The organism is Acinetobacter sp. ACNIH2, assembly GCF_002934965.1.
Lineage (GTDB): Bacteria > Pseudomonadota > Gammaproteobacteria > Pseudomonadales > Moraxellaceae > Acinetobacter > Acinetobacter tandoii.
On the sequence record NZ_CP026412.1, the window covers coordinates 2763563 to 2878905 of the forward strand.

General features: G+C 39.1%; 112 protein-coding genes, 1 tRNA gene and 6 pseudogenes (2 of these 119 running past the window's edge). 80 read left to right on the plus strand and 39 right to left on the minus strand.

All coding sequences use genetic code 11. From position 1 onward, the window contains the following. A protein-coding gene (locus C3F34_RS13010; RefSeq protein WP_104441770.1) for a hypothetical protein crosses the window boundary here: on the plus strand, positions 1–156 show its end. Its footprint begins 828 nt before the window's first position; the window shows 156 of its 984 coding nt (coding positions 829–984); its start codon lies off the left edge, out of view; the stop codon is at positions 154–156. A 60-nt stretch (positions 157–216) separates the two neighbouring features. Beyond that, a complete protein-coding gene (locus tag C3F34_RS13015; RefSeq protein WP_016166703.1) occupies positions 217–573 on the plus strand; it encodes a hypothetical protein in 357 nt (118 codons plus the stop codon). Positions 574–633: 60 nt separating this feature from the next. On the opposite strand, the gene C3F34_RS13020 is transcribed toward C3F34_RS13015, so the two are convergent. The 3 genes from C3F34_RS13020 to C3F34_RS13030 form a co-directional block, all read right to left on the minus strand. Continuing rightward, a complete protein-coding gene (locus C3F34_RS13020) occupies positions 634–1500 on the minus strand; it encodes a histone deacetylase (RefSeq protein WP_044740292.1) in 867 nt (288 codons plus the stop codon). Positions 1501–1504: 4 nt separating this feature from the next. Next, positions 1505–2464 carry a hypothetical protein gene (locus C3F34_RS13025; RefSeq protein ID WP_104441771.1) on the minus strand — a complete coding sequence of 320 codons (960 nt, stop codon included), beginning with the start codon at positions 2462–2464 and terminating at the stop codon, positions 1505–1507. Between the two features lie 238 nt (positions 2465–2702). Continuing rightward, positions 2703–5345: a Lon protease family protein gene (locus tag C3F34_RS13030; protein WP_044740294.1), complete on the minus strand. Its 2643-nt coding sequence runs from the start codon at positions 5343–5345 to the stop codon at positions 2703–2705. Between the two features lie 182 nt (positions 5346–5527). Here C3F34_RS13030 and C3F34_RS13035 point away from each other — a divergent pair, with 182 nt between their 5' ends. The 4 genes from C3F34_RS13035 to rpmE all read left to right on the plus strand — a co-directional run bounded on the left by C3F34_RS13035 (position 5528) and on the right by rpmE (position 9657). Further along, positions 5528–7687 carry an AmpG family muropeptide MFS transporter gene (locus tag C3F34_RS13035; protein ID WP_104441772.1) on the plus strand — a complete coding sequence of 720 codons (2160 nt, stop codon included), beginning with the start codon at positions 5528–5530 and terminating at the stop codon, positions 7685–7687. A gap of 1 nt (position 7688) precedes the next feature. Beyond that, on the plus strand, positions 7689–8090 hold the full coding sequence (gene gloA / locus C3F34_RS13040; protein WP_016166698.1) for a lactoylglutathione lyase: 402 nt from the start codon (positions 7689–7691) through the stop codon (positions 8088–8090). Positions 8091–8250: 160 nt separating this feature from the next. Beyond that, complete coding sequence (locus tag C3F34_RS13045) at positions 8251–9228, plus strand: bile acid:sodium symporter family protein (protein ID WP_016166697.1); 978 nt, start codon at positions 8251–8253, stop codon at positions 9226–9228. A gap of 201 nt (positions 9229–9429) precedes the next feature. After that, a complete protein-coding gene (gene rpmE, locus C3F34_RS13050) occupies positions 9430–9657 on the plus strand; it encodes a 50S ribosomal protein L31 (RefSeq protein WP_016166696.1) in 228 nt (75 codons plus the stop codon). A gap of 83 nt (positions 9658–9740) precedes the next feature. Here rpmE and C3F34_RS13055 read toward each other — a convergent pair whose 3' ends face one another. Genes C3F34_RS13055 through epmB form a run of 3 tightly spaced genes read right to left on the minus strand, consistent with a single transcriptional unit; the run spans position 9741 to position 14610 of the window. After that, on the minus strand, positions 9741–11852 hold the full coding sequence (locus C3F34_RS13055; protein ID WP_104441773.1) for an EAL domain-containing protein: 2112 nt from the start codon (positions 11850–11852) through the stop codon (positions 9741–9743). After that, entirely contained in the window at positions 11834–13579 is a 1746-nt protein-coding gene (locus C3F34_RS13060; protein ID WP_026441062.1) for a hypothetical protein, read from the minus strand. The genes C3F34_RS13055 and C3F34_RS13060 overlap by 19 nt, the downstream gene beginning before the upstream one ends. A gap of 14 nt (positions 13580–13593) precedes the next feature. Next, entirely contained in the window at positions 13594–14610 is a 1017-nt protein-coding gene (gene epmB / locus C3F34_RS13065) for an EF-P beta-lysylation protein EpmB (protein ID WP_044740297.1), read from the minus strand. Between the two features lie 90 nt (positions 14611–14700). Between epmB and efp the strand changes: the two genes are divergently transcribed. The 8 genes from efp to C3F34_RS13105 all read left to right on the plus strand — a co-directional run bounded on the left by efp (position 14701) and on the right by C3F34_RS13105 (position 23152). After that, the gene (efp, locus tag C3F34_RS13070; protein ID WP_016166692.1) at positions 14701–15270 is read left to right on the plus strand and encodes an elongation factor P; all 570 of its coding nucleotides are present in this window, start codon (positions 14701–14703) and stop codon (positions 15268–15270) included. A gap of 170 nt (positions 15271–15440) precedes the next feature. After that, positions 15441–17540, plus strand: coding sequence for a carbon starvation CstA family protein (locus C3F34_RS13075; RefSeq protein ID WP_104441774.1), 2100 nt, complete (start codon positions 15441–15443; stop codon positions 17538–17540). Positions 17541–17585: 45 nt separating this feature from the next. Continuing rightward, positions 17586–17888 carry a YbdD/YjiX family protein gene (locus C3F34_RS13080; RefSeq protein ID WP_044740299.1) on the plus strand — a complete coding sequence of 101 codons (303 nt, stop codon included), beginning with the start codon at positions 17586–17588 and terminating at the stop codon, positions 17886–17888. A gap of 86 nt (positions 17889–17974) precedes the next feature. Further along, positions 17975–18934 (plus strand): AAA family ATPase, encoded by a 960-nt coding sequence (locus C3F34_RS13085; RefSeq protein WP_416333177.1) that lies wholly within the window; start codon positions 17975–17977, stop codon positions 18932–18934. 20 nt (positions 18935–18954) lie between these two features. Further along, positions 18955–19860 carry a DUF58 domain-containing protein gene (locus tag C3F34_RS13090; RefSeq protein WP_416333178.1) on the plus strand — a complete coding sequence of 302 codons (906 nt, stop codon included), beginning with the start codon at positions 18955–18957 and terminating at the stop codon, positions 19858–19860. Positions 19861–19863: 3 nt separating this feature from the next. Beyond that, positions 19864–21891, plus strand: coding sequence for a transglutaminaseTgpA domain-containing protein (locus C3F34_RS13095; RefSeq protein WP_044740302.1), 2028 nt, complete (start codon positions 19864–19866; stop codon positions 21889–21891). A 28-nt stretch (positions 21892–21919) separates the two neighbouring features. Next, positions 21920–21996, plus strand: a tRNA-Val gene (locus C3F34_RS13100). A 142-nt stretch (positions 21997–22138) separates the two neighbouring features. After that, positions 22139–23152 carry a tyrosine-type recombinase/integrase gene (locus C3F34_RS13105; protein ID WP_104442353.1) on the plus strand — a complete coding sequence of 338 codons (1014 nt, stop codon included), beginning with the start codon at positions 22139–22141 and terminating at the stop codon, positions 23150–23152. Between the two features lie 11 nt (positions 23153–23163). On the opposite strand, the gene C3F34_RS13110 is transcribed toward C3F34_RS13105, so the two are convergent. The 14 genes from C3F34_RS13110 to C3F34_RS13175 form a co-directional block, all read right to left on the minus strand. Next, positions 23164–23451, minus strand: coding sequence for a DNA-binding protein (locus C3F34_RS13110; RefSeq protein WP_104441775.1), 288 nt, complete (start codon positions 23449–23451; stop codon positions 23164–23166). Further along, on the minus strand, positions 23451–23735 hold the full coding sequence (locus C3F34_RS13115) for a hypothetical protein (protein WP_104441776.1): 285 nt from the start codon (positions 23733–23735) through the stop codon (positions 23451–23453). The genes C3F34_RS13110 and C3F34_RS13115 overlap by 1 nt, the downstream gene beginning before the upstream one ends. Next, positions 23722–24102, minus strand: coding sequence for a hypothetical protein (locus C3F34_RS13120; protein ID WP_104441777.1), 381 nt, complete (start codon positions 24100–24102; stop codon positions 23722–23724). Before C3F34_RS13120 ends, C3F34_RS13115 begins: the two co-directional genes overlap by 14 nt. A gap of 132 nt (positions 24103–24234) precedes the next feature. After that, positions 24235–24552 carry a hypothetical protein gene (locus C3F34_RS13125; RefSeq protein WP_104441778.1) on the minus strand — a complete coding sequence of 106 codons (318 nt, stop codon included), beginning with the start codon at positions 24550–24552 and terminating at the stop codon, positions 24235–24237. After that, positions 24540–26051, minus strand: a complete 1512-nt coding sequence (locus C3F34_RS13130; protein ID WP_104441779.1) for a 3'-5' exonuclease — start codon at positions 26049–26051, stop codon at positions 24540–24542. Before C3F34_RS13130 ends, C3F34_RS13125 begins: the two co-directional genes overlap by 13 nt. A 51-nt stretch (positions 26052–26102) precedes the next feature. Further along, positions 26103–27032 (minus strand): transcriptional regulator, encoded by a 930-nt coding sequence (locus C3F34_RS13135; RefSeq protein ID WP_104441780.1) that lies wholly within the window; start codon positions 27030–27032, stop codon positions 26103–26105. Positions 27033–27044: 12 nt separating this feature from the next. After that, on the minus strand, positions 27045–28025 hold the full coding sequence (locus C3F34_RS13140) for a YqaJ viral recombinase family protein (protein WP_104441781.1): 981 nt from the start codon (positions 28023–28025) through the stop codon (positions 27045–27047). 1 nt (position 28026) lies between these two features. Continuing rightward, entirely contained in the window at positions 28027–28242 is a 216-nt protein-coding gene (locus C3F34_RS13145; RefSeq protein WP_104441782.1) for a hypothetical protein, read from the minus strand. Next, positions 28239–28616, minus strand: coding sequence for a hypothetical protein (locus tag C3F34_RS13150; protein WP_104441783.1), 378 nt, complete (start codon positions 28614–28616; stop codon positions 28239–28241). Before C3F34_RS13150 ends, C3F34_RS13145 begins: the two co-directional genes overlap by 4 nt. After that, positions 28609–29067 carry a hypothetical protein gene (locus tag C3F34_RS13155; protein ID WP_228155296.1) on the minus strand — a complete coding sequence of 153 codons (459 nt, stop codon included), beginning with the start codon at positions 29065–29067 and terminating at the stop codon, positions 28609–28611. The genes C3F34_RS13150 and C3F34_RS13155 overlap by 8 nt, the downstream gene beginning before the upstream one ends. A 91-nt stretch (positions 29068–29158) precedes the next feature. Then, positions 29159–30031 (minus strand): DUF2303 family protein, encoded by an 873-nt coding sequence (locus tag C3F34_RS13160; protein WP_104441784.1) that lies wholly within the window; start codon positions 30029–30031, stop codon positions 29159–29161. Positions 30032–30090: 59 nt separating this feature from the next. Continuing rightward, on the minus strand, positions 30091–30465 hold the full coding sequence (locus tag C3F34_RS13165) for a hypothetical protein (RefSeq protein ID WP_104441785.1): 375 nt from the start codon (positions 30463–30465) through the stop codon (positions 30091–30093). Positions 30466–30656: 191 nt separating this feature from the next. After that, positions 30657–30965, minus strand: coding sequence for a hypothetical protein (locus C3F34_RS13170; protein WP_104441786.1), 309 nt, complete (start codon positions 30963–30965; stop codon positions 30657–30659). Between the two features lie 27 nt (positions 30966–30992). Continuing rightward, positions 30993–31658, minus strand: a complete 666-nt coding sequence (locus C3F34_RS13175) for a LexA family protein (RefSeq protein ID WP_104441787.1) — start codon at positions 31656–31658, stop codon at positions 30993–30995. Between the two features lie 78 nt (positions 31659–31736). Here C3F34_RS13175 and C3F34_RS13180 point away from each other — a divergent pair, with 78 nt between their 5' ends. The 29 genes and pseudogenes from C3F34_RS13180 to C3F34_RS20590 all read left to right on the plus strand — a co-directional run bounded on the left by C3F34_RS13180 (position 31737) and on the right by C3F34_RS20590 (position 59890). Continuing rightward, a complete protein-coding gene (locus tag C3F34_RS13180; protein ID WP_104441788.1) occupies positions 31737–31928 on the plus strand; it encodes a Cro/CI family transcriptional regulator in 192 nt (63 codons plus the stop codon). After that, complete coding sequence (locus tag C3F34_RS13185; protein WP_104441789.1) at positions 31925–32200, plus strand: hypothetical protein; 276 nt, start codon at positions 31925–31927, stop codon at positions 32198–32200. Before C3F34_RS13180 ends, C3F34_RS13185 begins: the two co-directional genes overlap by 4 nt. Before the next feature lie 188 nt (positions 32201–32388). Then, a complete protein-coding gene (locus C3F34_RS13190; protein ID WP_104441790.1) occupies positions 32389–33048 on the plus strand; it encodes a hypothetical protein in 660 nt (219 codons plus the stop codon). Continuing rightward, positions 33045–33212: a hypothetical protein gene (locus tag C3F34_RS20305; protein WP_158654358.1), complete on the plus strand. Its 168-nt coding sequence runs from the start codon at positions 33045–33047 to the stop codon at positions 33210–33212. The genes C3F34_RS13190 and C3F34_RS20305 overlap by 4 nt, the downstream gene beginning before the upstream one ends. Beyond that, entirely contained in the window at positions 33209–33421 is a 213-nt protein-coding gene (locus C3F34_RS13195) for a hypothetical protein (RefSeq protein ID WP_016166618.1), read from the plus strand. The genes C3F34_RS20305 and C3F34_RS13195 overlap by 4 nt, the downstream gene beginning before the upstream one ends. Further along, entirely contained in the window at positions 33418–33936 is a 519-nt protein-coding gene (locus tag C3F34_RS13200) for a hypothetical protein (protein ID WP_104441791.1), read from the plus strand. Before C3F34_RS13195 ends, C3F34_RS13200 begins: the two co-directional genes overlap by 4 nt. 63 nt (positions 33937–33999) lie before the next feature. Next, a complete protein-coding gene (locus C3F34_RS13205) occupies positions 34000–34968 on the plus strand; it encodes a DUF1376 domain-containing protein (protein WP_104441792.1) in 969 nt (322 codons plus the stop codon). Next, complete coding sequence (locus C3F34_RS13210; protein ID WP_104441793.1) at positions 34965–35714, plus strand: ATP-binding protein; 750 nt, start codon at positions 34965–34967, stop codon at positions 35712–35714. Before C3F34_RS13205 ends, C3F34_RS13210 begins: the two co-directional genes overlap by 4 nt. Continuing rightward, a complete protein-coding gene (locus tag C3F34_RS13215) occupies positions 35707–36135 on the plus strand; it encodes a hypothetical protein (protein WP_104441794.1) in 429 nt (142 codons plus the stop codon). Before C3F34_RS13210 ends, C3F34_RS13215 begins: the two co-directional genes overlap by 8 nt. Before the next feature lie 14 nt (positions 36136–36149). Next, positions 36150–36359: a hypothetical protein gene (locus C3F34_RS20765; RefSeq protein ID WP_104441795.1), complete on the plus strand. Its 210-nt coding sequence runs from the start codon at positions 36150–36152 to the stop codon at positions 36357–36359. Further along, complete coding sequence (locus C3F34_RS13225; protein WP_104441796.1) at positions 36359–37075, plus strand: terminase small subunit; 717 nt, start codon at positions 36359–36361, stop codon at positions 37073–37075. Before C3F34_RS20765 ends, C3F34_RS13225 begins: the two co-directional genes overlap by 1 nt. Further along, a complete protein-coding gene (locus C3F34_RS13230; RefSeq protein ID WP_228155297.1) occupies positions 37072–37461 on the plus strand; it encodes a hypothetical protein in 390 nt (129 codons plus the stop codon). The genes C3F34_RS13225 and C3F34_RS13230 overlap by 4 nt, the downstream gene beginning before the upstream one ends. Next, positions 37454–39075, plus strand: a pseudogene (locus tag C3F34_RS13235) (terminase). The gene C3F34_RS13230 and the pseudogene C3F34_RS13235 overlap by 8 nt, the downstream one beginning before the upstream one ends. A gap of 72 nt (positions 39076–39147) precedes the next feature. Beyond that, positions 39148–39431, plus strand: a pseudogene (locus C3F34_RS13240) (hypothetical protein). Between the two features lies 1 nt (position 39432). Next, a complete protein-coding gene (locus C3F34_RS20825) occupies positions 39433–39606 on the plus strand; it encodes a hypothetical protein (protein ID WP_416333046.1) in 174 nt (57 codons plus the stop codon). Beyond that, positions 39600–41113: pseudogene (locus C3F34_RS13245) on the plus strand (portal protein). The gene C3F34_RS20825 and the pseudogene C3F34_RS13245 overlap by 7 nt, the downstream one beginning before the upstream one ends. Further along, positions 41113–41445, plus strand: coding sequence for a hypothetical protein (locus C3F34_RS13250; protein WP_104441797.1), 333 nt, complete (start codon positions 41113–41115; stop codon positions 41443–41445). The pseudogene C3F34_RS13245 and the gene C3F34_RS13250 overlap by 1 nt, the downstream one beginning before the upstream one ends. Further along, positions 41414–42061, plus strand: a complete 648-nt coding sequence (locus C3F34_RS13255; protein WP_016166606.1) for a hypothetical protein — start codon at positions 41414–41416, stop codon at positions 42059–42061. Before C3F34_RS13250 ends, C3F34_RS13255 begins: the two co-directional genes overlap by 32 nt. Positions 42062–42078: 17 nt before the next feature. Next, positions 42079–43074 (plus strand): major capsid protein, encoded by a 996-nt coding sequence (locus C3F34_RS13260; RefSeq protein ID WP_104441798.1) that lies wholly within the window; start codon positions 42079–42081, stop codon positions 43072–43074. 9 nt (positions 43075–43083) lie between these two features. Then, positions 43084–43488 carry a Bbp16 family capsid cement protein gene (locus C3F34_RS13265; protein ID WP_104441799.1) on the plus strand — a complete coding sequence of 135 codons (405 nt, stop codon included), beginning with the start codon at positions 43084–43086 and terminating at the stop codon, positions 43486–43488. Between the two features lie 3 nt (positions 43489–43491). Next, on the plus strand, positions 43492–43815 hold the full coding sequence (locus C3F34_RS13270; protein ID WP_104441800.1) for a hypothetical protein: 324 nt from the start codon (positions 43492–43494) through the stop codon (positions 43813–43815). A 134-nt stretch (positions 43816–43949) separates the two neighbouring features. Next, positions 43950–44414: a DUF2829 domain-containing protein gene (locus C3F34_RS13275; protein WP_228155367.1), complete on the plus strand. Its 465-nt coding sequence runs from the start codon at positions 43950–43952 to the stop codon at positions 44412–44414. 24 nt (positions 44415–44438) lie between these two features. Next, a pseudogene (locus tag C3F34_RS13280) lies at positions 44439–44991 on the plus strand (hypothetical protein). Then, positions 44992–47028: pseudogene (locus C3F34_RS13285) on the plus strand (hypothetical protein). Beyond that, on the plus strand, positions 47025–47495 hold the full coding sequence (locus C3F34_RS13290) for a DUF2833 domain-containing protein (protein WP_104441802.1): 471 nt from the start codon (positions 47025–47027) through the stop codon (positions 47493–47495). Before C3F34_RS13285 ends, C3F34_RS13290 begins: the two are co-directional and overlap by 4 nt. Further along, positions 47492–48169, plus strand: coding sequence for a hypothetical protein (locus tag C3F34_RS13295; RefSeq protein WP_228155299.1), 678 nt, complete (start codon positions 47492–47494; stop codon positions 48167–48169). The genes C3F34_RS13290 and C3F34_RS13295 overlap by 4 nt, the downstream gene beginning before the upstream one ends. 2 nt (positions 48170–48171) lie before the next feature. Next, positions 48172–50423 (plus strand): annotated as a pseudogene (locus C3F34_RS13300) (transglycosylase SLT domain-containing protein). 78 nt (positions 50424–50501) lie between these two features. Then, positions 50502–57332, plus strand: coding sequence for a GNAT family N-acetyltransferase (locus C3F34_RS13305; protein WP_104441803.1), 6831 nt, complete (start codon positions 50502–50504; stop codon positions 57330–57332). Positions 57333–57427: 95 nt separating this feature from the next. After that, on the plus strand, positions 57428–59890 hold the full coding sequence (locus C3F34_RS20590; protein ID WP_228155300.1) for a hypothetical protein: 2463 nt from the start codon (positions 57428–57430) through the stop codon (positions 59888–59890). A gap of 18 nt (positions 59891–59908) precedes the next feature. Here the strand turns inward: C3F34_RS20590 and C3F34_RS13315 are convergent, their stop codons facing one another. Next, the gene (locus C3F34_RS13315; protein ID WP_104441804.1) at positions 59909–61006 is read right to left on the minus strand and encodes a hypothetical protein; all 1098 of its coding nucleotides are present in this window, start codon (positions 61004–61006) and stop codon (positions 59909–59911) included. A 119-nt stretch (positions 61007–61125) separates the two neighbouring features. Between C3F34_RS13315 and C3F34_RS13320 the strand changes: the two genes are divergently transcribed. The 7 genes from C3F34_RS13320 to C3F34_RS13350 all read left to right on the plus strand — a co-directional run bounded on the left by C3F34_RS13320 (position 61126) and on the right by C3F34_RS13350 (position 66413). Then, positions 61126–61584, plus strand: coding sequence for a hypothetical protein (locus tag C3F34_RS13320; RefSeq protein ID WP_158654359.1), 459 nt, complete (start codon positions 61126–61128; stop codon positions 61582–61584). A 135-nt stretch (positions 61585–61719) separates the two neighbouring features. Then, complete coding sequence (locus tag C3F34_RS13325; protein WP_104441806.1) at positions 61720–62100, plus strand: hypothetical protein; 381 nt, start codon at positions 61720–61722, stop codon at positions 62098–62100. Next, the gene (locus tag C3F34_RS13330; protein WP_104441807.1) at positions 62097–62681 is read left to right on the plus strand and encodes an N-acetylmuramidase family protein; all 585 of its coding nucleotides are present in this window, start codon (positions 62097–62099) and stop codon (positions 62679–62681) included. Before C3F34_RS13325 ends, C3F34_RS13330 begins: the two co-directional genes overlap by 4 nt. Then, positions 62682–63080, plus strand: coding sequence for a cell envelope integrity protein TolA (locus C3F34_RS13335; RefSeq protein WP_104441808.1), 399 nt, complete (start codon positions 62682–62684; stop codon positions 63078–63080). A gap of 4 nt (positions 63081–63084) precedes the next feature. Further along, complete coding sequence (locus tag C3F34_RS20710) at positions 63085–63210, plus strand: hypothetical protein (protein WP_265735178.1); 126 nt, start codon at positions 63085–63087, stop codon at positions 63208–63210. Between the two features lie 763 nt (positions 63211–63973). Continuing rightward, positions 63974–64921, plus strand: a complete 948-nt coding sequence (locus tag C3F34_RS13345) for a hypothetical protein (RefSeq protein WP_104441810.1) — start codon at positions 63974–63976, stop codon at positions 64919–64921. A 416-nt stretch (positions 64922–65337) separates the two neighbouring features. Then, positions 65338–66413 (plus strand): IS3 family transposase gene (locus C3F34_RS13350; RefSeq protein ID WP_104440995.1). Its coding sequence is split into 2 segments (ribosomal slippage): positions 65338–65590 and positions 65590–66413, totalling 1077 coding nucleotides; the frame shifts between segments, so codons are not numbered across the junction. A gap of 128 nt (positions 66414–66541) precedes the next feature. On the opposite strand, the gene C3F34_RS13355 is transcribed toward C3F34_RS13350, so the two are convergent. The 3 genes from C3F34_RS13355 to C3F34_RS13365 all read right to left on the minus strand — a co-directional run bounded on the left by C3F34_RS13355 (position 66542) and on the right by C3F34_RS13365 (position 68069). Continuing rightward, positions 66542–66967, minus strand: a complete 426-nt coding sequence (locus C3F34_RS13355; RefSeq protein ID WP_104441811.1) for a hypothetical protein — start codon at positions 66965–66967, stop codon at positions 66542–66544. 83 nt (positions 66968–67050) lie between these two features. Beyond that, entirely contained in the window at positions 67051–67347 is a 297-nt protein-coding gene (locus tag C3F34_RS13360) for a hypothetical protein (RefSeq protein ID WP_104441812.1), read from the minus strand. A gap of 302 nt (positions 67348–67649) precedes the next feature. Then, a complete protein-coding gene (locus C3F34_RS13365) occupies positions 67650–68069 on the minus strand; it encodes a hypothetical protein (protein WP_228155301.1) in 420 nt (139 codons plus the stop codon). 350 nt (positions 68070–68419) lie between these two features. Here C3F34_RS13365 and C3F34_RS13370 point away from each other — a divergent pair, with 350 nt between their 5' ends. Both C3F34_RS13370 and C3F34_RS13375 read left to right on the plus strand, forming a co-directional pair. Beyond that, positions 68420–68701, plus strand: a complete 282-nt coding sequence (locus tag C3F34_RS13370; protein ID WP_044738568.1) for a type II toxin-antitoxin system RelE/ParE family toxin — start codon at positions 68420–68422, stop codon at positions 68699–68701. A gap of 24 nt (positions 68702–68725) precedes the next feature. Beyond that, positions 68726–69010 carry a HigA family addiction module antitoxin gene (locus tag C3F34_RS13375; RefSeq protein ID WP_104441814.1) on the plus strand — a complete coding sequence of 95 codons (285 nt, stop codon included), beginning with the start codon at positions 68726–68728 and terminating at the stop codon, positions 69008–69010. A 48-nt stretch (positions 69011–69058) separates the two neighbouring features. Here C3F34_RS13375 and C3F34_RS13380 read toward each other — a convergent pair whose 3' ends face one another. The 3 genes from C3F34_RS13380 to C3F34_RS13390 form a co-directional block, all read right to left on the minus strand. Then, positions 69059–69544, minus strand: a complete 486-nt coding sequence (locus C3F34_RS13380) for a hypothetical protein (RefSeq protein ID WP_104441815.1) — start codon at positions 69542–69544, stop codon at positions 69059–69061. After that, the gene (locus C3F34_RS13385) at positions 69513–70160 is read right to left on the minus strand and encodes a hypothetical protein (RefSeq protein ID WP_158654360.1); all 648 of its coding nucleotides are present in this window, start codon (positions 70158–70160) and stop codon (positions 69513–69515) included. Before C3F34_RS13385 ends, C3F34_RS13380 begins: the two co-directional genes overlap by 32 nt. A 140-nt stretch (positions 70161–70300) precedes the next feature. Then, the gene (locus tag C3F34_RS13390; protein WP_104441817.1) at positions 70301–70507 is read right to left on the minus strand and encodes an excalibur calcium-binding domain-containing protein; all 207 of its coding nucleotides are present in this window, start codon (positions 70505–70507) and stop codon (positions 70301–70303) included. A gap of 84 nt (positions 70508–70591) precedes the next feature. On the opposite strand from C3F34_RS13390, the gene C3F34_RS13395 reads away from it, so the two are divergent. From C3F34_RS13395 to C3F34_RS13405, 3 genes are all read left to right on the plus strand, one after another. Next, positions 70592–71682, plus strand: a protein-coding gene (locus C3F34_RS13395; protein ID WP_104442269.1) for an IS4 family transposase whose coding sequence is annotated in 2 segments (ribosomal slippage) — positions 70592–71132 and positions 71132–71682 — 1092 coding nt in all. Because the reading frame shifts where the segments join, the coding sequence is not laid out codon by codon here. Between the two features lie 215 nt (positions 71683–71897). Next, the gene (locus tag C3F34_RS13400) at positions 71898–72551 is read left to right on the plus strand and encodes a hypothetical protein (protein ID WP_104441818.1); all 654 of its coding nucleotides are present in this window, start codon (positions 71898–71900) and stop codon (positions 72549–72551) included. A gap of 97 nt (positions 72552–72648) precedes the next feature. Then, positions 72649–72906, plus strand: a complete 258-nt coding sequence (locus tag C3F34_RS13405) for a hypothetical protein (RefSeq protein WP_104441819.1) — start codon at positions 72649–72651, stop codon at positions 72904–72906. A gap of 77 nt (positions 72907–72983) precedes the next feature. On the opposite strand, the gene C3F34_RS13410 is transcribed toward C3F34_RS13405, so the two are convergent. Together C3F34_RS13410 and C3F34_RS13415 are read right to left on the minus strand one after the other, a co-directional pair. Continuing rightward, positions 72984–73754: a hypothetical protein gene (locus tag C3F34_RS13410; RefSeq protein WP_158654361.1), complete on the minus strand. Its 771-nt coding sequence runs from the start codon at positions 73752–73754 to the stop codon at positions 72984–72986. A gap of 132 nt (positions 73755–73886) precedes the next feature. Next, positions 73887–74144, minus strand: a complete 258-nt coding sequence (locus C3F34_RS13415; protein ID WP_104441821.1) for an Arc family DNA-binding protein — start codon at positions 74142–74144, stop codon at positions 73887–73889. Between the two features lie 170 nt (positions 74145–74314). Between C3F34_RS13415 and C3F34_RS13420 the strand changes: the two genes are divergently transcribed. From C3F34_RS13420 to C3F34_RS13445, 6 genes are all read left to right on the plus strand, one after another. Beyond that, positions 74315–75112, plus strand: a complete 798-nt coding sequence (locus tag C3F34_RS13420) for a Bro-N domain-containing protein (protein ID WP_104441822.1) — start codon at positions 74315–74317, stop codon at positions 75110–75112. A 142-nt stretch (positions 75113–75254) separates the two neighbouring features. Beyond that, the gene (locus C3F34_RS13425; RefSeq protein WP_104441823.1) at positions 75255–75596 is read left to right on the plus strand and encodes a DUF2834 domain-containing protein; all 342 of its coding nucleotides are present in this window, start codon (positions 75255–75257) and stop codon (positions 75594–75596) included. Positions 75597–76059: 463 nt separating this feature from the next. Further along, positions 76060–77262, plus strand: coding sequence for a tyrosine-type recombinase/integrase (locus tag C3F34_RS13430; protein ID WP_104441824.1), 1203 nt, complete (start codon positions 76060–76062; stop codon positions 77260–77262). Between the two features lie 34 nt (positions 77263–77296). Further along, entirely contained in the window at positions 77297–78223 is a 927-nt protein-coding gene (locus C3F34_RS13435) for a DUF6387 family protein (RefSeq protein ID WP_104441825.1), read from the plus strand. A 287-nt stretch (positions 78224–78510) separates the two neighbouring features. After that, positions 78511–78708, plus strand: a complete 198-nt coding sequence (locus C3F34_RS20595) for a transcriptional regulator (protein WP_104441826.1) — start codon at positions 78511–78513, stop codon at positions 78706–78708. A gap of 94 nt (positions 78709–78802) precedes the next feature. Next, positions 78803–80788 carry a DUF3987 domain-containing protein gene (locus C3F34_RS13445; protein WP_104441827.1) on the plus strand — a complete coding sequence of 662 codons (1986 nt, stop codon included), beginning with the start codon at positions 78803–78805 and terminating at the stop codon, positions 80786–80788. Between the two features lie 132 nt (positions 80789–80920). Here the strand turns inward: C3F34_RS13445 and C3F34_RS13450 are convergent, their stop codons facing one another. Beyond that, positions 80921–81514, minus strand: a complete 594-nt coding sequence (locus tag C3F34_RS13450; RefSeq protein ID WP_104441828.1) for a hypothetical protein — start codon at positions 81512–81514, stop codon at positions 80921–80923. Positions 81515–82022: 508 nt separating this feature from the next. Beyond that, on the minus strand, positions 82023–82700 hold the full coding sequence (locus tag C3F34_RS20600) for a DUF6988 family protein (RefSeq protein ID WP_228155302.1): 678 nt from the start codon (positions 82698–82700) through the stop codon (positions 82023–82025). 294 nt (positions 82701–82994) lie between these two features. Here C3F34_RS20600 and C3F34_RS13460 point away from each other — a divergent pair, with 294 nt between their 5' ends. From C3F34_RS13460 to C3F34_RS13505, 9 genes are all read left to right on the plus strand, one after another. Further along, on the plus strand, positions 82995–85271 hold the full coding sequence (locus C3F34_RS13460; protein ID WP_104441829.1) for a type I restriction-modification system subunit M: 2277 nt from the start codon (positions 82995–82997) through the stop codon (positions 85269–85271). Further along, positions 85271–86650 (plus strand): restriction endonuclease subunit S, encoded by a 1380-nt coding sequence (locus C3F34_RS13465; protein WP_104441830.1) that lies wholly within the window; start codon positions 85271–85273, stop codon positions 86648–86650. Before C3F34_RS13460 ends, C3F34_RS13465 begins: the two co-directional genes overlap by 1 nt. Before the next feature lie 214 nt (positions 86651–86864). Continuing rightward, complete coding sequence (locus C3F34_RS13475; protein WP_104441832.1) at positions 86865–87779, plus strand: Abi family protein; 915 nt, start codon at positions 86865–86867, stop codon at positions 87777–87779. Between the two features lie 39 nt (positions 87780–87818). After that, entirely contained in the window at positions 87819–91079 is a 3261-nt protein-coding gene (locus C3F34_RS13480; RefSeq protein ID WP_104441833.1) for a type I restriction endonuclease subunit R, read from the plus strand. Between the two features lie 29 nt (positions 91080–91108). Further along, entirely contained in the window at positions 91109–93265 is a 2157-nt protein-coding gene (locus C3F34_RS13485; RefSeq protein WP_104441834.1) for an McrB family protein, read from the plus strand. A 12-nt stretch (positions 93266–93277) separates the two neighbouring features. Then, positions 93278–94582: an McrC family protein gene (locus C3F34_RS13490; RefSeq protein ID WP_104441835.1), complete on the plus strand. Its 1305-nt coding sequence runs from the start codon at positions 93278–93280 to the stop codon at positions 94580–94582. A 127-nt stretch (positions 94583–94709) separates the two neighbouring features. Beyond that, a protein-coding gene (locus C3F34_RS13495) for an IS3 family transposase (RefSeq protein ID WP_104440995.1) occupies positions 94710–95785 on the plus strand; the annotation gives its coding sequence in 2 pieces (ribosomal slippage) (positions 94710–94962 and positions 94962–95785; 1077 coding nt in all). Between the two features lie 1079 nt (positions 95786–96864). Next, on the plus strand, positions 96865–98187 hold the full coding sequence (locus C3F34_RS13500; RefSeq protein ID WP_104441836.1) for an NCS2 family permease: 1323 nt from the start codon (positions 96865–96867) through the stop codon (positions 98185–98187). 63 nt (positions 98188–98250) lie between these two features. Next, complete coding sequence (locus tag C3F34_RS13505; protein WP_044738520.1) at positions 98251–99249, plus strand: adenosine deaminase; 999 nt, start codon at positions 98251–98253, stop codon at positions 99247–99249. A 54-nt stretch (positions 99250–99303) separates the two neighbouring features. On the opposite strand, the gene C3F34_RS13510 is transcribed toward C3F34_RS13505, so the two are convergent. Continuing rightward, positions 99304–99858 (minus strand): cytochrome b, encoded by a 555-nt coding sequence (locus C3F34_RS13510; protein WP_044738519.1) that lies wholly within the window; start codon positions 99856–99858, stop codon positions 99304–99306. 228 nt (positions 99859–100086) lie between these two features. Here C3F34_RS13510 and C3F34_RS13515 point away from each other — a divergent pair, with 228 nt between their 5' ends. From C3F34_RS13515 to rnhB, 3 genes are all read left to right on the plus strand, one after another. Continuing rightward, positions 100087–100464, plus strand: a complete 378-nt coding sequence (locus C3F34_RS13515; protein ID WP_044738518.1) for a hypothetical protein — start codon at positions 100087–100089, stop codon at positions 100462–100464. Between the two features lie 127 nt (positions 100465–100591). After that, positions 100592–100957: a hypothetical protein gene (locus tag C3F34_RS13520; protein WP_228155303.1), complete on the plus strand. Its 366-nt coding sequence runs from the start codon at positions 100592–100594 to the stop codon at positions 100955–100957. A gap of 66 nt (positions 100958–101023) precedes the next feature. After that, positions 101024–101596 (plus strand): ribonuclease HII, encoded by a 573-nt coding sequence (rnhB, locus tag C3F34_RS13525; protein WP_044738516.1) that lies wholly within the window; start codon positions 101024–101026, stop codon positions 101594–101596. Positions 101597–101651: 55 nt separating this feature from the next. Here the strand turns inward: rnhB and csrA are convergent, their stop codons facing one another. The 3 genes from csrA to alaS all read right to left on the minus strand — a co-directional run bounded on the left by csrA (position 101652) and on the right by alaS (position 106188). Beyond that, entirely contained in the window at positions 101652–101906 is a 255-nt protein-coding gene (csrA, locus tag C3F34_RS13530; RefSeq protein WP_016166582.1) for a carbon storage regulator CsrA, read from the minus strand. A 242-nt stretch (positions 101907–102148) separates the two neighbouring features. Next, positions 102149–103429 (minus strand): aspartate kinase, encoded by a 1281-nt coding sequence (locus C3F34_RS13535; RefSeq protein ID WP_016166581.1) that lies wholly within the window; start codon positions 103427–103429, stop codon positions 102149–102151. A 65-nt stretch (positions 103430–103494) separates the two neighbouring features. Beyond that, a complete protein-coding gene (alaS, locus tag C3F34_RS13540; RefSeq protein WP_171284972.1) occupies positions 103495–106188 on the minus strand; it encodes an alanine--tRNA ligase in 2694 nt (897 codons plus the stop codon). 396 nt (positions 106189–106584) lie between these two features. Here alaS and C3F34_RS13545 point away from each other — a divergent pair, with 396 nt between their 5' ends. Next, positions 106585–107607 (plus strand): type I glyceraldehyde-3-phosphate dehydrogenase, encoded by a 1023-nt coding sequence (locus C3F34_RS13545; protein ID WP_104441838.1) that lies wholly within the window; start codon positions 106585–106587, stop codon positions 107605–107607. Positions 107608–107653: 46 nt separating this feature from the next. On the opposite strand, the gene C3F34_RS13550 is transcribed toward C3F34_RS13545, so the two are convergent. Then, positions 107654–108172 carry a hypothetical protein gene (locus C3F34_RS13550; RefSeq protein ID WP_044738513.1) on the minus strand — a complete coding sequence of 173 codons (519 nt, stop codon included), beginning with the start codon at positions 108170–108172 and terminating at the stop codon, positions 107654–107656. Between the two features lie 262 nt (positions 108173–108434). Between C3F34_RS13550 and C3F34_RS13555 the strand changes: the two genes are divergently transcribed. Beyond that, complete coding sequence (locus C3F34_RS13555) at positions 108435–108740, plus strand: hypothetical protein (protein ID WP_026441095.1); 306 nt, start codon at positions 108435–108437, stop codon at positions 108738–108740. A 25-nt stretch (positions 108741–108765) separates the two neighbouring features. On the opposite strand, the gene C3F34_RS13560 is transcribed toward C3F34_RS13555, so the two are convergent. Beyond that, complete coding sequence (locus tag C3F34_RS13560) at positions 108766–109065, minus strand: AzlD family protein (RefSeq protein WP_016166576.1); 300 nt, start codon at positions 109063–109065, stop codon at positions 108766–108768. Next, the gene (locus C3F34_RS13565; RefSeq protein ID WP_104441839.1) at positions 109062–109814 is read right to left on the minus strand and encodes an AzlC family ABC transporter permease; all 753 of its coding nucleotides are present in this window, start codon (positions 109812–109814) and stop codon (positions 109062–109064) included. Before C3F34_RS13565 ends, C3F34_RS13560 begins: the two co-directional genes overlap by 4 nt. Before the next feature lie 141 nt (positions 109815–109955). On the opposite strand from C3F34_RS13565, the gene C3F34_RS13570 reads away from it, so the two are divergent. The 5 genes from C3F34_RS13570 to C3F34_RS13590 all read left to right on the plus strand — a co-directional run bounded on the left by C3F34_RS13570 (position 109956) and on the right by C3F34_RS13590 (position 114543). Beyond that, a complete protein-coding gene (locus C3F34_RS13570; protein ID WP_016166574.1) occupies positions 109956–110408 on the plus strand; it encodes an Lrp/AsnC family transcriptional regulator in 453 nt (150 codons plus the stop codon). 212 nt (positions 110409–110620) lie between these two features. Beyond that, positions 110621–111787: an ATP phosphoribosyltransferase regulatory subunit gene (locus C3F34_RS13575; protein WP_044738510.1), complete on the plus strand. Its 1167-nt coding sequence runs from the start codon at positions 110621–110623 to the stop codon at positions 111785–111787. 69 nt (positions 111788–111856) lie between these two features. Then, positions 111857–113176 (plus strand): adenylosuccinate synthase, encoded by a 1320-nt coding sequence (locus C3F34_RS13580; protein WP_044738509.1) that lies wholly within the window; start codon positions 111857–111859, stop codon positions 113174–113176. Between the two features lie 169 nt (positions 113177–113345). Beyond that, positions 113346–113654: a hypothetical protein gene (locus C3F34_RS13585; RefSeq protein ID WP_016166571.1), complete on the plus strand. Its 309-nt coding sequence runs from the start codon at positions 113346–113348 to the stop codon at positions 113652–113654. 112 nt (positions 113655–113766) lie between these two features. Next, complete coding sequence (locus C3F34_RS13590) at positions 113767–114543, plus strand: M48 family metallopeptidase (RefSeq protein ID WP_044738508.1); 777 nt, start codon at positions 113767–113769, stop codon at positions 114541–114543. A 130-nt stretch (positions 114544–114673) separates the two neighbouring features. Here C3F34_RS13590 and C3F34_RS13595 read toward each other — a convergent pair whose 3' ends face one another. Further along, positions 114674–115343 carry the 3' portion of an NADP(H)-dependent aldo-keto reductase gene (locus tag C3F34_RS13595; RefSeq protein ID WP_044738507.1) on the minus strand. The gene runs 380 nt beyond the window's last position, so the window shows 670 of its 1050 coding nt (coding positions 381–1050); the start codon falls outside the window, past its right edge — the gene reads right to left on this strand; it ends in the stop codon at positions 114674–114676.

Here is a 115343-nt window from a genome sequence, read left to right on the forward strand (position 1 = left end):
TTGAATTTTGTATCTTGTGCTGTTTTACTGCAATTGGGGCGTTTTGTAGATCAAAATGAAGTGAAGTTTCAGGAAGATACAAAACAAGTAGAATCTGGCCAGGGACATAAACTTCGTAGTTTTATTGGAAAATTACGCAAAAAACTTGGCTTATAAATAATCTGCGCCTAATCATAATTTTAACGGGGTAATTCCCATACCAAGAGGAAACAAGAAATGGCACGTGTTAGTCTAGATGCTCTAACAAGTTTAGATGGTTTTGTAGCAGCAGCACTGGTAGATAGCGACAGTGGTCTTGCTTTAGCTACACAGGGGACTGGTGTAGATTTAGAACTTGCAGCTGCGGGTAATACTGAAGTGATTCGTTCTAAACGCAAAGTGGCAAAAGCATTACAACTCAATGATAATATTGAAGATATTCTTATTTCTTTGGGTAAGCAATACCACTTAATTCGCCCATTAGATACCAATGAATCATTATTTTTGTATTTGGTACTCGACCGCGCTAAATCAAACTTGGCTATGGCTCGTTATGAACTTAAAGGCTTTGAAAAAGGTCTTGATTTTTCTTAATAAAATCAAAGCTATTCAAATGCCAATGTAACTCACATTGGCATTTTTTTGGTTCTTATTCTAATAATAAATTTGGTGTGCAGTTTTAAAAGTGCTTAAATGGAGCTGAACTAATTCAGGCAGGGCTTGATAGCCACCAGCCAAGACAAACATCAAAGGAATCTGATGTTTTTTAGCTAATCTGAAAATCATCTCATCCCGTTTTTCTATTAACTCAGTGCTAAACCAAGTAGAACCACAAGGATCATTTTGGTGACAGTCCATGCCAGCCTGATAAACAATTAGATCGGCATTCCATTCAATTGCCCTTTTAAAGGCTTGATAAATGGCGAGGATATATTGGCTAAAATTCCCACTATGTTTATGTATGTGACTGGTTTCAGAACGTTCGTAGGTGGGGCAGCCAAAGGCAAGTCCATAAATACTATAATTAAATAGATTCTCGTATCGCTTGGTAAACTCAGCTGTTCCATTCCCTCCGTGTTGATCACAATCGAGTACAAAAATACGTTTATTAGGAAATTTTTGGGCGATGAGTGCTAAACCATTAAATGTACAAAATGAACTACCGAACTCATAAATAGCGTGATGAAATCCTTGAGCAATATTGGCAGAAATTTGATGTTTCCATGCTAATTCAGCTGCGAGAATCTGTCCTGCATTAATTTGATAAACAGCATCTCTAAGTTGCGTGTTCCAAGGTTTAAAGCCCTGAAATGTTGCCATCTTTTCAGGACTTCCTGTATGAAATGCATCGACATATTCAGGAGCATGTAATTGCTTTAAACTCTCTATTGATAGAGGATGAGGCTCATGAAAATTTGCTATGCCTAAGGGTTTTAATGCCTCAGCCACCGCAGTTAATTTCTCCATACTATTGGTATGAGTTTGTGCGAAGTACTGCGGAGAGTAACAAACCTGAAGCATCGGACTAACCTTGAATCTGCATTAATGCAATATCACGTAATTGTTGGAGTTGAGTCGTTCCTGGACTAAATAAGCCATTATCAACTTGCTGTTTATAATGTGTTGTAAAAGCTCGCTCACGATTTTCTGGGGAAACAGCTAAGGTTGTAAGGCGTAAAAACCAAAATCCATTAATGGCTGAGTAAGGTATAACGTAGCCTTTAAATTTTTGATTGGCTAATTTTTCCTGAATGAGGGTACGATCATAATTCACAGAAAATAATGATCCAGCGGGTAAACATACGCCATTCATTAAAACAGGTTTCAAGCTAATACAAGAGTGATTATCTCCCATATTTAATTTTTCTAATAAAATCGGTTGTTGTTGTTCATCGACAAAAATATTGATTTCACCTTGTCTAAGCATACGACCATGCGCAATTTTAAGGAAGAAATTTTCTGCCATTGGGCATGAACCCACTTTAGGCTTTTCCTCTAAAGCTTTTAATTCGACTAGACCTGTTTGTGCAGACGTTCTAGGTAAAATAATATCGGCAATTAAACTACATAAAAGTTTACTTTCTTCTAATGTTGCCTGTGAAGAAATTCCACGGAGTTTTTGTTGCAGTTTAATTTGCTGCTGTACTTCCAACTTAAGCTGTTCAGGCGTTGAGTCTGGAAGTGTATGTGCTGCATGATTTAGATCTAAATTATGCCAATCTGAAATTGCGAACTGAGATTGCTCCAGCAAAGTTTTTAATCCTTTTGTTTCAAATTGATTAAAAAGTTTTAAATCAGAAAAATCTTGTGGCAATCGAGTGGTATTGATGTATTCAGCCAATACTCGAGTGGCCTGTGTGTAGCCACAGCCTCGGCGTTCTGTCTGATGTGAAAAATGCTCATTGAGCATTTCGGTAAGTTTAGATGATAGCGGATGAATATGTTGTTTGAACAATTGAATAATTTCGTGATCGGTTTCGTTCATCCTTGCCTCATTTTTATACAAAAACATTTTGAAGTACATTTCTTTTAAATGAAATGTCTGATTTATTCTCAAGTTTTATTAGAGATTTATAAGGTCATACAATAGCAAAAAAATATTTGAATAAAATCACTTATACTATTTTTATTCATTATATTGGATGATTTTTATACCTTTGTTCAAAAGTGAATATAAATAACCAGCCTCGAAAGACTGGTCATTCTTTAGGGTTCAGATTGAGTTAGTGTTGAAGATTTGGCTCACTTGCAGACACTTCTACTGTTTCACTACTTTCTTTAAGTAATTCATCAGTCAATTGCTCAGGGACTTTGGCTTTTTTCTTATCTTTTTTGGCTTTTTTCTTTTTTTTCTTTGGCGCTTCTTCAATTTCTGCACCATCTTCGATTGCCTGCCAATATTCAAGCTGTTCCATGACCGCAGCGTAGATTGATCCTTTGCTATAGCGACCTTTTTTATCGAGTGTGCCTACAGGTCGAGCCATTAAAATTTCAAGGGCTTGATCAATCGTTTCAATGGCATGAATATGGAATTGACCTTGTTCAACGGCTTCGCGCACATCAAGACGTAACATTAAATGTTGCATGTTTTGACGTGGAATAATAACCCCTTGTTTACCTGTAAGTCCTTGTAGTTTACAGGCATCGAAGAAGCCTTCAATTTTGGCATTGACGCCACCAATAGGTTGTACTTGACCTAATTGGTTCATAGAGCCAGTAATTGCCCATGACTGATCAATAGGTAATTGGCTAATTGCAGAAATGAGCGCTGATAGCTCAGCAACAGTTGCACTGTCGCCATCGACCTGACCGTAGCTTTGTTCAAAGGCGAGGGCGGCAGAGAAATGCAGAATTTGCTCACGACCAAAATGTGCTTTTAAGAAGCTCGACATTAAAAGAACGCCTTTGGCATGTAATGAGCCACCGAGTTCAACACTACGTTCAATATCAAGAATATCGCCACCCCCTTGATAAACGGAGGCTGTTAGGCGAGAAGGTAAGCCGAATTCAACATCTGCATAGTGGATGACGGATAAAGCATTGATTTGTCCTAAGCGATGACCACGTGTTTCAATCAGTTGTGTACCACGGGAGAGATCTTGCCAATACAGTTCACGCAAATAGCCTAAGCGATACTGACGATGTTGTAAGGCAGTATTAATATGTTTGTCAGCTACAATTTTATCGCCTGCTTGTACAGCATGATGGTGAGCTTCACGAATTAGGTCACCCAAAGTCAACGCGTGGAGCGAGAGGGAGCTTTGGTCTTCGGCTTGGCGGCTCGAATCTGTGAGCAAAGCAGCCAAGGCTGAGCGATCAAAAGGTAATAATTTATCAGCTTGTACATAATCTGCAATCAACTGCATATAAGCTTGTTCATTGGCGTCATTACGTTGCAGTGTGTCGGTAAAATCGGCACGAATTTTAAATACACTACCGAGTTCAGGTTCGAGCTCCAAAATTTCATAATAGACTTCTGGCTCTGCCAATAATACGACTTTGATATTGAGCGGTATTGCTTCAGGTTCAATAGAAATACTGCCCGTAAGCGTTAACATGTGTTCAAGCGAAGAAAGCTTTAATTTTCCAGATTTGAGTGCACGCTTCAAACCTTGCCATGCATAAGGTTGTTCGAGTAATTGTTCAGCTTCAAGCATGAGGAAACCCCCATTGGCTTTATGCAATGAACCTGGACGAATCAGCGTGAAATCAGTGGTAATTGTGCCATGTTGTGTGAGTTGTTCGACATGCCCCAATAAATTGTAGTGGGTTGGGAAGTCTTCAAAAATGACAGGCGCACCACTATTCGGCTTATAGGTTACAATAATATTGGCTTGGTAACGTGCTGGTACTCGGCTAAACAGTCCAGGTGTGAAATCATCTTCTTCTTGCTCAAGTACAATCTCAACATTGTTAATAATGTCTTCTGCATAAAGTTTTAAGTATTCGGCTAAACCTTCAACTTTAGAAAACTTATTAAGTAATAGATCAATACGCGGCATGACCACTTGATTGGCAATTTCACGATTCAGTTCTTGAACTTTGTCACGTGCGTCATCTTCCAGATCACCTAAGTGCAGACCTAAACGCTCAAGCTTTTTATCCATATAGCGCATGTTTGAGACAATTTCTGCGCGCTGTTTGCTATTTAATGCATCCAGATCCTTTTGCGACATCTCTTGTAGTTGATCGTCTTTAAATTGCACAGGAATAAAACAGTGCTCATCATGGCGCGTGACTAATTTCAAACTGAGTTCTTCGCCTTCTTTGGTTAATTCAACTAGGGCTTGTTGTTGTTCGTCACCTGTTTGTTGGCGAATTAGTTCAATACGATTGTGATAGGTTTCAGTCGTAAAGCGACGTTCAAGTTGCTTTAAGATGGTTTGCCATGTTTGGTGTAGTAGGGCCTGAAATTTGGGTGCTTGTCCCGCAGGGAGTTGAAGCGCAATCGGTTGGCGAGATGACTTGAAATTATTGACATAAACCCAGTCATTTGGTGTGGGCATGGTTTTGGCGTGTTGTTGCAACAGGCGTTTAACCATGGTGCGTTTACCTAAGCCCGCAGTACCTACAGCAAAAATATTATAGCCAGAATACGGTAAAGCAATGCCTGCTTCTACAGAAGCACGTGCACGGTCTTGTCCAAGAAAATTATTGAGCGGTTTAATACGTTTAGTTGAAGTCGGAATGTTGGTTAAATTTGGGATATGGGTAAGTTGTTCTGATTTTAAACGTGTTTGATTGAAGGTATTTTGAATTTCGGTTTGCTCGAAGGCAGTAATCAGGTGGTTTTGCGGATCTCGTGCTTTATTATTTGAAAGGTTGGTGGATAAAGAAGAATTCATCTGTTCAAGTTTTTGGGTCACTTTGAAATCCAAAACAAAATATTGCGGTAGAGGTTTAAGGTATACAGGTTTAGTGGAAAAATTCAAGCAATGCCGCTGTTTTTCTCGTCAAAATACCGTAATCATTTCATAAATACTGTTGAAACCAGAGCACTTAAACGGTTGAATAGCACACATGATTTTTTGTAGAAAATAATAACCGAATGACAACTCAAGCAAATGGATGGAAAGCGGCATTTCAGGCATTTCTCGATCGGCGAGCAGCAATTATGTTGTTCCTTGGTTTTTCAGCCGGTATTCCGATCTTACTAATCTTCTCTAGTTTATCTCTATGGCTTGGTGAAGCAGGTATTGAAAAAAGTGCTGTGACTTTTTTTAGTTGGGCAGCTTTGGGTTATTCCTTTAAGTTTGTTTGGGCTCCCTTGATTGATGAACTTCCCGTTCCGTTTTTAACCAAGCGGCTAGGGCGTCGCCGTGCATGGTTGCTGATTGCGCAATGCCTCATTATTTGTGCCATTTGTATTATGGCATTTTCAGATCCTGCTTTAGGACAAAGCTATTTGTACCAAATGGCAGTTGGCGCAGTTTTGTTAGGTTTCTCTGCGGCAACGCAAGATATTGTCATTGATGCCTACCGTATTGAACTGGCAGAAACCGAAATGCAGACGGTTTTGGCATCGACCTATAATGCGGGTTATCGCATTGGGATGATTGTGGCGGGTGCAGGAGCGTTGTTTCTGGCGGCGTCATTAGGTACTGCGAAAGGCAATTATATTTATACTGCGTGGAAAACAACTTATCTTGCCATGGCAGCGGTGATGTTGGTGGGTATTCTAACGACCTTGATTATTCGAGAACCCCTAGTCAATCGTGTTTATAAAGAATATCAACGTTCAGACTATTATCGTTTGGTCATGGTGTTCTTTGTTGCTGTTATTAGTTTTGTCTTGTCCTATATTTATTCTGGCACTTTAATCGAAGCCTTGGTTGCATTTTTGGCGATCAAAGATTCATTTCTACTGTTTTGTTTTGAGGCATTACGTTTTCTGGCTTCAGGGGGTATAGCACTGATTGTCGGTGCAGTGTTAGTCAAAATGGGTGCAGTGAATAAGCAAATGGCATTTGAAACGTGGGTCAATCCGATTGCAGATTTCTTTAGACGTTATGGGGTAAAGCTCGCTCTAGTTCTTTTGTTATTGATTGGTTTTTATCGTATTTCCGATATTATTGCTGGTGTGATTTCCAATGTCTTTTATCAAGATCTAAATTTCACCAAAGAGCAAATTGCTGAAGCCGTGAAAATTTACGGTGTCATTTTTAGCCTTTTAGGCGGTTTCTTAGGTGGTTTATTGGCGCAGCGGATGAATATCATGAAACTGATGTTTGTTGGTGCCATTCTTGCAAGTTCAACCAATCTTATTTTTATTGGCTTGGTAAAATCAGGTCAACCTTTGCAGCAAGTCGACGTTTCGATTGGTGCACAGCATTATCAAGTTCAGGCAGATGAAGTGGGTTATTGGAAGCTGAATGTTCCAGCTCAAGTACTGAGTCAGTCCAATCAAATTCATGCTTCAGTTGCATTTGCTGATAAGTCTGATGAAAAATCATCTGTAGAGATGCCTTATTTAATGGGTTCAGCGACTAAAGCCATTATCTTATTTCCGTTAACTGCGGATAATGCTTTAAGCCCGAAAGAGGTTCAGCAATCTGTTGTGGTGAAAGGCCAGATTCAAGGTGTTGATGTTGCACAACTAAAACCAGAGCAACCCATCAGCTTATGGTTAGATGGTCAAGAATATCCTGCAAAACTAGATGCACAAGGCATTTTTAGTGGTGCGATTGATGGCAAGTTATTAGAAAATGCCAAAAATAAGCAGGTGACAGCTCAATTAAATACGCTAAATGCGTCTGAAGTCGTCAAGATTAGCCATGCTTATCAACTATCTAAGCAACAATCCGCTTTAGAGTTGACGATAGACCCGATACTCACTTCAGTAGATGCGAAGCAAAATGTGCAAATTACAGGTAAGGTGATTAAATCGTATAGTACGTTATGGCTTTATTTTGCGATTATTGTCGATAATTTGGCTTCTGGATTGGCGGGGGCTGCATTTATCGCTTTTCTTTCTAGTCTGACGAGTGTTTCTTTTACCGCCGTTCAATACGCTATTTTTAGTTCACTGATGACCCTTACACCTAAAATTTTAGGAGGGTATTCGGGTACTATAGTGACTAATATTGGATATCCGAAATTTTTCTTGATGACTACTTTAATTGGAATTCCAATTTTAATTCTGGTGGTTTGGGTCGCGAAGTTACTCCGTGATCATCAAAACAAACAACTTCAACTGAAGGATGAATAATATGCGAATGCTCCATACGATGCTACGTGTAGGCAATTTAGAACAGTCATTAAAGTTCTATACCGAAGTGCTGGGTATGACTTTGCTCCGTAAACGTGATTATGAAGAAGGTCGTTTCACACTGGCATTTGTCGGTTATGGCGATGAAGCCAATAACACAGTGCTTGAATTGACACATAATTGGGATACTGATCACTACGATTTAGGTAATGCTTATGGTCACATTGCAATTGGGGTTGATGATGCCTATAAAGCATGTGAAGAGATTAAAGCACGTGGCGGTAAAGTTGTACGTGAAGCAGGACCAATGAAAGGCGGTGTAACCGTGATCGCTTTTGTTGAAGATCCAGATGGTTATAAAATTGAGTTGATTCAGCAAGATTCAAATGCACGTAATAACTAAGTATCGTGTTATTGATTAACTAAATATCGAATATAGCAGTTGAAAAGCTAGCAATATTTAAATAGCCCAGTAAGATGAAGTTGACCTACGGGTAAAATTTGTCTACTGGGTTTTATTTCATCTTTACTTTTTTAAAATATATATAACAGGACGTTAAGCAATGAACATGCTCAAGCTTCTTGCCTTGGATCGATTCACTTTACTCTTAGTTGCCATGGTTGTACTGGCATCTTTTCTTCCTGTCTCTGGTTCGGCTGCCCATTTCTTTAATGTCATTACTACGATTGCAATTGCAATATTATTCTTCTTACATGGTGCGAAACTTTCCCGTGAAGCAATCGTTCAAGGGATTATGCACTGGAAGTTTCATGTATTGGTATTTGCTTTCACTTTTGCAGTATTTCCAATTTTAGGCTTACTTGCAAAACCTGTCCTGTTACCAATGTTAGGGCAAGAGCTTTATTGGGGTTTCTTGTTCATGTGTTTCCTACCATCTACCGTACAATCATCAATTGCATTCACTTCAGTTGCCAAAGGCAATGTCGCCAGCGCGGTATGTAGTGCTTCATTTTCTAATATCATTGGAATGTTTATTACCCCCGTATTGGTGAGTGTGTTTATTCTGGGCAAATCGGAACATGAATTTGATCCAACATCCTCCATCATTCAAATTACCTTATTGCTGTTACTGCCTTTTGTTTTGGGACAATTGTTTCGCCCACTCGTTTACCCACATATGATAAAAGTACCGCGCTTGGTTAAAAGCTTTGACCAAGGTTCGATCTTGATGGTGGTTTATGGCGCCTTTAGTAGTGCAGTCGTTGCGGGATTATGGAATGAAGTGAGTTGGCAAACCTTGTTGCTTTTGGTGTTGGCATGTTCGGTCTTTTTAACCGTAATCATGTTGTTGGCCTATTATCTTCCAAAGGTATTCGGTTTTAACCGTAAAGACCAAATTGCAATTTTTTTCTGTAGTTCCAAAAAGACGCTCGCTAGTGGTGTTCCAATGGCGCAAATTTTATTTATTGGTCAGCCTTTAGGGATGATTGTTTTACCAATTATGATTTTTCACCAAATCCAGTTGATGGTGTGTGGCATCATTGCAAATCGTTGGTCGAAACAAAATCCAGACGAATGAAGAGAATAGTTCGCTATCTGGATTTATTTGGCGTATAATAATGTCCACTTGTTGTGCTTAGCTCTGACGGTATCCGTCTCGGTGGGCCAAGAGAATGGTCTGTTGTGGTGTTGACCTGCTTTAAAGCTTTCCTTGCAATATGCAAGAGTGGTCAATTGCGATGACAGCATAAGCCTTTCTTACACTTAGGAGTAATCGACCATGCGCGCCGATATTCACCCAAAATATGAAAAATTAGTAGCTACTTGTTCTTGCGGTAACGTAATTGAAACTCGTTCAGCTGTTGGTAAAGAAGCTCTTTACTTAGACGTATGTTCTGCATGCCACCCATTCTACACTGGTAAGCAAAAGAACGTTGACACTGGTGGTCGTATCGACAAATTCAAGCAACGTTTTGCTGGTATGTCTCGTTCTATCAAACGCGACTAATACCCCAGTTGAAAAAAAACGAGCCATTGGCTCGTTTTTTTATGTCTATAGAAATATTAAAAAATAAGATAAAAGTACAAGACCTATTGGTCTTGTACATCAATTAAATGATCCAGTTTTTTCTGGAAATAGTCACCTTGCAGATAGCGTGCTTCCACATTCCATGCATTGGCGAACATCGTCATATTATTCAGTTCACGTAATAACATTTGTGTTGCTTTAATTTCATGGAAATGATTAATACGCTCTTGTAATTCTTCAGTAGATTTGTCTGAGTCAAGCATCTGTGCTAACTGATGATGCAACGTCACATGATTAATACTCATCTGATTCAAAATAGATTCGCTATAAATCGAGTTACCAAATTCACGTAATGATATTTCTGCACCGCTCTGAATTAATTGAGCTGTATATTTTTGTGCATCATTTAGATTCTTGGCAATATCTTCTTCAGAGAATTGTAAAATGAGCGGGTGACTTTGTTTGCTACCCACAATCGTAATTAATTTAGCAATAAATGCAGGGAATGTACGGTCAGAGAAGAGAACTTCTTTGTTTAAATTGACAATAATTTTAGCATCAGGATATTGGGTAATAAAGTTATGTAACTGTTTACATGCCTCAACTAAAATCCAACGATCCAGTTTGATCGAGAATTCTGGGTCATCTGCAAGTTCACGAATTGATGTAATATCTTGCCAAGCATTATTGTAAATGAAGCCGCTGGTAACTTCGTAGGTGTATAGGTTACTATCTTGTTTATCATACAGTTGTTGATATTTAAGATGAATTTCACCCCGCTCTAAACTCTTTTGCAGTGCTTTTAATAAGCTAGAGTGTTCTTGCAAATTCAGATGAGAATCAATTAATTCAATATGAGGATGGGCTATTGGGTTAAGTTCAATATTATTTTGTTCTTGCCCAGATGGTAGAGCTGTGTTGTACGCTCGTTCTATTAGCTGTTGGAACTGTTGCTCATCCTTTATATTGTGTTGAATTAACGTATAACCCATTCTTAAATTTAATGGGAAGGTTTGTTGATTTACACCTAATAATTGTGGCTTAGATAAAGCACTTAATCCAATCAGTTTAGATTCCAACACACTTTCACTAGAACCTTGGAATAGACCTGCATATAACGCATGGTTGACCTTAAACAATGGAACATTGGTTTGTTCTTTTAAGAAGCTATGAATATTCGAAAAATAGGCATTTGAGGTTGCCCAGTCTTGTTGAAATATAGATTCGGGACAAGATGCAAGTGAAAAAAGTACAAGCGCATTGAAATCAGCAGGTTGCTTGGCAATGGTTCTGTTAATCAGTTGATAGGTATTGGGTTGTGCGGCAGGGGCTTCAACTTGGGCAACCGTAGGCTGAGCCGATGTAGTGTGTTCAGTTTGATTTAACTCAATCGTGATTTGTAGGGCATCATCTTCAACGGCTGCTAAAAACTCAATTTTTAAAGGATTTGTTTGGACATGACTATTGAGTGTCGTCAGCTCAAAACGACCTTGATCTAATTGCCCTTGCGATATTTTTTTAAAGCGTAGTTTAAAATCATTCAGATCTTGCGGTTGTAATACATCCAGTAAAGGCAGACCAATAATTTCATCTTCACTTTTTAAACCAAAGAGATGAAGATATTCCTCATTGGCTCCGATATGAATTCCTTCTTGAATAATCGCAACAGCTTTATTGCTTTCGCTTACCCATGCCTGTGCTTGTGTCTGTACATTTTCAAGCTCTTGCATGAGATGTTGTTGGCCTTGATTTAGGCGACTAAAAGAGAGCGCACGTAATAAAGACAAGTAAAATCGATCTGGAAAATCTAAATTGGCGACATCATAGACGCCTTTTCGAATATAGGTTACGTATTGGTTCGGCTCATAATCATCAGGTTTGAGTAAAATAAGCGGTAATTCAGGTTGCTTAGACAGACGAATAAGACTTAAGGCCTGTTCATATTTTAAATCGTAGGCACGACCGAAAATAACAATATCCCAATTTAAATGGAGTTGCTTTTCGAAAGTTTGTAAGTCATCTAATAAAAAAGCGTGTACTTGATGTTCACTTGTCGTTAATAAATCACAGATTTTGTTAAAACGAATTTGGTTGTCATCGATTATGAGTAAACGAGTTTCCGTACGTTTTAACTTTTTGGACAATAGTGGATTTCTCACTTCAATGCTTCCCATAAATCATGATTCTTAATTTCGTTGGTTTGTTTCCGAATAAAATTTTCAACCAAATGTTCTTGTTGATCATTTAGTAATTCAAAATCGAACCGCATAAAGCTTTGTGTAATTAAATGTGCTTTTAGTAAATAAACTTTCAGTTCATCTTGTTCTAAGCGTAAATGAATCGTTTGTTTTTCTCTGAATAAGTGTGAACCGGGTAAAATGAGGGTGGTTGACACTTCATTCAACTCGGCAGTTTGAACTAATAAGGCTGGATAGTAGTTGCCTGTATTACGATCAGTCTTTACGTAAACTGCACATGGGAAAATATCTTGTGCAAGCATTTCAAGTCCCAGTTCAAGACTTTTCTCAGTCGATTGTTTAATCCAACGGACAACGCCACCACGCCATTCACTTTGAGCATTTTCTTGTACCAGAATAAATTCACCTGTTTTTAAGTTTTTTGGGGTATTCCCAGACCACTTAATGCGGTAACCATTGACACTAATATCAAGAACTTCAGCTGGATAAATTTGTTTTGCTTCACGATCTAAAGTTTTAATATTGCTCGTACTTAATAGATTATGATCATTCATAGAGCTAAAAATATTACTTTCAGATTGCAGACCGTAATGTGCATCTAAATTTAGTGTTTCATTAAAGTTTTTGCCCTTCGATAAATAGAAATGGGCAACATTTAAGCCGAAGCAGATATGCAATTGAGCAGAATATTCATAACGCTCATGGCGGCGTTCAGCATTACTTGTGAGTAAACTATGAATATGGAAGTGTAAAGCAGGGGTGAGGAAAATTTTCTCATTTCGAGATAGATATTCACCATGCTTCCCTTGAGCTTCAGTAAGGTGATCTAATAGATTCTGAGTAGAAATATAAATTGATGGATTAAAACTACTATTTTGATGCGCGTTAAATACAGGTGGATGGTCTAAAGAAGTATCTACAATATAGCGTGATAAAGTCGTTTCTTTAGGTAAAACCTGAATTAACTTTGCCCAATCATAACTACATAAGAACAGCCCTTGAATTTCGGATGGTCGAATCTGATGCGGATTTAGGATGTCTAAAAGAATAATTTGTGCATAGATTTGACCAATCGTTTGTAGTTGGTGTTGCGTACCTTGCAATTGGTTAATGTTGGTTTGATTAAAATTATGTTGAATCGCACTTTCCATTAACTGATGAGTTACTAACCATTGACCAGACAGTGGATTGGTATACAGAATTTGTTGTTGATACAAGAGTTGAGCAAGCTGTTGTAAGCCATAATAACTTGCGAGAATACGTGCAGTTTGCAAGTTTTTCTTTTGACTAAAAGCAAAAAGGGAGAATTTTTGCTGATTCAGTTGTTGGTCACAGCGTTTCGCAATATCAATATATGTTTTTGCAAAACAACTGCGTAATAACATGGCCAATTCAATAATATGGTCATTTCGATCCGTTGTAATTAGACCTTGATTAAAAAAATGTTTTTCTAAACTGGTTAATACATTTTCAATGGTCGGATGAATAGCATGAATTAAATCAAAACGCAGAGTTTCACTACATTGAAGTTCAGAAATTTCAAGTAGGGCATTAAATAGTGCACGAGAAGAGTCACCTAATTGTAAAATAGATAAATTGGACACCCAATCCTGAATGTCCGTCACCGTGCTTTGGCAAAAACTCAATTTATCCAACTTTAATTCAGTTGGCGTTTGAAACATTTCTGCGGTGCTCATATTCATAATTGTTATTTAACTCAGAAAGTTGAAACTCCAAAAAGCGGTGTTTTGTTTTTTTCGCCCGCAATTTCCCTGACAAGTTTAGGTACCAAATAACCTGGTAAGCTTGCTAAAACCTCTTTATAAATTTCATCGATTTCATTTGAAGCCAAATCAAAATGCTGCGCACCTTTGACTTTGTCAAGAACATGCAGATAGTAAGGCATCACGCCAGCTTCAAATAGTCGATAACTTAGATCGACTAAAACTTGTGCAGAATTATTAACCCCATTTAATAACACTGACTGATTTAAAACGGTGATTTGATTCTGAACCAATGTCTCAAGTTTGGCGCAGGTAAAATCATCTAATTCTGCTGCATGGTTTGAGTGTACCACCAGAATTATGCGTAGCCTACTGTTTTTTAATAAAGAAACGAGCTCTTCATCGACACGGTTGGGGATTACAATAGGAACTCGTGAATGAATTCTCAAAAATTTAATTTGTGGGACAGATTCTAGACGTTCCAGCCATAATTTTAATTTACGATTCGAGAGAGTAAGCGGGTCACCACCACTTAAAATTACTTCGTTTACATCAGGCTGACTTTCGATATAAGCACGAATATTGATCCAATCGTCATTTTTAGGTAAGTTTTCCTGATAAGGAAAATGTCGGCGAAAACAATAACGGCAATGTACTGCACATGCGCCTGTTAAAGTGAGCAAAAAACGCGATTTATATTTATGTAATACGCCAGGTTGCTGATTGGCTTGTTCCTCACCTAATGGATCGGTCACAAATTCAGGATGCTCATTTAATTCTAAATGGTGAGGAAGGACTTGCAGTAAAAGTGGGTCTAAGGCATCACCGATGTTCATTTTTCCGACGAACGCACGTGGAACACGCAATTTGAACTGTTCAGAAGCTAAGATTGCCCCTGATAATAATTGGTCTGGTGATAACTGGAGCGTCTCAAGCAACTCTAAAGGGTCTGTAATTAAGTCACTCAGTTGAGTTTGCCAGTTTTGCTCTTGATACAAATAGTTTATCATGCCACGTGTTAAAAATAGTGCTAGTCTAGCATTAATAGACTATTCTAGCATTAACAGATTTTAAGTTAGCAAGTTTGGAGTGTGCCAGTCATGGCCAATTATTCTACAAATGATTTCAAGCAAGGCCTTAAGGTGATGCTTGATGGTAACCCATGTTCAATCATGGAAAACGAATACGTAAAACCTGGTAAGGGTCAAGCGTTTAACCGTGTTAAATTACGTAACCTTAAAACAGGTAAAGTTTTAGAAAAAACATTTAAGTCTGGTGACTCTCTTGAAGGTGCAGACATTGTAGAAGTAGAAATGAACTACTTGTACAACGATGGTGAACTTTGGAACTTTATGGATCCTGTAACTTTTGAGCAAATCGCGGCTGATAAAACAGCAATGGGCGATGCTGCAAAATGGTTAAAAGACGATTCAAATGAACTTTGCACGATTATGTTGTTCAACGGCGTGCCATTAAATGTAAGTGCGCCGAATTTCGTGGTGTTAAAAATCGTTGAAACTGATCCAGGCGTTCGTGGTGATACTTCTGGCGGTGGTGGTAAACCAGCGAAATTGGAAACTGGTGCTGTAGTGCGTGTTCCATTATTCGTACAGCAAGAAGAAAGCGTTCGTGTAGATACTCGTACGGGTGATTATTTAGAGCGTGCATAATGGTTTAAAAATAGACTATTATCGAAGGGATGATGAAAAATCATCCCTTTTTTTATGCCAAAGTCGTAGAGGCAGACTAAAGTAGAAGGAGTAAAGTCGACAAGGAATTCGGCAGATATAACGCGAACAAGAAAATCAAACTGCTTAATGAATCTTAAATGAGGTCATGAATGGATACGATTCAACGAAAATCTACACTCCCTTCCAAATTGATCTGGAGTTTAGTCGCGATTATAGGCGCGGTATCTTTTGGAATATTAGCGGTTAGTCGAGGCGAGCATGTTAACGCAGTTTGGCTAGTTTTAGCTGCTATCTGTGTATACAGCATTGCTTATCGTTTTTATAGTTTATTTATTGCAACCAAAGTTTTTGAACTGAATCCAAGACGCTTAACCCCAGCTCATCGTTTAAATGATGGTCTGGACTATGTACCGACCAATAAATATGTACTTTTTGGTCATCATTTCGCGGCGATTGCGGGTGCAGGTCCTTTAGTCGGGCCGATTCTAGCAGCGCAAATGGGATATTTGCCTGGTACAATTTGGCTGTTGGTGGGTGTTGTTCTTGCTGGGGCTGTTCAAGACTTCTTAGTCTTGTTTATTTCAACCCGTCGTGATGGACGATCACTGGGTGAAATGGCAAAGCAGGAGTTGGGTTCATTTGCTGGTATTGTGGTCATGCTTGGCGCGCTGGGCGTAATGATCATTATTTTGGCTGTATTGGCTTTGGTGGTGGTCAAAGCACTTGCACATAGTCCTTGGGGTGTATTCACTATTGCTGCAACAATACCGATTGCGTTGTTCATGGGCATTTACATGCGTTACTTGCGTCCAGGTAAGATCGCAGAGGTTTCCATCATTGGTTTTGTATTGATGATGGCGGCAATTGTCTATGGCGGTAATGTTGCTGCAGATCCATACTGGGGGCCATTTTTTACTTTAACAGGCGTACAGTTAACGTGGTGTTTGATTATTTATGGTTTTGTCGCGTCTGTTTTACCTGTGTGGTTATTGTTAGCACCGCGTGATTATTTATCTACATTCTTAAAAATCGGGGTCATTGCAGGACTTGCAGTCGGAATTATGGTTGCAATGCCGATGTTGAAAATGCCTTCTGTGACGCATTTTGTTGATGGAACTGGTCCTGTATTTGCAGGTTCTATGTTCCCATTTCTTTTCATTACCATTGCTTGTGGTGCAATCTCAGGTTTCCATGCTTTAGTTTCATCAGGAACTACGCCTAAATTGATCGATAACGAAGTGAATATTCGTGTGATTGGTTATGGTGGTATGTTGATGGAATCATTTGTTGCGATTATGGCAATGATTTGTGCGACTGTGCTTGAGCCTGGGGTGTATTTTGCAATTAATGCACCGACTGCAGTACTAGGTCCAACTGTAGAGTCCGCAGCTGAGGCTGTGCGAAATTTAGGTTTTGTTGTAACCCCTGAAACGTTAAGTTTGCTTGCAAAAGAGGTGGGTGAAACGACCATTCTTTCACGTACAGGTGGTGCGCCAACGTTTGCAATTGGTATGGCACACATCATTACGGAAATTTTTAATAACCGTTCGATGATGGCATTCTGGTATCACTTTGCGATTCTATTCGAAGCATTGTTTATTTTAACTGCGGTTGATGCGGGTACACGTGCATGTCGTTTTATGGTGCAAGATACTGTAGGTATTGTGGTTCCTTCACTTAAAAACACACACAATTTTTTTGGAAACATGGTTGGGACAGCAGTTGCAGTTGCTGGGTGGGGTTTCTTCGTTTATCAAGGTGTAGTCGATCCGCTCGGTGGTATTAACAGTTTATGGCCGTTATTTGGTATTGGTAACCAAATGTTGGCAGCTATGGCGTTGATCTTGGGTACTGTCATTCTGTTTAAAATGAAGAAAGAGAAATATGTTTGGGTCACCATTATCCCAACGGTTTTCTTAATCATTACCTGTATGACGGCAGGTTGGCAAAAAATCTTCCATGAAAATCCAAAAATTGGTTTTTTGGCGCAAGCAGATAGATTCTCAGCTGCTATTGCGAAGGGTGAAATTTTAAAACCGGCGAAAACATTTGAAGAAATGCAAACGATTGTATTGTCGAATCAAATCAATGCTGCGCTTTGTGCATTCTTTATGATTGTGGCAGTGGTGATGATCTTTGCTGCGATTGGTGTAATTCGTCGTGCATTGGCAAGCCCAGTTCCAACGGTTAATGAAGCGCCAGCTGTGTATGCAGATCCTGAAGAAGTCACAATTTCTAAGTCACATTAATTTTTGCGATATGACTTTGCAAGTATATAAGGTGAGGTGAGTAAGATGAATCTTAAATTTGCCAAAGGTGGTAAAACGGTGATTTATAAAATCATCAAGATGACCATCATGTCGCAAAAAGGCTTAATTTTTTCGCCAAAAAATTGGTCAAGAATTACAACATTGTGGCAGGGTTTACAGCAAAGCTTTCGGTTGATGGTTGGTGTTCCAGATTATGAAAATTATGTGGAGCATATGAAAAAGCACCATCCTGATTTAACGCCAATGGATGCAAAAACCTTTTATCGTCATTGTATAGATTCACGTTATCCGACGGCTGGTGGCAATTTAAAGAAATGTCCGTGTTGATGGACATTTAGAAAGTCACTGATTCCTTTGGAAAAAGTTGAAAACGGTGTATGTTAATCATGCACCGTTTTTATTGGGGAACATTTGTGATTTGGGCAAAACAGAAAGAAGAGCAGCACTTAGCAGAAGACACACGAAAAATAGATGCCAAAATTCAAGCCTATGCCAGTAAAGTTCAGACTTTTTTGACTCAAATTAACCAGATTATTTTAGATAAAGAGCAACAAACCAAGTTGGCGTTGAGCTGCTTGTTGGCAGGTGGGCATGTACTTTTTGAAGATTTACCCGGTTTAGGAAAAACCACGCTTTCAAGTGCTTTGGCACATATTGCAGGTCTGCAATTTCAACGTATTCAGTTTACCAATGATATGTTGGCGAGTGATGTGATTGGCGTCAATATGTTTAATCAAAAAGAGCATATGTTTGAGTTTAAACACGGTCCAATTTTTACTCAAATTCTTTTGGCTGATGAAATCAATCGTTGTAGCCCGAAAACGCAAAGTGCTTTATTAGAGGCGATGGAGGAGGGTGCGGTTACTGTCGATGGGATTCGTTATGCCTTACCGCAACCGTTTTGGGTGATTGCAACACAAAACCCGCTATTTCAGAGTGGAACATACGCCTTACCTGAATCTCAGCTAGATCGCTTCTTAATGCGGTTGTCTCTGGGCTATCCTTCGCGCTCAGCAGAAAAATTATTATTACAGCAAGATTCAAGACAAGTTTTAATTTCAACTTTGGCACAAGTCTTTCAGCAAGATGAGATATTGCAATTACAACATTTGGTGCAGCAGGTTTATTTGGGTGATGTTGTCATGGATTATCTTCTAGATTTGGCGCAAGAAAGCCGTAAAGGGCGTCACGGTTTATCAACACGCGGGCTATTGGCATTAAAAAAAGCAGCACAAGCACATGCTTTAATCGAACAGCGTAGTTTCGTCACTGCGGATGATGTCCAAGCTGTTTTTGTTGCGGTTACGGCACATCGAATAGGTCTTAGTGAAAGTGAAACTGCACAGCTTATGCGACAGATTCCGATCAGTTAATGGCAAGGAAATTTACGTTGATTCAGTCATTGTGGTCGAAATGGACAAAAAAAAGATTTAGTTTTGAGCAACAGAAAGCATTGACGCAAAAAGATGTGTTGGTTTTTATGTATCAGCAAGGTTACTTATATCTGGTATTGATTTTAATTACCTTTATTGCGGGGGTAAATTATGCCAATAATTTAATTCTTGGTTTTTGTTTTCTGATTAGTGCCATTTTATGTATTAGTTTTTATCTTACCTTTAAGCAATTGCATGGTTTGCAGATTGAAGTTTCCTATACGGAACTGGGGCAAGTGGGGCAGCCTTTAAGCTTAGAGCTCTACTTTAAACAGTCTCAACCTCAAGCACGTTATTTATGGATGAGTGTTGATACGCAGATACATCGGATCATGTTTGCAGATCTTCGATATTGCTATGTAATTGAACTCAAAGCAAATAAACGTGGAGCATTTGAATATCCTACAATCAAGCTTTTTTCAGTCTATCCTTTTGGATTAGTTCGGGCATGGACTTATATGTATTTAAAAGGGCAATCTTGGATTGCACCTCATGCTCAATATTCAATAATGCAACAGCAGTATTCACGACAAGCACAGGAATTAGATTTGGATGAATTTCGAGAGTTACGCGATTTTCGACAAGGTGATTCTATCCAAGCTGTTTCTTGGAAGCAGGTGGCGCGAGGACAAGGGCTTTATGTGAAAGTTTTTGAGCAACATGATGATTTACATAGCATAGATATTGATTATCTACATATGCCGAGTACAGATCATGAAGAAAAGTTGAGTTTGATGATGGGGCTGGTCGAACAATGTGAGCAACAGCAATATGCTTATCGTTTACTTCTACCACATGCTGAACTGGTCAAAGGGCTTGGGGAGCAACAAATGCTACAAGCTAAACGGTTGCTGGCACAGGCTTAAATAATGAAAAATACACTTAGCTCTTCGGTCAAATTAACCATTTTATTAAGCTTAAGTTTAATTTTGATAGCGCAAGCTGCATATTTGCCAATAATGCTTTCGGCACTTCTACTGACTGCGATTACAACGCTATATATTCATTTTAGACAAAGTGAATTACACGCTTTTTCAAAATTGTGGACAGCTTTGGGGGTACTCGCAGCACTTGCGAGCATTTATTTTAGCTATGGCACCTTTATTGGCGTTGAGGCTGGAGTTGCTATATTAACCACGTTTCTTTTTGCAAAAGCCTTAGAAATTAAAAATACGCGTGATGTCATTATTATTTTTAATTTTGCTTTATTCGTGGCTGCGAGTTCATTTTTATTTAGCCAGTCCATCTGGATGGCAAGTATCGTACTTGCCTGTTTAGTTAGTTGTTTTATGGGGTTATATCGGCTTCAAACCGCAGGTTTTCAGCATCAAGAGAGCATAACAGGTGGGTTTAAGCAGGATTTAAAACATGTTGCAAAGTTCATAGGCCTCGCGCTACCTTTTTTTGTGTTGCTGTTCTTATTTTTTCCACGCTTACCGCCGTTATGGCATATCCCCCTTCCTGAAAATAAAGCCGTTACAGGCATGAGTGATCGCATGTCTCCAGGAGATATTGCAGAATTATCTCAATCCAGTGCTTTAGCATTCCGTATTTTGGGGGATATGTCGAAGCTACCACCACGTTCAGAGCTGTATTGGCGAGCGATGGTACTCGATCACTATGATGGTCAAACGTGGACCAGTAGCCCATTTAATCAGCAAAATTATAACTCTGAAAATCAGACACGACTGGTTCAGCACGCGCAGTTTAAATATCGATATTTAGCAGCGGATCCGCAGAGCAGTTGGGTCATGGGGCTGGATCAATCGATCCCGAATAATCCCCAATATTTCTTAAAAAAAGATGGCAGTATCGTGCCAAATCGCGCTGTACAGTTGAATGAACCGATAGATTTACAGTGGTTAGGAAAAAGCACTCTTGCTGATTTTGTTAAAGAGGATCCAACTACTAGAAAAAGTACCACTAAATACCCAGCGCATTTGGATCTTCGCGCACAAAAATTAGCAAAGCAATTATTTGAACAAGCGGGTCATGATCCAGAACGATATATCCATCATGTTATTGATTGGTATAAGCACCAACATTTTGCATATACCCTACAGCCAGGATTACTGGGACAGAACCGTATTGATGATTTTCTTTTTCAATCGAAGCAAGGTTTCTGTGAACATTATGCATCAAGTTTTGCTTTATTGATGCGATATGTGGGGTTACCAGCACGTATTGTCGTGGGATATCAGGGAGGAGATTTAGCACCCGATGGTAAAAGTTGGGAACTTAGACAACTCGATGCTCATTCGTGGACAGAAGTAAAGTTGCATGGTAAATGGATGAGGATTGATCCGACAGCGATTATTGCACCACAGCGCATAGACTCAGGGATGCAAAACTATATGGATGCTGAGCAAAATGTTTGGGGAGCAGAAAGGTCTAATGTGAGTTATCAGCAGTATGCTTTACTAAAAAAAATGCGTATTTGGAGTGATTATGCAAGCTATCAATGGCAAAGTAAGGTAGTTGGCTATAATGCCGAATCACAACAAAGCTGGTTAACTCGTTTAGGTATTCGTTCAACCTATGCAATGGTTATGGTATTGGTCTTAAGTGTTTTATCTCTTTTAGCAGGGTATTTTCTTTTTATCGTTTATCTAAAATGGAAAAATATCTCTGAAATTGATCGTTTACTTTGGCGGTTTTCTAAAAAATTACAGCATGATTTACGTAAGCAGGAGTCTGAAACAATCACTGTTTGGATGCACCGCCTTAGTGATGAAATAGAAATGGATGATATCCAGATCTTTGAAAATATCGCGCATTTACACCGAAAGATTATGTATGCACCGAAGCATAGTGAGCAAGAGATTGAACAATTTGCTGAAATGCTTAAAACTTGCACGTTTGTATTGAAAAATAAAAGAAAGATCTTGTCTAAGTGAAAAAAACTGAATATTATGCGTGACATATAGGCGTATAGCTCAGTTGGTTAGAGCGCTACGTTGACATCGTAGAGGTCTCCAGTTCGAGTCTGGATATGCCTACCAAATAAAATCAAAGACTTACAGTTAAAATCAATAACTTGTAGGTCTTTTTTTTGCATGTAATTTGGCGCAATTGGTGCATTTGTTGCTCTTTTTGGTAAAAATACGCCATAATTTACGCCAAGATTACGCCAAGACCTGTACGATGAAATTACCCAAAGCCAGAAAAAGAGGTGATGCCTATCGAATTGAATTAATGTTCGATGGAAAGCGTTACTCAGCAACCCGCGATACAGAAAAAGAATGTGAGCAGTGGGCAGCAATAAAAATACTTGAGTTGAAAGCAGGTGCCAAAGAAGATGCTCCAATAAATGAAAAACCTGTTTTCACCTATAAGCAGTTATTTGATGTTTATTGGGACAAAGTAGGCAAGCATACAAAGTCTAAAGATTGGATTTTGACGCAGTACAAAACCTTTGAAAAAAAGATGGGTGAGTTGGCCCATAAAAATATTCATGACATTACACCACTCGATTTAACTAATTGGCGAAATAAGCGTTGTACTGAAGTAAAAGAAAATACTGTGCTTAAAGAGATTTCACTCTATTCAGCAATGTACACATATGCTCAAAAAGAAATGTTCTTGTTGGATTCAAATGTTTGGATGCAAATATCGAAGCCAGTCAAACCTGAATCACGGTACCGTCGAATTTCTCAGACTGAAATTGATACGATGTTGAAGCTCTTGGAATATGAAATAGGGCAGGTACCGACATTGCCACAGCATTATGTTGCTTGGGGTTTTCTTTTTGCTATCGAAACAGCGATGCGCAAGGGTGAGATTCTGAACATGAAGCGTTCAGAAATTTATGACGGCTATGTACACCTTCCAAAAACTAAAAATGGCTCTAAACGTAATGTGCCATTATCTAAGTTTGCCAAAGAGCTGATTGCTCTGATTCCGCATGAGGATGAGCAAATCATTCCACAAAGCCCTGATGCATTCAGAAAGTTATGGGAGCGAAGAAAGGCAGAATCAGGAATTGAAGATTTTCATTTTCATGACACACGCCATGAAGCAATTTCCAGAATGGTTAAAATTAGAAAGTTACCAGTAGAGGTATTAGCCAAAATTACTGGCCATAAAAAAATTGAAGTTCTAGTGAATGTCTATTACAACCCAGATGCAGATGAACTGGTTGAAATGTTTAATTCATAAAAAGAAGAGAGCTAACAAGCTCTCTTTCTTCCACGTTTAGATGTGCTGTCTTTTAATAACTGGGATGCTTTAACTGGGTCATAGAGAAATTTACCCTCAGTTCCTTGGTTGATAGCACTTAGACGTCTGCGCACGGTTGCAACTGAAATGCCATGTCGCTGTGCAATATCCGCAGCGGATACCAATTCAACCTTTTCCTGTTGCATCCCGACCACCGTTGCACCACCGATATCAGATCCTAAGAAAATCTTTGGAGGTACATCAGATTCAACTGTAATTGTATATTTTAAAGCTCCCATCAAGTCACCTCCTTCAAACTTTCCACACTTTCAACAAGGGTGATGGCTTCACTTATATGCGAGCCGTTCTCATTATTTTGAATACAACTAAAGTATTCATCTTTAGCTTCTTCCAGCCCGCCAAACTTCTGCACCAACTCATAAGCATCTATATATTTTTTTAAATCGTCTCTAAACTGGGTATTTATAAATTTTTCCTCAACCTCATTAACAGCATTAAACCTACCAGTCCAGTATTGAGATGCACCCCAGCCAAACTTTTGAACAAATTCAATTGCTGTCATGACTTTGCTCCTGTGCATTTGGGATTGCTTTTAATATTCTTCTCTCAGCCTCAACATGATGATCGAACCAAGTGGAGGGTTCGCCTGTTTCATCAAAGACAGAGGATGTTGATTCATTCTCCATAGCATCAGAGCAGTTGCATAAAATTGTCATCAGATCGTCCTTCGGTACCAAAACAAACCCGTCAGGCACCGCTTGGGATTTGGCTTGCCAACCTTTTTTAAAAAGGTTGAATGCAAGGGCAGTATCGCTATTCTCATAAGGATTTTCATAGTCACCCCATTTTTGATCTAAGCAAAACCCCATTTCATCAGCTTCGACCTCAAAGGCTTCTTGAATTAAATCATTTTCTTTCTGAATACCCATCACTTCACCTATCTCTTATGAGCAAATATCTGCGCAAAACCTTTAATTTTTAAGAGAATTGCGCATAATTTTGCTCAATATCGCCATAATTCAAAATTAATAATTAGTGTTCCGTTTATTGCCAACATCACTTCAAGCCACCAGATAACCCATTCCATGTGATTCACCTTTAACAATATGCAGAATTTCTTTTTCTGCTTTCGGTGTGCAAGTTTGATCAGGTGCCGCAAGGTGTCTTTCAAACTCAGTCCCAAGCTCATGTGCTGCGGTGTTACCCGATAAGTCGGCACCTACACGCATATAATGATGTGACTTTTTATAAGCCTTTTGCGCTTCACGGCTTTTAGCTCTTGCTGCAAAACCACCGTTTAATGCATTTACGTCATAACCTAGTTTTTCTAACCAAATTTTGAATCCTAAGAGGTTCTTTGGTTTGACTACTGCGCGCATAATTCTCGTCCTTCAGGTTGAGTTTGAGTGCTGTAGCCAATCGCCTTGAACAGTGGATTTAAAGCCGAAATATCCAATTCTTTTTTGGCACGTGTAGCAGCAACATATAGAAGTCGGGCTTCATCTTCAGATAGAACTTTTTCACCAGGTGCAGCCGCTTCCTTATAAAAGAAGTCACCACCAAGTTTGACCTTGTTAAATTCCAGACCTTTCGATTTATGGGCCGTAGTCACAACACAATCAAAATCACTTGAATTGCTTTTCATCAATCCTTCAATCAAAGCAGATTCACCAACTGTATTAATTAGACTAACCAGTGGTTTTAGGTCATTTCCTGAAACTTCTTCGGTATATTCAATAACTTCTTCCCAATTGCTAAAGCCTTCAAATACGCTTCCATCGTGAACCTTGATGCCTGATTTAACCTTCTGAGCATCTTGAATGTTTTTCAACAAGGAGGCTGTATCAACCTCTAAACGTGGTTCGCGTCCAATTTTTACCAACTCAACCATGTTCGATAGGGCAGCAGCATTGGTACGGTAGATGAATGCATCTGCAATCACGTCACTGACATCACCAACACTAGAATTGATCTGTTCAAAGCCACGTAATGGAATAGTTTCATCCAAGACATTGAATAAAATCTTATTGGCAAGGTCAGCAATATTTTCACCAAAACGGAATGACTGGCTTAAACGTGTCTCGGCAATTTCTAGAGATTGCATGGCATTGACCGCGCCTCTGAAAGCATAAATTTGTTGGTGGCGATCACCCACATAAATGACTTGCGCTTGTTGCTTACTCAACACATTCAGCATGATCGGATCGGCATCTTGAGCTTCATCGAACAGGATAAAATCAGAATTAATCACTGGATTACTTAAAGCCCAATACTTCAAGTAATGATCATGCTCTAATTTGTTCACCCCTGTAGGATTGAGTACATCGCCCCAATAGTCATATGCCTTAGGTAAAAGGACATTAGCCAACTCTGCACGATAGGTGTCATCCATCCAGTCAGGTAGGGCAGCATATACATGCGCCAGTTGGATCTCGTTGTAATTTGAACGGCAGAAATATCCAACTGCATTCAACATGGCATTAGCCATATGCTTAGAATTGAATAAGCGTTTTTTATCATCTTCACCGCGTTGTTTTACCAATGCGACAGGCACATGATAATTTTCAAGGTTATGGCGGTATGCCAACTGGTTAGACATAAGGCGACGATTCTTCAATTTGTTCGTCAACCAACGTGGCACAGAGTTATATGCAAGACTGTGAAAGGTTTTGCACTTCACATTGTGATTGAATTTAGACTGTGCCTCAGTTGCAATTGCCTTGTTAAATGCTAGGTACATGCCGTGTTGGTTGTACTTTGCATTGCCAATTAATTTTAGTGTTGATGTCTTACCAGCACCTGCATAGGCAGTTACTTTGCAAGATTGTCCTTGAATCGCCATATCAATGGCATGTCGTTGTTCAATAGTTGGATTCATCTTTGATCTCACTATTGGCACCCTCATCGATGAGGGCACCACATGCCAGAGTTATGCTGTTAATTCAGCTGCTTTGCGTTCGTAAATCGAATTGATCTTGTCGATCTGTTCGTCAGTTAGATATGAAGTGTTAGGTTCAAATCGTTCACCCATAATTGAATTGATAACTTCAACATCTGCTGCATCTTCAAGATCAACAACCAACTGAAGGTAGAATTTCTTTGCAGCATAGGCATTTTTAATATCTGTTTGAGCCGGTTCACCTAAATCATCTGGCACAGTGGAACCAACTTGTTTTAATTGATCCAGTGACTCTGCTGCAGCAATTTCTGCAATTAGAGCTGCTGTGTCGAACTCAGGTGCCATATCAACAACCTTGTCCTGTTGTTCACGATGTTCTAACTGTGCTTTTAGACCAGATGCACCTTGATGCTTCTTGATATTTGATGGCTCAGGAGTCACATCAATTTCTTTATCACGCTCTTCTTCAGCAACCCCAAAACCTTTAAGAATATCCGTGAACTCATCGCGTAATGCATAGCCACGTGCACGCATTTGCATCATGCGTCGTGGATATTGAGACCAAGGACCTTGTTTAGTTAATAACCCAGCGCGTTTAGCATCTTCCTTGCTGAATGTTTTGGTAACAGCTTTATGGCCTTTACGTTTAACGATACAAGTTGCAACGTCGTCGGTTTGAGTCTCTTCAAATTGCTCAAGCAACCCTGAACTACGAACCAAGGCAAGAACAGCATCACCCCAAAGAGAAGGACGACCATTAATTACTGCAATGTTTTGCATGGCCTGAAGTGGTTGTAAGCCAATTTCAGCACCCCATTGCATAGCAACTAAAATGTTGCCAGGCTTTTTCTGATAGTCCTTTGGGACAATTTCAGAGTTCGCCAATAAATCAGCAATTTGCATCGCTTCTTGAAGGTTAGTAGGAGTTAAAAAGCCAGTGTTTTGAACTAATGCATTCATGATAAATATTCCTTAAATTGCTTCTTTAAATTTGTTTGAGGTACGGAAAACACGCGTACTGGATGTTTTGCTGTATTTCGCAAATAAATCAGGTTCTTCTTTTTTCAACAGCGTGCTGTCGATACGAGTAGAGGATTGTTCTTTGTAGGTACAGATAGTCATGCCTTGGCTAATCAGCATTTCTGCATCTTGCATGGTGGTAACGATCTGTAGCTTGATCTCATCTTCACGCGCCTTGTCAGCCTTTTGGCGATTCTGAACAGTGATGAGCTCTTCAGCTAATTTGATGTGCTTTAAGTCAGCTTCGACTTGTTTACCAACAACTTGCTTAGACCAGCGATGCAATACATCATCAAAACAAGTTGGATCGGGTGGGACATCAGCAACCACATGGTTGAACCAGAACGCTTTAACTTGACGAAAAATTGAATCAATCAAATCTTCATCACGTTCAATGCGATACATGCGGAACTTGTTGCCACCGATCAGTACTGCTAAATCAATAAATTCACAGCCTGAAAGTAGTAGGTACCAAAGGCACTGTGTTAGGTAATAGTCTGGTACTTGGTCTGAGCCTTCTTCACCAAATAACTTTGCTAGATACTCAGAAGCCGTTTTGCATTCAAGCAGTCTGTCAGTTGTGAGCTTTCCATCTTTGAATCGCACGTTGCCTGAAATTTCAGGATTGATAATTGCGCGGTCAATGTTGCCAATTGCCCAAGGATGATCAGGCAAACTTAATTGTTGTGTTACACGCTGAACCTTTACACCGGCACGACGTGAATATTCTTTTGCAACCAAATCTTCAAGAAGATGACCAAAGTGTGCTGATTCGCTTTGAGACTCAGAGCGTTCACTACGGCCAGTTTTGTCTAACCACAATTGGTATGGTGACTTGTATGGGCTGAAACCAAGGATTGCAGCAACATCTGAACCACCGATTCCTTTTTTACGACCTGCAAGAAACTGGTCGCGATTGACTTGGGTATTCATATCAAACCACCTGATTTTCAGAATATTTAGGTGCCAAAGGGCGGTAGCTTTCATCAGCAGTACGCTGGCAGTTCGCGCAAATCATTGCTGGTATTACGCAACGATGGAAAAATTCATCATCGTAACCATCACGTGTTTCAGTATTTCCGCAGTGTTCACATTCATAAATTGCTGTGAAATCTCGACGGGTTTGAGAGGTGATTTTCTTAATTTTCATAAGAAAAATCCTCCACGTTTCCCCATGATTTCCAAACTAATTGAGCCGATACCTACATCAATGATCAATTCACGAAAATCTTGATTAGAGGTAATGCCAAACTTAAATGCCCAACCACCACCGAAACGACCTGAACCCTTCACTTTGAGTGGGTTCCAACCCCATTTCTCACCATTGAGGTAACTGTTTATAGGATCGCGTGACTTGATGGTTTGCCATGGGAAGCCTTCTAACGACACGTAAATAGTCGATTTGCCAATGTTGATTTCGCTATAGTCTTTAGGAACAACATGGCATAGCATTCTATAAACTAGTGCTTGCAGCTCATTTCGCTGACCTTTAGAACCATGCTTAATCACGATAAGTTCACCCATGAGAACCTCCCAACTTTTGAAGTTTCACAGCAATAGATTCTTCAAGCGCCTCATTGATTTTGGTGAGCTCATAACGGTCAAGGTATGCATTAATTTCTTCACCTGATTCATCACCAACGAACTCAGGTTCAAGACGATCTATCTGAATACCAGTAGAGCGATTGAAGCCGTTGCCATTATCAAAACCTGAATAATCGAAGTTCACTTCAATCAAAAAACTGTCATTAGCTGCAAGGAGCGTTGCATGGCAATCACGACGGCAGTCGTTATATGGCCCAAGATCAAGTGCATCCACTGTGTAGCTGTCAGAAGAAACAGTAATTTGTTGCTGCTCTTCAATTGGTAGCTTTGCTGGTTGATACATTTGTACTGAAGCAAACACTGCTGTCATAACCACTGCACTACCTAAACCACACAAAACCGATTTGAAATTAAAAGAAACCATGTTCATAATCCCTCCTATAGCTTTCGCTATACCCCCTAAAGAAGCCCCGTCCTCGATCAAAAATTCGGGGCTTTTTTTCGTTTAAAATTTAAGTAAATTAGACAGAACCTTCCAAGATGGTTACGTATTCAGGAACACCTGGTAATACGGCCTGTTCTTCTTGATTGGTGACGATTTTCCCGCTGCGGATGTAATCAACGGTATCTTCCATTGATTTTTCGATTGCCTTTTCAAGCTGATCAAGGTCATACCAGAAGGTGATATTTCCATCTTTGATGCGGTAGCGGAAACGAGCAGGAAGGGCATAGTGCTCACCGCCACGGTGAACTTGAATACCAAATACGATTTGTTCAGGAATGGTCAAATTACCAGACACACCTGCACGCGCTTCAATCGTTTCGTTGTATTGAAGTTGAACTTGACCGTTGTCAGTGCGAATACCTGATTTGAAATCAACATTCGTTTTTGCATTCAATGTTTGAACGATTTCATATAGTTCAGCTGCTGCCGGTTGATTGATGTAAGGCATTACATCTTCAAGGAACAAAGCAAACTGAGTTTGAGTGAATTTTTCACCTGAGCTGGCTTCAATTTTTTTAAACTCAGTGGTTTTTTCAACTGTTAAATTTGCGACATGCTTGGCGTGACGTGGAGCAGCTACCACACCATCGTCCGATTTTTCTTTAACTTCGTGGTAATCAAGAACAGCTTTAAAACGACCACTAAGTACATTCACAAAGATAATTGAGTTTTGATCTGCAAAACGCTCTACATATTTAATGAAGTCTTTAGCAGTATCTAGTTTTACAGCTTGCTCAAGATGTAAAGGGCGCTCAAGTGTGTTTTCAAATGTATGAACACGGCCATTGTCTGGAATTACAACAAATGGCAATCCACGTGTTTGTTGCAGTGAAGTTTGACCAAGTGTGAAAGCATTTTGGCATTCGCTTGAATTTTTAGCTTCGCTCATTTTTTAATAAACCTATTTAAAATTGTTGATATTTAAGAAAATATTCCAAAGTTAATTAATTAACTTAATGGCTTGATTACAGGTTTTTCATTTCCAATTGGAATTTGTTTGAGCTCAACTGGCGCTGAATCGATATGCTCCAACTGCAATTTTTGTTGGCGTGGATCTTCACGAACAAGCTGTTGATCACGATCTGTAAATAGAACAGTCGGCTCTTTATCGAATTTAGGAAGCGTAGACTTCACATCATCAATGATTTTGTACACACCATTACCGTTAGGTTTAATAGTGAGTTTCACAGTGATAGTGCTTTGCTTACCTGTGTCTTGAGTTGCTTGAAGCGCTTCAGTTAAAAGCTCATCTAATTCTTCAATTGTGCTGCCACGTTGAAGGTTAGAAAGCGTTTGGCTGAATGAAGTGTTTTTAGCTGACATAGCATTCACCTAACATTTCAGATTTGTTGTTGGTGAGATAAATATAAGAAAACTTAGTTTTTCAATCAAGAGGAATTATAAGAAATCTTAGATATTTTACTTAGAAAACTTATTTCAAAAAATTTAGGCAATAAAAAAGCCCGCGTTAAAATGGGCTTTAGGTTTGATCGAGTAGGGTTTTCTGTATCTAATTAGTATGCTGAATATTCTGAGTTATTTTCAATTTCGCTGTTCAAATCTTCTAAGCTACTTTCAGCATCAGGAACAACATCACGCCAATTTTCACTTTGAAATCTTTCAAATTGAGCATTAACTTCATCAGCCTTACTTTCAAGGTTTGCAACATGTTCTTGCAAGCTCTGAACTTGACCTTCTAGTTCCTCAATTCTTGCGTCTTTTTCACTAACCATCTCATCATACTCATCTTGAGTGATCTGAGGTTCACCACATCCAACGAGAGCCAAACCTAAAACAAGAGGTGCGAACCTTATGATTTTCATTAAAAATAACTCGTATTGTTTTGTTTGTTAAATTTTAATTTTTCGCTTTGCTTTATAAATATAGCGAACAGAATCAATAACCTCACCCACAAAAACACATTCTTCATCGAGATGTATGATGTTTGGCTTAAAGTCAGGATTAAGGGCTTGTAAGTATCTTGAGCCATCAGGTTCAATCACCAGTTTTTTAAATGTCGCACCATCCAATTTGCGAACAACAATTAAATCACCAGATTGAATATCGCTGTATTGAACGTGAGGATCTACCAGGATGTAGTCACCTTCGATAAACATGGGTGCGTTACTTGAGCCTTGTACTTTCAAATAAAAGCAGTCTTCACAATCTTCTGGAAGAGGGAGCCATTCCTCAACTTGAGTCATGTCAATTGCTTCAACATTGGTGAATACACCTGCCTGAACCCATGACAGTACTGGAGCCATTTTAGGTGAGATAGGAGTCACATTAGATGAACTGCTACTACTTTCACCTTTACCAGTCAGGATATATTCAGTCGTGACTCCGAACTCATTTGCCATTGCCTCTAATGAGGCCGCTTTTGGCAAATAGCTATCCTTTTCCCATTCCGTGACAGCAGGCGAACTTACGCCTGCAATCTTAGCTAGCTGCACTTGAGTAAGTTTTTTCGAGCGTCTAAGCGCACGTATGCGCTGACCAGTAGTTTGCTTTTCCATATAAGTTATCTTACATATTGCTTTTATAAGTTTTCTTTGATTAAATAATAAGAAATCTTATTTTTTAGGATGTTGGAAATGACCAAGCAAGAAGCTTATGAGCTGCTTAAGGTAAATGGGGTTGAGTTGGCTGGACTTCTTGGAATCGAGCCGTCAGCCGTTTATCAATGGCCTGAAAATAAAATCCCATTAGCAAGGGAATACCAAATCCGTGATTTAGCGGAAGGTAAGGAACCAATTAAGCACCAACCACATATGGTGAAAGTATGAGTCTTGAAAAGAAATCTACGCATGTTCGCTTGTCTCCAGAGATCCATGAACGAGCAAAAACTCTCGCTGAAATTAAGGGTAAAGACCTTGCTCAATACCTCGCTTTCTTACTTGAAAAAGAAATCGTGGGTGAGTGGCATGTTCTTAATTTACAAGCAAAATCTTTTGAGCGCTTGGGATTAGGAGCTTTAGTGCGGGACTTGTCTACTGAGGTGAGCTTTTCAGAGGGATTGGAAGGGATTCACGGGAATTTAAGCAAAGAAAAAGCCTGATATCTGACATCAGGCTTAGTTGTTCATCAACCAGAGAGATTAAAGAACATGACTAATTTAACAGAACATAAGTGTGCTGGCAAATGTCCAGAGTTTAACGGGGAACAGTGCAATCACTGTTTGATTATTGAAGGTGAAACGGCTCCAGTGGCTTTGTTTGTTTCTGGGTTGGATGACGGGGAAGAAGCATGACGAATACAGCATTGAATCCTTCAGAACAGGACTTAGTTGTCTTGAATCGAAATGATGTAAGTGATGCGAATTACTCGATCACTGTCGCAAGTGATAGACCTGATTATCCTGTTTTTAAATCAAGTACAGGCATTTTTCACACCTATTCAGAAAACAACAGTAAATGGGTCGAATGTAAATCTATCAACGATAAAACATCAGGTTTGAAAGCTGTTGCAGTGGAAACTATCAAGGTTAAAGGATTTGAGGATCTAATTGATGGTAAGGCTGCATTAGCTGCTGCTTTGGCTGGTGAAAAGGTTCAGATTTCTTTAGAACCTTGGGATGAAATTCGTTGGACTGATTTCATTCCAGACACAGACGACACTTCTACGAAATTATTTTTCACTGGATTTTATGATGAACGGAAGGTCTTTTTCCGTATTAAGCCAAAAACTATCACTATCAACGGCATCGAAGTGCCTGCGCCTTTTTCACATCGTCCCGAAGTTGGTCAAGTAATCCTTTATTTAGATGATTCTGAGCCTCAAGGTTTCACTGGTGAAAAATACAGTGGTTTACATGATGCTGACTTTAACTATGGCTGGTGGGGTTCGGAAGAAAAAATAAAAATGGTGGTTGATGCGCTTCGTAAAGTATTCGAGGTGCAGTCATGAGAAATCGCTTTAGTGGTTATTGCTATTACTGCACGCACTTCGTTGCAAAAGGTGCAGGGCATTTTGAAAAGCGCCAAGACGCTAAAGGTTTTCGTGTCATCCATGCTGAGTGTGTGTTCAAGCAGCGCGAAGAAAAGCAAAAAGCGAATGGGGTTACAGCATGAACCTACGTCGCCCTAAAACCCGTTCTCGTTTCAAGCCTGGTCAAGTTGTTCGTTTGGATGGCTGGGCTTATCGCGTGGCTGCAACTATGCGCATTGATAACTGCGAAATTGTGCATGTCTATGCCAAGTTCCGTTGGTCATTTGGTCCTGATATTTCAGCACGTACCGTCACTGCAAAACAATTGGTTTTGATGCGAGGTGCTGCATGATCGACAACACTTCAATTCTCGCTCTAACAGACATTATCCAATTGTCTGAGGATGAACGCTTACAGGCGATTAAAAACAGCTTTGGTGATAAGTCTCATGATGAACTGTTGGGCTTGCTTGGTAATGTTCTGAATATAGCTGTGAATTACGCTCAATCATGTGATGAGACTCTTTATCTGCACATGGTAACGAATGGCGGTATGCATCCATATGCGATTGAAAAGCTAATCTCACCTAGTTTCCATGGTGCTTTGAATGGGCTGATCTTGGCTCAGAAAGCACCTAATCAAGATGTGCTATGCGAATCATGTGCATATCGCTGCGGAACTCTCGCAAATCACTGTCTTACGACTCAATCTGACTTGGCTCATGCTTTGGAATCGGATGCGGTGTTTTATTGCCATAAAGATATTGAGAATCTGGACTGCCCGACCAGTGAAGACAAGAAGCGTATGAAGCCATGCAAAGGTTGGGCACAGCATGTGAAAAACAGGTGGCAACATGAAGGACCTTAATAAAGCACTGCTGTTCATTTTTATGGTGATCGGTGCTGCCGCAATTCGATTAGGGGGTGTGGCTTGAGTGATTCAAAAATTCCACTAACACCAAAAGAGTGTGATGTATCAAATTTTCCATACATGCCGATTGAAATTGATCGTCTTTTGAATTCTGAAACATGGATTCTTGGAGATGATTCAGAAAAAGTTGCAAGTATGACGCTTTGGTTGAAATCGTGGTCGCAAATCCCTGCGGCAAGTATTCCCAACAATGACAAGATGCTTGCGCATCTATCGGGTATGGGTACCAAGTGGAAAAAAGTAAAAGAACATGTTTTACGTGGTTGGATTGATGGTGGCGATGGACGTTTATATCACCACGTTGTTGCAGAGAAAGCATTAGAGGCTTGGATTGAAAAGCTTGCCAATGCTGTATCTGGAGCACATGGCAACGCAAAACGATGGAGTATTGATATTGATACTTCTGAGTTGGAAGGTCAGCTATGCGATGCAGTTTACCGACTAAAAAGTATCGCACCGCAATCCAAAGCGTTAACTAAAAAGATTGCCAAAATGGTCGAGTCACGATCGCAACCCGTATCGGGGGGCGATACCGACCCGAATAGTCAGGGGATCGCAATAGAGAGTAAAGAGAACGTAAATAGAATAGATATTAATAAACACACACAAGACGCGAACCAAAAATCTGAACAAGACGACTCTTGGAAACCCGATTCAAATTTCTTGCTGAACGTCATTCGTGAAAGCGTAGGTGCTCAGGCTGAATCCGTTTTAAACATGCCTGATTACCAATTTCACCTTGGTAACTTCAACGCCCATTGGGAAAACAGACCAGACCTCACTGAAAACCAGCGAACCCGAAAGTTTGCTGTATGGCTCATTGATAAATTCAAGCAGCGAAAACCTGGTACTGATTCCAAAAGCAAGGCCAAGCACGACAACAAGAACGTCAACGACGATTGGGACAACCAACCCAAAAACGATCAACCGTTTCACGGCACAGTCCAACTACCTGAGGGCATGACATGAACGCACATTTTCAATTCAGTAATCATGCAGTCTCACAGGTTGTTTGTGAGCTGCACCAAGTTCAAAAACTTGTGGCAGGTGGGAATTTGATTTGCCCTATGTGTGCGAGTGAATACGTGAATGCTGATCGATCTAAACACCAATCAGAAACAAATCGAGCAGTGTTTGAAAAGCACATTGCAGGGGCAATGCTTCCAGATCGACATGCACATTCGTCATTCTCGAATTACAACACCACCACCCAAGGTCAAGCGAATGCATTGAGCCAATGTGCAAACTTTGCAAAACGGATTGCTGAAAAACAAAACTCAAATTTCATCATGGTTGGATCGACAGGGACAGGTAAAACACACCTTGCTTGTGCAACGGCTAAGAATCTTCTGAAAAGTGGGCTTAAAGCGCGTTGCATCACCAGTGAAGAAATTGCACAGCGGATCATGAACGCATGGGACAAGGACACGAAAGATCAATCCGAGGAAGCTGTGATTTATGAGTTTTCTCAATACGATTTGTTGATCGTGGATGAATACGGATTGCATGACCGTGATAAGCGCATTGAGCTTGTTCACAAAGTTTTAACCAAGCGATACGACTGCAAAAAACCGACCATGTTGATTTCAAACTTCACCTTGAAAAAATTACGTGATGACCTAGGGGACCGATTGTGGTCACGCTTCCAGCACGATGGTTTAACCGTAGTGGAGTGTAATTGGGCTGATGCACGTGTTGGGGGTGCTCATGTCTAAAATCATCATCGGTATCGATCCTGATTTAGAAAAATCGGGTGTGGCAGTTTTGGGGAAATCGCATTTTGAGCTGAAGAATCTCAAGTTTGCAGATGTGGTTGAACTCTTTCACGACCAACAAGACATGATCAAGAAAGTTGTGATTGAAGCTGGTTGGTTAAACAAGAAAGCAAATTTCAGAAGCGGTGCGAAGAAATCACTTGCGGTCAATGAGCAGATTTCAAAACGTGTTGGTGAAAACCATGCAACAGGCAAGTTACTTGTGCAGATGGCACAGCACTTAGGTTTGCCAGTTGTCGAAGTGAAGCCAACAAAATCTAAAACCAATTCAGAAGATTTTAATCGTCTCACTGGTTGGGTAGGTCGAACAAATCAGGAGCAGCGTGATGCTGGCATGTTGATTTGGGGCATGAGCGTTTAGGAGGGATTAAAAATATGCCAGTACTTGCGTTCCTGACTCAGTTCCATGTCAAAGACAAGGTGAAGCGTAGTTCAACGCCTAAGGTGTCTGAGAGCGATATTAAGAATATCCGTCAGCTTCATGCTTCAGGGCTGTCCTATCGTCAATTGGCGCACAAATACGACATATCCCATGAGATGTGCCGAAGAATCTGCAACAGGTATTGCTACAAGGAGGTGATTTGATGTCTCTACGTGGGAAACAGCAACGATTTGTTGAAGAGTATTTGAAGGATCGTAACGCCACTCAAGCGGCAATTCGTGCTGGATATTCAGCAAAGACTGCAAACGAGATTGGAGCACAGAACTTAGCAAAACTTAGTGTGAAGGAAGCGATTGCAAAGGGCGAGGCTGAACTTGCTGAACGCAACAAGATTACCCAAGACAAGGTTTTAAATCGATTGTGGGAAATGGCTACGGCTGATCCCAATGAGTTACAGCGTTTTGTACGTGTGAATTGCCGTTATTGCTGGGGTGAAGATCATTATTACCAGTGGACCAATGGCGAGTATCACAATGCAATTTATCAAGCCAAAGCACGACAACTGCCACCGCCTGATTGTGATGGTGGCTTTGGTTTTGACCGAACCAAAGAGCCAAACCCTAAATGCCCTGAATGCAGAGGGCAAGGACACGGCTTCACCTATATCGAAGATACAACTCGCGTGAGTGATCAAGCAAAGCTCTTGTATGCAGGTGTCAAAGAGACGCAGCACGGCATTGAAATTAAATTTCATGACCAAGTAGCAGCATTGATCAAAGCAGGTCAGCACATCGGAATGTTCAAGGATCAGTTGGTTCATAGCAACGATCCAGAAAATCCATTAACCGAAACCACATCCAACAGCAAAAAACTATCTGCGATTGCCAAGCTTAAAAAGGCGAAGGATAAAGCGAAATGACAAGTGAACAAGAATTTGAAGTCAACCATTTGGCAGAAGCAAACACACAGTGGAGAAAATACTCTAACCGACAAAAACAACGCATTAAATTTTTAGAGATGACTTTGAGATTTGTTAAAGATCATTTTGAAATGAATGATTTAGATAAAGTTATGCCACGTGTCTATGAAGAAATTGTTGAATGTTTAGAAGATCAACAAAGCAAAGTACACAATACTTCATGCACATACAAATTTGAGCTTGCATTTCACCACCTGCAAGACACACCTGAATTGCGCAAGTTGTACTGGTCTGCAATGGGTGTGATTCAATTTGATGACAAGGATCAGGTTGTTATTCCTGAACTAGTTGAATGCCCTGTGTGCAAAGAGGGTGAGCATGTCTAAAAACCCTGACGATGAAATCCTTTCCTTACTTGCTGATATGACAGAAAAGGAAATTGAGCAGTACTTGCTGTCACTGGATGAAGACGAGCACAGAGAAGTACTTAAGCTGCTTGCAAATGCTCCAATTTGGTTTCCGCTTGAAGGCCCTCAAATGGCTGCATATTTATCCACGGCTGATGTGATTGGCTACGGTGGCGCAGCAGGTGGTGGTAAGACGGATTTACTCGCAGGGCTTGCACTGAATATCCATAAGCGTGTGTTGATTGTACGTCGTGAGAAAGCGCAGACGGACGGTATTGTTCAGCGCATTGAAGAGATTGTTGGGCATAAGAACGGATTCAACTCTCAAAAATCTGCATGGCGTTTGGATAATGGCCGTCTTTTAGAGTTTGGTGGTCTGGATAACATCGGTGATGAAAAGCGTTGGCAAGGTCGTGCACATGATCTCAAGGCACTGGATGAGGCTACAGAGATTCGTGAATCACAAGCACGCTTCATCATGGGGTGGAATCGTACCAGTGACCCAACATCAAGCCTAAATGCCTTCTGACCTTCAACCCACCAACAACCGCAGAGGGACGTTGGGTATTGGATTATTTCGCACCATGGTTGCAGAAGGGTTATCCAAACCCTGCACAACCTGGTGAGCTTCGTTATTTCGCAATGATCGGTGGCAAGGAACAGGAAGTTGCGCGACCTGAGCAGTTTGTTTTGGTTGATGGTGAGCCTTGCTATGAGTTCGATCCAGAGCAATTTAAGCCTGAATTTATCATCAAGCCTAAATCACGGACGTTTATCCCTGCGCGTGTCACAGACAATAAGTACTACATGGAAACAGGCTACATGAATACTTTGCAATCCCTGCCTGAACCTTTGAGGTCTCAAATGCTCTACGGTGATTTCAGTGCTGGTATTGAAGATGATCCATGGCAAATCATTCCGACTGCATGGGTAGAAGCTGCACAGGCACGTTGGAAGCCATACGAAGAAATGCGCATGTTGAATCGTGGTGTCTTTGAAATGGATTCATACGGCTTGGACGTTGCACGCGGTGGACGTGATGAAACGATTGGATATGCACGTTATCAATACTGGTATGCAGATGCAGATTTATTGGCTGGTGCAGATTCACTTGATGGCCCATGTGTAGCTTCGTTTGCCGTTGGTAATACCCGTGACCATGCGCCAATTCATATTGATGTGATTGGGGTAGGTGCCAGTCCTTATGACTTCCTTAATCAATCAGGCATGCATGTAGTACCAGTTGATGTGCGCCAAGCTGCTACATCATTCGACCGTTCAGGCCAGTTGAGTTTTTTCAATCTACGTTCACAGCTTTGGTGGCAGTTCCGCGAAGCATTAGACCCTGCATACGGCAGCATTGTTGCACTTCCTGATGATCCTAAATTACTTGCCGACCTGACTGCACCGCGTTGGTCATTACAGGGCAAGAACATCAAGGCTGAATCACGTGAGGACATTGTGAAGCGTATAGGGCGAAGTCCTGACCGTGGCTCTGCAATCATCATGGCACAGATAGATACACCTAAGCGTCACATCATGCAGATGGTTCATGGATCAAGAGCACGTCGTGAATATGATCCGTATGAGTAGTGTCAACAGCAAAGGGGGAATCTATGAAGTGCCAATGTCAGAATGTGAAAACACAAACGAGGAGATATGACCATGTGTAGCAGCAATATTGGTGATTTATTGATTGGTGGTAATAGCGTTCTTGATGGAACTGCAAACTATTTGGTATGGAGCCCAAGAAAGCACAGGTTGTGGCTCCACCTGCACAGCCAACAAAACAGGAAAGTAAAGCAGCAGATTCTTCGGCTGTAATTGATCGAGCACAACAAGCACAAAATTCTATGTCTGGCGGCATCGCTAATACTTTGTATACCGACACAACAGGCGTAAATGATGAAGAACTACGTTTGGGCAAAAAAACTCTTTTAGGGCGCTAATATGAACGCAGATGCAATCAAGAAGCTTAAAAAGCGTTTCGATACAGTATGGCAAAACCGCGTCAATGATTATGACGATCATTGTGCTGAGATTGCATTGCATGTTTTACCTGTGCGATTAAGTCAATCAAGAATCAGGAAAAGCATGATCGTTCAGCATGGCGCAAGATTGTAGATAACACAGGCAAGGATGCTTTGAAGGTTCTTGCAGCAGGTATGTTGTCTGGAACTATGTCACCAAGCCGACCTTGGTTTGTAATTGAAGCGTCTGATCCAATGTTGAAAAAAGACATTCAGGTCAAGCAATGGCTCAAGGACTTGCAAGACGTATGTTATGCAACATTTGCCAAAAGCAATGTTATCGCACCATGCACAACAACTACCTGCAAGAAGGTGCTTTTGGTACATGTGCTGCCTTGGCACCACGTTCACCAGATGCTGAGCTCATGGATATGATTCCTATGTCCTTTGGTGAATTTGCTATCACCGTGGATCAGTTCAATAAACCCAATGGTGTATTCCGCAAGTTCAAACTAACCGTTGCCAACATTGTTAAACAATTTGGGATAGAGAATGTTTCAGATCAAATCAAATCAGCATTTGAAAATGACAACACCGAACAGGAATACACGATTCATCATGCGATTTATCCACGTGAGGACGCAAAAGGCTATGGCGCTAAAAATATGCCTTTTGCTTCGGTTTACTTTGAGGAAAAAGAGCAAGAGAAATTATTGCGTGAAAGTGGTTTAGAGAGTTTTGAGGTCATTGTAGGTCGTTGGACGGTATCAAGCAGTGATGTTTATGGTGAATCACCTGCAAGCGATTGTTTAGGTGATTTACGCGCATTGCAGAAAGGACATCAACAAATTGCTAAGGGGGTAGATTATCAAGTTAGCCCACCAATGTTGATCCCGTCATACCTGAAAGGCCAAGAGAAAGAAACTCTGCCAAATGGTATTGCTTACTACAATCCAACTCCGACAAGCCAAGTCGCACAAGTTCAGCCTATGTTGAACGTGCAATTTGATTTAGGTGGTGTGAATACCATTATTCTGCAAAACCAAGATCGTATTAATCGTGCAATGTACAAAGATTTGTTCTTAATGCTGGATCAGTACGACAAAGGGCAGATGACAGCTACTGAGGTATATGAGCGCAAATCTGAAAAGATGCTGATGCTTGGACCAGTGGTGGAACGTCAAATTGATGAACTATTACGTCCACTGGTTGAAATTTGTGTAAGTCGTGTTTTAGAGACCACTCAGTTTTTACGTGATTCAGCACCACCACAAATCCAAGGTACGGACCTAAAAATTGATTTTGTGTCTATTTTGGCAATGGCGCAGCGTGCTACTGGTGCATCCAATCTTGAACGTATGCTGCAAATGATTTCTACCGTTGCACAAATCAATCCAGATGTATTGGATAAGTTTGATTCGGATAAGTATATCGACGAGTACGCAGACACTATTGGTGCATCTCCTACGATTTTCCGCAACCAAAAACAAATTGACCAACGTCGCGCTCAACGTGCGCAGCAACAGCAAATTGCACAGCAACAAGCTTTGGCACAGGCACAAGCTGAAACTCAGCAACAGCAAGCCAACACAATGAAAACAGTTGGTGAAACGGATGCAGAGGCATTAGGCAATCTTGCGATTGAAGGAGGTATTGTCTAATGAATCGTGATAACGCCAAAGAAATTGAGAACGAGCGCGAGAATGAGCTTAACGATCTGCGTTCAGTGCTTAAGACTGATAGCGGAAAACGCTTCTTACAACGCTTAATTAATCGTGCAGCAATTTTTCAACCAACTTACGCCAGTGGAGCCAATCCTAGTGATTTCGCTTTTATGGAAGGCCGTCGAGAGATGGGGCTTTTCATCATTGGTGAAATCACCCAAGCAAATTCTGACGCATGGATTGCCATGCAAAGTGAACATTTCAAAAAACTTAATGCATTAAATGAGAAGGTGAGCCATGAGCGAAACAACCAACCAAACAACGACTGATACTTCGACCACAACAACAGCTTCTGCACCTGGTGAAACAACCACTCCAGCAACCACAACTGTAGAAACGCAGGCTACAACTACACCTGCTGTTGAAACTACAGCAACGACAACAACTGAGCAGCAACAGCAACAAACATTGTTAGGTCAAGATCAACCAGCCGAACAGCCTATCGTTTATGCAGACTTCACTATGCCTGAAGGTTTTGAGCTGAATGGTGATGATTCAAAGGTTCTTCAGGAGCTTGGTCAACAGTTCAAAATGCCGCAAGAAGCTGTTCAAAAGCTTGTTGATTTAGGTGTTCAAATGCAACAGCGCCAAGTTCAAGAGCAGCAAAAAGCAATTGCATCTTGGGTGGATGCGGCTAAAGCAGATGCTGAATACGGTGGGGATAAATTAGAGGCTAACCTGTTGACAGCGCAACGTGCCTTCAGCTTACCCCGTGGCGACAAAATCTCTAAGATTCTATACATGAGTGGACTTGGTAATCACCCTGATGTAATTGGCTTTATGACTGAAGTAGGCAAACTGTTGCAACCAGACAGCATAACTACAGGTCAAGGATCAAATACAACAACGCCAAGTCTTGGACAACTTTGGTATGGCGATAAATAACTAACAGAGGGCTTAATATGTCTGTAATCGCACAATTACAACCAACCTTGATGGATCTAGCTGCACGTTACGGACAAACGCCCGAAAGTGCGGTTATTGAAATCTTAAGCGCAAGCAATGAGATGCTTGACGATATGGTATGGATTGAAGCAAACGATGGCACAGGACACAAGACAACTATTCGTACAGGCTTACCTAAGGGTGCTTGGCGTTTATTGAACTACGGTGTCCCTGCTGAGAAAGCAGCAACTGCTGCAATTCGTGACACTTGTGGTCTTTTAGAAACTTACTCAGAAGTTGATAAAAAGCTTTATGAAATGGAAAGCAACCCTCAAGAATGGCGTGCAAGTGAAGATGCGGCATTCGTTGAAGGTATGGGTCAAACTATGGGTGAAACATTACTCTATGGTAACTCGCGTGATACACCTGCTGCATTTACAGGTTTTTCCCCTCGTTTTAATGACATTGCACAAACCAACCCTGCAAATAAGCGCAACATTTTAGATGCTGGTGGTACTGGTAATAACAACACTTCAATTTGGTTTGTGGTTTGGCACAAAGATACTGTTCACGGTATTTACCCACGTGGCACCAAAGCAGGTTTGCAAATCCGTAACTTAGGTGAAGCGACCAAAGAAGAAGCTGGTGGAATGATGCATCAGGTATTACGAACTCACTTTGAATGGAATGCTGGTGTAACTGTTCGTGACTGGCGTGCGATTGTTCGTATTGCCAACATCGATGTTACAGCACTAACCAAAGATGCAAGCGCAGGTGCTGATCTATTCGACTTGCTTGCACAAGCCGCTGAGTTATTGCCACGTAAAACTTCTGGTCGTGTTGCTATTTATGCAAACCGTACAATTTCTTCATTCTTACGTCGCCAAAGCGTTAAAGGGTCGAATGTACGCATTACCACTGATGAACAAGGTGGCCGCACAGTGACTAAATTTGATGGTATTCCAATTCGTCGTGTTGATGCATTGCTAAACACTGAATCTCGTGTGGTTTAAGGAGCTGCCATGTTTATCGATAAATTATTAGTGATGTCGCTTGATCAGGCTATTACAGTCACAGCGGTATCAACAGATACGCTAGATTTGCAGAAAGCTTCAACTAGCGTGAATCGCCTTCCAGTGTTGGTGCGAGGTAAAAACCTTTCACCAACTACGGCAACCATCACTGTGCAGCTTCAACAGTCCAATGACAATAGCACTTGGGAAACAGTTGAAACTTCGCGTGCTTACACTGGTGCAGAGCTTATTGCTGGCACAGTGGCAGAAGTTATGCTTCCAGTTAAAACGAAACGCTATGTACGTTTGAACTATGTTGTGGCGAGTGGTCCATTCACAGCAGGCACCGTGTTTGCTCACATTTCTGACCATCGTGATGTGAATGCTGCTTATCCAGTTTATGCAGGGGCTTAATAAATGACTCAGAAGGAAGTACGTGCGAATCAAAAGGGTTTTTATAAAGACCGCTTAATCCAAGAAAATGAAGTGTTTTTGGTACCTGAAGGTGAAACTGCGCTTTGGTTTGATGATGTGAATCCTAAGCCTGTAACTGCTTCAACCCCAACTGGTGGAACACAAGGTTCAGGTGAATCTGATTCGGAAGATAAACCACCTGCATATTCACGCATGAACAAGGCAGAACTCACTTTAGAAGCTGCAAAGGCTGGTATTGAGCTGACTGGTGAAGAAACCAATCCTCAAATCGTCGAGCTTTTGACTGCTAAAAATTCACAAAAATAAGCCAATCAAAGCCCGTATCAGTACGGGCTTTTACCTAATGAATCCATAGCGAAAGGTATTAGAAAATGAACAAGAAATTATTAGCGCATGCTTTGTGTGCATATGTTGGCACCAAATCAGTTTTAGCAACAACAATGACTCGCGGTGAATATAACGATTATCGCGGTTGGCAGATTCCTGAAAATGAAGATCCAACTGAACAAGGTTACTTAGTCGAATATGTGGATGGCGGCAAGCCAAACGACGAACGTCATGCTGGTTATATTTCATGGTCTCCTAAAGATGTGTTTGAACAATCCTATAAGTCCAGTGGCTCTTTAAGTTTTGGTGATGCGCTTATTGCATTGAAACAAGGTAAAAAAGTTGCTCGTAGTGGTTGGAATGGCAAAGACCAATACGTAGTTGCCCAAGGGGAATCCAAACAAGTTGAATCCACCTATATTTGGAATCCCCATAACAAAGCCCATGCTGAGAAGATTGGTGGTTATATAGATGTTGCACCTTACTGTACGCTTAAAACAGCGCAAGACACCTTAGCTATGGGGTGGGTTCCATCAACTGGTGATCTATTTGCAGAAGATTGGGTTGTTGTTGCCTAACCAATACTATCAGGGTAAATCCTTATGAGATCAATTGTTGATCTTTGCAATCTAGCCCTGTCGCATCTTGCACAGGGCTATGTTGTTAATGATCTAAATGAAAGAACACAACATGCAAACTTGTGTAATACCTATTACCCAATTGTAGACAAGAATTATTAGATGATCCGCACCAATGGACTTTTGCTGTTAATCGTATGGCATTGAACGTTGATGCTGGATATACCGCACAAACTGCATTTGTTTTGCCGAGCGATATGGTTCGACCATTTCAACTTGAATCAGGCTCACGCTTTTACATTGAAGGTGATCATCTATTTACTGATGATTCAGCACCAGTACTGCGTTATGTACGTGATGTGAAAGATTTAGCAGTATTACCATGAAGTTCAAATTGGCTTTGTCTTATTTACTTGCTGCACGGATTGCAGGCCCATTGACGCAGAATGAGCAAAAGCAAATGTCGATGATGCAGTTATATCAATTAGCTCATGGTGAAGCTGTTACGAACGACCTACAACAACACCGGATTGAAAACCGTCCTGATTTTACAGGCTCAATGATTGAGGCAAGATAAATGCAATTTTCATTTAATGGCGGTATTGTTTTCCCCTGAGATGTTTGGACGTTTTGATCAAGCTAAATATCAAACAGGGGTAGCCAAGTGTAAAAATTTCTATGTTGAACTGTATGGTGGGCTGACTTATCGCGCAGGCTTCCGTTATGTTCATCACTATGATTATTCACTTGGTACCATGCGTTTAATCCCATTCGTATTCAGTGAAGAACAAGCTGTTGTACTGGTGATCCGCGAAGGCGTGGTGAACTTCTTTGCTGAAGGTGGAATGCTGTTAAATGATCTTGGCACGCCATTAGAAATTGTATTGCCATATGCTGCTGAACACTTAATGCAGCTTCGCTATGCGCAATCAGCAGATGTGATTACGATCACGCACCCTAATTACCCACCACGAAAAATCATTCGTCGTGGAGCAACCAACTGGACAACAGAGCTTGTGACTGTCGGTATGGGCTTGATGCACCGTTAAATGCAGCAGCTACAGCTCATATTGAAGACAAATATGCCACAGGTGGGGCACAACATGATGCATTTGTTGAGCGTGAATATATTTATCAAGTTACAGCAGTGAATGAGGAAAATGAATCTGCTGCATCTACGCGCACAGCAGTGGTGCTGAATGATTTAACTTTATCTGGAAACTACAACACAATCACATGGGATGCGGTAACTGGTGCAACGCGCTATAACGTATTTAAACTACGTTCAGGCCTTGCAAGCTATATTGGTGAAACAACAGAATTAAGTTTTACTGATGACTATATTGAAACTAATGGGGAACTCACACCACCATTAATTAGAGACCCATTCGAGTATTATCCAACAGCAGTTGCATACCATGGCCAACGCAAAGTCTATGGCGGTGGTTTTCAATCTCCACAATGGCTGCGCATGTCGCGTACTGCAACAGATGATAATTTTGGCTATCACATTCCACTACAGGATACAGATTCAATTCAAATCCGTTTTGCAGCTCGAGACGGCAATGGGGTAAAGCACCTGGTACCAATCAGCGATTTAATGATTCTTACCAGTGGTGCAGTCTGGAAGTTATCTGCTGATGGTGCTGTTACAGCATCAAGTGTTAGCGTAAACCCTCAATCTTATGTCGGTGCAAATGATGTAACGCCTGTTCAGATTGGTGGTGCTGCTGTCTTTTCATCGGATCAGACAGGCCATGTCCATGAAATCTCAATGTCACAAGGCTATAACGCAAATTATCAAGTGATGGATTTATCAATCATGTGTCCTCACTTATTTGATGGTTATAAGATTGTTGACTGTGCTTTAGTGCGCAATCCATTAAGTATGGTTTTCTTTGTTCGTGATGATGGCAAATTGCTTTCGCTTACTTATGAACCACAGCAACAAGTATGGGCTTGGGCTGAACATGAGACGCAAGGCAAGTTCTTATCGGTGGCGGCTATTCCCGAAGCTGATCAGACGGTGCTGTATGCGCTTGTTGAACGTAATGGTTTTCGTATGATTGAGCGACTTTTACTTAGACAACCATTAGAGCTTAATGATCATTGTTTGCTTGATAGCTCATATCAATATACTGGTCTGGAAGTTGATACTCTAACAGGCCTTGATTGGTTGGAAGGTCAAACTGTCTCTGTATTTGCTGATGGTGGTGATAAACCTGACGTAGTTGTTACAGGTGGTGAAATCAAGCTTAGCCGTAAGTTCACAAATGTATGGATTGGTTTAAATTATGAAGGGGAAGTTGGGTCTTTACCTTTGTATGCGCAATATGCAAATCCAGTAAAACCTAAAATAGCCTCACAAGTTTATCTTCGTGTACTTGGCACACAGAATATTTCTGTAGGTGTGAATCAGGACACACCAACCCCTATGCCTATCACCGAACATAAACCACGTAGCCTTGAGCGTTATGGACAACCATTAAGTCTTATATCAGGCATTGTTCAAATCCCTGTTGCCAGTCCTTACAGTCGTGATCTACAAATTACTGTAAAACATGATAAACCTTTACCAATGAAACTTTTGGCGATGGAGGTCGAGTTCAAATGACACGCATAAATATTGAAATTCGCAAACCAACTGAACGTGATATGCGTATGCTGGTTGCAAATTTACGTCCAGCCGATCAAGAAGAGTTAAAAGCATATTTTAGTGATGACTTTGATTTTATTGTGAAAACCAGTGTGAAGTATTCGCGTGATGCTTGGTCAGTCATCGTGAATGGAAAGTTACTTTTCATCTGTGGCGTTGGCCGTACCAGCTTACTTGGAGACGTTGGCTGTCCTTGGCTTTTAGGAACTACGCATATCTCGCAATTTCCAAAAGAGTTCTATAAGCAATCTTTGCAAATCGTGAATGAAATACGTCAAAACTATAAGTTATTGATAAATCACGTTTATACTAAAAATACGGTCGCGATTCGCTATCTAAAACGAATTGGTTTTGAGCTTAAAGATCCTGTGCCGCATGGGGTAAATGGTGAATTATTTCATCCATTTGGCATGGTGACTCCATGATGGGAGGCGGTGGTGGAGGTGGTGGCATGGGTGGTGGCAACCTCTATGCTGCAATTGCTCAAGCAGCTGTTAAAGGTGCTACAACTTATTTAAAGCTTAAAGCCAAAAAACAAGCACTTGAACAGCAAGCAAAAATGGCACAAGCCAATGCGACCCTTGCTGATCAGCAAGCACGTGGTGCAATTGAATCTGGTCGGAATAATGTTGAGGATTACCAACGAAATATTGGTGCCTTTAAATCAAGCCAGATTAATGCTATGGCTGAAAATGGCTTGGATGTCACTCAAGGTTCAGCCATCGATATTTTGGCAAGCACAGACATGATGGCCCAAAGTGATCTTGAGAATATGAAATATAACGCTGCAATGAAGTCGTGGGGATTCCGTGTCGAGGAAACCAACTTCATCAACCAGCGAAATTCACTCACAGCGCAAGCCAAATCTGTTCGTCCACGTCTAAATGCAGAACTTGCAGCAATGGATCAATTCGGTTCATCTTTGATGGGTGGTGGCGGAGGCAGTCCAATGCAGGGTGGTGAATCTTTAACTGGCGGCAATGTTTCGTCTGTGGGTATGAATGATTCAAATGGCTATAAAACTTGGTCAGGTGCTGAGGGGTATCAAAGTACATCAACACCTTCATGGCAGAACTATAACTGGAACTGGATGTCGTAAATATGCGTGTACCTCAATTCAACCAACAAGTCGGACAAGATCAAGCGCCAAACGTTCGTGTGCAAGGTGGATTATCACCAGGTGAAGCTGTTGGTATGGTTGGAAGCCAAATTGACGGAATTGCTAATTTGGTGAGTACTGGTGCGAGTATTTATCAGAAACAGCAGGATGAAGCTGACCGTGTTCGTGTCATGGATGCGCAAAACCAGTTAGCAGAATTAAAGCTACGTCTGCAAAACGATGGTAATGATGGATATATCAATAAAAAGGGTGTTGATGTAGTTAGTTTTGATTCAGGTGATGGGGAAGGTTTTGTTGATTACTATCAACGTTCTTATATGGATGGTGTTGGAGAGATTTCCAGTAATTTAAGTAACAATCGCCAACGCAATATGTTTAATCAAATTGCATCAGAAGATCAGTTACGTTTTAAAGGTATGTTGCAAAGCTATTTTGTACGTGAAAACGATGTATATCAGCAAAGTGTTTACTCAGCTTCAGCTAAACGTTTTGTGATGAATATTAATGAAAACCCTGCAAATTTTGTAATCATTGATGATAATCGTGAGAATTTAAAAGTAGCTATCGCAAAGTCAGCACAGTTGCAAGGGAAGTCTGCACTTGAGGCAGAAAAATTCTTATTTAGATATTATTTCTCAAACGCATGTGGCAAACATCAATGCATTTATCGAGAGCAATGATCTGCGTGGCGCTGTTCAATATCGTCAAAAATATAGTGACGAAATTTCGCTAAATGATTCATTTAAATCAAATAGGCTGATTCATCAAAAATTAGAGGATCAGCAAGTTGAAGCTCTGGTTGATAGTGCTTCAGAAGGTGTTGAATATGGTAGCAACTATGCGCTGAACATTCCGCCACAAGCCACACAGCAAGCCGTGAGTGAGTTGAAAAGCTTAACGCCTGATCAGATGAAGAACATCAAATACAATGATCAGCGTTTGGATATCTACACAATACATGCTGCCAAGGAAAAGGGCATGGAGTGGGCGGCTCCGTTGCTTCTAGGTATTCGCTTGAGTGGTGAGAAATCACACAACAACCAAGTCAGTCCTAAGGGTGCTCAATCTGTCATGCAGTTTATGCCTGCGACTTGGGGGGATTTTAATAAAGGTGGTAAGCGAGATATTAATAATCCAATGGATACGATTGATGCTTCATTGGAGTTTGTGGACTGGGTAAGTAAAAAATATAACACCAAGGATCCAATGGTGATTGCCGCATACTACAACGGTGGTGGCAAAGCCGCAGAAGCAGTTTTGAAGGCAAGCAACCGCCTACATCTGAAACTCAGAATTACTTGCAACGGGTTGATAAGTGGCTGACTGATGATTTTGGCAAGTATGCAGATGAGCCTACCAAGTCACGTCAGCAGGCTTATGATGCTATTTGGAATAGCGATGCATCATCTGAAGTTAAAACCAAAGCGCAATCACGATTGAATCAGAAGTTTGCTGCTATGGATAAGATCAAGAGCGATCAACAGGATCAGGTCTATAACGATCTTTATAAGGGCATCAGTACTGGTGAATTTACTTATGAGCAAATTCCAGTGAATGCTTTTGATGTGTTAAAGCCAAATCAAATTGCAAGCCTGAAAGCCATGAGCAAGGCAACTTTGAGAAGAATATAAAAACTGATCCAGTCGTATTTTCAATGATTGCACTCAACAAAGAGGAGCTTTTCAAGGGTAAGCCTCAATCAGTATTGCACCAGTATGCAGATAAGCTTTCACCTGCTGACTATAAAGAAGCAACAAAAATGTATGTGGAAGTAAACAAGCTGGATAAATCAAAGGAACCAAAAGAGAAAGTTTTCCTTGTTAATGACTCCACTGTTGCAGCTGCTATAAAACCTTATTTGAATACGATTGGAATTACTGATACCAAAAATAAAGATCAGTTGTTGCACTACAATGCTGTGAAATCAGATTTAATGCAGACAATGCGTGAAGCTGAAGCAAAGAATGGCGGTTATTTGTCATGGCCTCAGATTGATCGACTGGTTTTAAAAAATCTGAATACCAATGTGAGAATCACAACCACTGGCATATTTGGTGGAAGTGAGACTGAGCTTAATCGCATGTATTCTCAGGTTAAGAAAAAATCTGACATTACGCCTAAAATGCTGGATAAAATATCCGATACATTTAAAAAGCAGGGGCGTAACCCCGATAAAGTAACTGATTCAGAATACTTAAACGCATATTATTCAATGATGCGAAGAGGGTTCTGACCTGTCAACAGCAAATAGCTATTTACAATCTAAGAGCATTTAAGATTACAGAAGTCCGTAATTTTAAGTGCTTTTATTATGTCTGATCCAAACCAAACGAATCTTACAATTGGTCAATTATTAGAATTAAATCAAGGTAAAAATCCTACACAAATTGCGGATACAGAAGCACGTGCACGTAAAGCTGCAAAGTCTTTAGGCTTGGATTATTCCAAGATGACACAAACGCCTGAAGAGATTTCTTCTGTAGCAGATGAAGTAAATACGCAAAAGCATATCAATGACGTGGTTGCCAGTGATCCAGTGTTAGGGAAATATGCATTGGACCCAAATCAAGCTGCAATTTCACTTGATGATTTTGGTGGTCTAAAGCGTGTCAGCGATTCAGTTTTACTTTTAAAGCCATCCATCGCAGAACCACGGCAAACAGTGGACTACGCTGATATTCAGGAAATGTTTAAGAAAGGAACAACACCTGAGCAAAAGAAAACACTGCAAAAGCTTGGAGTGTTTGAAGATCCAAGAAAACAGATTCAACCCAAGGTTCCCAATCAGCACATTATTGAATTGAATAAGCCGTTATTCCCACAATCAATAGAGCAGACCATTGAACAGCAGTTCAACGAAATTAAAGGCCAGTATGGGGTTTATGCTGCAGCAAGATTCAAGCAGTACATGAGCAATCAATTGTATTGGGCGAACAATACAGCGAGTGCCGAACCAGTCAATGCTGAAGATCAAGGCAATCGTTATCTGAATGCAACTAAGCGTGGTTATGCCTCAATCTGGCAAACAATGGGTGCTGCTAAATTTGCAGTAACTGGTGATGCTTCAATGCTTGACCGCTTCACGCTGTATAAAAATAAGATTCCACAATCAAATGAAATGTCACAAGCATTATCGGATATGCAACTTGCAGCACAAACAAACGATGCAGGCGTATTGGGTGCTGCACAAGAATTTTTGAAAAATGCTGATCTTGGATTATTAGCTGAATTTACCGCTGAACAATTGCCGCCAAGCATTGCGGGCTTTGCGCTTGGTGCTGGCACAGGGAATGTTTTATCTCAAACTCTTACACGTAGCACCGCAAAGTACGCACCAATTTTAGTGAACATGGAAAAGGCAGCAGCTCTTACACGTGGTGCAGCAGTGGTCGGCAGTGCTACAGAAGGCGCATTGGGTGCAGGTGCGGCTGATTATGTGGCTTCCTATGGTCAAAATATGGCAGAGGCACGTGAGAAGTTTTTAACACGTGAAGAGCAGATTGATTATGCCTCCGCAAAGACTTGGGGTTCTGCCAAGTATTCAGCCTTAGGCGGTTTATTGTTGCCTGTTGGGTTTGGTGGTCCACTACGTACGGTAGGTGGACAAGCTGTAATTCAATCAGCTGCAGGTGTGTATTCAGTTAAAGGTGCGGCTGATGCAGTGGGCGAAAAGGCTGATCCTGTAGAAATGGCACTGGAAGGTGTATTGGGCTTGGCAATGTCTGCCCCTGAAGTTGCCATTGTTTCGGCTGGCAAAGTTAAAAATCAGTACACAGCACAATTAGCAATTGATCAGATGTACCAGGAGCAGCAGTCAAATGCTGTTAAGTCCACAACCTTTGCTTCTGTGCTTTCCAACCTGATTAATCAGAACAAGGAAACCAAGACAGCACAGCGTGATGAAGAGACAAGCCAGTCCTTTATTCGACAAGCTGTAGCGGAGCATGGTGCTGTTGGTGAAGTCTATATTGATGGTCAGACTTTCAACCAGTTATTGCGAGATCGAGACCTTGATCCTGAGGATCTATTTGCGCGTGCACCTAGCCTGCAAAATCAGTTAGGTGATGCACAAGAGTTCAATAGCACAGTGAAAATTCCAATAGATGAGTTTGTGTCAGCAATGTCTTCAATAGAAGATCCGTCGGGCTTTGTTGAAAATATTCGTTCTAATCCTGATATGCCAACATACCTTGAGGCACAGGATATTTTTAATAAAACCACAGAGCAGATGCAGACCGATGCAGATGTATTCCTGAATGAGCAAGCTGCTTTTGAAGTGGCAGAAGATGCTCGAGAGCAAGTTGCAACGGAAGTGCAAAGCCAATTGGCTGACGTTGGCACATTCAATGCAAAATATAATCGTGCTGCAGGTGAGCTGACTTCAGCATTCTATTCAACCTTAGGCGATAAGCTTGGTATCACAGCGAAAGATGCTTTCGACCGTTATCCAATTCGTATTACCAATGAGATAACAAACAAATCTTCCGAACAGACTGCAACATTTAACCAGTCTGAGATGTCGCAACTGGTAGTTTCTTTAGATGACTTTGCAACTGGATTGAAAGAAAAATACGGTATTGATCTTGGCTTAAAAGGTAACCCGAAAAGAAATTTTATTACTTTACATAAAATCATTGTTCCAGAAACTGCACGTAGCCAAGGTGTTGGCTCTAAAGCCATGAAGGAAATCATTGATTATGCTGATTCAACAAATAAGACTTTAGCTTTGACACCAAGTTCAGATTTTGGGGGAAACAAAAAGCGCTTAGTTGAATTTTATAAAAGACACGGCTTTGTTGAGAACAAGGGTAGAAATAAAGATTATGAGATCAGCGAGGCAATGTACCGTTCCCCATTTGGGAAAAAATACAATCAAGCCAATGGCGGTACACGCGGCTCAATCACATTCAATATCGGGCAAGATGGATCAACAATTGTTTTAAGCAAAAATGCCGACTTCTCAACATTCGTGCATGAGTTGGGGCACCATTTCCTTGAAATGAATATGCAGTTGGCTTTAAGTCCTGATGCACCAGTGCAAATCCGTGAAGATATGGAGACAGTTCTTAAGTGGGCTAAGGCTGATTTTGAAAGCTTGAATGAATGGGATTTCTTCACAGACGCGGAAAAGACAGAAGTGCATGAAAAGTTTGCAGAGACATTTGAGCAGTATGTGTATACAGGCAAAGCACCAAGTGCAGACCTTAAGCAAGTATTTAACCGGTTCCGTCAATTCATGATTGCGGTATATCGCAACATTGAGAAATTCTTAGGCATCAATGACCGTGCTGAATTAAGCAGTGATATCACTGGCGTTATGGATCGTATGCTTGCTTCAGAGAGTTCAATCAAAGAAGCCGAAGCTGCTTATAACCTTGAGATGCTGATTAAACAAGATGATTCAATGCGCTTGGGTATTTCACCAAAAGATTATGATGAAATGCGTCAGGATCATGAAGCTGCAACTGAACTGGCTATTAATACCTTAGAACAGAAATCTATCCAAAATTTATCCTGGTATCAGAAGCAAAAAACCAAGTACATGCGCACACTGCAACGTGAAGCTAATAAGAAGCGCGAAGCGGTACGAGAGGAAATTGCAAAGGATGTTGCGCAAGAGCCTGTTTATCAAGCCATGACTTTTCTACGTCAACCATCTGATCCAAAGCCTAAGACCAACCTGAAAAAAGTTGAGCCTGAGCGTGATAATCTTTTTGAAGCTATTGCCAAAATTGGTGGTTTGGATGCCAACGAAGTTGAAAGTACTTGGGGGATTGATCAACCAGCCACAATTAAATCAGGTGTTGCAAATCAGCCAGTGGTACGTTCAAGCAAGTCTAAAGTTAAAGGCTTATCGATTGAGGCAATGTCTGAACGTCTTGTTGAAGAAGGCTATTTAACGAAAGATGCTAACGGCAAATTTGATACACGTGAGCTTGAGGACAAGTTTTCTGAGCAGCTTATTGGTAACAAGCAATATTCAAATCAAGTTGAGCCTGATCTGTTAGATTATTCACAAGACATGGATATCTTGCAGCGTTATTCAGAAGGCTTGGTGACCAAGGCAAAATTATCTTTGGATTGGATTGAAGCCAAGTATGGTCCAGATAGTGAAATTTTCAATCGTATCTCTAAAGGTGCTTATGGTTTTGCACAGCGCGGTGGTGAGAATCCTGATTTAGTCGCTGAGATGTTTGGCTATGAAAGTGGTGACGCATTAGTGCGAGACTTAATCAGTGCACCAACACCTAAGCAGCGTATTGAGCAATTAACCGATGAACGCATGGCCGTGCAATATTCAGAGTTCTACGATCAGCAAAGTATCGTTGAAGCGGTTGAGTCTGCCTTACATAATGAAATCCGTGCACGTGTTTTATCGGCTGAAATGGCGGCTTTGAATGGTCTGTTAGGCAGAAAATCAGCTTTAAATGAAGCCGCAAAATCTGTGGCACGTGACATGATTCAGCGCCAAAAATTAAAAGATATTCGACCACATCTACGTGCTCAGGATGATGCACGTTTAGGAAAGATGGCAAGTGATGCATTCCGCAAAGGTCAATCTGTGGAAGCGGCAAGACATAAGCGAAATCAGTTGGTTCAGTTCTTTGCAACCAAATACAGCTACGATGCAAAGGACCAAGTGCAAAGCCACTTAAGCCTAGTAAAAAAGATCTTTGGCAATAATGAAAAATTAGCCAAAAACCGTGACTTTGATATGGTCACAGCGGCACGCGCAATTTTAGGTAAATATGATTTAGGGAGAGAATCTACCAACTATGAACATCAATTGGATCTGATCCGTAAATATGATCCGACCACCTATGCAGAGATTCAGAATATTGGTGCTTTGCCTGAAAACCAAAGTTATAAAGAACTCACATTAGAGCAGTTCAGTGCTGTTATGGCGGCAGTCGAAACGCTTTGGCACCGTTCACGTGAAAACAAGGTCTGGCACACCACCAATGAAGCGATTGAGCGCGAACAGGTGCGTGATGAGTTGATTCAACAGTCTAGCGGTAAAAAGAGCGTTGAGAAGATTCAGCAAGACATGCTCGGCAAAGACAAGACAGCAGAACTTAAAGTTAAGTTTATGGAGCTTGGTGCTTCAGCTAAACGTGTGGATCAGGTGGTAACGTGGCTAGATGGCGGTGTCACTGGTAAGTACCGCGAGTATTTAATCAATCCGATGCAAGATGCCTTGAGCAAGTACCGCATTGAAAAAACTAAGATGCTGGATGATGTGGTTAAGATTTTTGAGGGTTTTGGAAAGCTAGACAATTCCAAGATTGCTGCCCCTGAGTTGAACAACTATACCTTTGTAGGCAAGCAAGCCTTAATTCATGCCATTTTGCACACTGGTAATATGAGCAACAAAGAGCGTTTAGTGATTGGGTATGGCTGGGGTAGTCGCCTTGAAGATGGCTCTGTGGATTTTAGTCAATGGGATCAGTTCTTCAATCGTATGATTGCTGAAGGCACGATCACCAAAAATGATATGGACACAGCTCAAAAGCTTTGGGACCTATTTGATCGATACAAAGGACAAGCTCAATTAACCCATAAAAAAATCAATGGTCGTTATTTTGATGAGTTACCGACCTCACCAATCAGTACGCCTTTTGGTGAATACAAAGGTGGTTATGTACCTGCATCTTATGACCGCATTCGCTCTAATGAGCAAGACCGTATCCAGGATAAAAACCTTGCTGAAAATAACTTGCAGGCGTTGGATATTGCGACCACTGGTGCCAACTTCACCAAGTCACGTGCGGACAGATACAGCGATATGCTTGAGTTGGATTTATCGCGCCTACCTAGTCACTTAGATAAAGAGCTACGCTATATCCACCTTGAACTACAGATTCGTCAAATTGGACGCTTATTATTAAACAAGGACTTCCGTAATGAGCTTGAGCGAGTATTGCCGTTTGCTACAAAGCAAATCTTTAATCCTTGGCTAAAAGCGATTGCAGACCAGTCAGTTGATCAAAGCACTGATTCACATCTACTGGATAATGTCTTTAAAGCTTTGCGTCGAAATACAGGCATTGCAATCATGGCTGGTAACCTGAAAAACGCCATTGAGCAGTTCACAGGTTTTGCACAAGTTGCCGTTGCGGTACCGCCAAAACTTTTGATTAAAGCTCAAGGCGAGTACTTCAAGTCTGTGGTGACTCGTCAGCACATGGCAGAGCAAATCATGGAAATGTCGGATTTCATGAAAACCCGATGGGATCAGGCGGCAGATGAATATCGCTATGCAGTGGATGACATGGTTTTTCAGAAGAATGCGATTCAATCCGTTAAAGATTTTACGATGAAGCATGCGTATGTATTGCAGACCACCATTCAGCGACCAATGGAGGTTGTGTCATGGCAAGCTGCTTTCAATCACTATACTGAGATAGGTTTAAATCAATATGATGCTGTACACGCAGCAGATGCAGTTATTCGCCAATACATGACAGATATGTCACCAGAAGGGGTTTCAAACCTTGAGCGCGGCTCACCAGCCAAGCGCATGTTCCTCATGTTCTATAACTGGTTCAATATGGTTTGGAATACATCGAATACTGAAGTAAAGCTTGCGCTGGAAGCTACAAATGGTAGTTGGGTGAAGGCTTCACCACGATTGGCTTATGTTGCACTGATGATGATTTCAATTCCTTCTATGTTATCTGAGTTGCTTGGGATTATCTTTGCAGGCGGCTTAGAAGATAGTGATGATGATGGGGAAAAATGGGATGACTTGTCTGCCAAGTTAGCAATGTCGCAATTCAAGATGTTATCAGCTTTTGTGCCGTACGCAGGTAATGTGGTGAATGCTGCAATCAGTAACACAGATGATAATGTCATGAATGACCGTTATACCGCATCACCAGTGTTTAGCATGGGTGAGAGTGGCTTAGGCCTAATCAAACATGCAAAGACTGCTTTAGATGAAGAAAAGGAAGTCAATCAAGGTAAAGCAGCAAAAGATTTTCTTAATACCGCAACACTGACCACTGGTATTCCATTTGCGGTGCTTGGCAAACCTTCGGGTTACTGGCTTTCTATCTCGCAAGGTAAGAAAGAAGCGCCTGAAAGTATTTATGATGCTACTCGCGGAACCATTACTGGTAAGCATGCACCAGAGGAATAGGGCTGTTGACAGTCCATTGCTTTGAGCAGTCCTATTATTTATGAGCTTACATAGAATTGGTTGTAGAAATTACAACCTTTTTTATTGGTGAGCACATGACAGTTCAAGTTACCGATCGACTTAGCCCGCTCTATGTCGGTAATGGGGTAAATACCCGATTCGATTTTACATTTCGAGTCTTCAATCAGGAGGATGAGACAGGTGTAGCTGTACGTATAAAAGTTGGTGATGATTTTGAGTTTATGGACGAGGCTTTATATGCTGTCACTGTGAATGAAGGAAATCTGGGTGGATATATTACATTTGTTGAAGCACCAGATTCTTCAACATTTTTCTATGTGGGTGGTAAAACTCCTGTAGACCAACTGTTAGATATAACAAACTACGATAACTTCTACCCAGATGCACTAGAGCGTGCCTTAGATAAACTCACAGCAATTTTACAAGAATGGAAGCACCTTGTTGATTTCGAGACACAGGCACGTATTTTGGCTGATATTTCTTATGATGAATTAGCTCAAACAAGAGAAGCGGATTTAAAGGCGTACATTGATGGTATTGCAAGTGCGATTACTGGACAGCCTGTTTTAGGTTTGCCATCTGAATATGTTCAAGACGGCACTCAAACCCAAAAACAGATTAATGATTTGACTATTCAAAAAATAGAATCATTGAGCCTTTTAAGAACGTTAGTTCCACGTATAGAAGGGCAATTGGTGCAAGTTCTTCAGCATACAAGTGATTCTGTAGGTGGTGGATTATTTAAATATAACTCTGTACGTGCACTTGAAGATGATAATGCAACAGTTGTCATGGGGTGGGAGCGTGTAGATACTAAAAATCTGAGTGTATTTGATTTTGGTGCGTTGACAGGTATTAATGCCACAGTAGCGATAACAGCCGCAGATACATACGCAAAAGCCAAAAGTTTTAAAATTTTAATTCCCGATAGCCAGACATTTTCTTTAGACAATTCGAATGTTAATACTGCAAATTTTAATGGCAATGGGGATTTAAGATTTATTAACCATGATCGGGTGATGAAATCTGAATATCGCAAGGGATCCAATAGAAATGGAATTATTACATTAGAAGATGAGTTCGGTCAGCACGTCGATTCAAGTAACCGTTACAGTGGATTTGGCTGTTCTGCATTAGCAAATGGTAAAGAATATGTAGCTGTTCGATGCGGTCAAAACCACTATTACAATGCTTCTGTACCTTCTCATCTTGTTATGTATATCATTGATCGAAACAAGAATAACGCGATAACCAAGCAAGTTCTTCTTACAAGTGTAGTTGGTCAAGATATTCGAGATATTAATATCTCAATCATGCCTCAGTATGCTAATCGCTTACTGGTAAAATTTGCCATGCAGACTGGTGCAAGCACATACGATACCTATTTACTGGTATATAACTGCACAAACAACACAGTGGAAAACACTCGCAAGATTTCATTACCAACCAACCATTTTACATGGGGTAATACGCTAATTACTCCATCTGGTTATCTACTTGTTCCTAGTTACGGTTTAGACGGCTCATGCCGTATTTATCGTTCAACCGCAGTTTATGACTACACTTTGACAACTGATATTGCTGTGTCTCAAGCAGCTCAGTTTGAATCAGCTGGCTCGGCAGAGCCGACTATCTGTTATTACGACGATCAACTAATTTGCTTTTGGCGAATGGGTACTGGTGTAAATGGGAAATACAATAAGACTTTCAATCTGGAGGGTAATTCTGGCTGGGGTTCAAACATAAGTATGGCACGCGAAGTTCACGCTCCATATGTCGATCCATATAATTTTGGAAAAAATGAGTTATTGATGATGTGTTCTCTAGGGAATGCACGTTCATTACTAGCCACATTTGCTACACAGAATCTTGAAAATTGGTACACAACTGCCCAGTTATACATTGCTGGCGATACCACACTTGCAAGCGGACAAAGTGGCGGTTATCCATCTTTTGTCGATTATGGTGAGAACTTAAGCGTTCAAAGCTACGCTGATTTCCGAAGTTCAGACATGACATTAATGTCTCGTTTAGATGTCCGATTGACTAAAAAGAATATGTATTCAGCTTTGAATAGCTATGAAGCGCAAAGAGTTACATATGAGAATTCTAGTTTATCTTGGGGAGAATACTCACTAGGAACAAGTGCAGCTACAATTGATATAGCAATTGGTTTAAAACGAAGTCTAAGTGTGACGAAAGCTCGTATTCGAATGACAGGCGTAAGTGCGAATACTTTTGCAGAGATTCTTAATAGCTCTGGGGCTGTTGTAGCAACAAGTGCTGTTGCAAGCATTAACACAACGACTTATCAGGATGTCGAGTTTACTTTCACATCAACCGCATTAACTGCGGGCAACTATACTCTTCGCATTCAGCGCCGAGATACTGCAAACCCGTTAGTGTTCAACTGGAATACTAGCTCCATAGTTAAAAAGCGTGTTATTAAAAATCGTGTTTTAGATATTCTTGGACTAGTGAGTGCTAGCAGCGCTACGCTGTGGAACAATGCAGGAATTCATGTTGATTTGAGTTAGTGACTAAGAAACAACTGCTTATCGCAGTTGTTTCTTTTTTGAACCATGAATGATGAATAATAGTAAAAACAGCACAGTATCGAACGGAGTGAATAAACCTAGCTGATCTACAAAGAAACGGCTCAAAATTACTAAACCAAATAAAATTAATGTAATGTTTTTAGATAGTAAAATGTATAAAACAATACCTATGGAAAGTAATGTATGAGCTACACCATAGCGCATATGTCCCATAATAAATGAGTTATGTGGATTCCCTTGGAAAGTTTGAATCCAGCTACAGCATTCTGCGATTCTTCTGCCAAAGAAGAAATCGGAATTGCTATTTGTAATACCTGTTAAGTATTCATTAATAAAGATGGATCTCTCAGAACTTAAGCCATTCGTAAAGTTTGTACTGTTTTCAGCGAACAAAATAATAGACTGCAAATTGACTAAAATGAAAGCTATAGTGCCTACTGCGAATACGCCAATTAACCTGTAGTTTTTCTGTTTTGCCATTAGAAAAATGAGCATTGCTAATGAAAATACAATACCACTTCGCCCAAACAATCCTACACAGCTAACAAAAGTGATGAGTGGGTAAATTAATGGTGTTGGTTTTTTTATTTTCTCATAGGTTAGTGCTAGCAAAATTAGTAATAGAACAAAGATTCCGCTGAGATAATTTCGACTAGAGCCTTTTAAAATATCATTGTAGAGCTCAGGACTTTTAAATCCAAGTGTATAAAAATGGTAGAAGATGAAGGCTGTATAGGACCAAAATAAAACTTTAACAAATACTTCACTTTTGTCTGTTTTATACAATGCATAGGATGCTATCAGTGCCGAAAAACCATAAAGCATGTTGTAGTAAGTTACTACCACTGGAAACTCTTTAGAATAAATCCCAAAAAACCCAAATATTAATGTTATAACACCAAGTAAAATAAGCATTTTTTGATTGAGTTTTTGATGGATAATTACAGTTGCAATAGGTATTGAAAGTAGAAAATACGAAGCTAAAAATGTATAACTTTCTGTTTTTAGATAGAAAAAATACAGATAAAACTGTATGACAATAAGAGCACCAAATAAATAACTTCTCTTAAGTGTAAAATTTTGGTTTTGATTCATGAAATGAGTTTTAATAGCATGCAAACTGCAAAAGAGTTTAGCTCTTAAGTTGTAAATATCAATCTAATTTAATAAATTAAAGCAATTTTACTGCTATTGAAAATGATAAGGTTAAAGGTTTGATTAAATTACATACAATTCTGAAACTTTCAGCCCTGATTTTTTTACTTTCAGCTTGCTCTAAAGCTGATCACATTATGAAATCATCACAAGCTATATGTGACACGAAACAATGCCCGACAATTGCATTCAAAATCAATGAAAAAACTAAAGCTTTATCTTTGTTCATTGATGTCGAAAACGATGACTCTGAAATAGAACAGGTGGATCTAGTTCTTAATGGTCAGCAAAATGTCTTTAAATTGTCTGATGAGAATGTTGAAAACTCAAATACAGGTAAGAGCACTTATCTGGTACTGAATGTGAAAAAAGACCTTGTTGATAGTCTTGTTTCTGCAGATAACTCTTCCATAAGCATCAAAACCAAGAATGGCACATTTACTGGAGTTATTCGTAATGGTCAGCAAGATAGTGAGTTATATAAGGCTGCTAAGGAATTCAAAAGCAACCTAAATTAATCACCCAACAAACCCCTATAAACCCTGATCTTTAACTAGATCAGGGTTTTTACTGTCAACAGAAATCGATACTTAGAAAGCCCTAACCAATAAAATTTGGTAGGGCTTTTTTATTACCAAAAATAAGGGGGATGTATGGCAGAACCAGTGAGCACAACGGGTGCAACGGTTTTTTTCAAGGTTTATGGGGTGTGGATTGCAGCTGTGTTATGTGCGGCATTAATCGCATTGGTAGTCATGTTGATACGCATGCCGAAAAGTCCACATGAATGGGCGGTCGGTCTGATCTGCACAGTCGTATCAAGTTTTACAGGTGGTTCATTTCTAATTGTCTATTTCGGTTTGCATGCATGGGCTGCCGACATATTTGGAGTTGTTGCACTTGGTGGATTGTTCTTTGCTTGCGGCCTGCCGGGCTGGGCGATTGTTCGATGGACCACAACATTCATTGCACAGCGTGACGGAAAAACAATTATCGAAGTGGTACGTGAACTAAAAGAGGAGTGGAAGAAGTGAGTAAAAAACTAACTACTGAACAAATCAAACAGCAGGCAGCATCTCTAGGAATTGAAGTCGCAGCATTGCGTGCCGTAATTGAAATTGAATGCAAGGGATCTGGTTTTAATGATGATGGCACACCAGTAATTTTGTTTGAACGTCATGTCATGCGACAACGCTTATTGCTTCACAAGAAGAAAGCGATTGCCGATGTAATGGAAGTAAAGCGACCAGACTTATGCAGTAAAACATCAGGTGGCTATGGCTTATATTCTGTGCAACATCAAAAATTAGCTGATGCTGCAAAATTTGATCGCTTCTCTGCACTTGAATCCTGTTCATGGGGTATTGGTCAGGTGATGGGGTATCACTGGTTCAATCTCGAATATCCATCCTTACAGGCATTTATTAATGCCATGTATAAGGACGAAGCCTCACAGCTTGAAGCTATGTGCCGATATATCAAAGTGAACAACTTGATTAGTGCCTTAAAGAACAAGGATTGGAAGGCTTTTGCATCGGGCTATAACGGCAAAAATTATTCTAAAAATAGCTATGACACTAAGCTAGCCAATGCTTACAAGAAGTGGAGTGCATAGATGCCGATTCTCTATCTAATTTTGAATAACAAACGCTGGACCTTGATTGTCATCCTTTTGCTGTTCTCGCTCTGGAAAACTTGGCAGACCAATGACTATGCAGGGGAGATTATGAAAGCCGACCTTGCATGCAAAGCCAAAGTTGAGCAGGAAGTAGCGAAAGCAGTCAAACCATACAAAGAAGCAGAAGAAGCCGCTAAAGATAAAGCACAGAAGGCAAGTGAAGATTATGAACAAACCAAAGAAGCTGAGCGCGTCAAAACAGAAACGATTACACGTACAGTGCAAAAGATCGTGGATCGTCCTATTTATATCAACACTAATTGTTTTGATGACGACGGGGTGTCAGCAGTCAACGCCGCTGGTAATACCAGCAAACCTGAAAACTCCATGCCCTGATCTTTTGACACTGGAATCAGGGCAGGCAAAAGAAGTGCTTCAGGTGATGATTGATGATCGTCGCAAATACATTGATTGTCAGCAACGACATGCAGCAGTGATTTCGATTGTAGAAAAACCATTAAAGTGAGAGCGTGTTTGCAATAACGTAGCGCTCTCAAATCTTCATTGTTACGATTATCAAAATCAGCTATATTGAGATCAGTTATAACCGATTTAGCACCTAAAACTAAGTCGGTTTTTTCATTAAAAACCTGTGGATAACTCGGTGTTTACGCCATTCTTACGCCAAATTAAATTAAGTAATTGTTTTAGTTTGTTTTTCCGCACCTTGACATCGTAGAGGTCTCCAGTTCGAGTCTGGATATGCCTACCAAATATAGCTGTTAATTCAGCAACTTAAAGCCCACTTCAAAAGTGGGCTTTTTGTTTTCGGGGAACTTTCGGGGTATTTTCGGGGAATGAAATATTTTCCTACTGTTAATAACTCGCCCATTTAAATTTAAAAACGATGACTAACGGTAGCTAAGTAAATAGCTACTTGGACATCTCTTCTTATTTCATCTGGACATTTTTTTCTTTTTTAGGGTTAAATGAGACTACACAAAGCCGTGGAACATTGTTTAATAAGCAATCATGGAACATGATAAACTATTCAAAAATACCAATACATTTGAATTGGGATTTATCAAACCAATTAACACACTGAATTATATGAAATAGAAAATGAATTGCATTTAACGCGCATTATGTTAATTTTAGAAAAATTTTAAAATCATAATTAAAAATCTATGAATAAATCATTAACTAAAAATATACATTACGGCCATCTCATAGAAGATGAGGAAAAAATGAGTCCAAGAAAGTTGCATTGTGATAAACAAGGATAATAGATGAAATTAGCACATAAAATTATGCTTGGCGGAATGTCGATATTACTGATTTATTTGTTGTTCAAACTAATTGTTTGGCAATATGAGGCATACAATGAAAGACGAGGTTTCTGTACCGCAGAAGGAAAATATCTGACAGAAGAAGAAAAATTACAAAATCTAAAAGTAGATCTAATTGTCGCTCTTTTAGAAGATTGGAGTAAAAATTATGACGATAATTGGGATGCCAATTTATATATTTCTAAATATGATTTAAATGATGAAGAAAAAATCATAGAGTTGATGGCAAAATCAGATATAAACAAATCATTAGAAGAAAATTTCGGATTTATTGCTATTGGGTCAATGCCAGAATATTTTGCTCGGGATCAATTAATACATTGTAGGTTTGGTAAGGGGAATTGTGGAAAAAGTCTATATAATTTTGATAGAACAATAATGCATAGCCTTTTCAATGAAGATAATAAAATTGATATTACATATTTAAAAAATTTACCTAAAGATTATTCGTTTGTGACAGATTGGGGAAGGGGCTCTACTAATCTTCAAATTTACCCCCTATCAAGCGTTCAAAAAATAGAAAATAAACTTTATAAATTAAGATCTTATGATATATATAAGTTTTGTTGTGACCGCGATTTTATTGATAAACTTATTAAGTACAATAATGTCCCAATTTCTAGAAAAAACAGAGACAAGACAGAAAATGAGGGTGCTTATAATCAAGAAGAGCTAGACTTACGCTTAGACCAAGTAGATGGTGAAATAATAGATGATTTTTATATTTTAGACTTATATAAAGATAGAAATCTAGCTTTAGATCACCCTAACCAAGTACAAAAATTTGGATTATTCTGGAGTGCAGGAGCACTAAGAAAACCAGCATATGCTAATAAATATAGAAAAATATTCGTCACTGCATGTGGCATGATTGCTGAAACTGAATAAAGTTAAATATTAGATTCTAAGACGAAAGACAACAGCGATTAATTTAGATAAGAAATGAGATAGGATAAGATAGCGTCTTGTTTCCAGATCGACCAAAGTCAAAGTTACACAATGAACTAACTAAACCAGTCAAGATTTTATGCATTATCTTTAAGTAGGTAATTTTTTATAATAAAAAATTATACTTTCTGCCATTTAACATAAGGCGATTATACAAATTTTTAAATTGGGTTAAATCTACCAAAGCTGATGATCCATGAAATGAAAGCATCAGCTTATTGGTATGACTAACGGTAGCTAATCCGCTCTGGTTTTGGCGCTTCATGACCTTCTAAATAGTGATCCGGTAATCCCCCCTAAAAATAATAGGACTTAAAAGTAGAATTTTCTCTTAAGATACAAGCAGGAGATTCTGCATGAAAACATCTAAATTTACTGACAGCCAGATCATGTCCATCTTGAAGCAAGCGGAGTCTGGCACACCTGTTGCGGCCCTTTGTCGTGAACATGGTATGAGTAATGCAACCTTCTATAAATGGCGTGCTAAATATGGCGGCATGGATACATCTTTGATGGCACGGCTGAAAGAGTTGGAAACAGAAAATACCAGACTGAAAAAAATGTATGCTGAAGAGCGATTAAAAGCAGAAATTATTCAGGAAGCGATGTCAAAAAAGTGGTAAAGCCATCTTGTCGACGTCAGATGGCTCAACAGGCAGTGGCCCAACATGCTGTTAGTATCCGTTTAGCTTGCACTGCATTTGGCATAAGTGAAACCTGCTACCGTTATCAGGCTAGACTCAGTGATGACAATGTGCTCATTGCAGAACGGCTCATTGAACTCACTGAGGAAAATACCGATTGGGGCTTTGGTCTATGCTTCTCGTATTTACGGCATGTTGAGAGTCACTGCTGGAATCACAAGCGGGTTTATCGCATTTACTGTGAGTTGGCACTGAATCTGCGTATTAAACCGAGAAGAAGACTAAAACGACATGTGCCTGAACCACTGAAAGAGCCAATACGTGCAAATCAGGTTTGGTCACTGGATTTTATGCATGATCAACTTTCCGATGGTCGCAAGTTTCGATTATTGAATGTGATTGATGATTACCGCCGCGAAGGCCTAGCCATTGAAGCAGGGTTCTCATTGCCCACAATTAGGGTCATTCGTACGTTGAATCAATTGCTGGAGTGGAGAGAAAAACCGTTAGTGATCCGATGTGATAATGGCCCCGAGTTTATCAGTCACGAATTTGTGCGCTGGGCTACTGAGCACGGTATTCGTATTGAATATATTCAACCGGGTAAGCCACAGCAGAATGCGTATATTGAACGATATAATCGGACTATACGTTATAGTTGGCTGAGCAAGCATTTGTTTGATACGTTAGAAGAAGTTCAGGATTACGCAACTGATTGGCTGTGGCATTACAATCATGAAAGACCACACCAAGCTAACAAAGGAAGGCCACCTCTAATGGCTGCTTAACCTCTACTTTTAACTTCGGTTATTTATGGGAGGATTACCTAACGACTGTAAGGCGAAACACAGTGCTATTGCGGATGCCCTCAATTGAGGGCAGTTCGAATAATCGCCATCAGGTTGAATTGATATTCTTAATGGGGGCTAAATTTATAGCCAAAATGATTGAGGCATACCTTAACGCCATTAAGAGAATAGTCCATACATCCCTGATGAATACACTTACTTTCTGAAAAGCCCTCATGAGCTAAAACAACCAAGAACTGTTTAATACTGTTTATTTGATTTTGGTTTAGTGTTTTCTTTATATCTAGAAGTTTTATTCCAAAAATAGGACTTGTTGGCGTTTCTGGATAACATTCAAAATACCACGGTTGCTGACATTCAGCACAAACATAATAAAACTCACCATAATCAAATTCTGGTTGTGCTTCCTCACATGGAGTATCTTCAACTATGTAACGAGGAAACCTATCTTTTATATTGTAGTTATGGCTAAAAATATCTGAAAAATTAGTCGGACATACAAAAAAATTACCTACAGATTGGCATTCACACATGATTTTTGTTCTTTAAATGGGGTTTAACCAACATAATACGTATATTGCCCATTATGTTAAAGGAGCCTATACATCACTCATAATTATGTACTAGGTATTTCCAAAAAATTCTTACGTATCTTTGTAGCCAGATGTCTAACCTTCTGAGAATACTTATTTTTATCCTTAATTAGATTATCAATCCAATATAAAACATCACTATCAAGATATTCAGGTTTTTTCTGAAGCCAGTTTAAAGCTAATTCAGGCCAATAGTTTGATACGCTTTCAGAAAGCGCATAAATGATTACTTTCCTCATATCTTTCAAGGAGTATGTATATTTTTCTAGACTATTTTCATCCATTTCCAAGAGCAACAACCCATCTCTTACATCATTCATATCTACATAACTCGAATATCTTGATTGGCCTAAAAATAAAGGATTAATAAATTACATTAGTATTGACTCTTAAACTTCTCTAAAATCAACATAATACACCTTCTGCAAAATTCTAAAACTTTTACACTAAGCATCAATATCTTATATGAATCCATAATGGGTTCAGCGCACTATCATGGCTTCTTTATGATCATTTGCATATGTTCATATCGCCGTAGGTGTGTAGTGGGTTAATGAAAAAGCCCTCGAAATGATGCCAGTTTCGAATAAGCTCCATTAGGTTAAATAACTGGTTTCACAAATTAAAGATTTGGAAATCGAACCTTTGTTTCAGCTTTTCTAATTTCATTACTAGTAAAAGAAATAGTTGTTCCTAATGAATAAGCATGGATTCCTTGGATAGAATCATTAGATGATTCATATGAAATATAAAACCCATTATCAACCCGCTCTACCCATTCAAAATTATTTTTATATTTTTCAAATAGATAGTTGATTAATTTCTTTTTTGTTTCTACATCATCTATATCAATTTCATAAGCAATAGAATGAAGTTTACCTTTCCACTCTTGAAGGGAAATAAATCCTACTGGTGTTTTTAATCTGTACCAGTTTGATTCTTGAATGAAATTTACTCCTGAAGTCTTTGCTTCTAAGCTGAATTTAGTTTGAATATCTGAAAAATTAGAACCAATTTCAAATATAAATGGTTCTAATATCATATTTTCCTTCAATGTATTGGTCTCTGCATGCGATAGATTATTGATAGAAGTTGAAATTAACACGACAACTAGCATAAAAGCTTTGAGCATAAGTAATTTTTAAAATTAATAATTCATAAAATCAACATAATACACCATTTGCAAAATTCTTGAAATTTTACATTGAGCATCAATATCTTATTTGAAACCATCATGGATTGGGTTCGACCAATCATTAAGAAGTTGGTTCAGAATTTTGCATAAATAAAGCGCCGTGGGGCACTTTATCTTTATATGAGGGTTATCGGCTATACATATTTTTTAAGGTAGTGTATATTGTATATATACGCTATACGAATGGATGCTAAAGCTTGATTAAGAGTTTTAAACATAAAGGTCTTCAGGCTTTTTTCCAAACTGGTACAACAGCAGGTATTCAAGCAGCGCATTCTGCCAAATTACGTTTAATCCTTGCAGCATTACATGCTGCTTCCACAGTGAATGATTTAAGAACTCCACCAAATTGGCGTTTGCACAAGTTAAGTGGAAATCTACAAGATCAATGGTCACTAACTGTAAACGGTAATTGGCGGGTAATTTTTAAATTTGAAGATGGTGATGTCTACATTGTGGATTATCTGGACTATCACTAAGCCTTTCAGCGCAGGAGTACTAAAATGAATATGATGTTCAATGCACCACATCCTGGTGAAATGTTACGGGAATACATTGGTGAAACTCCTGTGACGGAGGCTGCTCAAGCACTAGGGGTTACTCGTGCAAATCTATCTCGTATTTTGAATGGTCATACTGGTATTTCAGCAGATATGGCAATTCGTTTAAGCGAGGCTTTGGAAACATCACCAGAGTTTTGGTTAAATTTGCAGATGCAGCATGACTTATGGAATGCCAGTCAACGTCAGAGACCAGTCATAAAGAAATTGGTTCAGAATTTTACATAAGAAGAGCGCCGTGAGGCGCTCTACTTGCTTAGTTTCAGATTAAAATTACTAGTCTTTATTGCATTTAGCATCTTGACCTAGAGCACGGATTTTATCTTGCTCTAAACGTTTATTTAATACATTTTGATTTGCATTGTCCGTTAATAGACTGCCTCGAATTGTATAGAGGGTAAGCTTCGATGTATTTGAATCAATAGGCGTAATGGTTGTCTTAAAGATATAAGTTCCATACGGTGGTCTGCCGTAAAAGGTCCCGATGCTGTTTTCACGATCCAAATTAGCATCAATTTTTAAGGAATCATTTAAAGTTCGGTATTCCATACACTTGACGTATGCTTGCTTTAAATTTGCATACGATTGTACATAATCCAAAGGAACTTCTACTGAACCACCACCATTAATTGATTTCGTTACTAATTCAGCGTCTGAAGTGGGTAGCATCATACGGACGCAACCTTGTAATGCTAAAACAGAAACCAACAGCCCCAAAGTGCTTCCAAACTTAATAAACTGATACACGTTTGAAATTCCCATGCTCAATACCTTGAATGATTCGTTTTTTCACTATAATTGATTCAGGTTCATTAGGCTTGAATTTTGAATCGATTTCATATTCAGCAATGAAAACCTGTGCTTTGCCATTAGGGATTCTGTCTACCCCAATTACATAGTCTTTATTTGCTTCTAAAGTTACATTCTTAATCTCTGTGAAATAGCTGTGACTTCCAACACCACTCACAAAAACAAGGTCATGTTGTCCGACCGGTAATTTTAACTTTGATTGAGAATAATCAAATCTTGTCATGGTCGTTGAAGGGCTGAGCATAGAGTTTTCAATAAACTTTACACGTTTTTGATCAAAGTTGTAGAGGGTATAAGGGTATGCACTTAGTGAACCAGATCCTTGAAAAAATTCGTATGGAATGGTTTTTATAGTTGCATATTGTTCAGCAGAGCTGACAAGTTGATTGGTATATGCTTCTCGCTTTTCTTCAATTGATGCTTTTGGTGATACGTTTAAATAACGTACTTCATCAGGTATGTGTAATGGCAACATAGATACAGATTTCTTATTATCTGCATTTGTAACAACCTGGCATCCAGAAAGGATGCCAAAAAGTCCTATAAGTAAAAGTGGTTTTATTTGCATTATCATGAATCCAAAATTAGTCATATTTTTTGGTGTGAATAATTTACTTAAAATATATGACCACTTAAATACATTAGATTACATTTAAATCTAATAGGTTGAATTGCGAGCGATATAAGCGGTTGTATTTTTACAACCATCTATTTTTTCTTCTTCGGACACTTCTTCCCATTTCCACCCGGCAAGCAATCACATGCTTGACCATCGCCGTCGCGGTCTAAACTTTTCCAGCCAGTTTGTTCTGACTTTTTACGTTGTTCATACCATTTCTGTGCTTGCTGCTGAGTAGAAAAGTCAGCGCATTTTTTTGCATAAACTTGGATGGAAGTGAACCCCAAAACTAAAATTAGTAAAAATTTCCTTTGTACACGACAAAAAAAGACAACTCATTGAAATAATGGCATAATACTTGTTTTCTGACGACGAATATGATGACACATTTCAATGAGTTACATCTCATCTTAAACAAATATCTAAAGTGGAACAAGTCACGTGTAAAATGTTTTACACTGATTATGCTGGCATTAATTGTAAAACAGACATGTAATCTTTCTTCTGCATCTAAAGCCTTACCCATCACGTGCTTACCACAATCATTTTATCGACGTATACAACGCTTCTTTGCAGATCAGTATTTCGATTATCGTCAAATTTCTCAGTTAATTTTCAATATATTTTCATTCGATAAAGTCCAATTAACTTTGGATAGAACCAACTGGAAATGGGGAAAACGAGATATCAATATCTTGATGTTAGCCATCGTCTATCGTGGAATAGCGATACCTATTGTTTGGACATTGCTCAATAAACGTGGAAATTCAGATACAAAAGAGCGTATTGCTTTGATTCAACGCTTTATCTCCATTTTTGGTAAAGATCGTATTGTGAATGTGTTCGCAGACAGAGAATTTATCGGTGAGAAATGGTTTACATGGTTAATTGAAAATGACATTAACTTCTGTATACGTGTTAAAAAAACTTTATTGTGACCAATCACTTAGCCAAGAATCATAAAATTAGTGATTTATTTCGTCATCTTCAAGTTGGTCAAACAGAATGTCGTAAACGACGTATTTGGGTTGGTCGAGTGAAACTGTATATTAGTGCGCTACGATTAGAAGATGGAGAACTTTTACTTGTTGTTTCTCCTATGTTTAATGCTTCTGCTATTGGTGATTATGCATTACGCTGGGAAATCGAAACCTTATTTAGTTGTCTCAAAGGACGTGGATTCAATCTTGAAAATACTCGTTTAACAGACCCTAGACGAGTCAAGAAATTGATAGCAGTGCTAGCGATCGGTTTCTGTTGGTGCTATTTAACAGGTGAATGGCAACATGATCGAAAAAAAGCGATAAAACTAAAGAAGCATGGACGACTTTCAGTAAGTTTATTTCGCTACGGTTTGGACTATGTTCAGATGGCTATTCTACGTTTGATTGGTTTTGGAAAAAAAGAAGAATTTAAGAAAGTGCTAGCAATTTTAAGAAAGAAAAAGCCTGATAGGACAAGGGCCCTATGAAATTTGTCGTGTACAGAGAAAAATTTCATAAATTATTTTAAAGTCAAAACATTAACTGAAGTCTAGCAACTCTCTACTTGTCTGCTCAATGAATCTAGTTAGAAAGTCTTATGAATAAGGACTTAGTTGACAAATCCTAGTTTGAGTCCTAAAAGTTGGTTGACAAAATTTAAAAATAGTCCTAAATCAAACCTTTACTTTATAAGAACGTGATAATGGAAACTTTATTAAAAATTGGTGGGGTGTTGGCTGTTCTCGTTGTACCAATAGTACTGGCATTCTTAAATAATAGATTAGCCCATTTAAAACACACTCAAGAAAGCAAAGCAGAAGCCTTGAAACAGGCAGAGCAGTTTGAAACAAAGGGTTTAGATAAGAGATCTACCCTCTACAAGGATAGGTTAGCTAAATCAGCTTTTAATGATGATGCAATAACTTATAGTGAAGTTAAGTTCTTTCTGAACTATGAAAATGCGGATTTATGGATAAGTGAATACGTAAAGATTAGAGGAATGTTGACGCGAAAAAGAGATGATACTGGGGAAGTGACTGGGTTTAAGCCTAAGTATAATTGGATTAAAGGGTTATCAGCTTTTGCTGGATACGGTGTCTTCGCGTTTGTTGGATTAATTCCATTTGTAATCATGAACAAATACATAGCTATTATGGTGAGTTCCTATGAAAAAGGCATACCTTTATGGATTGCTTTGATGGTTGCGATTCCTATTATGGCTTTGGCAATTGCGTACTTATGTCTGAAGTACGTAGAAAGATGTGCTGATTGCGGAAATTTTCTAAGTAATTTTAAAAAGTATGCATACGAAGTGCCTGTAGAAAAGAAAGTAAGTGAAGAAAATATAGCTGCTTAGATTCTTTAGTTTTAGTCTCATTGTAAGTTTCTAATAAAATTATAAAATATTGTCTTTAAAAATATTTTGTACTTTATAAATTTTTTAGTGGGTAGTCATGAGAATCATTTTTGTAGCCGTTCTTATTTTATTACAGACAGTTTTTCTATCCCAAGCTGAAGCACGTGGTGGTAAATCTTCAGGTGGGCACAGTTATTCTTCCAAGAGTAAATCTTCAAAATCATACGGTAGTGGTTATGGTGGTTCATCTAGTAGTAATTCATCAGAATGCCCTTGTAGCGGGTCGAATGATTGCGTAGGCCCAAGAGGTGGGACCTACTGTATTACATCTGGTGGGAATAAGCGCTACCGTTAAGATAAAATATCGAGAATTTGTATTGAGTAAAAAAGCACTCCAAGGTGCTTTTTATTGCAAGTATCTGAATTAAAAAATTAATTCATCATGGTTTTTATTTCATCACGTATAATTATTCTAATTCTCTGTATTACTTCTAATATTTCTTTTTGTTTGTTGTAGTTATTCTGTTCATTAAATATTGCTTGATTTAAAACCTGACTTTGAAAGATTTCAAAAGTAATTATCTTATTGTTAAACGTATTGAAGAAGGAAATAAATTCAACATATTCATTTCCTTTTGAATTTATTAATGACATTATCGTTCCAATTTCACGGGATAACTTTTCATTATATTTAATGGATTGTAGTATTGTTATTTTGTTAAGAAGGTCTCGATATATTTCTAATATAAATATTGAATTATCATGGTCTATAAATGAGTCATCAAAATATGAGATAATATTTGTAAGAGAGCTAGGTTCAAAATAATTGTTTTTTATTAAATTGTTACTTGAGAAGCTAGATAAATGTTTATTTACAACAGCTTTTAGTAACTCTGCATTAAAATACCTTTTTAGTACATATATAGAGTTTAATTTTTCACAATTATTTAATATTTGTTCAAAAATTTCCATTTCTTTATCAAAACGTCTTTCATTTTTCCAATCACTTAATGTAAATAAAATTACTAAAGGTGCTAAAAAAGTTGAGACACCAGAAAAAATATATATTAAATCAGTTGCTTGACTTTGCTTAAGGGTATCCTCATCAAGAGGGTTAAATGTTAGATAAACTATACATACTGTGGAAAATAGTATTAAAAATGCTAATATGAAGTACAAGGTATACCAGTATTTACCTTTCATTTTACACCTGAATAAATATAAAATTAATAATGAGAGAGATTCTGCTATCATTATGCTAAGAAATATAGATAAGTCTTTAATCATTTTGATATATTTAAAAAAAGATAAAAGTTTATATAACTCAAATTTAAGTTATTTCTGAATACTTTTACTTAAAAGCTCTTCAATCATTTGGAAGTACTTTTTATTATTCTCAATACTTTGTTTCAGCAATTCTCGCAGATCATTTACTTCATGTTCACTGGTAATTGGCTTTTCAAAACTTTGCTCCAAACGCGCAACAATATCCGCATTCATAGAGCGATTCAGCTCCTTAGCCGACTCTGCAATTTTATCTTTTAGTTCTTGGGACATACGCATTTTGTATTCCACACCAAGATTTCTTCCCATTTTACAAACTCTAGAGTTAAGCGATTTTTAAAATAATAGTATCCCCAGCAGGGATTGACAAGAGTATGTTATGAGAATAAATTAATTATATCCCCAGCAGGGGTGTAAAAACGCCCCGAACAATCTTGGCGGAAAGCGGGGCGAGTTACCAATCTTTTGAGAAAATTGATATGAATAGTTTAACATTTAATGCAATACAATTTCATCCCGTACCGCAAAACGACAATCAAATTTGGATAACTTCATCTGAATTAGCTTTTGCATTAGGTTATAAACATGCGGACTCTGTCACACGAATTTATAATCGTAAGTCGGATGAATTTACTTCCGATATGACAAAGGTTATTGATAATCCCCAGACGGTCAATTTGACCGTACGGGTTTTTTCACTTCGCGGTTGCCATCTCATTACATTCTTTGCCCGCACACCCGTCGCCAAAGAATTCCGTAAATGGGTACTCGACGTACTTGAAAAAGAAGTCCTGCAACAGCAAATCGACACTCGAGTAAAAATCAACTCAGAGCAACAAGCCATCCTCAAAGAAATTGTCGACCGACGCTCCGAGGGCAGTACAAAGAAACGCGCCGAACTATGGGCCAGACATAACAAGCACTTTCGCATTCCACGTTATAGCGAACTCCTAGCTATCCACTTTCAAGATGCTGTGGACTACCTAGAAACCATGCAGATCAAAGCAAAAGGGGATATTCATATAGATGAAAACCAAACTATAGAAATGCTCTGTGGTCATGCTCGACTATTCCAAGCATGGTGGAATACCCATAGCCCAGCATTGGCCAAACTGAATCCGCAACTGGTGTATATGCTGCATGACAACATGTTCTATATGACCTATGCCATTTCGGATCTATGCAAGAAGTACGGTGTAGAATTACCAAATTATGACTATAAACACATGTTCGAATTGGCGACTTCACCGCACCAAAGGTACAGCCTACTTAAATAAAAATGACCGCCTGAAAGGGCGGTTTTTTATATGTTGAGAAAATAGAAATGTGATCTCAGAAATCTTTAGTAGAAGGGATATTTTATAAAATTTCTATTATGTTAATTTGAATATGACTAACTAATTCAAACGGATATAAGATATGAGAAAAATATATGCTCTACTTACTTTAGTCGGGGTAATACTGCCGTTTTCACAATTCATACTTTGGTTAGCTGAATATGGATTTAATTTTTCTTTATTCATCCGTCAAATTATTGAAAACCCATTAGCAGCTTTTGCATGGCTAGATGTCATTGTAACGGTAGTAGTCATTGTCGTTATGGTGATGAATGAAGGTAAAAGCCATAAAATTAAAAGATTATGGATTCCTATAATTGCATCATTTTTGGGAGGTGCCTCTGTCGGGCTTCCACTGTTTTTATACATGAAACAATGTCATTTAGAACAAATTGATTCGGCAAGAAATCGACTCGAAATTTGATTACAACAAGAGTGAATATGACTGTTTATTTGCATGTTGAGTTTAAATGCTTTTAAGACAAAATTGCTATGAGCAATTTGAAGTAAAAGCCCAAAAAAGCTGTAGAGAAATGATGCTCTAAATTATTGATTTTATTGGGTCTAGTTGGGTAGAAATTTGACCAAAAAAAGCTCAAAAATAACCTGTGAAATTGTTATATTCCAATGGCTTATATTAGGTCATAGCTTGATATTGACATCGTAGAGGTCTCCAGTTCGAGTCTGGATATGCCTACCAAATACATAAAACAATATAAACTTATTTAACTTTATATTGTTAAAAAACCCTTGAATCTTAACGATTTAAGGGTTTTTTATTGCCTGAAATAAACTCATATAAACTTACTTACCTGAACTCTTCTTGTATCACTTTATGTATCATGGTCTAATATGTGAACTCGTGATACAAGCCTTGATGTAACTTTATGAAAAGAACAGAAATAAAGAAATTTCCTATGTCTGATACCACTTTGGCAAATTTAGAGCCTGAGGGGAGAGATTATCGTGTAAAAGATTCAGATAGCGGATTATATTTTGTTGTAAAAAAAAGTGGTACTAAATCTTGGCAGTTGAGATATAAAAAAGCTGATGGCGTGTGGTCTTGGTATGGTCTAGGTGCATATCCTTCTATTAGTGGTCATCGTGCCAGAAAACTGGTAGGGGACATAAAGTCAAAGTTAGAAAATGGAGAAGAGCTAGTAACCAAGAAATCGATTAAGCAAAAAGCCGAAGAAGCAGAGAACATGAAGTTTAAAGTTTTAATGTCTGAATGGCTTGATACAAAAAAATTCCATTGGGACGATGTTACATTTGATAAAGCTGTGAAATCGATTGAACGACATATTATTCCTGTTTTTGGGCAGCGTAATTTCACAAGTATATCCCCTAAAGAGTGGTTTGATTTTTTTCAAGGTTTACAAAGAGAGCTTGGAATTTATAAACAAGTAGAAAAATTGACTTCTTATGCTCGGAATGCGTATGACTGGGCAAAGTTTCAGGAGAAAATTGTATTTAATCCACTAGAAGGTATTACGAAGCATTTGGATAAAAATAATGGCGGAAACATGAAGTTCGTTGAAATTAATGAGCTCCCTGCCCTAATACATGCAATCAGAGGTTATCCAAAGCGTGATATGGCAATTGGCTTGGAGTTGCTAATTCGCTTATTCCCTCGTCCAGTTGAGCTTCGTTTCGCAACATGGGATCAATTTGATTTGGAAAAAGCAGTATGGATTAAGCCAGCTGAAATAATGAAAAAAGGTATAGCTCATGCAGTACCGCTTTCAAAACAAGCTGTTCAATTAATTAAAGAATTGGAAACATATAGGACAGAGTCAAATCTACTCTTTCCTAGTAGAGAAAGTTTGATCAAGCCGATTTCTGATAACACATTTAATCAAGCATTAAACCGCTTAGGGTATAAAGGTCGACAAAATCCACATGGTTTTAGACATATAGCAAGTACAGAGTTGAATAATAAATATAGTGATAAGGAGCAGGTTGTAGAGGCTACCTTGGCGCATTTAAAAACAGGTGTAAAGGGGGTATACGATAAGGGGGCGCATTTTGAAGAGCGTATAGGTATGATGCAGTGGTGGTCAGATTATGTTGATGAGATAGTTGGTTAAAATATAATAAAAAAGTAATGTTATAGGATTTGTAATGGCAAAGTTTTATAAAGAAATACCAAAACTCTTTCAATTAGAGAAATACCAAGGCTTAGATAAATTCAATGCATGCGAATGGTTCTATGCTCTAAGCGGTAGGCAGATGATTTTTAATTATATTCAAGATCCAATGTTAATTGATACGATAGGTGAACTGTCTGATGGAGATAGAACAAAAGTATTAAAACAAGCTATTGAAAAAGTATTAAAAGATCCATTGGCTCTTAATTTTGATTTTAATTATATTAGAAAAAATCCTCAAAATGATGAATCAGTAAGAGTCTTTGTATTTGGAGATGATGAAGGTTCAGAGGAGTTTATGTGGGTTGATAAGTATCATTATCCACCAGCTAAAAAAATGAAAAATGTAGATTTAAAATATCTTAAGGCTGCTACTGATTTAAATAAACATTATGATGGTATGGATGTTGTAGATTCTCTTTTCAAAAATAATGGTATTATCAATCAGTATGCGGAAGTTCCAATTGTAATTAATCCATTTTTTTCTGATGAAATTATTATTGATAAAATTAGGGAATTATTAATTAAAATTAGACAAGAGAATAGTATTAGCTATTCAAAAGTAGTTAGTAATAAAATGTTGAAAGCTTGGGCACGATATAGAATTTTGGCTTATATGGATCTCTGGCTTTGGTCGAGAATATTTCTTGAACAAAATGAAAAGTTTTCTTTTGCTACCTATCATAAAGCAATATTTCCAGATAATGCTAGAAATCAGTCTACAATTGAGAAAGAAGTGAAACCGCTTACAGATGAAATATTTTCCTATACCTCATCGGATACGTTTCATTATGAAGAACAAGAAAAACCCAAGTCGATAAGTATTATGGATCATTTACAAATTTTTGCTGCTGTGGAAAAAGCAGGATCTGAATCACGTGAAAGATCATATTATAAATAATCATAACGAATCTTAAACATGACTTAATAGGAGTATAGTCATATATGTTTATACTCATTTAAAAATATTCTAACTTATACAAAGGCTTAAACAGTAGTCTGTAAATTGCTATGTACTCAAAATTGGATAGTAGTTAAAGACTGATTTCCAGTTTGATAAATATTTACTTTCATTGGATTCAGCTGCAATTAAAAAAATGCGGGGAAAAAATGGGTGTGAATTCGCCGTATTTTTTTGTTTAATTTATTTCAAAATAAGTTCATAGCAAGTTCTATGGAGTTATATCAATGCTACCTATTCGAGTCACTTACAATCAGACATGTGAACTTTTAAGTATCACACGCAATACCTTACGTGATCTTAGACTGAATGATCCTACCTTTCCAAAGGGATATAAAGCTGGATCAACGAGACAGGCGCCAGTTTATTTTGATTACAAATCATTAGTCGAATGGCATAAAAAAAATGAAGCTAAAAGCGAATAATTTTTAATTTTATTTAAAAAATTAACTATCAGCTACTTATTCGGTTTTGAGTGGCTGAGAGTGTTTTATTATCTATATTGACTTGGTTATTTTAATGTTACAAAAAATTGAAAATCAGGATTTAAGCTGTAACTTAAACCCTGATTACACTGAAATCTTAAATCAACATTGTTTTAATCTATCTGAAAATGATTCAGATAGAAAATCTAATTCTACAATATTTCGTTTTGGTAATCCTAGAGGTGGATTGTTTTTTTCAAAAGAAATTTGTATGAATAATATTGACTTATCTGGCCGTGTTGTATTTCCTCTAAAGAGAAAAGGGGAAATCACAGGGTTAAACTTTCTGTCTGATAGTGCAGATAAGAAAGATTATATAGTTGGAAAAGGTAATCTAATAGTAAATTCTGATTTTGATAATTCAATTGTTTTAGTTTGTGTGGATAAATACTCATTATTCAAGCTTTCTCATGCAAAGTATCCGATTATTTATGTATCAGATAAAAATGTTGATAAGTTAAATAAAGCTGATTATCAGAATTCTCAGTATTATTTAATATGTGCTAAACACGAAGAAAATGACTTTAAGCGAAAGTTAAGAAATTCATTTATTAAGGTTTTAGCATTGTCTATGCCAATTTGCGCGGTAGCTTCACCAAGAGAAGTGATTGCTGAGGTAGAAGAGATTTTGGCTATTGAAACTGATCGAAATGCTAAAGAGATATCTTCATTTAGACCAAGTAACATTTATGAAAATCCATATCCTATTAATGATTTTCCTGTATCTCTAAGGAATGCAATTCTTTGTATTCATGAGTATATAAAAGTCCCTATTGGTATTGCAGCAAACTCTGTTTTGTTCGCTGCAACTTATATAGCTCAAAGAAAAGTAGATGCATATGACATCAATGGTGGTGTAATGCCATGTAGTTTGTATTTTCTTACAGAAGGCGAGAGTGGAGATAGAAAAAGTACTGCAGATAAAATGGCGATGAATGCTGTTTTAGCCTTAGAAGATGAAAAAATGTTGGAATATCAAAAGGCGTTGCAAGCATATCGAAATTCATCGCAACAAGTTTCTGAGCCTGTAAGTCCTAAAACATTATTTTCAGATACTACTATTGAACCAATTACATCTGGTTTTATTAACGGAGATTTTAGAAATATTGCTTTGGCATCTGATGATGCAGCGGAGCTTTTAAGTGGACATACTTTTAAATCTGATACTGCTAAGTCGAGTATGGCGTTATTGGCTAAAATGTTTGACAAAGGCACAATTGAGCGGACTCGTTCCAAGGGAAATGTAAATGGTAGCGGTGTTGCATTTGGTTGTCGTATGAGTATCCATTTAATGGGTCAGCCTATTATCATTAAAGAGGTTGTTAGTGATAAAGCTATGTCGGGTATTGGTTTATTACCTCGATTTATCTTCACGGCACCTAAGTCAATAGCAGGTACTAGATTAATTGACCAGAAAGAACTATCGAAAAATATAAAAGAAGATTTGAGAATGCTTACTTACTGGGAACAATGTAAAAAATTACTTCGTGATGATACAGCATCTGATTTAAAGGAAAGTGATACTGAGCGAGGGAGATTAGCAATGACGTCAGAAGCAAAATCATTGTGGATTCGGTTTTATAATAAAATCGAGGTTGAACTTAAGCAACAAGGTAAATATAGCCACATTAAATCTTATGGTAGCCGTGCAGGTGAAATCATGATTCGTTTAGCGACAGTGTTTGCTTTTTTTGAAGAGAGGGTTGTGGTTGAAAAAGCGGATATCTATTCAGCTGCAATGATCATAATGCATTCATTAAATGAGTGGGCTAATTACGATCAAAAGCATGTTGTGCATTCGAAAAGTGACGATATTTTAAACTGGTTGATTCGAGAATATAAGAATGGAGAGGATAAAGTACTTAAATCTACGCTCAATCAATATATTCGCTCTATAAAATCTGCACGAATTAGAGATGAAGCTCTACAACCATTAATTGATACCCATTGTGTGTTTATTGAAAAGTTTGAGAATAAGGAATACGTATTGTTGAATCCTAAATATCATCTAATAGTCTAATTTTACTTTAAGATATTGAATTATATTGATATGTCTTTAGATTATATAATCTAATTTCACCTAAGATGTCTAATTGTATTGTTTAAATTAGACATCTTAGTTTTTTTTAGAAGGTGTAGTTTTTAAAATTAATTAAATATTATCAGTGTGTTGGGGTGGTTTAGTCATTTTAGACTGACCATAAGCTGCGATATTAGCTTCGCCTTTTTCCATGATTTCGCAATAAACATCAGCATATTCTTTAGCTAATCGTTCGTAAGTTTCCCAATGCATTCCAAGTGGCCTTGGTGGAGGGGAACCCCATCTACCTTTACCTTTCAGCTTCTTTTCTAATCGTTCAAGTTTATACATTGGTAGAAAGTATTTTGATCTGTTTTGGCTTGGATATAAAAGTTTATGGCATTTTCTACAAGCGAATAACTCTTCTTTAAGATAGAGTTTATCTACCCGTTTTTTACACCCTTTAATGGGGCAAATAAACCATACTCTCTTGCCTTCATACTGAGTTTTTTGTTCTTGATATCTAATATGATAAGCCCACTTCTCACTTAGTTGATAGCCGACCAGAATCGTGGTTCCTGTAAAGAAAACTTGTACATGGAAGTCCTCACCGTAATGGGAGGGGAATTTAAATGTCAACCCTTGACCTTTGTTAAGACTCAGAATTGGTTTAACGTGTTTCATCATGCTGAGATGGGGATAACGATTGGTAATATTTGAAGACATAGTTTCATAAACTCACAATAGAATTAGGATTCGGGACGTTCAAATGCTGAATTTCCCATTCGATTTAGGTTTATTGTGCGTTCCAAAAAATACTTAAAAGCTTTGATTTTCCTATTTTGATACATTGAAAGTTAAATTTGGTTGTATGGAGGGTTATATTGGCGAAAAGGGGGGAGTACATAATCCAGAGTGTTATGTAATGTGCAGTAAATGCACCTGATAGTAAAAACACGGCGTAGTCTTTTGGCGTTTTAAGCTATTCTTTGTGGTGTCTAGTTGTCACTGTAGTCCTTCATCTATCCTGCAACAAAATATCGTAGTTCACTCAAATACTTTATTACAGTTGCTAACCAGTCTGGAAATGATATTCTTTTGTTCTCTGAACTTGTGAATATATTGTGTATTGTTGATCTATATACAGGGCAATTTCATTATTCGCTTTTTCATATAACCCACTCTGTAGCAGGAACTTTAGGTAATAAAAAAACTCCAGAAGGAGGTTTGGTTTCTATTTCGCAAAGTACTTCTCTACTCGTTCCTTAACTGCTGGATCAACATCTTCATCCAAAAAGAAACAAGGTCGATATTTATTAATCAAATGATGAATAAATTTTTGCTTGTCAGGCACTGTGTGTTTCAACATGATTTGAGAAGAGACAGTGATCAAGTTATTTGACTGGCGCATTAACGTAATCAGCATCTCATCCGTATACCCCATTACATCACGGGTAAAAGACTGCTTGCCAGTATGAACCAAAGAGTTAAGTTGCTTAAGGTGGTATTTTTTAAAAGCGCAGAGGTGATCAATTACTGATTGTGCTGGAAGGTTTGCATTACTCAGCTTTTCAAGCATGTCACTTATCATTGGACAAGTATCACTTTCGAATTGCTCTTCAAATGTATAACTAAAATTTAACTTTGATACTTGGTGATTGCTTGCAATAAACAAAAGCCAATATGCTCTGACTACTGCTTCAAATTGTGATCTAAGTAAAACCATGGCTTGAGTAGGTAGTCCAATGGCTAATAATCCATTTACTCCTATTCCATGTTCAAAAGAGATGTAAATACACTGCTCTACTAACTCTAGTCTTGGACCACAATCAAGAACATCACTCTCTATGATTTCTTGTTTCAGCTCCATGATCATCTGAGTTGATAATTCAAAAAGTTTTTCTCTATTCATGTGTATCTATAATTTTAAAGTTTTAGTGATAATAATCTGTATTAATAAGAAATAAAAACCAAACTTAATATTGGTTGACTAAATATAGTGCCTTGTACTGCTCAATTACCGCAGAAACTAAGAGCAAATAGCATTTTTATTTTTTATTACAGCAGTGATGTTTATGAATACTAAAGTTTTACATACTTAGTATCGTTAGTCTCATCTATAGGTCTGTAAAACCTATTGTAAATCAGGCACAATGACCGCATTTATTTCAATATTGATAGCTGCTTAATAGCCTTGGTTTTTTTAATGACTAACAATAATTTTTCTCAAGTAGCCGCATTCATTTGGTCAGTTGCAGACCTACTCCGTGGTGATTTCAAACAATCTCAATATGGTCGCGTTATTTTACCGTTTACGCTCTTACGCCGTTTAGAGTGTGTCTTGGCACCGACTAAAGCCAATGTGCTCGCGGAATATGAAAAGGTCAAAGCTTTACCTCTACCAGAAGAAGCCAAAGAAAAGTTATTGCTGAAATCGACCCAAGGTTTAGCCTTCTTTAATACTTCTGAACTGGATTTAGTCCGCCTTGGGCAAAAAGACATTCGTTCAAACCTGAATAACTACATCCAAAACTTTTCTAAAGATGCACGTGAAATCTTTGAACACTTCAAATTCGATGAATTTACAGGCTTATTGGATGATGCCAATCTACTTTATAAAGTGGTGCAGAAATTTTCGACCACAGATTTAAGCCCTGAAAATATTTCGAACCATGAAATGGGCTTAGTGTTTGAAGAATTAATTCGTCGTTTCGCTGAAAGCTCAAATGAAACCGCAGGGGAACACTTTACCCCGCGAGATATTGTACGACTCACCACAGGTTTGATTTTTAGCCAAGATGATGATGCCTTAAACAAAGAAGGTGTGATTCGAACCATTTATGACCCAACTGCTGGGACAGGCGGCTTCTTGTCTTCAGGCACGGAATATGTCTATGAGCATAATCCAGAAGCTGTGATGCGTGTGTTTGGTCAGGAACTGAATCCAGAATCCTACGCCATTTGTAAAGCGGATATGTTGATTAAAGGGCAAGATGTCAGCCGTATCAAGTTAGGCAATACATTGTCTAATGACCAGCTTGCCTATGAAAAGTTTGACTATATGCTGTCCAACCCGCCATTTGGTGTGGACTGGAAAAAGATCGAACAAGAGATTAAAGATGAGCATGAACAAAAGGGCTTTAATGGCCGTTTTGGTGCAGGTTTACCCCGTGTCTCTGATGGTTCACTCTTATTCCTGATGCATTTGATTAGCAAGATGCGTGATGTGGATAGCACAGGTCAAGGTAGTCGAATTGGTATTATTCTAAATGGTTCGCCTTTGTTTACAGGCAGTGCGGGCAGTGGTGAAAGTGAAATCCGCCGTTATATTTTAGAAGCGGATTTGCTCGAAGCGATTATCGCTTTACCAACCGATATGTTTTATAACACAGGTATTGCGACCTATGTTTGGGTACTGAGCAATAAGAAATATGCTGAACGTAAAGGCAAAGTGCATTTAATTAATGCGTCGAACCTCAGTTCGAAAATGCGTAAGTCACTTGGCTCGAAGCGTAACTATCTGACTGATGCAGAAATTAAGACCATTACCCAAAACTATGGTGCATTTGAAGCGGTAGATACGCTGACTTTGGATGGTGAAAGTGAACAGCAAAAGCCATTCTCAAGCAAAATTTTTAACAGCTATGAGTTTGGCTACCGTCGTGTCACCATTGAACGTCCTTTACGTTTATCTGCTCAATTGTCTGATGACCGAATTGCGACTTTACGTTTTGCACCAAAGCCGTTTAATACGGTGATGCAGAAAATTTACGATGATTACGGCAATGATTGGACTGAAGCGAGCTATGGTCAGTTGAGTGAAGATGCTCAAGTTGAAATTCGTGCATTGATCAAAGCTGAATTTAGCGAACTCAAAGAAAAAGATATTAAAACCCTACTTGAGCCAAAACTCTGGTTAGAACAAAGGGCCTTAATGCGTAAAGCTAAAGCCTTGCAAGCTAAAATTGGTACGGCGCAGCATGATGACTTTAATGCCTTTGATGAAGTGCTCAAACAAGCCTTAAAAGATACCAGTATTAAACTCGAAGCGAAAGAGAAAAAGCAGTTCCTTGATGCGGTAACTTGGAAGAATGCTGAAGCTGAACCTGTGATTAATAAAGACATTAAAGCAAAAGAAAATCCGCTATATGGTCAGTTTAACTACAAAGGCAAAGTGGTTGAGTTTGTACAGGATGGTGACTTGCGTGATGCGGAAAACATTGCGCTTGACCCAAGCCAAAGCACGACTGATTTAATTGAGTCTTATTTTAAACGTGAGGTACAACCGCATGTGCCTGATGCATGGATCAATGCTGATAAACGTGATGCTCAGGACGCTGAAATTGGCATAGTCGGTTATGAGATTCCGTTTAACCGTCATTTTTATGTGTATCAGCCGCCACGAGATTTAAGAGAGATTGATGCGGATCTGGATGCAGTGAGCCGTGAGATTATGCAGTTGTTGCAAGAGGTGCATTCGTAATGGCGAAGTATCAGATTTATCAAGATAAGGCTGAAACACACAATATTTGGATAAAGTCGATTCCTAGAGAATGGAAAATTGTACCTCTAAAATATATGTGTAGTGGCTTTGTCAAAGATGGCCCTCATGAAACACCTAAGTTTATCGATGAAGGTATTCCTTTTTTATCTGTTGATGGTATCCAAAATAATAAACTAGTATTTGAAGGTTGTAGATATATCTCTATAGAAGATGACGTTAGGTTTAGTCTCAAATGTAAACCTCGGAAAGGTAATATTTTACTTGGGAAAGCCGCGTCAGTAGGTAAGGTTGCTTTCGTAGAGAATGATAATGATTTTAATGTTTGGTCACCGTTAGCAGTTATTAACCCTAAAGATATTAGACTAGGTAGATTTATTTTTTATTGTCTGCAATCGTATGAATTACAATTGCAATGTGATGTGTTTTCCAATTCGAATACCCAAAAGAATTTGGGTATGACAACAATTGATAATTTGTCTTTCCCTTATCCAAGCATTAATGAAGCAGAGAAAATATCAGACTTTCTCGATCAAGAAACTGCAAAAATTGACAGCCTGATTGCTAAACAAGTAAAACTGATCGAACTGCTCAAAGAAAAACGCCAAGCGGTGATTAGTCATGCGGTGACCAAAGGTTTAAATCCAAATGTACCGATGAAAGATTCAGGTGTGGAATGGTTAGGGGAGGTGCCTGAGCATTGGCGTATATGTCGTCTTAAGCATGTTGGATACATTCAATCTGGTATTGCAAAGGGTAAAGACCTCACAGGTAAAACATCAATCTCCGTTCCAATGTTACGTGTAGCTAATGTTCAAGATGGTTATCTTAATTTAGATGAAGTTCATCAGATTGATATCGAACCAGAGCAGTTAGAAAGATATCTTTTGCAAAATGGTGATGTTCTCATGAATGAAGGTGGAGATAATGACAAATTAGGTCGAGGTGCTGTTTGGCGTAATGAGATAAAAAACTGTATTCATCAAAATCATGTTTTTGCTATTCGAACAACAGTAATTGAGCCTGAATGGTTGGATATTTTAACTAGAGCAAGTTACGCAAAATTCCACTTTTTTAGACAATCTAAGCAAAGTACAAACCTAGCTTCCATATCGGCAACTAATATTAAGGAAACACCGATATTAGTGCCACCAAATAATGAGCGTGAGCAAATACTTGGCTATCTAAATAGACAGTTTAACCAGTTTTCAAAACTAGAAAATAGATGTTATCAACAAGTTGAATTATTAAAAGAACGCCGTACAGCTCTTATCTCCGCAGCCGTTACAGGTAAAATCGACGTTCGTCATTGGCAAAATCCAAATAAAAATAAAGAAGCGGATACGGAGTTAAGCGCATGATGCTCTCCACTCATCCTATACAAAACTGGTCGCAAATGCGAACAAAAAGTCATTGCACAAAAACGCACAAAGTTGCACAATACGCTCAACAACACCCGACAAGGCTAGGCAAGCAATTGCATCCTCAAACTGTCGGGTTACTTTTTTCTGCTTTACCAAAATATAATAATGACTCTACATACAGGCAATTACCTCAATGTGCAGGTAATGCTGTATGAAACCATTTAATAAGCTGCCAAAAACATTTTCGGAGCAACTGGAGATTTTAAAATCTCGCGGTATGATCGTTTCCGATGAACAAAAAGCAATTTTTCATTTAGCCCAAGTCAATTACTACCGTTTGGGTGCCTATTGGCTACCCTTTGAACAGACCCATTCACCCCACTGTTTTAAAGAAAACACGCATTTTGAACAGGTGTGGGAAATCTATGTTTTTGACCGTGAACTCAGGCTCTTGGTACTCGATGCAATCGAACGGGTTGAAGTGGCGATTCGAACCCAATTTGCCTATCAGCTTGCACATCGGCATGGTGCACATGCATTTATGCATCCGCAATATTTTAAACCTCTGTTTAGATGGGAAAAATTATTAGAGTCGTTAAAGAGCGAAATAGACCGAGCTGATGAAGTATTTATAGATCATTATAAACGTACCTATGATGATCCAGAGCTACCACCTATTTGGGCAACTTGTGAGGTGATGAGTTTTGGGCAGCTTTCTAAATGGTATCAGTCACTTGCTCCGAAACAAACACGCACAGCAATTTCGAGTCATTTTGATTGCGATGAAAAACAATTTGAAGGTTTATTACAGCATCTCGTGTATTTGCGAAATACCTGTGCACATCACTCACGGCTATGGAATCGTAAATTTACAAAAACCATTGCGAAACCTAGAAATAAACCTTTGGGCTTAGCGCAGCAGTGCAATTTTGATCAAACGAGTTCGGCAGATCGTAAATTGTATAATAGCTTGGTTTTTATACTGTACTTTATGGATAAAATTACTCTGCAACATACATGGCGTCAGCGTTTGATTGATCTTTTGTTGTCGCATAGCAACATATCCAAAGCCTATATGGGCTTTCCTGAAGATTGGCAAAGTTATCCAATCTGGCAGATAAAATAATAGAAAAGATATTTAGAATTTAAAGGGGCGGCGGAAACAATGAGATCGGATGTAACTTTAGAAACGATTTTTCAACAAGACATTATTACGCAAATGCAAAGCCACGGTTGGCAGGTCGGTTCACCGCAAGGCTACAATCGTGAAAAAGCATTATACGAACAAGACGTTTTAAGCTTTGTACAAACTACACAAGCCAAAGAATGGCAGAAGTTTCAAAATATCTTCCCGAATGACACGGAACGCCATTTTTTAGAAACTGTGGTAGCACAGCTTAAAAAAGCCGACATCAATGCCACAGATATTGAATCACGGAGTTATGGCACCTTGGGTGTATTGCGTCATGGACTTAAAACCCGTGGCACCCGTTTTTCATTTTGCCAGTTTAAACCTGAACACGGCTTAAACCCTGAACTGAATGCGAACTACCAACAGAACATTTGCCGTGTGGTGCCTGAACTGGTGTATAGCCCATACGCCACCCAAGCAGAACTCGAAGCGACAGGTAAACAAGCCAAAAAATGGCGTATCGACTTGGTGCTGTTTATTAATGGATTTCCTGTGGCAACCATGGAACTCAAATCTGAGTTCAAGCAAGCTGTGCAAAATGCCATGACGCAGTATAAAAAAACGCGTCTACCCAAAGACCCTGAAACCAATAAGCCTGAACCGCTACTCAGCTTTAAACGTGGGGCATTGGTACATTTTGCGGTGAGTCAGTATGAAGTGTATATGGCAACCCATCTCAATGGGGACAGTACCTATTTTCTACCATTTAACAAAGGCACTAAAGAACAAGGTGCAGGCAATGATGTTCCTAAAGATGTGAATGAATACGCCACAGGTTATCTGTGGAATGAAGTACTGACCCCAGACAGCTTGTTGAATATCGTGGGGAACTTCATTCATTTACAGATTGAAGAAAAAGAAGATTGGGAAGGGCGGAAATATAAAAAAGAAAGCCTGATTTTCCCACGTTACCACCAGTGGAAAGTGGTGAGCAAACTGGTTGAAGATTCTTTAAAAGAAGGCACAGGGCAAAAATATCTGATTCAGCACAGTGCAGGTTCAGGCAAGTCCAACTCGATTGCATGGACGGCGCATCAACTGTCCAGCCTGTATGATGCCAACAATCACAAAATGTTTGACTCAGTGATTGTGGTGACGGATCGAACCATTTTGGATGCCCAGCTACAAGACACCATTTACCAGTTTGAACATGCCGATGGTGTAGTTGGACGCATCAACAATAAAGAAGGTGATGGCTCCAAGTCGGAGAAATTGGCAAAAGCTTTAGAGATGGCACAGCCGATTATTATTGTGACCATTCAAACTTTCCCGTTTGTACTCCGTGCGATTGAGAACAGTACCAGCTTAAAAGAACGTAAATACGCCGTGATTGCCGATGAAGCGCATTCATCACAAAGTGGCTCTACCGCACGACAGCTGAAAGAAACCTTGATGCTGGAAGAGCGTGACGAAGATGATCAGCTCAGCTCTGAAGATGTACTCGATGCAGTGATGGCATCGCGTAAAGGCAGTCAGAATTTAAGTTTCTATGCCTTTACTGCTACGCCAAAGGATAAAACCTTACAACTGTTTGGACGCTTGCCGAATCCAGAGCTACCGCCATCCAAGAGCAATAAACCTGAAGCCTATCATGTCTATTCCATGCGCCAAGCGATTGAGGAAGGCTTTATTTTGGATGTGCTGAAGAACTACACCAACTATAAAGTCATCTATAAGCTCAAGCAGAAAATTGAAGAAAAAGACGATCAGGTCGATGCCAAGAGAGCCAAAGTTAAACTTAATCAATGGGTACGCTTGCATGACCACAATATCTCGCAAAAAGTTCGTGTGATCATTGAGCACTTTAAAAAGAACATTATGGGCTTATTGAATGGTCAGGCAAAGGCCATGGTGGTCACCAGTTCACGTAAAGAAGCAGTACGCTATAAACAAGCCTTTGATAAATACATCACTGAACAGAAATATACTCACATCCAAGCCATGGTGGCATTCTCTGGAGAAGTGGAGTTCACCGCGAATGATGCGGACAGCAGTCATTTGCTTGGACAGAAATTTACTGAAAGCAATATGAACCCGAACTTGAAAGGACGTGAAATGCGTAAGGCATTTGACAGTGATGACTTTCAGGTGATGATCGTGGCGAATAAGTTCCAGACAGGTTTCGATCAACCCAAACTGTGTGCCATGTACGTGGATAAAAAGCTGGGTGGGGTCGAGTGTGTGCAGACCTTATCGCGTTTAAACCGTACCTATCCAGGTAAAGCGGAATCAGGCACCTTTGTCCTCGATTTCTTTAATGAACCACAAGATATTTTGGATGCCTTCCAACCGTATTACCAAACGGCAGAATTGGCCGATGTGTCGAATCCAGATCAGATCTATGATCTGTTTGAGAAGCTGAAAGCGGCTCGGATTTTCTTATGGAATGAAGTAGAACAGTTTGTCGAAGCGTTTTATAGCAAGAACAAATCCAACGCTGCACTCGCCAATATCTGTAAACCTGCATTACAACGCTGGCAGCAACGTTATAGTGCTGCGGTAAATGATTACGATGTGACTAAGAACCGTTTAGAGCGCTGCAAACAGACTGGAGATGCGGTGCTGATTGCCAATGCGGAGAATGAGTTTGCTGAGGCGAAAAAGGCACGTGATGCCTTAGAAATCTTCAAGAAGGATTTAGGCAGCTTTACCCGTTTCTATGAGTTCATGTCCCAGATTGTCGAGTATGACGATAAAGAGCTAGAGAAACTTAGCTTATTTGCACGTAACTTACGTCCATTACTGCGTGAACAAGTTGCTGATGAAGGTGAGATTGACTTGAGTAATGTGGCGATGAGTCATTACCGTCTGTCTAAGCTACGCCAGCAAGATATTCAGCTTAAAGCCGATAGTACCGAGCATAAGCTGGAACCCGCGAATGACATGGGGACTGCCAAGGCGAAGGATAAAAAGGAAGACTTTTTATCGGTGATTTTAGGTCGTGTGAATGAATTGTTCATTACCGATAAGCTGACAGATCAAGACATGATTAATTATGTTCATACGGTGGCAGATAAGATGTCTGAAAACACGCGCATGATGAAGCAGATTCAGAACAATACGCGTGAACAAGCGATGCTAGGTGAGTTTGACAGTGCTTTAGATGACGCCGTGCTAGACAGCAATGCTGCACACATGGAGCAAATGACGCAGTTGATGAGTGATCCTGCCAAGATGAGGCAGTTTGCGCACATTATTTATGATGTGTTGGTGAATAAACCTAAGACAATTTAAAAAAGTTAAAGTAAAAGGTTATCGTAAGAATGGAACTAGAAGCGTTTAAGCAAAAATTTAATTTGCCCCGTATTAATGATTATGTAGCACTTTTATCGGAACCACAGAAGAATTGGTTTTGGGAACAATTGACTGAAATAAAGCAAGTTTTCCCAGACTTGGATATCTACCATGCTGGAGCCTCTAAGTATGGGTATTTAGGATTTGGTAAAAAAAGAATCCAAGCGAAGAAAGTAGAAGATTTTTTATTTGTACTTCATTTAGAGAAAAATGGAGATTTTATACTGTATATAACAGATCAAACATATAGATTAATACCCGTAGATGAAGATGTATTACCACAAGGTTATGATAAATCTATACCAGAAGAATTAAATTTAAGAGATTGGCTAAATAAGGTAAAGAAAATCACGGAAGAGTTAGACTTAGAATATTCTGGCGAGGGTTTATTCCCTATAGATTATGAAATAGAAGATTTTTTTACGACATTAGAAGCATATGATTTTTTAAGTAGAAAGTATAAGAAAACTAAAGATGAAACTAAGAAAATAGTTGGATTTAGAAATAAATCAAATAGAGAAATGGCTTTGATTTTAGATAATTCTAGGCCCACTTTTTTTATAGGTGTTGATCCAGAAAATAATCAATTATTTAAGTTTAAGTTTGTTGATAATAACTCGAAAATATTTGGCAGATATGATGAGGATGAAGGACGACATAGTGGATTGAAGTCTCATGCTCCGAGTCTAGATAAGGGTAATAAGGCTTATTATATTGAGATAAATAGTTTAGTGGATTTAGAAAAATTTTGTGATTGGTATGAGTTGGATACAAAAAAAATGTTAATAGATAGTAATGAAATTGAAGAAAAGATGATGCAAGACAAAAAAAGATTACAACCATTGAATCGTATTTTATTTGGTGCAGCTGGTACAGGTAAAACATTTAATACTATCAATCATGCACTTTCGATCATTGAGAATAAATCATTAGAAGAATTGGGAACAGAGACTCGTGGAGAGCTAAAAAAGCGCTTTGATTTTTATAAAGAAAATGATCAAATCAAGTTTGTAACTTTTCATCAAAGCTTTAGTTACGAAGACTTTGTTGAAGGGATTCGAGCTGAAAGTGATGAAGATGGTAACTTAAATTATTTGGTAAAAGATGGTGTTTTTAAAGAAATTAGTATTGATGCTCAAATCGAAGTTGATGCAAAAAAAATAGCAGGGAATGTACCAACTGACTTTAGTATTAATAGTGCAATTGATCAATTAATTGAGAGGGCAAAGCAAACGGAACAAGTCTTTTATACAAAGCGTAAAGCAGAAATTAAAGTGACAAGTAACTCGTCAGGCACTCTTTTTGCTTTGAATTCTCAAGAGACAACTATCACATTATCAATAAGACACATTAAGAATTATTTAAAGACTCAACAAGATAATATTGTTGATAACAAAGCCTATGAATGGGCTATAGCAAAATCATTGCGTTCAGAAGTTGAATATGAAAAGACCAAGCCCGATTCTAAGCCTTATGTGCTAATCATTGATGAAATTAACCGTGGGAACATATCTCGTATTTTTGGTGAACTCATTACTTTAATTGAAGACTCAAAACGTGCAGGCGCGGATGAAGAATTATCTGTTACTTTGCCCTATTCAAAGCAAGAATTTACTGTACCAAATAATGTTTACATTATTGGCACGATGAATAGTTCTGACCGTTCATTAACAGGCTTAGATATCGCATTACGTCGCCGTTTTACTTTTATTGAAATGCCACCTCAACCAAAATTATTGGAAGGTGTAAATGTTTATGGTATTGATATCGAACGACTATTAACGGTTATTAATCAGCGAATCGAAGCCTTGCTTGATCGTGATCATTGCATTGGTCATGCCAACTTTATGAGTTTGAAAAAACAGCCAACCCTTGAAAACTTAGCCCATATTTTTAAACAAAAAATCATTCCACAACTACAGGAATATTTCTTTGACGACTGGGCAAAGATAAATTTAGTTTTGAATGGAAATGGAATGCTTCATTCAAAACCTATAGAAAAATCAGCAATATTTCCGAATGTAGATTCTGAGGAGTTGGGTTACTTTGAAGATAAGAAAGCTTGGGAGCTGGTGCCAACTTCATTTGATAACATAGAAAGTTTTGCCAAGATTATTCAACACTAATAGGGGATATTTATGTCTGATCTGATTACAGTCAGAGAATATGCATATATTAGTGTTGCTTATGCTGGGTGCCCTGAATCATCGATAGATCATGCTTATATCTCTGCACCCGCATTTGATCATTTATGTGAACTATCTGCATCATTTTCAAAACACGGCGCTAAAATATTTGAATTGGCTGGGCGTAGAAAGCTTAAGCTTGATCAATATGTAGGAATTATTGAAACCAAGTGTGGTACTCGCATTGAAATCCTGCCAAAACATATCGAAAATGCTGTTGGTGAATCCATAGAAAGCGTGGTTGAAAAAGAACGTGAGCTTTTGAAAAAGATGCTCCGAGTATCTTTGCATTTACCCTATCGAGATGCAGGTGAAGCGAATCTAAGCCGATTTAAACAACCGATACATGAGTGGATCATAGAACAGTTTCTCTGTAATTTTGAGAAGCTCATTCAACGGGGATTACGCTTTGATTACAACCGTGTTCAGGAAGAGCAAAAATATTTAAGAGGGCAGTTGCAGCATGTAAAACATATGCGGCAACCGCCAGCAAAAAAGCATATCTTCCCGATAGAACATGATGTTTATGAAGTTAATCGACCTGAGAACAGATTGATTAAAACTGCATTAGATGTTGTGTGTAAAAAAACAAGAAGTTCTAAAAATTGGAAGCTTGCTCAAGAACTTCGTTTAATGACTGGAGAAATTCCGAAGAGCCAAAATATCACTCAAGATTTTAAGCAGTGGCAGTCAGGGCGCTTACTTGCCCTGTATATTGATATAAAGCCTTGGACTGAGTTGATTTTGAGCGAATACATGCCCGTGTCTGCTCAAGGTGATTGGCGTGGGATGAGCTTGTTATTTCCTATGGAAAAGCTTTTTGAGCATTATGTTGCTTACCATTTACGCCGTGAATTAAAAGATTGGGATGTAAGCACACAAGTATCGAGTCAGCATATTTGTCTACATGAAGATAAGCCAATCTTCAGACTCCGTCCTGATATTCATATTCAGCATAAGCAAAAGAATCTGAAAATTGTTTTAGATACTAAATGGAAGCTATTAGATCAACATAATCGAGGCGGACGATTCGGCTTTAAAGATGGTGATATCCAGCAGATGTTCGCTTATAGCCATTATTATTTAGAACATGCGAGCGAGGTTATTTTAATTTACCCTCATCTGGCCAATAAATTTGATGATGAGCTTCGTTTTAAATTTAATGTGCAAAGTGATAAAGCTCTTTTGCGGGCGATACCATTTCATCTAGATGAGCCAAAGAATGTGCTAGAGTATCTATCAGGCTATCAGGTTTGAACTAGTATAAGAATTTTGATGGCTATTCAGTAACTTAATTTAGATTGGAAAGTAAGGGTAATCCCCCCTAAAAATAATAGGACTTAAAAGTAGAATTTTCTCTTAAGATACAAGCAGGAGATTCTGCATGAAAACATCTAAATTTACTGACAGCCAGATCATGTCCATCTTGAAGCAAGCGGAGTCTGGCACACCTGTTGCGGCCCTTTGTCGTGAACATGGTATGAGTAATGCAACCTTCTATAAATGGCGTGCTAAATATGGCGGCATGGATACATCTTTGATGGCACGGCTGAAAGAGTTGGAAACAGAAAATACCAGACTGAAAAAAATGTATGCTGAAGAGCGATTAAAAGCAGAAATTATTCAGGAAGCGATGTCAAAAAAGTGGTAAAGCCATCTTGTCGACGTCAGATGGCTCAACAGGCAGTGGCCCAACATGCTGTTAGTATCCGTTTAGCTTGCACTGCATTTGGCATAAGTGAAACCTGCTACCGTTATCAGGCTAGACTCAGTGATGACAATGTGCTCATTGCAGAACGGCTCATTGAACTCACTGAGGAAAATACCGATTGGGGCTTTGGTCTATGCTTCTCGTATTTACGGCATGTTGAGAGTCACTGCTGGAATCACAAGCGGGTTTATCGCATTTACTGTGAGTTGGCACTGAATCTGCGTATTAAACCGAGAAGAAGACTAAAACGACATGTGCCTGAACCACTGAAAGAGCCAATACGTGCAAATCAGGTTTGGTCACTGGATTTTATGCATGATCAACTTTCCGATGGTCGCAAGTTTCGATTATTGAATGTGATTGATGATTACCGCCGCGAAGGCCTAGCCATTGAAGCAGGGTTCTCATTGCCCACAATTAGGGTCATTCGTACGTTGAATCAATTGCTGGAGTGGAGAGAAAAACCGTTAGTGATCCGATGTGATAATGGCCCCGAGTTTATCAGTCACGAATTTGTGCGCTGGGCTACTGAGCACGGTATTCGTATTGAATATATTCAACCGGGTAAGCCACAGCAGAATGCGTATATTGAACGATATAATCGGACTATACGTTATAGTTGGCTGAGCAAGCATTTGTTTGATACGTTAGAAGAAGTTCAGGATTACGCAACTGATTGGCTGTGGCATTACAATCATGAAAGACCACACCAAGCTAACAAAGGAAGGCCACCTCTAATGGCTGCTTAACCTCTACTTTTAACTTCGGTTATTTATGGGAGGATTACCAATGGCTGCTTAACCTCTACTTTTAACTTCGGTTATTTATGGGAGGATTACCTTCGGATAAGTTCGAAATTGACACATAATCAAACAGAATGTGCTTAAGTGAATTAAATTTCTTCTTTGGGTGGAGGCGACTCAATTCGTTGAGTGGGTGTTTAGTGAATAATATATGAAGATCTATCGTCAGATTTTTATGAGAAAAATTTGAAAGGACTTATTTGAAGAATTTTATTTCTAAGTTGTTGAATAATAATGAATAAATTGGTTTTCATTAATGGTTATAATTTTGTAGTTAGAAGTTGCTGGTGCAATAGATTATGTATGAATGTAGTAAGTTGTAAGATTATTTATAAGTCATTGAAAAATATAATTTTTAAATGAGTCAGCTCTATTTGCTTTAAACAAAGTGAACTAGAAAAAAATATAGTGTATATTTTACCAATAATTAAAAAATTTATTTTATTATAATGAAAAAGTTCCTTATACCTGTGTTTCTATTGATGGTCTGTATCTTAGGATTGAGTGTATATTACGAATCTGAGAACAGGCAGAAGCAAGAAATTGATCGTTTGATAAACGAAGCACATAGCTCACTCCAAAAAATTGAAGCTGATGCTCAATCAAAAAATATTTTGAGGAAAAAAGATCAATAGCAGTACGAATTTATTTTTGTAATTAAAGATTTAAATTTACTCGTATCTCATTTTTTAAGGCTTAGTCGCTGCCGTGCATAAATTCTAGAAACAACGTGAAAATCAATATGTTATAATCCACGCCGAATTTAAAGAAATGTTTATGTTTTTTATTTAAGCTATTGATTTATAAAGTATAAGTGTTAAGGCTGCATAATATATGCAGCTTTTTTCGTTTACTTGAAAAGGAAGCCTTATGTTTGGCAATGACAGTTTCCTTGTTTAGCTTAAAAAAAAGCATTAGATATTTGGCATACCCATTGCTTTAAATTTCGAGAATCAAATGGCAAAAAGTTTATTTTTAGTCCAATTCGGAATTTTGGCATAATGTTTTTTTACAGGGGCTAGGTCATGACGACTCCTAATCCATCTTCAGAAAACGTACTTGAACGCTTATTTAAATTAAGCGAAAACAAGACGACTTTTCGTACTGAAGTTCTTGCAGGTGTAACCACTTTTTTAACCATGTGTTACATCATTATTGTTAATCCAATGATTTTATCCGAAACAGGGATGGATCATGGAGCTGTCTTTGTCGCAACATGTCTCGCAGCAGCGATTGGCTGTTTAGTGATGGGGATTATTGCGAACTATCCAATTGCTTTAGCACCTGGTATGGGTCTTAACGCCTACTTTACCTATTCTGTTTGTATGGGGATGGGTGTGCCGTGGCAAACTGCTTTGGCAGCAGTATTCGTTTCTGGTTTGGTTTTTATTGCCATTAGCATGTTTAAAATCCGTGAAGCGATTGTCAATGCAATTCCAATGTCACTTAAGTTTGCAATTGGCGGTGGTATTGGTTTGTTCCTCGCACTAATTGCGTTAAAGAACTCAGGCATTATTGTTGATAATCCAGCAACATTGGTTGGTTTAGGTGATCTTAAGCAACCGACCGTATTGTTGACGTTGTTTGGATTTTTAATGATTGTGGTACTACACCATTTTAAAGTGCGCGGTTCGATTATTATCAGTATTTTAGTGCTGACTGCAATTTCTACCGTGATGGGGCTAAGCGAATTCAAAGGTGTTGTAGGCGAAATTCCTTCAATTGCACCAACATTCTTACAGATGGATTTTGAAGGCTTATTTACCGCGAGTCTAGTGGGCGTCATTTTTGTCTTCTTCTTGGTGGACTTATTTGACTCAACAGGTACTTTAGTAGGGGTCGCGCATCGTGCTGGCTTACTGCAAGATGGTAAATTACCTCGTTTGAAAAAAGCATTATTTGCTGACTCAACAGCTATTGTTGCAGGTGCTGCACTAGGTACATCATCAACCACGCCTTATATTGAGTCTTCAGCAGGTGTCGCAGCAGGTGGTCGTACAGGTCTTACAGCTGTTGTGGTTGGTGTTTTATTTATCTTGTGTTTGTTTTTAGCCCCATTAGCACAATCTGTACCTAGCTTTGCAACAGCTCCTGCATTGTTATTTGTGGGTGTGTTGATGATTCAGGGGATTACCCATATTGAATGGGATGATATTACTGAAGCTGTACCTGCATTCCTAACGATCGTATTTATGCCATTTTCATACTCAATTGCAGATGGTATTGCGATGGGCTTTATTAGCTATGCGTTAATTAAATTATGTACTGGCAAGGCTTCAACTGTTCCTTATATGGTTTGGATTGTTGCAGTGCTTTGGGCAATTAAATTTGCATTTTTTGGTGGTTAATACCCACACCAATGTTAAGGGTGTAAACAAGTTTACACCCTTTTTCTTTTTTAAGGATAAGGTATGAATCAACTTGAGCTCATCCGTGCTTTACCAAAAGCAGAATTACACGTTCATATTGAAGGGACTTTTGAGCCTGAACTGATGTTTGCAATTGCACAACGTAATCAGATTGAAATTCCTTATAAATCAGTTGAAGAAGTCAAGCAAGCCTATAATTTTCATAACCTGCAATCCTTCCTAGATATTTATTATGCGGGTGCAAACGTACTGGTGCATGAGCAGGATTTCTATGATTTGGCTTGGGCATATTTCGAAAAGTGTCATGAAGATCGTGTCATGCATACGGAAATGTTCTTTGATCCGCAAACACATACCGATCGTGGTGTTGCATTTGAAACCGTAATTAATGGTTTACAGCGTGCTTGTGATGATGCTCAAACAAAATATGGTATTAGTTCACATTTAATCATGTGTTTCTTGCGCCATTTAAGTGAAGAAGCTGCATTTGACACATTGGCACAAGCGATGCCATTTAAAAATCAAATTATTGGTGTTGGGCTCGACTCTAGTGAAGTTGGACATCCACCTTCAAAATTTGAACGTGTCTTTGCCAAAGCACGTGAAGCAGGTTTCTTGGTCGTTGCACATGCGGGTGAAGAAGGTCCAGCAGAATATGTATGGGAAGCTTTAGACTTACTTAAAGTGAATCGTATTGATCATGGTGTACGTTCAGAAGAAGACCCTGCTTTAATGCAACGTTTAATTGCAGAGAAAATGCCGTTAACGGTTTGCCCACTCAGTAACTTAAAGCTGTGTGTAGTTGATGATATGGCAGAGCATAATATCCGCCGTTTATTGCAGCAGGGTGTGCATGTCACAGTGAATTCAGATGATCCATCATATTTTGGTGGTTATATGAATGACAATTTCATTGCGATTACAGAAGCATTATCTTTGTCGAATGATGAATTGAAAAAATTGGCTCAGAACTCTTTTGAAGCATCATTTATTAGTGATGCTGAAAAGCAAAAATGGATTACAGCAATCCAGAGCCTGTAATTCTTTTAATATAAAAAAACCGCACGAGATTGTGCGGTTTTTTATGATTAGGTTTTACTTGGGTTGGCGGGTCATACTTGTGAGCACACCATCTTTATCGATAAAGTGGTGTTTTAATGCAGCACCAATATGCCCTACAACCAATAAACCTGCTGCCCAAGATAGATAGATGTGTAACGGTTTTACAATTTCCAGTACATCATAGTTTTCTTCTAGAAGGCGAGGAATCTCAAACATATATAAAACAGGTGCAGGATGTCCTGCGCTCCAACTGAATAAACATCCCGTGATTGGTAAGGCAAGTAACATTAGGTATAGCGCTAAATGCCCAAGATGAGCCAATACCTTCATTGTTGGAGACATGCTGTCTGGCAGTGAAGGGGCTGGATGGGTATAGCGCCAGAAAATACGAATCATGACTAAGAAGACAATGGTCGTAGCAATGTTCTTGTGTAAGGTGATGACGTCACCTTTGAAACTTCCATCAGTCTCATAGCTTAAAAAGTTCCCACTATAGAAACCAATGATCCAAGCGACAATAAAAATAATCGCCATGATCCAGTGTAAGACCTGCGCGGTACGCGTGTAATAGGGGGATGTATTTTTCATAAAGTAGGAGTGAATAGGCTGAATAATTTTTATAATCTTACTGAAGTTAAAATTACAAAAAAATGCAAATTCTGCAACGATGCGTATATTTGTTGCAACGCTGATGCTATTTGATGGGTTTTGTTGCTAAATTGCACAACCAATTGATCATTAAGTCAATCAGGGCTTTTTATTTACTGGTGTTACGGCACAATAGCGCTACTTTAAATCAATCATCAAGGTAATATTGTGAAAAAAAGATTAGCTGCATTTGCGCCTGTTATTTTAGTTCTAACGGCTTGTGCTACAACAGAAACAGCAACAACTACGGCAGCGACAACCCAGCAAGTAGGGATGGCAGCGATCAAAATTGCAATCAATTCAAAATGTGTGACAGAATTAAATAATACGCCTGCTTGGAAAAAGTCTACACAGCTTATGACTGCTGAGCAAAAACAAAATATTCAAACGGATATTTGTGGTTGTGTGAGCGAAAAAGCACCACAAAATGTGACGACTGTAGATTTGGCGACTGCTGCTATAGACCCTGCAGCACGTGCAACGATAGTGAATAATGTTGTGGCGAAAACCATTCAAAGTTGTGTGAGTGAAGCGGTAAATAAATAATTTAAAAAGCTAGGAATCTCCTAGCTTTTTTATTGCAATACTTTTTGTGCTTTATCATATTTTATTTTATATTGTTCAGAACAATAAATGACCTATAAATCTATTTACGTAAAACAAAGGTTGAATAATGATGAAAAAATATAAGTTTTTAATGTGTTTAACTGGAGTATTAATGCTCTCTGCGTGCGTATCTTCACCATTATCTGGTTCAGAATCAGATGGTATTTCTGTGATTCGAATAGCGTCAAACCAAAAATGTATGAAGGAAATTGAGAGTAATCCTACTTGGATTGTAGGTAGTAAACTTTTATCTAAAGATCAAAAACAAAAGAAAAAACGTGAAGTATGTAAATGTGTGGGTGACAATGCACCGAAAATGTTCTCTAAAGAGCAATTGGCTTTAGCAGCAATAGATCCGAAGGCAAAAGATGCTTATTCTACATTGGCTGCAACAAAAACTTCTGCAACATGCACAGCTGAAATGTTAAAATAAGTATATTGAATATATGATTAATTCTAAGATGGCTGATTTTCCAGCCATTTTTTATGAGAGTAAGACATGCGAGTAGCGGGTGTAGATGAAGCAGGGCGTGGTCCTTTAGTTGGTTCGGTTGTGGCTGCAGCTGTCATTCTTGATCCGAATAATCCAATTGAAGGGTTAAATGATTCTAAGAAACTCACAGAGAAAAAGCGTGAGAAGTTATTTTTAGAGATTCAAGAAAAAGCATTGGCATGGGCAATTGCAGAAGCCAGTCATGAAGAAATTGATGACATCAATATTCTACAAGCATCCTTGTTGGCAATGCGCCGTGCAGTGGAGGCATTACAAATCACGCCAGAGCATGTCTTGGTGGATGGAAATAAGATTCCACAAGGTTTAAACATAAGTTGTGATGCTGTAGTTGGAGGGGATGCATTGCATGCAGAAATTTCTGCGGCCAGTATCTTGGCCAAAGTCACGCGTGATCGAGATATGGTGGCTTTAGATCAGAAATATCCACAGTACGGTTTTGCCAAGCACAAAGGTTATCCAACCAAAGCGCATTTTGAAGCTATTGCGATACACGGTGTTATTGCAGAACATCGCCGCAGTTATGCACCAGTAAAAAAAGCCTTGTCACAATTTGACTAGGCTATAAAAATTTAAAGCGGCTTAGAAAAGCCGCTTTAGGAGATAACGTTTAATTTTAACGATTAAAGTTATTCTGGGAGTAATTATCTTCTTCAAAAGAAGGCTGATAATCTTGATCGAGATGTTGCAGGTGTTCGTGCATCGCACGTTCATGTTGAATGCGTTGATAGATTTCTTCGCGATGAACTGATACTTCTTTTGGAGCATTTACGCCAATACGAACTTGGTTGCCTTTAACGCCAAGTACAGTAACACTGACTTGATCCCCAATCATTAATGTTTCTCCGACACGTCGGGTCAGAATCAGCATGTTTATCTCCTTGCAAAATGCTAAACCTGCATTGATTAAAAAGTTAAAAAAACACAACCTTCGTTATAAAGAAAATTTTAACAGAACTTATAAAGACAAATAGGTAGGTATTTATAGAATTCTGTTGAAATTTACTAAAACGCCTCTGGGCTAATATAACAGAGCCACTATAGAAAAAACTATAGTGGCTTTGTATTTTTATAGGATTTTAAAGAAATTGTCTTACAAAAGACAATTATCTTTTAAGCGCGTGCGCTTGACTCGCCATGTTCACGGTCTAGACCAAATGCAGTGTGTAAACAACGAACAGCAAGCTCTAAATAGTTTTCTTCAATAAGTACAGAAATTTTAATTTCTGATGTTGAAATCATTAAAATATTAATGCTTTCATCTGCCAATGCTGTGAACATTTTGCTCGCAACACCTGCATGTGAGCGCATACCAACACCAACGATTGAAACTTTAACGATATCATCACGAGTTACAACTTCACAGCCTTCAATGCTGCTGGCTGTTTGCTCTAAAATTGCCTTTGCTTTTGCCAAGTCAGTACGATTTACAGTAAAAGTAAAGTCTGTTGTACCATCTTCTTCTACGTTTTGGATAATCATATCCACTTCGATATTGGCATTGCTGATCGGCGATAAGATTTTAGATGCAATTCCTGGCTCATCAGGAACACCCAAAATAGTGAGTTTTGCTTCGTCACGGTTAAATGCAATACCTGCAATGATTGGTTGTTCCATATCGTCTTCTGCCTCAGTCGTAATTAGTGTGCCTACGTTTTGTTTGAAATCTTCATCAAATGCACCGTCATCATCATTATCAAAGCTTGATAATACGCGCAGTGGAACTTGATATTTACCTGCGAATTCAACAGAGCGGATTTGTAAAACTTTTGAGCCTAAAGATGCCATTTCTAGCATTTCTTCAAAAGAGATACGGTCAACTTTTTTCGCTTTCGGTGCAACACGTGGGTCAGTGGTGTAAACACCATCCACATCCGTATAGATTTGGCATTCATCTGCTTTTAGTGCAGCCGCTAAAGCCACCCCAGAAGTATCTGAACCACCGCGACCTAAAGTTGTGGTGTTGCCATCGGCATCAAAACCTTGGAAACCAGCAACGACAATGACACGACCTGCATCTAAGTGCTCAGTCATTACGTCAGTATCAATCGATTCAATACGAGCTTTGGTAAACGCGCTGTCCGTTTTAATACCAACTTGGCGACCAGTGAGTGACTTAGCTTCAACGCCAATTGAATTGAGCGCCATCGCTAACATGGAAATCGTTACCTGTTCACCCGTTGAGACCATTTGGTCAAGTTCACGTGGGTCAGGGGTGTCCGTAATGGCTTTCGCGAGAGCTAATAAGCGGTTTGTTTCACCACTCATTGCTGATACTACAACCACTACCTTGTGGCCGTGGTCATGCCAGCGCTTCACACGACGAGCAACATTTAAAATGCGCTCGGGGGTACCCATAGAAGTACCGCCATATTTTTGAACGATTAATGCCATAGTTGTTCCATATAAGCCATGACCCCGAAGTGCCAATCAGGGTCAGTTACACAAAAGGTGAAGTTTTATTTTGCTTCAAGCCAAGCAGTTAAATCTGCCATCACTTTTGCAAACTTCTCGTTTAGTGGCGCGCCACCTTGTGCCAAGTCAGGTTTACCACCACCTTTACCACCAAGCTCATTCGCCAAGTGTTTGATGATGTCACCCGCCTTTATAGAAGCAGTAAATTCTTTTGCTACAGATGCGATCAAGCTAACCTTGTCACCCTCTACACCTGCAAGAACGATTACTGCATTTTCTAATTTTGATTTCACACCGTCATGAAGGTTGCGAAGTGCTTTAGCATCCATACCTTGAACAGTTGTGATTAAAGTTGTGCGACCTGCAAGTGTTTGAACTTGGCTTAAAAGTTCCGCAGCTTGCAAGCTTGCTAATTTCTGATTGAGTTGTTCAATCTGTTTTTGCAATGCAGATGAAGTTTCAACAATTGCTTCAACTTTTTCTACAGTTTGATCTTTCTGAGCTTTCAATACACCATTGATATGCACAATATCTGCTTCAGCTTTTTGTACAACTTCTAAAGCTTTAGTACCTGTTACTGCTTCAATACGACGTACACCCGCAGCTACACCACCTTCAGAAGTGATTTTAAATAAGCCGATGTCGCCAGTACGTTGTACGTGAATGCCACCACATAGTTCAATCGAGAAGTTCTTCTCTTCAATAATTGAACCCATTGAAAGAACACGAACCTCATCGCCATACTTTTCACCAAACAACATCATCGCACCTTTGGCTTTTGCAGATTCGATGTCAAGAAGTTCAGTGCTAACAGCAGTATTTGCGATCACCTCAGCGTTGACCAAACGCTCAATTTCTTGAAGTTGTTCAAATGAAACTGGCTGATCGTTGGCGAAGTCAAAACGTAAAATATCACTAGCAACTAAAGAGCCTTTTTGCTGGACGTGTGAGCCTAGAATTTGGCGCAATGCAGCATGTAAAAGGTGAGTTGCAGAGTGATTACGCGCAGTTGCGGCACGAATATCCGCTTTTACAATGGCGTCAACAGTTTGTGATGCTTTTAGATGACCAACAGTCACGATGCCTTGATGGACAAATGCGCCGCCTGATTTTTTAGTATCTTGAACTTCAAAAATACCAGTTTCATTTTTGAAGATACCTGTATCACCAATCTGACCACCACTTTCAGCATAGAAAGGTGTTTGATTCAACACGATGAGGGCTTCATCACCTTCAACGACCTCATCAACTTGCTCACCATCTTTATACAAGGCAATAATTTGACCTTGTCCAGCAGTTGCATCGTATCCGTCGAATTGTGTTTCACCTTCAACTTTTACAACGCTGTTGTAGTCAATCGCGAATTTACCAGCATCACGTGCGCGTTGGCGCTGTGCAGCCATTTCAACTTCAAAGCCAGCTTCATCAATGGTTAAATCACGTTCACGTGCGATGTCAGCTGTTAGGTCAGTAGGGAAGCCGTAAGTGTCGTAAAGTTTGAAGACAACTTCACCTGGGATTACAGAACCTTTCAGTTGAGTCAATTCAACTTCAAGCAATTTCAAACCTTGCTCTAAGGTTTTAGCAAATTGCTCTTCTTCTTTCAGCAATTGTGCTTCAATACGAGCCTTTTGTGCTTCAAGTTCTGGATATGCAGCGCCCATCACTTCAATTAAAGGCTGCAACATTTTGTGGAAGAAAGAACCTGTTGCACCCAATTTGTTACCATGACGCACTGCACGACGGATGATACGACGAAGCACATAACCACGACCTTCATTTGAAGGGTTTACACCGTCTGCAATCAAGAAGCAGCAAGAACGAGCATGGTCAGCAACTACTTTAAGTGAAGCAGGGTACTGAACAGGCGTGCCTTTTTCTTTTGCTTCAGCTTCTAAGGCTGTTGTATCTAAACCAATAATTTCTGCCGCAGCTTTTAATAGGTGTTGGAATAAATCGATTTCGTAGTTTGAATTTACGTGTTGTAAAACAGCAGAAATACGTTCCAAGCCCATACCTGTATCAACAGAAGGTGCTGGAAGAGGGTGAAGCACGCCATCCGCAGTACGGTTAAACTGCATGAATACGTTGTTCCAGATTTCAATGAAACGGTCGCCATCTTCTTCAGGTGTGCCTGGTAAGCCACCCCAAATATGATCGCCATGGTCAAAGAAGATTTCAGAACAAGGACCACAAGGACCTGTATCACCCATTGCCCAGAAGTTATCTGATGCGTATTGGCCACCTTTGTTATCACCGATGCGAATAATGCGAGAAGCATCTAAACCAATTTCTTTGTTCCAGATGTCAAATGCCTCATCATCAGTGTGATAAACCGTGGCATACAGTTTGTCTTTTGGTAGTGCTAACCATTTATCGCCGGTCAGGAATTCCCATGCAAATTTGATGGCATCGCGTTTGAAATAATCACCAAAAGAGAAGTTACCTAACATTTCAAAGAATGTATGGTGACGTGCTGTATAACCGACGTTATCTAAGTCATTGTGTTTTCCGCCAGCACGGACACACTTTTGCGATGAAGTTGCACGAACATAATCACGTTTTTCAAGACCTAAAAAGCAGTCTTTAAATTGGTTCATACCAGCATTTGTAAATAATAATGTTGGGTCGTTGGCGGGTACTAGAGAACTCGACGCGACACGTGTATGCCCTTGCGATTCAAAATAGCTTAAAAAAGCTTCGCGAATTTCAGCTGATGTCATAAAACGAGTACTCACAACCAAGTCACTCCATAAATCTTGAATTTGGCTAAATGTATTGTTTATAGGTGGTTTTAGCACATTCTATAAAATACAGGCTTAATTTTTTAAAACGCCAAATTATAACGGAAAAAGCCCCATGCACAATCACTTTACTATGAATTAATGACAAAACTATGGAATTGTAAGTCATCCTTTAGTCTGTATTTATTTTATGTAAATAAACTTTTTAAGATTTTCTAAATTAAGTGAACACAGTAGAAGGGGGTGTTCAGGTTGAATTGGGTGGTATTTTTCGTCAAGGCTGTCATTTTTTTAATTTTATGCTGGATTTGCAAGAAAACATCTTGGCTAAAGTACAAAATCTATTAACATAAGGCAGCTTAAATTAAGGTTTCATACAAAGGAAAAGTCATGCAAAAAGTGGCGATTAATGGATTTGGTCGAATTGGTCGTAACGTTTTACGGGCTTGGTTCGAAAATCCTAAAGATTTCCATTTTGAGATTGTAGCAATTAATGATATTGCTGATGTTGAAACCTTAATTCACTTGTTTAAGTACGATACGACACATGGTCGCTTCAAGGGTAAAGTTGAACTTGAGCATGAAAACGAGCAAATTTATTTGCATATTCACGCAGGACTTGCCAGTCTAAAAGTTCAAGTTTTGTGTGAGGCTGAACCTGCCGATTTGCCTTGGCAGCAGTTAAATATTGATGTGGTATTGGAATGTACGGGTTTATTCCGTTCGCGTGAAGCGGCTACTCGTCATATTCAGGCAGGGGCAAAGCGTGTGATTATTGGCGCTGCGCCTTTTGATACGGTCGATGTGGCGATAGTTTATGGTGTAAATCATCATGAAGTGAAAGCTTCAGATCAAATTATTTCCAGTGTGTCTTGTACCACGCAGGCATTAGTACCTTTAGTTAAAATTATTGATGATGCTTTTGGGATTCAAACGGCATTAATGACCGAGATTCATGCGGTAACCGCTGATCAGTCGGTTTTGGATCATGCTCATCGAGATTTGCGTCGCGCCCGTGCATCTGGGCAAAATATTATTCCAACGACATCTTCGGCTTTAGGGGCATTAAAGCAAGTGATGCCGAAAATGGAAAACCGCATTGATGGTTATTCTATTCGTGTTCCAACTATTAATGTGGCTGCGATTGATTTGAGCTTTGTGTCGCAATCGCCAGTTACCGTACACAGACTGAACGAAGTGTTGATTGGTGCTGCAGAAAGTGATTATGCTGAAATTATGCAAGTGACCGATGAAGCATTAGTGTCTAGTGATTTTAACCATTCACCTTATTCACTGATTGTAGACTTAAGTCAGACTATGGTGGTGGGGCATCAGGCGAAAGTATTTGCTTGGTATGATAATGAATGGGGTTATGCCAACCGCTTACTAGATTTATGTGAGTCTTTTGTATAAGTCATCAAGCACCTTATTGGGTTCTGCAAATAAGGTGCTTTAGCTGTTATTCTTCTTCAGTTTCGTTCAAAAAGCCTTCTTGAATTTCTTTAGGCATATCTTGATGCCACCAAGTGTAGATTTCGGCTTTGATGTTGAGATCTTCATCTGGATCATTAAACGGTTCATCGTCCTCACGAACGAGCTCATCACCTTCAAATTTAAACCAGAACTCCCACGGGTCATCATCACCACAACCCCATGCTTGTACATGTAATGCAGGGACTAAGGCTTTTAAGAAAAACAGGATAGCTTCCATAATGTCATCGCCAGCCGAACCGTGGACAAAGTGCAGAATACTAAATCCCGCAAGTCGATAGACAGTTTCTGGTGCAAGGTCATACTCGATTTGATCCACTTGATCGATAAGTTCTTGTGCAAGTTCAGCACCATACTCAGGATTGATCGTGCTAGCCAATTGCACAAAAGTCACTGGGTTGTCTTGATGTTGTTGGAACAGATGGTCGAGTTGATCCATGATGACGCTATCAGGATGGTGATAGTAAAGATTGCTATGTAATTCCATAGTGATGATCTCAATAATCAGTTTTTTTCTAAAGTTGAATAATTGTTAGCGAATTGAATATATCGATTGATGTGCATTTCTGGAACAGAAAACATGTATCAAAATATCATTGATGTAGATTTGGTTGTCTTTCTTGATATAAATGACATACATGAGGAGTGAATATTTGAAAAATATCGAGTTTATCTTTTACTTTTTATAAAAAATTAGAGTCATCTGACATATTATAAAAGAAAGACATAATGACAATGAGAAACATATGATGATGTTAATCTGGGGATTTATCCTGCTATTGGCAGTTGCAGTTATTTTTCTGGTGTGGTTTCAGTTTAAACAGCAAGGTGAAAGTACAGGAGATATAGAGTATCAGCAACATCTTGAGCAGAAAGTGGTACATCTTGAAGAAAATTTAAAGAAAACGCTTGAAATTATGCAAGACCTTGCTAAAAAAATGCATGTACAACAAGAAGTAATTGATAAAACTGTAAAAAGAACGCATCAATTGGAATTGCAAAATGCTGAATTAGTTAGCTTATTGAGCAAATCAGTCGAGCAAACAAATCGCTAATGCTGAGTCAACTACGCCAATTTTTTTAAATCAAAATTTGGCGTAGTAATGCTGCACTTAACATACTAATGACCACAGTCGAAAGTAGCGGTAGCCGAGATGCTGCCAACAAAGTAATTACGATTGCAATTAAGTCTGCTGGGTTATCTTTGACAAAATAAGGTGCAATGACTGAAATCAGGACACAGCCTGGTACAACTTCTAAAATCCTTTTATGTTTGGCCGACAAGGTTTTATTTTTTAATAAAACATAGCCCAATAAACGGGTCAAATACGTGGTAAGGGCGATGAATAGAATCGCAATCAAAGTGCTGGCATGGATCATTCGTTTTCTCCTATTAAGAAAAATGCAGATGCGATGCCACTGATTGCACCTAAAGGGACATGCCAACCTGCGGGTAAATATAAATAGGCAATCGCGGCAACGACCAAACTGACTAACCAAGGTCGTGCTGCAGTAAAACCAGTCCACATTCCGCGCAATAAAACTAAAATAATGGCTGGGAATGCCATATCAAAACCATAAGGGTGAATATCGCCCAAAACTGGACCAAGAACAGCCCCTAGGGTGGTGACTGATACCCACATGACATATAACGCTAAGCAAACTCCTGCGTAGTAGGGCATATTAAATGCATGCCTTAGTCCAACTTGATGAATCCTTTTTTGTGCGTTGGATAATCCTAAGGCCCAACTTTCATCGCAAAGGAAAAAGAGTGCAGGGTAGACTTGATGGTCAGGTAAATGTCTTAAATAGGGGACGAGGCTTGCTCCCATAAGGAGATGTCGACTATTGATTAAAAAGGTGATGAACATCAGTAGTAGGAATTGCGGAGGGTTGGTCCACATTTCTAAGATGGCAAATTCTGACCCACCTGCAAAATTTAATCCTGTAAGCAGGGATACTTCTACAATGGAAAACCCTTTTTGTGCCGCTTGAGTACCCAGTACCAACGCCAAAGGAACAAAACCAAGCAACATGGGCAATGTTGTTTTAATGCCACGCAAAAACTCATCTTGGTTTTGACTGTTTAAAATCAACGAATGCGATGAGCTGCTTTTAAAAGTGGACATGGGGGAACCTCACAAAGTAGAAGGTTATTTTAAAAACTTTATGATGATATTTGACGCTAAAATAAGCGGTATTTGGGGTAAGTTGAGCATAAAATTGCTCTAAATTTAAAATATAAAGTATTTAATGCTAAAAGGGTGGATATGGATAAAATTGACCGGCGCATCTTGCAGACGCTACAGCAAGATGGAAAATTGGCGAATAATGAATTGGCGCAGCGAGTTGGTTTATCGGCTTCACCATGCTTGCGTCGCGTGAAGCAGCTAGAAGATGCTGGGATTATTGAAAAGTATGTGGCTTTGGTGAATCCACAGAAGGTAAATTTAGGCTTAACTGTATTTGCACGAATTTGGTTAAAAGGGCAAGATGCAAAAACGGTCAATCACTTTATTGATTCAGTCCGAGAAATTCCTGAAATCGTGGAATGCCAATTAATGGCAGGGGATTGTGACTTCTTTTTAAGAATTGTGGTGTCTGATTTAGATGCTTATCGAAAATTCCAAATTCAGCATTTAAATAAAATTACAGGTATTCAGAACGTAAAAACTGAAATTCCACTTCAGAGTATTAAACAGACAACTGAACTGCCTCTATAACTACAAGTGCATAGAAAGAAATCAATTTGTTGATAACAATCGTTGACTTAGTGTGTGATTGAATGATGCGAAATTTGTGCAGGGAATGGTATTAAATGTAAAAAATCTCAGTGCATGGTGTGAACTATCGTGCTAAACTAGGAGAAATCGGGTGTGCTCCCGATTTTTTTATGCGGATTACTTCCGCGCTGACAAGAATTTAGGTTTACAACATGCCCATTTCAGAGACATGGTTATTACCTGATGGTGTAGCTGATGTATTACCAGAGCAAGCGCAAGTAATTGAAAACTTGCGCCGTGACGCCTTGGATTTCCTCGCATCTCGAGGTTATCAGTTGGTGTACACGCCGTTTATTGAATACATAGAATCCCTTTCTTCTTTATCCGAATCAAATCACGATTTAGACCTTGCAACTTTTAAAGTAATCGACCAATTATCTGGACGTTTGCTTGGGGTGCGTGCGGATATGACGCCACAAGTGGCGCGTATAGATGCACATGTTCATCCTGTGGAAGGTGTGGCTCGTTATTGTTATGCAGGTACTGTTCTACATACCAAGCCGCAAGGCTTTAATACCACACGTGCGCCATTACAACTGGGTGCAGAATTGTTTGGTTCTGACAGTATTGATGCTGATGTTGAAATGGTCGATGTAATGCTAGGTCTGATTGAAAAAGCAGGCTTGGTAGACGGTGTCCATCTGGATTTAGGGCATGTAGGTTTATTCCGTAGCTTGGTTAAGCGTGCGGGTTTAAATAAAAATACTGAACGTGAACTTTCAGACCTTTATCAACGTAAAGCATTACCTGAGCTGGCAGAATTCACGCAAGATTTGAACTGCGGTGCTGACTTTTATGCATTAGGTCGTTATTCAAGTGATCTTGATGCATTGCAAACTCATCTGAGTGCAGAAATTTTAGCAGACACAGCATTCAAACATGCTTTGGATGAGTTAAAAACTACGCAGTCTGCAATTCAGGCACGTTGGCCAAATCTCCTGATTGGCGTTGATGTTGTAGAGTTACGCTCATATCACTACCACACAGGTTTAATGTATGCCGTGTATGCACCAAACCGAGCTGCTTCTTTGGCGCAAGGTGGTCGTTATGACGGTATTGGTGAACATTTTGGTCGTGCGCGTCCTGCAACAGGTTTTAGTTGTGACTTATATGCACTCAGTGCAGGGCAGTTTAATGCAATCTCTGTGGTTGTTGCGCCTAAAGGTATGAATGCTGACTTACAACAAGCGATTGCTGCCGTTCGAGCACAAGGCTTAAGTGTAATTCAGTTATTGGGTAATGATGATTTAAACTCTATTCCAAATGCAACACATCAACTGGTTGATGTTGCTGGTGAGTGGCAAGTTAAACCAATTTAACCACTGCGAGTAGTGTTCATGTCACTACTTGGAGTTTTAATTTTAACAGCATGATGTAATGAGGCTATTATGGGCAAAAATGTTGTGGTACTTGGTACCCAATGGGGCGACGAAGGTAAAGGTAAAATCGTCGACCTGCTCACAGATCAAGCGGCTGCGGTAGTTCGTTATCAAGGCGGACATAACGCAGGTCATACTCTCGTGGTTGGTGGTAAGAAAACTGTATTACACCTCATTCCATCTGGTATTTTACGTGAAAACGTATTGTGCTTAATTGGTAACGGTGTTGTGCTTTCACCAGAAGCGTTAATCAAAGAGATGACTATTCTTGAAGAGCAAGGCGTACCAGTTAAAGAGCGTTTACGTATTTCTCCAAACTGTCCATTGATTCTTCCGAACCACATTGCACTTGACCAAGCACGTGAGAAAAAGCGTGGCAATGCAAAAATCGGTACAACGGGTCGCGGTATTGGTCCAGCGTATGAAGATAAAGTTGCGCGCCGTGCAGTACGTGTCGCAGACTTGGTACGTGGCGGTGAAGCATTAAAAGCACAATTGGCTGAAGTATTGGATTACCATAACTTCCAGTTAACTCAATACTACGGTGTTGAAGCAGTTAAGTTGGAAGATGTGATTGCACTTTGTGATCAATGGCGTGAAGTTGTTGCTCCGTTAGTGGTTGATGTAACTACAGAATTGCATAACTACCGTAAAAACGGCGACAACATTATGTTTGAAGGTGCTCAAGGCTCATTACTTGACGTTGATCATGGTACATATCCATTTGTGACTTCTTCAAACACGACCGCGGGTGGCGTAAGCTCTGGTTCAGGTTTGGGTCCATTACATTTAGACTATGTTTTGGGTATCACTAAAGCTTATACAACACGTGTAGGTGCAGGTCCATTCCCAACTGAATTGCATTACGATGCAGCGACAGATACAGGTGATGCAATTGGTCGTCACTTAGGAACTGTAGGTCATGAGTTTGGTGCTTCTACAGGTCGTCAACGTCGTTGTGGTTGGTTTGACGCAGAAATTCTTCGTCGTTCTGTAGACGTAAACTCACTTTCAGGTATTTGCTTAACTAAACTTGATGTATTAGACGGTTTAGAAGAAGTGAAAATCTGTGTGGGTTATGAAAATACAGATTCAGGTTGTGTAGGTTCTTCTGATGCGCTTGCGTATGAAAACTTAAAACCAATCTACGAAACAATGCCTGGTTGGACAGAATCAACAGTTGGTGCAACCAGCGTTGAACAGCTTCCACAAAATGCAATTAACTACATCAAGCGTATTGAGCAGTTAATTGAATGCCCAATTGATATTATTTCAACGGGTCCAGATCGTGCAGAAACTATCGTATTGCGTCATCCATTTGATGCTTAATCGATACTAGTTCATGCTAAAAAGCCTCGCAGATGCGGGGCTTTTTCTTGTGCGTTTAAATTGAAAAATTTTACGGTTTTGAAATCCAGACTAAAGTTGCATTTGCTTGTACACTTTTTCAAAATAGCCTTGATACAATAACTTAACAGTAAATCTGGATTTAGGCAGGATGCACAAAAATATTTCAAATACCATTTTATATTCTTTAATTTTTGCTATGGGCGGTGCGCCCACCATTGCCATGATGATTATTGAAGGGCAAACCACTGATCCTAATGTAATTTATAATGCTTTAATTGGATTGTCTGTGATTATTGCTTGTGTTTTGGTGCCTATTGTTCTGATTCAAAATGCCTATTTATGGTTTAAACGTAATGATGAAAAATTAGCAGAAAAAATCAAACCTGTAGGGCAGGTTTATCTGGTGTTGAATGTGGTGTGTTTAATTTATTGGTTAAGTTACCAGTTTATGTATTAAGTCAATTACATAAATACTATGTTTATGAAGTTGTTATTCATTCAAAGCTCCACATTGATTGCTTATAATGCGCATATATTCAAGTGATCCAAGAGTGGTGGAGATTAAAATAATGAAGAACAAACTGATGTTGAGTTTGTGTGTGGCAGGAGCTGTTACACTTTCTGGTTGTACAACAGTTGCTGATATGGCGGGTGCAGATACAGCATCTTTAAATGTTGCAGCAACCCAAGGTTTTAACAAAACTGTTCAGGAGGCGCGTGGTAACAATACGCTAGATACCTCCTCTTCGACGTATAAACGAGTTTATGCTGTCTTTAATCGCTTGAAACCATATGCTGATCAAATGAACCAAACGGGGACTAAATTTGATTGGCAACTGGCAGTATTAAAATCTGATCAAGTCAACGCTTATGTAGCACCAGGTGGTAAAGTTGTGTTCTACACAGGTATTGTAAACAAACTCAACCTGACTGATGCTGAAATTGCCGCAGTGATGGGGCATGAGATGGTTCATGCCTTAGAAGAACATGCAAAAAACAAAATTGGTGCTCAAGCATTAACAGATCTAGCACTAGGTATTGGTTTAAGCTATGCGGGTGACAGTGTGGGCCAATTGGGTGCTGCAGCAGCACAATTAGGGACACAGGTTGGAGTAGGTTTACCTTACTCTCGTAGCTTAGAAAGCCGTGCGGATCAAGGTGGTTTAATGCTGATGGCAAAAGCAGGTTATAACCCACAGGCAGCAATCACACTGTGGGAAAAAATGAACAAGCTAGATGGTGCTGGTGGCTCATCATTTTTGTCAACTCACCCATCGAACAGTCAACGTATTGATGCAATGCGTAAAAATTTACCAGCAGCGCAAGCGGTATATAACAAGCGTTAATTGTTTGGTTGGAGTGGAAAAAGGATGCTGTGGCATCCTTTTTTGATTTGAGAGTATCTGTATTTTAAACAGAAGATGAGTCTACGGTAGGTGAAGCAGTGCTTCAACTGAGTGAATGACAGTGAAATCTCTATGGTGCAGGATTGGGTTGCTGACGGTGAATTGCTTCAATGCCTTGAATTACTTCGGAAGGCAGATCAAGTTCAAAGGCAGCGATATTTTCTTTAAGTTGATCTAGGTTGGTCGCACCAATAATGGTACTGGTCACAAAAAACTGTTGTTTAACAAAAGCGAGTGCCATTTGTGTCAAACTTAGACCGTGTTGCTCTGCGAGAAGTGCATATTGTTCCGTTGCCCATTCGCTTTCTGGATTGCTATAACGGCTAAAACGTGAAAATAAGGTAATTCGTGCATTCGCTGGGCGGGCGCCATGACGGAATTTACCCGTTAGGTAACCAAAGGCAAGTGGGGAATATGCCAGTAGTCCTACACCTTCATATTTTGCTATTTCAGCCATTCCAACTTCATAACTACGATTCAGTAAATTATATGGGTTTTGCACACTCACGATTTTTTCGAGGCCTAGTTGCTCTGCCAAATGGATAAACTTCATAGTTCCCCATGGAGTTTCATTAGAGAGTCCAATGTGGCGAATACGCCCTTTCTCAACTTCCTCGGCAAGTGCTATTAAAGTCTCAGCGAGGGCTGTCACAGGCTTTTCGTCTAAGGCTTCTGCATTACCATAGCCCAGTTTGCCAAAAAAATTAGTGTTACGCTGCGGCCAGTGTAGTTGATAAAGA

Coding starts and splice junctions, on each gene's coding strand:
- C3F34_RS13015 (WP_016166703.1), top strand. CDS start 217: ATGGCACGTGTTAGTCTAGATGCTCTAACAAGTTTAGATGGTTTTGTA.
- C3F34_RS13020 (WP_044740292.1), bottom strand. CDS start 1,500: ATGCTTCAGGTTTGTTACTCTCCGCAGTACTTCGCACAAACTCATACC.
- C3F34_RS13025 (WP_104441771.1), bottom strand. CDS start 2,464: ATGAACGAAACCGATCACGAAATTATTCAATTGTTCAAACAACATATT.
- C3F34_RS13035 (WP_104441772.1), top strand. CDS start 5,528: ATGACAACTCAAGCAAATGGATGGAAAGCGGCATTTCAGGCATTTCTC.
- gloA (WP_016166698.1), top strand. CDS start 7,689: ATGCGAATGCTCCATACGATGCTACGTGTAGGCAATTTAGAACAGTCA.
- C3F34_RS13045 (WP_016166697.1), top strand. CDS start 8,251: ATGAACATGCTCAAGCTTCTTGCCTTGGATCGATTCACTTTACTCTTA.
- rpmE (WP_016166696.1), top strand. CDS start 9,430: ATGCGCGCCGATATTCACCCAAAATATGAAAAATTAGTAGCTACTTGT.
- C3F34_RS13055 (WP_104441773.1), bottom strand. CDS start 11,852: ATGGGAAGCATTGAAGTGAGAAATCCACTATTGTCCAAAAAGTTAAAA.
- C3F34_RS13060 (WP_026441062.1), bottom strand. CDS start 13,579: ATGAATATGAGCACCGCAGAAATGTTTCAAACGCCAACTGAATTAAAG.
- epmB (WP_044740297.1), bottom strand. CDS start 14,610: ATGATAAACTATTTGTATCAAGAGCAAAACTGGCAAACTCAACTGAGT.
- efp (WP_016166692.1), top strand. CDS start 14,701: ATGGCCAATTATTCTACAAATGATTTCAAGCAAGGCCTTAAGGTGATG.
- C3F34_RS13075 (WP_104441774.1), top strand. CDS start 15,441: ATGGATACGATTCAACGAAAATCTACACTCCCTTCCAAATTGATCTGG.
- C3F34_RS13080 (WP_044740299.1), top strand. CDS start 17,586: ATGAATCTTAAATTTGCCAAAGGTGGTAAAACGGTGATTTATAAAATC.
- C3F34_RS13095 (WP_044740302.1), top strand. CDS start 19,864: ATGAAAAATACACTTAGCTCTTCGGTCAAATTAACCATTTTATTAAGC.
- C3F34_RS13105 (WP_104442353.1), top strand. CDS start 22,139: ATGAAATTACCCAAAGCCAGAAAAAGAGGTGATGCCTATCGAATTGAA.
- C3F34_RS13110 (WP_104441775.1), bottom strand. CDS start 23,451: ATGGGAGCTTTAAAATATACAATTACAGTTGAATCTGATGTACCTCCA.
- C3F34_RS13115 (WP_104441776.1), bottom strand. CDS start 23,735: ATGACAGCAATTGAATTTGTTCAAAAGTTTGGCTGGGGTGCATCTCAA.
- C3F34_RS13120 (WP_104441777.1), bottom strand. CDS start 24,102: ATGGGTATTCAGAAAGAAAATGATTTAATTCAAGAAGCCTTTGAGGTC.
- C3F34_RS13125 (WP_104441778.1), bottom strand. CDS start 24,552: ATGCGCGCAGTAGTCAAACCAAAGAACCTCTTAGGATTCAAAATTTGG.
- C3F34_RS13130 (WP_104441779.1), bottom strand. CDS start 26,051: ATGAATCCAACTATTGAACAACGACATGCCATTGATATGGCGATTCAA.
- C3F34_RS13135 (WP_104441780.1), bottom strand. CDS start 27,032: ATGAATGCATTAGTTCAAAACACTGGCTTTTTAACTCCTACTAACCTT.
- C3F34_RS13140 (WP_104441781.1), bottom strand. CDS start 28,025: ATGAATACCCAAGTCAATCGCGACCAGTTTCTTGCAGGTCGTAAAAAA.
- C3F34_RS13145 (WP_104441782.1), bottom strand. CDS start 28,242: ATGAAAATTAAGAAAATCACCTCTCAAACCCGTCGAGATTTCACAGCA.
- C3F34_RS13150 (WP_104441783.1), bottom strand. CDS start 28,616: ATGGGTGAACTTATCGTGATTAAGCATGGTTCTAAAGGTCAGCGAAAT.
- C3F34_RS13155 (WP_228155296.1), bottom strand. CDS start 29,067: ATGAACATGGTTTCTTTTAATTTCAAATCGGTTTTGTGTGGTTTAGGT.
- C3F34_RS13160 (WP_104441784.1), bottom strand. CDS start 30,031: ATGAGCGAAGCTAAAAATTCAAGCGAATGCCAAAATGCTTTCACACTT.
- C3F34_RS13165 (WP_104441785.1), bottom strand. CDS start 30,465: ATGTCAGCTAAAAACACTTCATTCAGCCAAACGCTTTCTAACCTTCAA.
- C3F34_RS13170 (WP_104441786.1), bottom strand. CDS start 30,965: ATGAAAATCATAAGGTTCGCACCTCTTGTTTTAGGTTTGGCTCTCGTT.
- C3F34_RS13175 (WP_104441787.1), bottom strand. CDS start 31,658: ATGGAAAAGCAAACTACTGGTCAGCGCATACGTGCGCTTAGACGCTCG.
- C3F34_RS13180 (WP_104441788.1), top strand. CDS start 31,737: ATGACCAAGCAAGAAGCTTATGAGCTGCTTAAGGTAAATGGGGTTGAG.
- C3F34_RS13185 (WP_104441789.1), top strand. CDS start 31,925: ATGAGTCTTGAAAAGAAATCTACGCATGTTCGCTTGTCTCCAGAGATC.
- C3F34_RS13190 (WP_104441790.1), top strand. CDS start 32,389: ATGACGAATACAGCATTGAATCCTTCAGAACAGGACTTAGTTGTCTTG.
- C3F34_RS20305 (WP_158654358.1), top strand. CDS start 33,045: ATGAGAAATCGCTTTAGTGGTTATTGCTATTACTGCACGCACTTCGTT.
- C3F34_RS13195 (WP_016166618.1), top strand. CDS start 33,209: ATGAACCTACGTCGCCCTAAAACCCGTTCTCGTTTCAAGCCTGGTCAA.
- C3F34_RS13200 (WP_104441791.1), top strand. CDS start 33,418: ATGATCGACAACACTTCAATTCTCGCTCTAACAGACATTATCCAATTG.
- C3F34_RS13210 (WP_104441793.1), top strand. CDS start 34,965: ATGAACGCACATTTTCAATTCAGTAATCATGCAGTCTCACAGGTTGTT.
- C3F34_RS13215 (WP_104441794.1), top strand. CDS start 35,707: ATGTCTAAAATCATCATCGGTATCGATCCTGATTTAGAAAAATCGGGT.
- C3F34_RS20765 (WP_104441795.1), top strand. CDS start 36,150: ATGCCAGTACTTGCGTTCCTGACTCAGTTCCATGTCAAAGACAAGGTG.
- C3F34_RS13225 (WP_104441796.1), top strand. CDS start 36,359: ATGTCTCTACGTGGGAAACAGCAACGATTTGTTGAAGAGTATTTGAAG.
- C3F34_RS13230 (WP_228155297.1), top strand. CDS start 37,072: ATGACAAGTGAACAAGAATTTGAAGTCAACCATTTGGCAGAAGCAAAC.
- C3F34_RS20825 (WP_416333046.1), top strand. CDS start 39,433: ATGAACGCAGATGCAATCAAGAAGCTTAAAAAGCGTTTCGATACAGTA.
- C3F34_RS13250 (WP_104441797.1), top strand. CDS start 41,113: ATGAATCGTGATAACGCCAAAGAAATTGAGAACGAGCGCGAGAATGAG.
- C3F34_RS13255 (WP_016166606.1), top strand. CDS start 41,414: ATGAGCGAAACAACCAACCAAACAACGACTGATACTTCGACCACAACA.
- C3F34_RS13260 (WP_104441798.1), top strand. CDS start 42,079: ATGTCTGTAATCGCACAATTACAACCAACCTTGATGGATCTAGCTGCA.
- C3F34_RS13265 (WP_104441799.1), top strand. CDS start 43,084: ATGTTTATCGATAAATTATTAGTGATGTCGCTTGATCAGGCTATTACA.
- C3F34_RS13270 (WP_104441800.1), top strand. CDS start 43,492: ATGACTCAGAAGGAAGTACGTGCGAATCAAAAGGGTTTTTATAAAGAC.
- C3F34_RS13275 (WP_228155367.1), top strand. CDS start 43,950: ATGACTCGCGGTGAATATAACGATTATCGCGGTTGGCAGATTCCTGAA.
- C3F34_RS13290 (WP_104441802.1), top strand. CDS start 47,025: ATGACACGCATAAATATTGAAATTCGCAAACCAACTGAACGTGATATG.
- C3F34_RS13295 (WP_228155299.1), top strand. CDS start 47,492: ATGATGGGAGGCGGTGGTGGAGGTGGTGGCATGGGTGGTGGCAACCTC.
- C3F34_RS13305 (WP_104441803.1), top strand. CDS start 50,502: ATGTCTGATCCAAACCAAACGAATCTTACAATTGGTCAATTATTAGAA.
- C3F34_RS20590 (WP_228155300.1), top strand. CDS start 57,428: ATGACAGTTCAAGTTACCGATCGACTTAGCCCGCTCTATGTCGGTAAT.
- C3F34_RS13315 (WP_104441804.1), bottom strand. CDS start 61,006: ATGAATCAAAACCAAAATTTTACACTTAAGAGAAGTTATTTATTTGGT.
- C3F34_RS13325 (WP_104441806.1), top strand. CDS start 61,720: ATGGCAGAACCAGTGAGCACAACGGGTGCAACGGTTTTTTTCAAGGTT.
- C3F34_RS13335 (WP_104441808.1), top strand. CDS start 62,682: ATGCCGATTCTCTATCTAATTTTGAATAACAAACGCTGGACCTTGATT.
- C3F34_RS13345 (WP_104441810.1), top strand. CDS start 63,974: ATGAAATTAGCACATAAAATTATGCTTGGCGGAATGTCGATATTACTG.
- C3F34_RS13355 (WP_104441811.1), bottom strand. CDS start 66,967: ATGTGTGAATGCCAATCTGTAGGTAATTTTTTTGTATGTCCGACTAAT.
- C3F34_RS13360 (WP_104441812.1), bottom strand. CDS start 67,347: ATGAATGATGTAAGAGATGGGTTGTTGCTCTTGGAAATGGATGAAAAT.
- C3F34_RS13365 (WP_228155301.1), bottom strand. CDS start 68,069: ATGATATTAGAACCATTTATATTTGAAATTGGTTCTAATTTTTCAGAT.
- C3F34_RS13375 (WP_104441814.1), top strand. CDS start 68,726: ATGAATATGATGTTCAATGCACCACATCCTGGTGAAATGTTACGGGAA.
- C3F34_RS13380 (WP_104441815.1), bottom strand. CDS start 69,544: ATGGGAATTTCAAACGTGTATCAGTTTATTAAGTTTGGAAGCACTTTG.
- C3F34_RS13385 (WP_158654360.1), bottom strand. CDS start 70,160: ATGCAAATAAAACCACTTTTACTTATAGGACTTTTTGGCATCCTTTCT.
- C3F34_RS13400 (WP_104441818.1), top strand. CDS start 71,898: ATGGAAACTTTATTAAAAATTGGTGGGGTGTTGGCTGTTCTCGTTGTA.
- C3F34_RS13405 (WP_104441819.1), top strand. CDS start 72,649: ATGAGAATCATTTTTGTAGCCGTTCTTATTTTATTACAGACAGTTTTT.
- C3F34_RS13410 (WP_158654361.1), bottom strand. CDS start 73,754: ATGAAAGGTAAATACTGGTATACCTTGTACTTCATATTAGCATTTTTA.
- C3F34_RS13415 (WP_104441821.1), bottom strand. CDS start 74,144: ATGGGAAGAAATCTTGGTGTGGAATACAAAATGCGTATGTCCCAAGAA.
- C3F34_RS13420 (WP_104441822.1), top strand. CDS start 74,315: ATGAATAGTTTAACATTTAATGCAATACAATTTCATCCCGTACCGCAA.
- C3F34_RS13425 (WP_104441823.1), top strand. CDS start 75,255: ATGAGAAAAATATATGCTCTACTTACTTTAGTCGGGGTAATACTGCCG.
- C3F34_RS13430 (WP_104441824.1), top strand. CDS start 76,060: ATGAAAAGAACAGAAATAAAGAAATTTCCTATGTCTGATACCACTTTG.
- C3F34_RS13435 (WP_104441825.1), top strand. CDS start 77,297: ATGGCAAAGTTTTATAAAGAAATACCAAAACTCTTTCAATTAGAGAAA.
- C3F34_RS20595 (WP_104441826.1), top strand. CDS start 78,511: ATGCTACCTATTCGAGTCACTTACAATCAGACATGTGAACTTTTAAGT.
- C3F34_RS13445 (WP_104441827.1), top strand. CDS start 78,803: ATGTTACAAAAAATTGAAAATCAGGATTTAAGCTGTAACTTAAACCCT.
- C3F34_RS13450 (WP_104441828.1), bottom strand. CDS start 81,514: ATGTCTTCAAATATTACCAATCGTTATCCCCATCTCAGCATGATGAAA.
- C3F34_RS20600 (WP_228155302.1), bottom strand. CDS start 82,700: ATGAATAGAGAAAAACTTTTTGAATTATCAACTCAGATGATCATGGAG.
- C3F34_RS13460 (WP_104441829.1), top strand. CDS start 82,995: ATGACTAACAATAATTTTTCTCAAGTAGCCGCATTCATTTGGTCAGTT.
- C3F34_RS13465 (WP_104441830.1), top strand. CDS start 85,271: ATGGCGAAGTATCAGATTTATCAAGATAAGGCTGAAACACACAATATT.
- C3F34_RS13475 (WP_104441832.1), top strand. CDS start 86,865: ATGAAACCATTTAATAAGCTGCCAAAAACATTTTCGGAGCAACTGGAG.
- C3F34_RS13480 (WP_104441833.1), top strand. CDS start 87,819: ATGAGATCGGATGTAACTTTAGAAACGATTTTTCAACAAGACATTATT.
- C3F34_RS13485 (WP_104441834.1), top strand. CDS start 91,109: ATGGAACTAGAAGCGTTTAAGCAAAAATTTAATTTGCCCCGTATTAAT.
- C3F34_RS13490 (WP_104441835.1), top strand. CDS start 93,278: ATGTCTGATCTGATTACAGTCAGAGAATATGCATATATTAGTGTTGCT.
- C3F34_RS13500 (WP_104441836.1), top strand. CDS start 96,865: ATGACGACTCCTAATCCATCTTCAGAAAACGTACTTGAACGCTTATTT.
- C3F34_RS13505 (WP_044738520.1), top strand. CDS start 98,251: ATGAATCAACTTGAGCTCATCCGTGCTTTACCAAAAGCAGAATTACAC.
- C3F34_RS13510 (WP_044738519.1), bottom strand. CDS start 99,858: ATGAAAAATACATCCCCCTATTACACGCGTACCGCGCAGGTCTTACAC.
- C3F34_RS13520 (WP_228155303.1), top strand. CDS start 100,592: ATGATGAAAAAATATAAGTTTTTAATGTGTTTAACTGGAGTATTAATG.
- rnhB (WP_044738516.1), top strand. CDS start 101,024: ATGCGAGTAGCGGGTGTAGATGAAGCAGGGCGTGGTCCTTTAGTTGGT.
- csrA (WP_016166582.1), bottom strand. CDS start 101,906: ATGCTGATTCTGACCCGACGTGTCGGAGAAACATTAATGATTGGGGAT.
- C3F34_RS13535 (WP_016166581.1), bottom strand. CDS start 103,429: ATGGCATTAATCGTTCAAAAATATGGCGGTACTTCTATGGGTACCCCC.
- C3F34_RS13545 (WP_104441838.1), top strand. CDS start 106,585: ATGCAAAAAGTGGCGATTAATGGATTTGGTCGAATTGGTCGTAACGTT.
- C3F34_RS13550 (WP_044738513.1), bottom strand. CDS start 108,172: ATGGAATTACATAGCAATCTTTACTATCACCATCCTGATAGCGTCATC.
- C3F34_RS13555 (WP_026441095.1), top strand. CDS start 108,435: ATGATGTTAATCTGGGGATTTATCCTGCTATTGGCAGTTGCAGTTATT.
- C3F34_RS13560 (WP_016166576.1), bottom strand. CDS start 109,065: ATGATCCATGCCAGCACTTTGATTGCGATTCTATTCATCGCCCTTACC.
- C3F34_RS13565 (WP_104441839.1), bottom strand. CDS start 109,814: ATGTCCACTTTTAAAAGCAGCTCATCGCATTCGTTGATTTTAAACAGT.
- C3F34_RS13570 (WP_016166574.1), top strand. CDS start 109,956: ATGGATAAAATTGACCGGCGCATCTTGCAGACGCTACAGCAAGATGGA.
- C3F34_RS13575 (WP_044738510.1), top strand. CDS start 110,621: ATGCCCATTTCAGAGACATGGTTATTACCTGATGGTGTAGCTGATGTA.
- C3F34_RS13580 (WP_044738509.1), top strand. CDS start 111,857: ATGGGCAAAAATGTTGTGGTACTTGGTACCCAATGGGGCGACGAAGGT.
- C3F34_RS13585 (WP_016166571.1), top strand. CDS start 113,346: ATGCACAAAAATATTTCAAATACCATTTTATATTCTTTAATTTTTGCT.
- C3F34_RS13590 (WP_044738508.1), top strand. CDS start 113,767: ATGAAGAACAAACTGATGTTGAGTTTGTGTGTGGCAGGAGCTGTTACA.